General features: G+C 35.5%; 96 protein-coding genes and 1 other annotated feature. Of the genes, 86 read left to right on the forward strand and 10 right to left on the reverse strand.

Annotation, left to right across the window (positions count from 1 at the left end; all coding sequences use genetic code 11):
• The first annotated feature begins 150 nt into the window (after window positions 1–150).
• The 7 genes from JDW14_02475 to JDW14_02505 all read left to right on the forward strand — a co-directional run bounded on the left by JDW14_02475 (window position 151) and on the right by JDW14_02505 (window position 9823).
• A complete protein-coding gene (locus tag JDW14_02475; protein ID QQD66008.1) occupies window positions 151–288 on the forward strand; it encodes a hypothetical protein in 138 nt (45 codons plus the stop codon).
• A gap of 264 nt (window positions 289–552) precedes the next feature.
• A complete protein-coding gene (locus tag JDW14_02480; protein QQD66009.1) occupies window positions 553–654 on the forward strand; it encodes a hypothetical protein in 102 nt (33 codons plus the stop codon).
• 722 nt (window positions 655–1376) lie between these two features.
• Window positions 1377–1602 (forward strand) — a binding site (T-box leader).
• 63 nt (window positions 1603–1665) lie between these two features.
• Window positions 1666–4074, forward strand: coding sequence for a leucine--tRNA ligase (locus tag JDW14_02485; GenBank protein ID QQD66010.1), 2409 nt, complete (start codon window positions 1666–1668; stop codon window positions 4072–4074).
• 92 nt (window positions 4075–4166) lie between these two features.
• Window positions 4167–6779 (forward strand): oligosaccharide flippase family protein, encoded by a 2613-nt coding sequence (locus JDW14_02490; protein ID QQD66011.1) that lies wholly within the window; start codon window positions 4167–4169, stop codon window positions 6777–6779.
• 1 nt (window position 6780) lies between these two features.
• Entirely contained in the window at window positions 6781–7503 is a 723-nt protein-coding gene (locus tag JDW14_02495; protein ID QQD66012.1) for an rRNA pseudouridine synthase, read from the forward strand.
• Window positions 7504–7656: 153 nt separating this feature from the next.
• Complete coding sequence (gene pepV / locus JDW14_02500; GenBank protein QQD66013.1) at window positions 7657–9054, forward strand: dipeptidase PepV; 1398 nt, start codon at window positions 7657–7659, stop codon at window positions 9052–9054.
• A 4-nt stretch (window positions 9055–9058) separates the two neighbouring features.
• Window positions 9059–9823, forward strand: a complete 765-nt coding sequence (locus tag JDW14_02505) for an RNA methyltransferase (GenBank protein QQD66014.1) — start codon at window positions 9059–9061, stop codon at window positions 9821–9823.
• A 24-nt stretch (window positions 9824–9847) separates the two neighbouring features.
• Here the strand turns inward: JDW14_02505 and JDW14_02510 are convergent, their stop codons facing one another.
• Entirely contained in the window at window positions 9848–10681 is an 834-nt protein-coding gene (locus JDW14_02510; protein ID QQD66015.1) for a mechanosensitive ion channel family protein, read from the reverse strand.
• A gap of 170 nt (window positions 10682–10851) precedes the next feature.
• On the opposite strand from JDW14_02510, the gene JDW14_02515 reads away from it, so the two are divergent.
• The 13 genes from JDW14_02515 (at window position 10852) to JDW14_02575 (ending at window position 26297) form a co-directional block, all read left to right on the forward strand.
• On the forward strand, window positions 10852–11421 hold the full coding sequence (locus JDW14_02515) for a DUF948 domain-containing protein (protein ID QQD66016.1): 570 nt from the start codon (window positions 10852–10854) through the stop codon (window positions 11419–11421).
• A gap of 27 nt (window positions 11422–11448) precedes the next feature.
• The gene (locus JDW14_02520) at window positions 11449–11970 is read left to right on the forward strand and encodes a YtxH domain-containing protein (GenBank protein QQD66017.1); all 522 of its coding nucleotides are present in this window, start codon (window positions 11449–11451) and stop codon (window positions 11968–11970) included.
• Window positions 11971–12235: 265 nt separating this feature from the next.
• Window positions 12236–13234: a catabolite control protein A gene (gene ccpA, locus JDW14_02525; GenBank protein ID QQD66018.1), complete on the forward strand. Its 999-nt coding sequence runs from the start codon at window positions 12236–12238 to the stop codon at window positions 13232–13234.
• 482 nt (window positions 13235–13716) lie between these two features.
• Window positions 13717–14331, forward strand: a complete 615-nt coding sequence (locus tag JDW14_02530) for a ComEA family DNA-binding protein (GenBank protein ID QQD66019.1) — start codon at window positions 13717–13719, stop codon at window positions 14329–14331.
• On the forward strand, window positions 14328–16550 hold the full coding sequence (locus tag JDW14_02535) for a ComEC/Rec2 family competence protein (GenBank protein ID QQD66020.1): 2223 nt from the start codon (window positions 14328–14330) through the stop codon (window positions 16548–16550). The genes JDW14_02530 and JDW14_02535 overlap by 4 nt, the downstream gene beginning before the upstream one ends.
• A gap of 175 nt (window positions 16551–16725) precedes the next feature.
• Window positions 16726–18450: a selenide, water dikinase gene (locus JDW14_02540; protein ID QQD66021.1), complete on the forward strand. Its 1725-nt coding sequence runs from the start codon at window positions 16726–16728 to the stop codon at window positions 18448–18450.
• A 75-nt stretch (window positions 18451–18525) separates the two neighbouring features.
• Window positions 18526–19659, forward strand: a complete 1134-nt coding sequence (locus tag JDW14_02545) for a cysteine desulfurase (GenBank protein QQD66022.1) — start codon at window positions 18526–18528, stop codon at window positions 19657–19659.
• Between the two features lie 14 nt (window positions 19660–19673).
• Window positions 19674–20885, forward strand: coding sequence for a tRNA 4-thiouridine(8) synthase ThiI (gene thiI / locus JDW14_02550; GenBank protein QQD66023.1), 1212 nt, complete (start codon window positions 19674–19676; stop codon window positions 20883–20885).
• 134 nt (window positions 20886–21019) lie between these two features.
• Complete coding sequence (locus JDW14_02555; GenBank protein ID QQD66024.1) at window positions 21020–21760, forward strand: NAD-dependent protein deacylase; 741 nt, start codon at window positions 21020–21022, stop codon at window positions 21758–21760.
• A 130-nt stretch (window positions 21761–21890) separates the two neighbouring features.
• A complete protein-coding gene (gene xth, locus JDW14_02560) occupies window positions 21891–22658 on the forward strand; it encodes an exodeoxyribonuclease III (GenBank protein QQD66479.1) in 768 nt (255 codons plus the stop codon).
• Between the two features lie 71 nt (window positions 22659–22729).
• Window positions 22730–24667 (forward strand): type I pullulanase, encoded by a 1938-nt coding sequence (pulA, locus tag JDW14_02565; protein ID QQD66025.1) that lies wholly within the window; start codon window positions 22730–22732, stop codon window positions 24665–24667.
• Window positions 24668–24808: 141 nt separating this feature from the next.
• A complete protein-coding gene (locus JDW14_02570; GenBank protein QQD66026.1) occupies window positions 24809–25621 on the forward strand; it encodes a hypothetical protein in 813 nt (270 codons plus the stop codon).
• A 121-nt stretch (window positions 25622–25742) separates the two neighbouring features.
• The gene (locus tag JDW14_02575; GenBank protein ID QQD66027.1) at window positions 25743–26297 is read left to right on the forward strand and encodes a LemA family protein; all 555 of its coding nucleotides are present in this window, start codon (window positions 25743–25745) and stop codon (window positions 26295–26297) included.
• 98 nt (window positions 26298–26395) lie between these two features.
• Here JDW14_02575 and JDW14_02580 read toward each other — a convergent pair whose 3' ends face one another.
• Window positions 26396–27235 (reverse strand): DUF4300 family protein, encoded by an 840-nt coding sequence (locus JDW14_02580; protein ID QQD66028.1) that lies wholly within the window; start codon window positions 27233–27235, stop codon window positions 26396–26398.
• Window positions 27236–27614: 379 nt separating this feature from the next.
• Between JDW14_02580 and JDW14_02585 the strand changes: the two genes are divergently transcribed.
• The 10 genes from JDW14_02585 (at window position 27615) to JDW14_02630 (ending at window position 38289) form a co-directional block, all read left to right on the forward strand.
• Window positions 27615–28358: a hypothetical protein gene (locus JDW14_02585; GenBank protein QQD66029.1), complete on the forward strand. Its 744-nt coding sequence runs from the start codon at window positions 27615–27617 to the stop codon at window positions 28356–28358.
• A gap of 27 nt (window positions 28359–28385) precedes the next feature.
• On the forward strand, window positions 28386–29474 hold the full coding sequence (locus tag JDW14_02590) for a D-alanine--D-alanine ligase (GenBank protein ID QQD66030.1): 1089 nt from the start codon (window positions 28386–28388) through the stop codon (window positions 29472–29474).
• Between the two features lie 76 nt (window positions 29475–29550).
• Complete coding sequence (locus tag JDW14_02595) at window positions 29551–30966, forward strand: UDP-N-acetylmuramoyl-tripeptide--D-alanyl-D-alanine ligase (protein QQD66031.1); 1416 nt, start codon at window positions 29551–29553, stop codon at window positions 30964–30966.
• 107 nt (window positions 30967–31073) lie between these two features.
• Complete coding sequence (gene phnC / locus JDW14_02600) at window positions 31074–31832, forward strand: phosphonate ABC transporter ATP-binding protein (protein QQD66032.1); 759 nt, start codon at window positions 31074–31076, stop codon at window positions 31830–31832.
• Window positions 31832–32659, forward strand: a complete 828-nt coding sequence (gene phnE, locus JDW14_02605; GenBank protein ID QQD66033.1) for a phosphonate ABC transporter, permease protein PhnE — start codon at window positions 31832–31834, stop codon at window positions 32657–32659. The genes phnC and phnE (JDW14_02605) overlap by 1 nt, the downstream gene beginning before the upstream one ends.
• Window positions 32660–32669: 10 nt before the next feature.
• Entirely contained in the window at window positions 32670–33479 is an 810-nt protein-coding gene (gene phnE / locus JDW14_02610; protein QQD66034.1) for a phosphonate ABC transporter, permease protein PhnE, read from the forward strand.
• Window positions 33480–33868: 389 nt separating this feature from the next.
• Window positions 33869–35560, forward strand: coding sequence for an arginine--tRNA ligase (locus tag JDW14_02615; GenBank protein QQD66035.1), 1692 nt, complete (start codon window positions 33869–33871; stop codon window positions 35558–35560).
• Between the two features lie 287 nt (window positions 35561–35847).
• Complete coding sequence (locus tag JDW14_02620; protein QQD66480.1) at window positions 35848–36594, forward strand: ATP-binding cassette domain-containing protein; 747 nt, start codon at window positions 35848–35850, stop codon at window positions 36592–36594.
• Window positions 36578–37258, forward strand: coding sequence for an ABC transporter permease (locus JDW14_02625; GenBank protein QQD66036.1), 681 nt, complete (start codon window positions 36578–36580; stop codon window positions 37256–37258). The genes JDW14_02620 and JDW14_02625 overlap by 17 nt, the downstream gene beginning before the upstream one ends.
• A gap of 215 nt (window positions 37259–37473) precedes the next feature.
• Complete coding sequence (locus JDW14_02630; protein ID QQD66037.1) at window positions 37474–38289, forward strand: hypothetical protein; 816 nt, start codon at window positions 37474–37476, stop codon at window positions 38287–38289.
• Between the two features lie 103 nt (window positions 38290–38392).
• Here the strand turns inward: JDW14_02630 and JDW14_02635 are convergent, their stop codons facing one another.
• Genes JDW14_02635 through JDW14_02645 form a run of 3 tightly spaced genes read right to left on the reverse strand, consistent with a single transcriptional unit; the run spans window position 38393 to window position 40084 of the window.
• Window positions 38393–38701: a hypothetical protein gene (locus JDW14_02635; protein QQD66038.1), complete on the reverse strand. Its 309-nt coding sequence runs from the start codon at window positions 38699–38701 to the stop codon at window positions 38393–38395.
• Window positions 38702–38707: 6 nt separating this feature from the next.
• On the reverse strand, window positions 38708–39238 hold the full coding sequence (locus JDW14_02640) for an EndoU domain-containing protein (protein ID QQD66039.1): 531 nt from the start codon (window positions 39236–39238) through the stop codon (window positions 38708–38710).
• Complete coding sequence (locus JDW14_02645) at window positions 39239–40084, reverse strand: HAD family hydrolase (GenBank protein ID QQD66040.1); 846 nt, start codon at window positions 40082–40084, stop codon at window positions 39239–39241.
• 125 nt (window positions 40085–40209) lie between these two features.
• Here JDW14_02645 and JDW14_02650 point away from each other — a divergent pair, with 125 nt between their 5' ends.
• The 4 genes from JDW14_02650 to JDW14_02665 all read left to right on the forward strand — a co-directional run bounded on the left by JDW14_02650 (window position 40210) and on the right by JDW14_02665 (window position 43121).
• Window positions 40210–40818 carry a class I SAM-dependent methyltransferase gene (locus tag JDW14_02650; GenBank protein QQD66041.1) on the forward strand — a complete coding sequence of 203 codons (609 nt, stop codon included), beginning with the start codon at window positions 40210–40212 and terminating at the stop codon, window positions 40816–40818.
• Between the two features lie 205 nt (window positions 40819–41023).
• A complete protein-coding gene (locus tag JDW14_02655) occupies window positions 41024–41941 on the forward strand; it encodes a hypothetical protein (GenBank protein ID QQD66042.1) in 918 nt (305 codons plus the stop codon).
• A 97-nt stretch (window positions 41942–42038) separates the two neighbouring features.
• Window positions 42039–42536 carry a hypothetical protein gene (locus JDW14_02660; GenBank protein ID QQD66043.1) on the forward strand — a complete coding sequence of 166 codons (498 nt, stop codon included), beginning with the start codon at window positions 42039–42041 and terminating at the stop codon, window positions 42534–42536.
• Window positions 42537–42596: 60 nt separating this feature from the next.
• Window positions 42597–43121, forward strand: a complete 525-nt coding sequence (locus tag JDW14_02665) for a hypothetical protein (GenBank protein ID QQD66044.1) — start codon at window positions 42597–42599, stop codon at window positions 43119–43121.
• Between the two features lie 102 nt (window positions 43122–43223).
• Here the strand turns inward: JDW14_02665 and JDW14_02670 are convergent, their stop codons facing one another.
• Window positions 43224–43652, reverse strand: a complete 429-nt coding sequence (locus tag JDW14_02670; protein ID QQD66045.1) for a DUF296 domain-containing protein — start codon at window positions 43650–43652, stop codon at window positions 43224–43226.
• A gap of 477 nt (window positions 43653–44129) precedes the next feature.
• Between JDW14_02670 and JDW14_02675 the strand changes: the two genes are divergently transcribed.
• From JDW14_02675 to JDW14_02815, 29 genes are all read left to right on the forward strand, one after another.
• Window positions 44130–45149, forward strand: coding sequence for a glycosyltransferase (locus tag JDW14_02675; protein QQD66046.1), 1020 nt, complete (start codon window positions 44130–44132; stop codon window positions 45147–45149).
• Window positions 45150–45285: 136 nt separating this feature from the next.
• Window positions 45286–45438 carry a GHKL domain-containing protein gene (locus JDW14_02680; GenBank protein ID QQD66047.1) on the forward strand — a complete coding sequence of 51 codons (153 nt, stop codon included), beginning with the start codon at window positions 45286–45288 and terminating at the stop codon, window positions 45436–45438.
• Window positions 45439–45457: 19 nt separating this feature from the next.
• On the forward strand, window positions 45458–47341 hold the full coding sequence (locus JDW14_02685) for a DUF2207 domain-containing protein (protein ID QQD66048.1): 1884 nt from the start codon (window positions 45458–45460) through the stop codon (window positions 47339–47341).
• A 121-nt stretch (window positions 47342–47462) separates the two neighbouring features.
• Window positions 47463–48260, forward strand: coding sequence for an MBL fold metallo-hydrolase (locus tag JDW14_02690; protein ID QQD66481.1), 798 nt, complete (start codon window positions 47463–47465; stop codon window positions 48258–48260).
• 225 nt (window positions 48261–48485) lie between these two features.
• Window positions 48486–49730 (forward strand): trypsin-like peptidase domain-containing protein, encoded by a 1245-nt coding sequence (locus JDW14_02695; GenBank protein ID QQD66049.1) that lies wholly within the window; start codon window positions 48486–48488, stop codon window positions 49728–49730.
• Between the two features lie 137 nt (window positions 49731–49867).
• Entirely contained in the window at window positions 49868–52693 is a 2826-nt protein-coding gene (gene uvrA / locus JDW14_02700) for an excinuclease ABC subunit UvrA (GenBank protein ID QQD66050.1), read from the forward strand.
• 166 nt (window positions 52694–52859) lie between these two features.
• Window positions 52860–54371, forward strand: coding sequence for a DUF4097 family beta strand repeat protein (locus JDW14_02705; protein QQD66051.1), 1512 nt, complete (start codon window positions 52860–52862; stop codon window positions 54369–54371).
• A 21-nt stretch (window positions 54372–54392) separates the two neighbouring features.
• On the forward strand, window positions 54393–54578 hold the full coding sequence (locus JDW14_02710; GenBank protein QQD66052.1) for a PspC domain-containing protein: 186 nt from the start codon (window positions 54393–54395) through the stop codon (window positions 54576–54578).
• A gap of 67 nt (window positions 54579–54645) precedes the next feature.
• The gene (locus JDW14_02715) at window positions 54646–55053 is read left to right on the forward strand and encodes a PspC domain-containing protein (GenBank protein QQD66053.1); all 408 of its coding nucleotides are present in this window, start codon (window positions 54646–54648) and stop codon (window positions 55051–55053) included.
• A gap of 237 nt (window positions 55054–55290) precedes the next feature.
• Complete coding sequence (locus JDW14_02720) at window positions 55291–56220, forward strand: HPr kinase/phosphorylase (protein QQD66054.1); 930 nt, start codon at window positions 55291–55293, stop codon at window positions 56218–56220.
• Between the two features lie 9 nt (window positions 56221–56229).
• Window positions 56230–57045 carry a prolipoprotein diacylglyceryl transferase gene (locus tag JDW14_02725; protein QQD66055.1) on the forward strand — a complete coding sequence of 272 codons (816 nt, stop codon included), beginning with the start codon at window positions 56230–56232 and terminating at the stop codon, window positions 57043–57045.
• A 26-nt stretch (window positions 57046–57071) separates the two neighbouring features.
• The gene (locus JDW14_02730; GenBank protein ID QQD66056.1) at window positions 57072–58094 is read left to right on the forward strand and encodes an NAD(P)H-dependent glycerol-3-phosphate dehydrogenase; all 1023 of its coding nucleotides are present in this window, start codon (window positions 57072–57074) and stop codon (window positions 58092–58094) included.
• A 103-nt stretch (window positions 58095–58197) separates the two neighbouring features.
• Complete coding sequence (trxB, locus tag JDW14_02735) at window positions 58198–59130, forward strand: thioredoxin-disulfide reductase (GenBank protein ID QQD66057.1); 933 nt, start codon at window positions 58198–58200, stop codon at window positions 59128–59130.
• A 203-nt stretch (window positions 59131–59333) separates the two neighbouring features.
• Window positions 59334–61370: a methionine--tRNA ligase gene (gene metG, locus JDW14_02740; protein ID QQD66058.1), complete on the forward strand. Its 2037-nt coding sequence runs from the start codon at window positions 59334–59336 to the stop codon at window positions 61368–61370.
• Window positions 61371–61854: 484 nt separating this feature from the next.
• Window positions 61855–62637, forward strand: coding sequence for a TatD family hydrolase (locus JDW14_02745; GenBank protein QQD66482.1), 783 nt, complete (start codon window positions 61855–61857; stop codon window positions 62635–62637).
• Complete coding sequence (gene rnmV, locus JDW14_02750; protein QQD66059.1) at window positions 62630–63193, forward strand: ribonuclease M5; 564 nt, start codon at window positions 62630–62632, stop codon at window positions 63191–63193. Before JDW14_02745 ends, rnmV begins: the two co-directional genes overlap by 8 nt.
• A gap of 10 nt (window positions 63194–63203) precedes the next feature.
• Complete coding sequence (gene rsmA, locus JDW14_02755; GenBank protein ID QQD66060.1) at window positions 63204–64094, forward strand: 16S rRNA (adenine(1518)-N(6)/adenine(1519)-N(6))-dimethyltransferase RsmA; 891 nt, start codon at window positions 63204–63206, stop codon at window positions 64092–64094.
• A gap of 350 nt (window positions 64095–64444) precedes the next feature.
• A complete protein-coding gene (locus JDW14_02760; GenBank protein ID QQD66061.1) occupies window positions 64445–65392 on the forward strand; it encodes an ATP-binding cassette domain-containing protein in 948 nt (315 codons plus the stop codon).
• Window positions 65393–65396: 4 nt separating this feature from the next.
• A complete protein-coding gene (locus JDW14_02765; protein QQD66062.1) occupies window positions 65397–66176 on the forward strand; it encodes an ABC-2 family transporter protein in 780 nt (259 codons plus the stop codon).
• A gap of 1 nt (window position 66177) precedes the next feature.
• Window positions 66178–66951, forward strand: a complete 774-nt coding sequence (locus JDW14_02770; protein ID QQD66063.1) for an ABC-2 family transporter protein — start codon at window positions 66178–66180, stop codon at window positions 66949–66951.
• Between the two features lie 149 nt (window positions 66952–67100).
• A complete protein-coding gene (locus JDW14_02775) occupies window positions 67101–67343 on the forward strand; it encodes a Veg family protein (GenBank protein ID QQD66064.1) in 243 nt (80 codons plus the stop codon).
• A 179-nt stretch (window positions 67344–67522) separates the two neighbouring features.
• On the forward strand, window positions 67523–68218 hold the full coding sequence (locus JDW14_02780) for a GntR family transcriptional regulator (GenBank protein QQD66065.1): 696 nt from the start codon (window positions 67523–67525) through the stop codon (window positions 68216–68218).
• Window positions 68211–69095 (forward strand): triphosphoribosyl-dephospho-CoA synthase CitG, encoded by an 885-nt coding sequence (gene citG, locus JDW14_02785; protein ID QQD66066.1) that lies wholly within the window; start codon window positions 68211–68213, stop codon window positions 69093–69095. The genes JDW14_02780 and citG overlap by 8 nt, the downstream gene beginning before the upstream one ends.
• A 148-nt stretch (window positions 69096–69243) precedes the next feature.
• Window positions 69244–69876 (forward strand): GntR family transcriptional regulator, encoded by a 633-nt coding sequence (locus tag JDW14_02790; GenBank protein QQD66067.1) that lies wholly within the window; start codon window positions 69244–69246, stop codon window positions 69874–69876.
• 136 nt (window positions 69877–70012) lie between these two features.
• Window positions 70013–70900, forward strand: coding sequence for a hypothetical protein (locus tag JDW14_02795; protein QQD66068.1), 888 nt, complete (start codon window positions 70013–70015; stop codon window positions 70898–70900).
• A 1-nt stretch (window position 70901) separates the two neighbouring features.
• Window positions 70902–71630 (forward strand): PIG-L family deacetylase, encoded by a 729-nt coding sequence (locus JDW14_02800; protein ID QQD66069.1) that lies wholly within the window; start codon window positions 70902–70904, stop codon window positions 71628–71630.
• Between the two features lie 6 nt (window positions 71631–71636).
• The gene (locus JDW14_02805) at window positions 71637–72320 is read left to right on the forward strand and encodes an RraA family protein (GenBank protein QQD66070.1); all 684 of its coding nucleotides are present in this window, start codon (window positions 71637–71639) and stop codon (window positions 72318–72320) included.
• 10 nt (window positions 72321–72330) lie between these two features.
• Complete coding sequence (locus JDW14_02810; protein QQD66071.1) at window positions 72331–73308, forward strand: TAXI family TRAP transporter solute-binding subunit; 978 nt, start codon at window positions 72331–72333, stop codon at window positions 73306–73308.
• Window positions 73309–73333: 25 nt separating this feature from the next.
• Window positions 73334–75178: a TRAP transporter fused permease subunit gene (locus JDW14_02815; protein QQD66072.1), complete on the forward strand. Its 1845-nt coding sequence runs from the start codon at window positions 73334–73336 to the stop codon at window positions 75176–75178.
• A gap of 77 nt (window positions 75179–75255) precedes the next feature.
• Here JDW14_02815 and citC read toward each other — a convergent pair whose 3' ends face one another.
• Window positions 75256–76302 carry a [citrate (pro-3S)-lyase] ligase gene (citC, locus tag JDW14_02820; protein QQD66073.1) on the reverse strand — a complete coding sequence of 349 codons (1047 nt, stop codon included), beginning with the start codon at window positions 76300–76302 and terminating at the stop codon, window positions 75256–75258.
• A 236-nt stretch (window positions 76303–76538) separates the two neighbouring features.
• On the opposite strand from citC, the gene citD reads away from it, so the two are divergent.
• From citD to JDW14_02865, 9 genes are all read left to right on the forward strand, one after another.
• Window positions 76539–76847, forward strand: coding sequence for a citrate lyase acyl carrier protein (gene citD, locus JDW14_02825; GenBank protein QQD66074.1), 309 nt, complete (start codon window positions 76539–76541; stop codon window positions 76845–76847).
• Window positions 76835–77722, forward strand: coding sequence for a citrate (pro-3S)-lyase subunit beta (citE, locus tag JDW14_02830; GenBank protein ID QQD66075.1), 888 nt, complete (start codon window positions 76835–76837; stop codon window positions 77720–77722). Before citD ends, citE begins: the two co-directional genes overlap by 13 nt.
• A gap of 1 nt (window position 77723) precedes the next feature.
• Complete coding sequence (gene citF, locus JDW14_02835; protein QQD66076.1) at window positions 77724–79259, forward strand: citrate lyase subunit alpha; 1536 nt, start codon at window positions 77724–77726, stop codon at window positions 79257–79259.
• Window positions 79249–79785, forward strand: a complete 537-nt coding sequence (gene citX, locus JDW14_02840; protein QQD66077.1) for a citrate lyase holo-[acyl-carrier protein] synthase — start codon at window positions 79249–79251, stop codon at window positions 79783–79785. Before citF ends, citX begins: the two co-directional genes overlap by 11 nt.
• A 32-nt stretch (window positions 79786–79817) precedes the next feature.
• On the forward strand, window positions 79818–81110 hold the full coding sequence (locus JDW14_02845) for a 2-hydroxycarboxylate transporter family protein (GenBank protein QQD66078.1): 1293 nt from the start codon (window positions 79818–79820) through the stop codon (window positions 81108–81110).
• Between the two features lie 122 nt (window positions 81111–81232).
• Window positions 81233–82618 carry an oxaloacetate decarboxylase subunit alpha gene (locus JDW14_02850; protein ID QQD66079.1) on the forward strand — a complete coding sequence of 462 codons (1386 nt, stop codon included), beginning with the start codon at window positions 81233–81235 and terminating at the stop codon, window positions 82616–82618.
• Window positions 82619–82633: 15 nt separating this feature from the next.
• Window positions 82634–82945: an OadG family protein gene (locus JDW14_02855; protein ID QQD66080.1), complete on the forward strand. Its 312-nt coding sequence runs from the start codon at window positions 82634–82636 to the stop codon at window positions 82943–82945.
• Between the two features lie 20 nt (window positions 82946–82965).
• Window positions 82966–83319: a biotin/lipoyl-binding protein gene (locus JDW14_02860; protein ID QQD66081.1), complete on the forward strand. Its 354-nt coding sequence runs from the start codon at window positions 82966–82968 to the stop codon at window positions 83317–83319.
• Between the two features lie 11 nt (window positions 83320–83330).
• Entirely contained in the window at window positions 83331–84461 is a 1131-nt protein-coding gene (locus tag JDW14_02865; GenBank protein ID QQD66082.1) for a sodium ion-translocating decarboxylase subunit beta, read from the forward strand.
• Between the two features lie 171 nt (window positions 84462–84632).
• On the opposite strand, the gene JDW14_02870 is transcribed toward JDW14_02865, so the two are convergent.
• On the reverse strand, window positions 84633–85577 hold the full coding sequence (locus JDW14_02870) for a D-2-hydroxyacid dehydrogenase (protein QQD66083.1): 945 nt from the start codon (window positions 85575–85577) through the stop codon (window positions 84633–84635).
• A gap of 196 nt (window positions 85578–85773) precedes the next feature.
• On the opposite strand from JDW14_02870, the gene JDW14_02875 reads away from it, so the two are divergent.
• The 7 genes from JDW14_02875 (at window position 85774) to JDW14_02905 (ending at window position 93186) form a co-directional block, all read left to right on the forward strand.
• Window positions 85774–86547, forward strand: coding sequence for a hypothetical protein (locus JDW14_02875; GenBank protein QQD66084.1), 774 nt, complete (start codon window positions 85774–85776; stop codon window positions 86545–86547).
• 13 nt (window positions 86548–86560) lie between these two features.
• Window positions 86561–87319 carry a type I methionyl aminopeptidase gene (gene map / locus JDW14_02880; GenBank protein ID QQD66085.1) on the forward strand — a complete coding sequence of 253 codons (759 nt, stop codon included), beginning with the start codon at window positions 86561–86563 and terminating at the stop codon, window positions 87317–87319.
• Window positions 87320–87662: 343 nt separating this feature from the next.
• On the forward strand, window positions 87663–89414 hold the full coding sequence (locus JDW14_02885; protein ID QQD66086.1) for an oligopeptide ABC transporter substrate-binding protein: 1752 nt from the start codon (window positions 87663–87665) through the stop codon (window positions 89412–89414).
• A gap of 211 nt (window positions 89415–89625) precedes the next feature.
• Entirely contained in the window at window positions 89626–91380 is a 1755-nt protein-coding gene (locus JDW14_02890; protein ID QQD66087.1) for an oligopeptide ABC transporter substrate-binding protein, read from the forward strand.
• 211 nt (window positions 91381–91591) lie between these two features.
• Window positions 91592–92179: an NUDIX hydrolase gene (locus tag JDW14_02895; protein ID QQD66088.1), complete on the forward strand. Its 588-nt coding sequence runs from the start codon at window positions 91592–91594 to the stop codon at window positions 92177–92179.
• Entirely contained in the window at window positions 92179–92478 is a 300-nt protein-coding gene (locus JDW14_02900) for a hypothetical protein (protein ID QQD66089.1), read from the forward strand. The genes JDW14_02895 and JDW14_02900 overlap by 1 nt, the downstream gene beginning before the upstream one ends.
• A 15-nt stretch (window positions 92479–92493) precedes the next feature.
• Window positions 92494–93186 carry a 5'-methylthioadenosine/adenosylhomocysteine nucleosidase gene (locus tag JDW14_02905; protein QQD66090.1) on the forward strand — a complete coding sequence of 231 codons (693 nt, stop codon included), beginning with the start codon at window positions 92494–92496 and terminating at the stop codon, window positions 93184–93186.
• Between the two features lie 49 nt (window positions 93187–93235).
• Here JDW14_02905 and JDW14_02910 read toward each other — a convergent pair whose 3' ends face one another.
• Complete coding sequence (locus JDW14_02910; protein ID QQD66091.1) at window positions 93236–95500, reverse strand: glycogen/starch/alpha-glucan phosphorylase; 2265 nt, start codon at window positions 95498–95500, stop codon at window positions 93236–93238.
• Between the two features lie 199 nt (window positions 95501–95699).
• The gene (gene malQ / locus JDW14_02915) at window positions 95700–97199 is read right to left on the reverse strand and encodes a 4-alpha-glucanotransferase (GenBank protein QQD66483.1); all 1500 of its coding nucleotides are present in this window, start codon (window positions 97197–97199) and stop codon (window positions 95700–95702) included.
• Window positions 97200–97460: 261 nt separating this feature from the next.
• On the opposite strand from malQ, the gene JDW14_02920 reads away from it, so the two are divergent.
• From JDW14_02920 to atpG, 7 genes are all read left to right on the forward strand, one after another.
• A complete protein-coding gene (locus JDW14_02920; protein ID QQD66092.1) occupies window positions 97461–98447 on the forward strand; it encodes a LacI family DNA-binding transcriptional regulator in 987 nt (328 codons plus the stop codon).
• Between the two features lie 413 nt (window positions 98448–98860).
• On the forward strand, window positions 98861–99580 hold the full coding sequence (gene atpB, locus JDW14_02925) for a F0F1 ATP synthase subunit A (protein ID QQD66093.1): 720 nt from the start codon (window positions 98861–98863) through the stop codon (window positions 99578–99580).
• 49 nt (window positions 99581–99629) lie between these two features.
• Window positions 99630–99842, forward strand: a complete 213-nt coding sequence (atpE, locus tag JDW14_02930; GenBank protein QQD66094.1) for a F0F1 ATP synthase subunit C — start codon at window positions 99630–99632, stop codon at window positions 99840–99842.
• 42 nt (window positions 99843–99884) lie between these two features.
• Window positions 99885–100406, forward strand: a complete 522-nt coding sequence (atpF, locus tag JDW14_02935) for a F0F1 ATP synthase subunit B (protein ID QQD66095.1) — start codon at window positions 99885–99887, stop codon at window positions 100404–100406.
• The gene (locus tag JDW14_02940) at window positions 100403–100861 is read left to right on the forward strand and encodes a F0F1 ATP synthase subunit delta (GenBank protein QQD66096.1); all 459 of its coding nucleotides are present in this window, start codon (window positions 100403–100405) and stop codon (window positions 100859–100861) included. The genes atpF and JDW14_02940 overlap by 4 nt, the downstream gene beginning before the upstream one ends.
• Window positions 100862–100999: 138 nt before the next feature.
• Window positions 101000–102493: a F0F1 ATP synthase subunit alpha gene (locus JDW14_02945; protein ID QQD66097.1), complete on the forward strand. Its 1494-nt coding sequence runs from the start codon at window positions 101000–101002 to the stop codon at window positions 102491–102493.
• Window positions 102494–102519: 26 nt separating this feature from the next.
• Complete coding sequence (gene atpG / locus JDW14_02950) at window positions 102520–103440, forward strand: ATP synthase F1 subunit gamma (protein ID QQD66098.1); 921 nt, start codon at window positions 102520–102522, stop codon at window positions 103438–103440.
• Window positions 103441–103460: the final 20 nt, after the last annotated feature.

The following is a 103460-nucleotide window of genomic DNA, read 5'->3' on the forward strand; positions in this document are numbered from 1 at the left end:
AAAAATCAGTAAACATGCCAATTTTAAATAGTGAATTTTTATGATACAATATTAATTGTAGAAAAGTGAAGACGGTGGCTCCTGCAACCGAAAGAGAGGTGATGCCTATGGGCATTTCATCAAAATCTACCGGAAAGGAGGGAGCCTATTTTGACTGCATTTGAAGTTGTACAAACGATACTTAGCTTTAGTAGTTTTATTATCGCTTTGATTAGTTTGTGCTATAAAATCTTCAAAGAGAACAAAAAAATAATCCGTCCCCACTTTTGGCATAGTTGGACGGATTAAATCATCTGACGAGCCACCGTCTTTTTAACGGTTCTACGCTGGAGCTGGATAGCCGTCCAGCTCCTATTATGTTTTTATTATATACCACATGTTGTTCGAATTCAAGGCGGTTGAAAAAATCAGTAAACAAGCCAATTTTAAATAGTGAATTTTTATGATACAATATTAATTGTAGAAAAGTGAAGACGGTGGCTCCTAACACCGAAAGAGAGGTGATGCCTATGGGCATTTCATCAAAATCTACCGGAAAGGAGGGAGCCTATTTTGACTGCATTTGAAGTTGTACAAACAATTCTTAGCTTTAGTAGTTTTATTATCGCTTTGATTAGTTTGTGCTATAAAATCTTCAAAGAGAACAAAAAATAATCCGTCCCCACTTTTGACGAGTCGGACGGATTAAATTCACAAGACGAGTCACCGTCTTTTTAACGGTTCTACGCTGGAGTTGGACTGCAATCCAGCTCCTTTTATGTTTTTATTATATAGTATAAAAAGAGTAAATTCAAGTAAGTGGGAATTTAGGTAGCAATCAAATCAAATTTACAAAAATTTACGAAATTTATAAACATGATAATTCTAAACAGGGGATTTTTATGATAAAATAATCTATGTAGAAAAGTGAAGACGGTGGCTCCTAACACCGAAAGAGAGGTGATGCCTATGGGCATTTCATCAAAATCTACCGGAAAGGAGGGAGCCTATTTTGACTGCATTTGAAGTTGTATAAACGATACTTAGCTTTAGTAGTTTTATTATCGCTTTGATTAGTTTGTGCTATAAAATCTTCAAAGACAACAAAAAATAATCCGTCCCCCACTTTGACAAGGTCGGACGGATTAAATTCTATCTTACGGAGTCACCGTCTTTTTAACGGTTCTACGCTGGAGCTGGATAGCCGTCCAGCTCCTATTATGTTTTTATTATATAACACATGTTATTCGAATTCAAGGTAGCTGATTGATTAGTTGCCACTTTACTGGCTTCCTAAAGGCAGTTCTTTGAGAGCTTATAGAAGAAACATTTGTTTTTTTTATCATTTTATGGCATAATCAAGTGTATGAAAGTTATTGAATTTTCAGCGTAATAATAGAGAATCTAAGGTTAGAATTAGTAAGTTGTGATGCAGTATAGAGAGCTTATGGTTGGTGTAAATAAGTCTGCTTAGCAAGTGAACTCATCTAATCGATGTTTGTTTGAAAAGATAAAGTAAGGCAAACCGTATCAATCTGCGTTAAAGATGAGAGGTTAATGATTATCGCTAATAGATAAGCATTAATGAAAAATAGGTGGTACCGTGCTAATTGCACCCTATGACAGAAAGTGAATTCTTTTTGTTGTAGGGTGTTTTGATATTTTTAGAGAATAGGAGTAAAAAATATGACGTATCAACATCGAATTATTGAGAAAAAATGGCAAGAATTTTGGGATAAGGATCAAACATTTAAGACACAAGATAGGCAGGGACATCCGAAGTTTTATGCTTTAGACATGTTCCCTTATCCTTCAGGACAAGGACTACACGTAGGGCATCCTGAGGGTTATACAGCAACCGATGCGATTAGCCGTATGAAACGTGCTCAAGGTTATGATGTTTTACATCCAATGGGGTGGGATGCTTTTGGTTTACCTGCTGAACAATATGCTTTGGACACAGGAAATGACCCAGCTGAATTTACAGCAGAAAATATCGCAAACTTTAAGCGTCAAATTAAATCGCTTGGTTTCAGCTATGATTGGGAGCGTGAAATTAATACGACAGACCCACAATATTATAAATGGACACAATGGATTTTCTCTGAATTGTACAAACGTGGTTTGGCATACGAAGAAGAAGTATCAGTAAACTGGTGTCCTGCTTTAGGAACTGTTTTAGCCAATGAAGAAGTTATTGACGGTGTTAGTGAACGTGGTGGACACCCAGTTTATCGTCGTCCAATGCGTCAGTGGGTATTAAAAATTACGGCTTATGCGGAACGTTTACTAGAAGATTTGGAAGAATTGGATTGGCCTGAAAGTGTTAAGGCAATGCAACGTAACTGGATTGGTAAATCAGAGGGTGCTATGGTTACGTTCAAGGTACAAGAAAGTGACGCATCATTTCAAGTATATACGACACGCCCAGATACATTGTTCGGTGCGTCATATACTGTTTTAGCTCCTGAGCACGAGTTGTTGAAAACCATTGTGCCTGAGAGTCATCGTGAGGTAGTTGATGCTTATGTGAAAGCAGTCGAATTAAAGAGCGATATGGAGCGTACATCGCTTAATAAAGATAAATCAGGTGTCTTTACTGGTGCGTATGCGATTAATCCGGCGACGCATGAGCCAATTCCAATTTGGGTTGCTGATTATGTATTAAATTCTTACGGAACAGGTTGTGTCATGGGTGTTCCTGCACATGATGAGCGTGATTTCGAGTTCGCAACAAAATATGAATTGCCAATTAATCGTGTAGTAGAGGGTGGTGACTTACCATTTACTGGTGACGGTGCACATATTAATTCTCGATTTTTAGACGGCTTGAATAAAGAAGAGGCTATCAAAAAAATGAATGAATGGCTAGCTGAAAATGGTATTGGACAGGCTCAAGTTAATTACCGTCTACGTGACTGGTTATTCTCTCGTCAACGCTATTGGGGAGAACCTATTCCGATTATTCATTGGGAAGACGGTACGACGACATTAGTACCGGAAGAACAATTACCGGTAATGTTACCAAAAACTGATGAAATTAAGCCGAGTGGAACAGGTGAGTCGCCATTAGCAAAAATTGAAGAGTGGGTAAATGTTGTTGACCCAGAAACAGGTAAAAAAGGTAAGCGTGAAACACATACAATGCCACAATGGGCTGGTAGTTCATGGTACTTCCTACGCTATATTGACCCAAATAATACCGAAGCAATTGCGTCGCCTGAAAAATTAGAAGAATGGTTACCAGTTGATTTGTATATTGGTGGAGCAGAGCATGCTGTATTACATCTTCTATATGCACGTTTCTGGCATAAGTTTTTATATGATTTAGGTATTGTTAAGACGAAAGAACCATTCCAACGCTTGTTCAACCAAGGGATGATTTTAGGTTCTAACAATGAAAAAATGTCGAAATCTAAAGGTAATGTTGTCAATCCAGATGATGTTGTAGCACAATACGGTGCGGATACGTTACGTGTTTATGAAATGTTTATGGGGCCTTTGGACGCATCAATCGCTTGGAGTGAAAAAGGGCTTGAGGGTAGTCGTCGTTTCTTAGAACGTGTATGGCGTTTATTTATCGATGAGACAACTGGTAAATTGAAAGAAACTGTTAAAGCAGAAGCGAATGATGCGTTGACGCGTGTATATCATCAAACAGTGAAAAAAGTAACCGAAGATTATGAGCAATTACATTTCAATACGGCGATTTCACAAATGATGATTTTCTTAAATGCAGCCAAAGACCAAGCAGTGATGCCATTGGAATATGCGAAAGGTTTTGTTCAATTATTGGCACCATTGGCTCCGCATTTAATGGAAGAGATTTGGCAAATCTTAGGTGAAACGGAAAGTATTCAACGTGCTGCTTGGCCAACGTATGATGAAAGTTTAACAGTTGAAGATACGGTTGAAATTGTAATTCAAGTCAATGGTAAATTAAAGCAAAAATTAGTTGTGGCAATGGACTTAACTCCAGACGCGTTGGAACAAGAAGCATTAGCACAAGCTGCCGTACAAGAAGCGATTGCAGGTAAAACAGTACGCAAAGTTATTGCAGTACCAAATCGTTTAGTTAATATTGTAGCGAATTAATTTTAATCTATTGTTAGAGTGCAACACCTATTGTTATTGATTACCGCAATAGGTGTTAAAGGTTAATACTATTAGAGGAAGGAGTATTATTTATGTCGGATAAGCGTAAGACTTCGTATGACTTAGATGAAACAATTCAATTTACGCAAGACGAATTAAGACGTTTGCGTCAACCGAATAAGCAACCGATTGATGATGATTACTTCTCTCGTGACTTACATCGAGGGGAGATGGATTTATCAGGTGAGACAGTGGAACAATTGGATATTATGCCACGCAAAATATCGCCGTCAGCTGAGTTAGATGTTGTCGAAGATGAAGTCGTACAGGTAGAAAGTGAGATAAAAGAAGAAACGAATCCTTTTTTATATCAATCGAAAAGTAATGAATTGCGACAAGAAAAGGAACAAAAAAAGCGTGAACTAGAAGAAAAAGCTAGAGCTAAAAAAGAATTTTTATCACGAAAAATGGACGAGTTATACGAACCGGTCTATGATGAATATGAATTAGAAGACTTAGAATCGTATAATCAGTTTGATAGTGAAGAAAATTATGCCAATGAAATGGTGGAAGAAGAGCCAATATTATCGAGAACAGCTAAAGCAGCGAGTGTTAAACAAGAGCAAAGAAAACCACGAATTAATGTGGGGCAATGGTTCAGTAAAGCGTCTGAGCAAGTCAAATCCAAAATTACAGAGCTTAAAGATAAAACACAATCTCATGCTGAAATGGCTGAGGAAGACACTGAAGTATTGGAAATGTCGGAAGAACCAGTAATTACTGTTGATACTGAATTAGTACCGGAAGAATCGGTGCAAGACATTGAACCATTGGTGGAAGAAGTTTCACAACAAGAAGAACTAGAGATAGCTGATTTTCAAGAGAATGTGAATGAATTACCAGTAGAAGATACAGATGATACGCAGATTGAAGAGATTTCGCTAGATAATGAAGATTCGGCTATTGTTGACGAATTGAGTGCACAAGTAACAGAATCCACTCAATATTTTGAAGAGCCGATTTTAACGGATAAAGTATTGGATGAGGTACTAGGGCATGATGATATTCAAATAGAAGAATTAGCAGAAGAACAAGTTTCATTTGTTAAAGGAACAGCTTGGTTAACAGTGGGTAACTTAATTTCACGTATTTTAGGTGCACTCTATGTTATTCCTTGGGCGACATGGTTAGGAGCAGAATTTACCAATGCCAATGCACTTTATAGTGTAGGGTATCGTCCGTATTCACTCTTTTTAGCGATTTCTACGGCTGGTTTTCCAAGTGCAATTGCTAAGCAAATGGCATATTATAATGCACGTAAAGAATATAAAGTTGCTGACAAATTATTCAAAAATAGTTTAATGGTTATGGGAGTCACAGGTTTAATCTCGGCACTGCTATTATTCTTGTCTGCACCATTTATTGCGTATAATTCGGCAACCGATACACCGGAGGCTGCTATTGTTGTTATTCGTTCGCTTGCACCGGCACTGTTAATTTTACCGGTAATGAGCTTATTGCGAGGTTATTTCCAAGGGTTTGGTGATATGGTGCCAACAGCAGTATCGCAGATTTTAGAACAGATAGCTCGAGTGGTCTACTTATTGGTAGCTACTTATGCGATTATGCAACTATTATCTGGTAATGTGACGTCAGCCGTAGCTCATTCAACATTTGCAGCGTTTATCGGTGCTTTATTATCACTTCTTTATTTAGTGATTGTTTACTTGAAACGTCGTCCACTGATTCAAATACTATTTGAACGTTCAGAAGATACGACAGAACTTGATTTTAAAACGAGTATGAAATTATTATTAGTGGATAGTGTACCATTTATCTTACTTGGTTCAGGTATCATTATTGCACAAATGGTTGATTTATTCTCATTTAGACAAATCTTAGAAACGACAACGATTATTTTATCAAGTGATATTAAAGTGATGTATGGAACAATGAGTCATGATGTCGACAAGTTGATTATGATTGTTATTTCAGTCGCAATCGGTATGTCACTGTCTTCGATTCCATTGATTACAAGTCTATATGCCAATGCCGAAGTGAAGAAAACGGCACAATTAATTGAAAGAATCTCAATTGTATTTTTAATTTTTATGTTGCCAGCTGCATTAGGAATGGCGAGTATCGCAGATAATATGTATCAATTGTTTTATGCCAATGGTAGTGAACAAGGGCCAGGATTATTGGTAACAGCATCTTATTTAAGTATTATTTTAGGTGCTTATACGGTGCTATCAACCATTTTACAGTCAATGAATTATCGTCGTTTAGCGATTAAATATTTATTCATAGGTCTATTGGTTAAAGTGGTGCTACAATTCCCATTGGTTGCTTTATTCCATGCACATGGTGCACTCGCTTCGACATTAGTAGCCTTTTTAGTGACGAGTTGCTTAATGTTATGGAAGATTCATCAATTAGTTTCATTGGATTTTAAAGCGATGTTGCCGGATACGGTTATTATCTTTACAGCATCAGTTTTAATGGCATTATCGGCTGGTTTTTGGAATATATCACTGAATGCATTATTCGGGCCAGTAGGACGATTGTTTACATTCATCAAAATTATCGTGATTGTATTGTTTGCGGCAATGGTATATGGTGGTGTATTGGCATTATTTGGTAAATTATCACTAGTTATCGGTAATAAATACCAAACATTACAAGAAAAGTTGAGATTGTTCTAAAATGAGATTAGATAAATTTTTAGCTCATACTGGATTTGGTAGTCGTAAGGAAGTAAAGCAGTTATTGAGTAAGGGCTGGATAACGGTCAATGATAGTGTAGTCAAAAAGGTCATCTCCATTAATGAGCAGACTGATGTTGTAAAAGTTGACGGTGAAATTATTCATTATGAGGCATTTAGTTATCTATTGCTGAATAAACCGGAGGGCATTATTAGTGCGACAGAAGATGATTATCATGAAACGGTTATTGATTGGATAGGCCCTGAGTTTGCACATTTAAAATTATTTCCAGTAGGAAGATTAGATATTGATACGACGGGTTTGTTATTATTGACGAATAATGGGCAATTATCGCACCAATTGTTGTCACCTAAACGCCATGTTTCAAAGCGTTATTACGCTGAAATTGACGGGATTGTGACGGAAGAAATGGTTGTTAAGTTTGCTAAAGGGTTAAATTTAGATGATTTTACGACACTTCCTGCCAAATTGGAAGTATTATACGTCAATCCACAAACCAATCAATCAAGAATAGAAGTTGAAATTCAAGAGGGTAAATTTCATCAAGTGAAACGTATGTTTGAGAAAGTGGGTTGTACAGTAGTTCGTCTGCATCGTTTATCTATGGGGCCACTCGTATTGCCAGAAGATTTAGCAGTAGGCGAATTTCGCCAATTAAATGAACAAGAACGCCAAAGTTTAGAGCCATACGGCTTGCAGTAAAATATAGTGCGACAACGAGCGTTTTGAAATGAATCACTGGAGCAAAGGTTGAAGAAGTGCATGAGCACTTCAAGAGCTTTGCGAAGTGGACGTCATTTCAGCTCGTGGGAGCCGGAATAAGCAAACAAGATTTGATTTAAAGGAGGAAATTCAATGGTAAATTGGTTAGCAGAAGTAGAACAACGCAAAGAACAGTTGTTCTCAGATTTATTTCGATTATTACGTGTCCCTTCTGTAAGAGAAGATGACAAAGCAACAGCAGAGGCTCCGGTTGGGCCAGGGCCAAAAGCTGCTTTAGAAGAATTTATGAAAATGGCTCAAGAAGACGGATTTGAAACAAAACAATTTGGGCCTTGGGCAGGACGTATCGAAGTAGGGTCAGGCGAGCAACTATTAGGTATTTTAGGGCACGTTGATGTTGTGCCAGTCGGTACAGGTTGGGAAACAGACCCGTTTGAACCAGTCATTAAGGACAATCGTATTTATGCACGTGGTTCAAGTGATGATAAAGGGCCGACAGTGGCAGCTTATTTTGCTATTAAATTATTGCGTGAATTAGGTTATGAATTTAATCAACGTGTGCATTTAATTGTGGGTACAGATGAAGAGAGTGGTTGGCAATGTATGGATTATTATTTCCAACATGCTGAAATGCCTGATTTTGGATTCTCACCAGATGCTGTATTTCCAATTATTAATGGCGAAAAAGGGAATGTGAGTTTCACTTTATCCCTAGCACCTAAAGCACAAGCTGGTGAACAACAGTTAGTTTCATTTGAGGGTGGCTTACGTGAAAATATGGTTATTCAAGATGTAACGGCGACTGTAAAAGGGTTGAACCCAAGTATTGCAGCATTATATGCAGACTTTTTAAATGAACATGACTTAAAAGGAAATGTTGAGTTGAATGGTGACGAGGGTGTGTTCACTTTAGTTGGTAAAGCTGCACATGGTTCAACACCGGAAAAAGGTCGTAATGCAGCGACTTACTTGGCACGCTTTTTAGTGGAGTTTGCTTTTGACAATCATGCAGCTGATGATTTTATTACATTGTTGGCGACTGAATTGCATGAAGACTTCATAGCAGAAAAAGTAGGGGTAGCACATCATCACGAAGTAATGGGTAATGTCAGCATGAACGTGGGAATCGTATCTTATGATGCTGAAAAAGGTGGTAGCATTATTTTGAATTTCCGTTTCCCAGAGGGAACTACACCAGAAACAATGGGTGAACGTTTTGCTAAAAAATTAAGTCATTATGACTTTGATTTAGCAGTGGGTGAATCGAAAGAACCTCATTATGTACCAGCAAATGACCCGCTAGTATCAACATTATTAGATGTATATGAAAGTCAAACTGGTTTAGAGGGGCATGAAATGACAATCGGTGGTGGAACATACGGACGTTTGATGCCACGTGGTGTCGCATTCGGTGCATTATTCCCAGATTCAATTGACACAATGCATCAAGCGAATGAATTTTTAGCAATTGATGATTTATTACGTGCAACTGCTATTTATGCTGAAGCCATTTACCGTTTGACACGTTAAGACGATGAAACAGATTACTTCAAAACAAAATAGCCAACTAAAAGAGTGGCATAAGTTACTGACGAGTAAAGGTAGAAAAAAAGCACAAGCGTATTTGGTTGAGGGAGAGCATTTAGTAGAAGAGGCTGTAAAATCCAAAGTGCCGATACGAACGATTATAATGTCGGAACAATATTATCAAACCCATAATATTGAACAGTGGCAATCAGTTTGTCAAGATATGGTATTATTAGCCGAGCATTGTGTTGATGTACTCAGTCAAACGCAACAATCACAAGGCGTATTTGCGATTGTTGATATGGTGTCGTCATCTCAGTTACCGGAAACAATGCGTCGTGTTTTGATTGTCGATGCAGTGCAAGATCCAGGTAATTTAGGGACTATCATTCGGACTGCTGATGCAGCAAATTATGATGCTGTTATCTTGGGTGAGGGTACGGTTGATTTGTACAATGATAAAGTTTTACGAGCAACACAAGGTTCTCTGTGGCATTTGCCTGTTCTGTCCATGTCAGTGGGGACGGCAATTTCCATGTTGAAACAGCAACAATTTACAATATTAGCTACTGCCTTACATCAGACCGCTCAGCCGTATACTGACTTTTCACAAGTTGAACGAGCTGCTATTATTGTCGGCAATGAGGGACAAGGAGTGGCACAACAATGGATTGAACAATCCGATGTGTCTGTCTTTATTCCAATGTCGACACGTGTTGAGTCTTTAAACGTAGCAGTAGCAGCAGGTGTATTAATGTTTCATTTAAATTAAACAATATTAAAAAGCAGCAAGACGTTATTGGTCTAGCTGCTTTTTGAATTCTTGTGGGGGTAAGGCTTTAAAATACTGACTGTAAAATTGACTGGAAAGCCGAGTATAGTCACTGTTTTTGATTGAAAAAATAATGCGATAGTCAAAGGTGTGATAACGAGTAGGAATTAAACCTAAAATAACAGGCTCACTAGTTAGATACTCAGCGTACTGTTGTTGTATGAGAGTTGTTTCCTGTGCAATAATGGTTTCAATTTCAGCTAAATTTTCGGTCGAATGTAAAGGAATGTCAATGTTAACACTTCGGTCGCTGCGACTTAAATTATTGACGATTTTTAAGATACGATTAGGAATATAATAGAGATTTCCATTAAATCCTTTAATTGTTGTTGAGCGAATTCCGATATGTTGAATAATGCCAATAATTTGCTGTGAGGGCAGTTCAATGACTTCGCCAATATCAAAATGCCCCTCAAAAATAATAAAAATACCATTGATGACATCTGTTACAAATTCTTTAGCCCCCATACCAAAGGCAACCCCAGCAATTCCGGCACTGGCTACAAGCGTACCAACAGGAAAACCTAGTATTGATAGAATGGCATAAAATAAAAAGAAATAGAGTAAATAATTTACGGCATTTTTAAGTACAGTAGTAATAGTAGAAATTCGTTGTGGTGCTGTATAGCGTAATTTATTTTTGATAGCCGTATCAAACAGACGGTCAATGAAAAATTTTAATGCGATAAATAACATAATGGTGCTACCTAATTGCATGATGATATAAAGAAGTTTTTCACTATTATCGAGTAAAAAATGTTGTATAAAGTTTAGAGTCCATTTATCTGATTGATTCAAAATAGTGACCCCTTTAGAGTTTGTCTATTGAATATTTTACGAATTTTTTGCAATAAATGCAATTGTATGAATAGCCTAATAGAGCTAGAATAAGCGAAACATTTGTCAAAAGCAGACAACGCATGGTATAGTAAAAGTAACAAATTTTTGAACAGGAGCGTGATATAACCATGACTTTAGGAGGAGTAGCTGCTTTAATTGCTGCTATTGCATTTGCAGCGTTAGTTGTGGTCGTGTGCTTATCATTGGGGAAATTACCCAAGTTATTATCTGATTTGCAATTAACGATTCAACGAGTGAACACAACAATTGATGTCGTGACGAAAGATGTTGACAGTCTTTCAATTGAAGTGGAAGCTTTACTTAATAAGACCAATAGTTTAATGGATGATGTAAATGGGAAATTAGCAAAAACCGATCCATTGTTTGGTGCCATTGGTGAGTTAGGTGAAACAGTTTCTGAAATTAATGTATCGGCTAAGGATACAGCAACTAATTTAATTAGTGGTATTGGTAAGCGTAGACCGTCTCGTGTACAACGATTATTTAAAACAACACGTAATTTATCAAAAGCAAAAGATTTTGTCACTGCAAGTCCAAATTCAAATGAAGTTGTAGCACCTGAAGTGGAAACAGTGGTGACAGCAACTGACCCAATGAGTGAATTAGAGCGTGAATTATACGCCCTTGCAGAACGTGAGACATCAAAAACTGCTGGTGAAATTACAATTAATCGATAATAAAAGTTAGTAGGAGGAGTGAAAACGATGAAAAAACAAAATAATGGTGGCTTTTTATTAGGTGCAATTTTTGGTGCAGCTGTAGCAGGTATTACTGCCTTATTATATGCACCAAAAGCAGGTGAAGATTTACGTAAAGATTTCTCAAACGAAATGGATAATTTATTAGATAGAGCAAAAGATTATAAAGATTTAGCCATTGAAAAAGGTGTAGAATTATATGATGCAGCAGCTGAAACAGCGACAGAAGTTTCAGATGACATCAAATTAAATGTTAAGATGCAAGTTGAAACTTTAAGCACTAAATTTGATGAAATTAAAGAAGAAAGTAAAAAAGCATTAAGTAATGCCAAAGATTCTTTAGAAGAAGTTGCTAATAAAGTGACAAAAGAAGCAGAAGAAGTCGCTGACAAAGCGAAAGACGAAGCAGAAGATGTAGTAGTCGAAATAAAAGAAGTTGCCGATAAATCGAAAGAGGCAGCAGAAGAAGTTGTCGATAAAGTAAACGAAAAAGTTGAAGATGCTAAGGACGCAGTAAACAATGCGTAAAACATTACTGATTATTTGTAATAATTAATATGATGCAGCTCAAAACGTGATACTTATATTGCGATTTGAGTTGCTTTTATTAAGTGGAGTAGAACATCTGAAACAGATACTTTTTCAGAAAGTAAATGATTGGAAAAACCCAACATGTTTTCATAGTAATGTTGTTAAATGAGAGCATTTATGCAAATAAAACGCTTGCAATCATAAAAAAATTATGTTACATTTAAACTATATAAAAAATAAACTAATTAGGGGCGAAATGCTTATGGAAAAGCAAACAATTACAATTTATGATGTTGCTAGAGAAGCAGGCGTTTCAATGGCAACAGTTTCTCGAGTGGTGAATGGAAATCCAAATGTAAAACCAGCGACTAGAAAAAAAGTTAATGATGTCATTCAACGTTTGGATTATCGACCAAATGCCGTAGCACGTGGTTTAGCTAGCAAACGAACAACAACTGTCGGTGTCATTATTCCAAGTGTATCAAATGTATTTTTTGCATCGTTAGCACGTGGTATTGATGATATTGCTGTAATGTATAAATATAATATTATCTTAGCAAATTCGGATGAAAATCCAGAAAAAGAAGTGCAAGTATTTAATACATTATTAGCTAAACAAGTTGACGGAATTATTTATTTAGGTAACTCGATTGAGGCACCATTGCGTCGTGAAATTAAACGTACGAATACACCGGTTGTCTTGGCTGGGACAGTGGCTGAGGGCGATGATTTTTCAACTGTAAATATTCGTTACATGGATGCGATTCGTGAGGCGACTGAAAGTTTATTGAATCGTCATGAAAGAATTGCGTTAATTACAGGGCCAGAACATCATGAAATCAATCGTTATCATTATGTGCCAGGATACAAAGATGCTTATGCTGCAAAAGGTGTTAAAACAGATGATGAGTTAATTATTCAAGGTGAGTTTAATATTAATTCTGGTGAAACATTATATAGTCATATTCATGCAACTGAAGCAACAGCAGCAATTGTTGCGAATGATGAAGCAGCTGTTGCGTTGTTAAATGAATTGCAAGATAGAAATATTTCAGTTCCTGATGATTTTGAAATCATTACGAGCCATAACTCAATTTACTGTTCAATCGTGCGTCCTAAATTAACTTCAATTCAATTACCATTGTATGATTTAGGTGCTGTTGCGATGCGTCTATTGACTAAGATTATGGCAAATGAAGAAATTGACGAACGTCATGTATTGTTACCATATAAAATCGTGGAAAGAAATTCGACAAAATAATTTGAATTGATATGAAAAACTCTTATGGATATTTAAAATCATAGGAGTTTTTTTGAATAGGGTGGGTTTATATTTTCTCTGAATGGATTATTTATGATGCATTAAAATTTTTAGATACAAATAATGTTATTATTTGATAAGAGAGTGAAGTTGTAAAGGGAGTATTGCATGATGACAAAAGTTTCAAGATATTTTTATTTGTCGTTGGTATTAGGAATACTATTTGTAACATTTGATTTTTTTAAAGCATTGCCTTTTGTTCGAACCATTGGTAAAGGGCTAATAATTTTATCGATACTGTTATTTTTTAAAGCATTTTCTCTTCATAAGAGAAAGGGTTAAATACAATTGACGGACTAGGCAAGTAATGGATTTTTTGCCTAGTCTTTTTACTATTCAGTATTTTTTATTCTTACGAGTACAAATGATTTAGTGTTTAATCGTGTATTTATCGTAAAGAATAGAAAGTAGGTGTATCGAAGATGTGGCAGAAACATAAGGGAGTATTAGTAGGTGTTATTGTTTTATTGACAGGGTTTATTTATCATCAAATGGCGACTCCTCAAACAATTGACTGGCATTCTGAAATGAGTGATACCACGCAACAAGTTACTGAAATGGACAGTGATGTCAGTACGGAAATTTTGACTGATATTTATGTTGATATAAAAGGGGCTGTAAAAGTTCCAGGCGTGTATCGTTTGCCCCAAGGAAGTCGGGTCATGGACGTGATTGAACAAGCTGGTGGTTTACTGCCGGAAGCAGCCGATTCGCAATTAAATCAAGCACAATTATTGACGGATCAAATGATGATATATGTTCCCAGTTATGAAGATGTTACGGGTGATACGGTACTATCAACGCAAATGCTAGCAAGTCTACCTAATTCAGAAACTACTGACAAAATCAATATTAATCAAGCTGATAGTTCACAATTGCAAACTTTACCTGGAATTGGCCAGAAAAAGGCTGAGGCGATTATACAATATCGACAAGAAAATGGTTCGTTTCAAGATATACATGATTTAACTAATGTCAGTGGTATCGGTGAAAAAACTTTTCAACAGTTGCAAGATTATATTTCGGTGGGACCATGAAAGCATTACATCATCATTTTATTTTTGGTGCGATGACGGTATTGATTACTTGTCAGATTGTCTTGACTGGGCAGTGGTTTTGGTGGCTGGCAGCCATGTTTTTATTATTTCGTATGTGCTATTTTGGCAATGCTGTAAAAATTATGATGATTACTTTGAGTATTATAAGCTGTTTTTTGGCTTGGCGAGCAGTACAAATACCGAATTTGTCAAGTAATCATGGAGTATGGCTTGTTGAAGTGAATCCCAATCATATTGAAATTGAGAATGGCCATTTAACTGGACGTGGAAATTTATTGTTGAATCATAAAAAGTTGCCGGTTGAAATTATTTCATGGGACTGGAAAGAAGAGACGCAATCATACCCGATGATATGGCAAGTTCAAGGTGAAATTGAAAAGCCGGAACAAGCACGTAATTTTGGAGTATTTGACTATCGAAAATATTTAGTGAGTCAAGGTGTTCATTATCAGCTACATATTGAATCCGTATTGAAAAAGCAGCCAATACAGTCGTTAGAAGCGAAATTAAGTCATTGGCGTTTTATTATATTAGCGCATTTTAAACGTTTGAATATGAGTTATCTGTTTAGTTTGTATAATAAAATATTTTGGAATATTCAGTCTACTCACTTTCGGAAATCGAAACAATATTTTATTGAATTAGGTGTGATTCATCTATTTGCTTTGTCGGGTTTACATGTTACTTGGTTAGGGCAACGATTAAAGTACTTATTACGGCGATGTGGAGTTTGGGTGGAATATGTAGATTATTTTGTTATTGCATTGTTATTGGCATATACTTATATTACAGGTTTCCCAATTGGTGTAGTACGCAGTGTAGGAATGTTAATCTTTGCCAAAATATTACCGGTACAGCGCTTAGATAGATTAAGTTTACTAACAATTTGTCTTTTATGGTATCAGCCTTATTTAGCTTTATCGATGAGTTTTCAGTTAAGTTTTTTAATGAGTTATTTACTTATTTTAATGCCTAAAAATTTACCAGAGTGGGAAATGTCGACTATTTGCTTATTATTTTCACTTCCGCTGACAATTGGACAATCTGGTGTGTGGTATCCATTGCAGTTTATTTGGGGTTGGTTAATTGGTAAAGGGCTTATGAAGATTTTGACTGCTTGTGTCATGATATTAACTATCTTGTCGTTTATTCCCAACGCACTTAATTTACTATTATGGTTAGAGCATTGTTTGCAACCATTAGCTGCCGTGGTATTAGTAAAGCAACCAATTGTTATCATGGGAACATTATCGGTTATGTGGCAATTGTGGTTATGGGGTAGTGCGAGTTTGTGGCTGAGTCAACACTCACATCGTTTTTTATTAACGATTGTAAGTTACGCTGTTTGCTGTTGTTTAGCCAATATTTCATTAGTGCCACAAGCGATTGTGTTAGATGTGGGACAGGGTGACGCATTATTAGTTAGACAAATTGCAACACATAGAGCGTGGTTAATTGATACAGGTGGTAGAGCGACTTGGAGTGGCGATAGTACATCTGGTATTGATTCACATTATGCAGATAAAACGATTATTCCGGCTTTAAAAGCATTAGGTATTCGTGCCCTTGAGGGAGTAGTGATTACGCATGCAGATATTGACCATATCGGTAATTTAGCAGCACTAGCACAAGCCATTCCGATTCATCAAATTCTGATAACGGAACATACACGAGGGCAGCCAATTTGGCAAGAAATTGAACGTGTGATTTCCCAAAAAACTAAGGTGCTTATTTTATCACCAGGGCAGCAATTGAAAACAGCGACACAATTTCATCGTGTGATTAATACACCAGAAATCTATTTAAATCCGAAAAAAACAAATGATGCATCGATTATCAGTTCCATTCAATTAGGTCCGCATCAATTATTGAATTTAGGGGATATTTCAGTGGAGGCAGAACAAAAATTATTAAGGCAAGAGCCATATTTATCAGCAACTTTATTAAAAACAGCTCATCATGGTAGTCAATCGAGTACGTCAGAAGCTCTGTTAATGCAGTTGGAACCACAACTCGCACTCATTTCTGCGGGAGTGAATAATCGATATGGGCATCCTCATCCAGCTGTACTTAAACGGTTGGAACAGCACCATATTCCTTATCTAGCAACCAATGAATATGGTGCCATTCGTTTAACGCAATGGCCATTTCAAAAATTAATGATTGAAGTTGCGATTCAAAATCGTGGTGAAAAGTAAGGGCAGTCAATTAGAATGCAAAAAATGAAAGAAATTCACAAAATATTTCGATTGAAAAGCTAATTTTTATGTGGTTTATTCTTTTATTCTCACAGTTTAAGTGCTATAATCTAGTAGATAGACTGTGCATTTATATAAAAAATTTTATACAGTAATTTTGGGAATAGAGGAGCGAATGACGTTGAGATTTTCAGATATATTATTTATTATTGTCATTCTTGTGCTAATTGGCTACGGTATCTATTTTTATTTAGGTAGACAGCGCAAGGACGCAATTAATGAATTAGAAGAACGAAAGAATCGAGTAATGGCTGTGCCGATTCCAGACCAATTATTTACCTTGAAGAACATGGAATTATCGGGTCAAATGAAGCGAAAGTATGAATCGCTTGTGGCTAACTGGCAGACGATTACTAATTACCAATTCAGTGAAATTGAATCAGCAATTGTTGGCGCAGAGCAATTCGCTGAACAAATGAATATTTTTAGAGCAAAACGTATTATGGATGAAGCGAGTGAAATGTTAGATGAGACAGAAGCCCAAGTGCAAGCATTGAATGTTGCTTTACAAGAGTTACTACAAGTTGATACAGAAAATTCAGAGCAACATGAAAAATTGCTTGAACGCTATCATACGGCACGCAAAAGTGTGTTAAATCATAGCTTTGACTATGGCCCTGCGATTGAAACATTAGAGAAGAATTTACAGTATATTGAATTGAATTTTACAAAGTATAATGAATTGACAACATCAGGGGATCATTTAGAGGCACGTGAAATGTTAACTTTAATTGAATCTGATATGTCAAGTTTGGAAGAAATTTTAGAAAAGATTCCAGCGATGTATAATCAAATCAAGAGTACCTATGAAGATTCAATCGAAGATTTACGTGACGGTTATCAACGAATGGTCGACAGTCAGTTTAATTTTGGTGAGGTTCAGATTCTTGAGGGAATTGATGCTGTTCAAGAAAAATTAGATGAGGCCAAAAATAATATTAAAAATGCGAATTTAGAAGAAGCTCGTACGCTTATGGATAAAGCAGAACGTGAAATCAATTCCTTGTACGATGTAATGGAATCTGAAATTATAGCGAAGGAATATGTTGACCGTCATATTAATCAATTGGCGAATCAATTGAGTCAAGTATCTGAAAATATTCGTTATTCTGGCATTGAAGTAGACCGTATTGCTCAAAGCTATATTTTACATCAAAATGAAATTGAACAAGTAAGTCAATTAGCAGAGCGAGTGCGTATTGAGATGACACGTTTTGCAGATTTACATCAGACAATTGAAGACGGTAATGCGATTTATTCTAATATTGAATCAAGTTTGAAAAAAATTAAGAAACATGCTGATGAAATTGAAGAAAAACAAATTGAATTAGTTGACGGATTGGCTAAAATGAATGTCAAAGAAAAAGAAGTGAAGCAAAATCTTGATTTATATGAAATGGATTTGCGTAACTTGAAACGAAAAGTTGAAAAACATCATTTACCAGGTTTACATGAATCGTATTATAGCTTGTTCTATAAAGTAACAGATCAAATTGAAGAATTGGCAAAACATCTTAATCGAGTGCGTGTTGATATTCGTGAAGTTGAAGCAATGGAATCTGCATTGATTGAAAATTTGAATAAATTAGAAGAATTGACAGATGAAACTGTGGATGATGCGATGTTGACGGAGTATATGATTCAGCATAGTAATCGATTCCGATATGATCATGCTGACGTAGATGCAGCTATTACTGAAGCTCAATATCTATTCCATAAAGAATTTCGTTATCAAGAAAGTTTAGCGGTAATCGAAAAAGCATTGCGTCGTGTTGACCAAGAAGCACCAACACAAGTACGTCGTATGTATCATAAAGAAAAGCAAAATCGTATTTATTAATACTAAACGGGATTGGGTGTTAACGAACCAATCCCGTTGCCTTTTATATAAAAATAAGTAAGGAGTAAGTGCTAGATGTATTATTTTGATAATAGTGCTACAACGCAACCGAATGCGTCTGTTTTAGAAACATATCAACAAGTTGCCATGCAATGTTTTGCGAATCCGTCGAGTATCCATGCTTTAGGGGTAACAGCACAAAAATTATTAACGCAAGCACGTGAACAAGTGGCAGCACTCTTAAAGGTTCAGGCAAAAGAAGTGTATTTTACTTCTAGTGGAACGGAAGCGAATAATTGGGTATTACAGTCTGTTGTACCAGCACTTCATAAAATGCGACCTGATGCAAATCGTATCTTAATATCAGCGATTGAACATCCGTCAGTTTCTGAACAAATTAGTTTGCTACAAGAACAAGGATTTGATGTTCAATTCATTCCAGTTCAAGTAAATGGAAGTATTGATATACTTGCCTTTGAGCAGTTGTTAGATGCTAAGGTATTATTAATTTCTTCAATGGCAGTTAATAATGAAGTTGGAAGCGTGCAACCCCTTGTTGAAATGGCAGCATTATTGCAGCAGTATCCGCAAATTATTTGGCATGTAGACGGTGTTCAAGCAGTCACTACTCAATTTGATTTATTGACCTTGAAGCGTATTGATGCTATTACTTTATCTGGGCATAAATTTCATGCAAGTCGTGGCACAGGTATTTTGATGTTAAAACAGCGTGTCAGCAGTCAGCCAATTTTGTATGGTGGTGGTCAAGAGTCTGGATTACGCAGTAGTACAGAGAATCTTGCGAGTATTGTGGCTACTGCAAAAGCATTACGTTTAGCAGTTGAAATGCAGGATGAAGTTAAATTACGCTTAGCTGACTATCGTCAACAAATTATCAGTGTGTTAGAAAAACACAATTGGATTGTCTTTGCTAAAGAGAGTGCTAGCGAACACATTATTTGTGCTGCTTTCCCAACAATCCCTGGAGAAGTATTGGTTCATGCCTTTGAGTCGCAACAAGTAATGGTATCTACTACAAGTGCATGTTCTAGCCGTAAACATCAACAACACCATACTTTAGCTGCGATGTCTGTGCCAGATAAGGTGTCGACTTCTGCAATTCGTATTAGTATGGCAAGTACAACAACACAAGCCGATGTGATAGCACTACTTGATGCAATCAAAAAAGTTTCAGAGCAATTTAAATAGAAAGGAATTATTGTATGCAACAAATCGTTATTCACTATGGTGAATTATCAACAAAAGGTCGAAATCGTAAATCATTTCAAAATCGTTTAGGAGAGCATATTCGTCAGCAAACGAAACATTTAGAACGGATTAAAATTGTTGCTAATCATGATTTCATGCATTTGACATGGGAAACGACACCAATGGAAGAGATTGTAGACATTTTAAAAACGATACCGGGTATTTCTCGTTTTGAGCCGGTGCACCGAGTTGAAAAAGAAATCGATACGATTAAAGCAAAAGCGATTGAATTATTTGAACAAATTAATCTACAAGAGGGTGACACTTATCGTGTTGTGGTAAAGCGTTCGGATAAGTCATTTGAGTATGATACGATGAGCTTACAACGTGAGGTTGGCTTTACAATTGGTGCAACATTTCCAATGCTAAATGTTGATTTACGACATGCGAAGCATAAATTGACGATAAGTATTCATCAAAATACAGGGGTAAATTTAAGTTTGACTTCGTATACTGGCTTAGGCGGTTTACCTTATGGGTCAAGTGGCAAAGGTTTATTGATGTTGTCGGGTGGTTTTGATTCACCGATTGCTGGCTACCAAATGATTAAGCGTGGCTTGGAAATTGAGGCAGTACATTTTAGTAGCCCACCATATACAAGCCCCCAAGCATTGGATAAGACGAAAAGATTAACGGCTGTATTGGCAAAATATGCGATGCCAATTCAATTTTTAAATGTTCCATTTACAAAGATACAAGAAGCAATTAAAGAACAAATTCCAGATGATTATTCGATGACTGTTATGCGACGCATGATGTTGCGTATTATGGACGGCTTATTAGAAAAACGTCATGGTCAAGCAATCGTAACAGGTGAATCACTCGGACAAGTAGCTAGTCAAACATTGAGCAGTATGCATGCGATTAATGCGGTAACAACGACACCGATTTTGCGTCCGCTAATTGCAGTAGATAAAACAGAAATCATTCAGCAAGCAGAACAAATCGGAACGTATGATATTAGTAATGAACCGTATGAAGATTGTTGTACTGTCTTTGCACCGTCTTCTCCACGTACGAAACCGAAATTAGAGCGTGTAGAAGAAATGGAAAAAGCATTAGATATTGAAAGTTTGGTTCAAGAGGCAATTGACCAAACGACAGTTGAAGTGATTGATGCACAATATATTCAACGTGTTACTCAAAGTTTCTCGGATTGGTTATAGAACCAGTCTTAATGTTAAAAGATTAAAGCTCTTTGCCGTTTTGGCGGAGGGCTTTTTGGAAAGTGTAAGGAAAGCCAGAGCACTCTCGCTCACACCATGTTGTTCTGCTATACTATAATCTTGGAGGGGTTATTATGCTAGAAAATCTTAAAGCAATGCAGGCGTTAATTCAAAGTAGTGCAAGAATTGTCTTTTTTAGCGGAGCTGGTGTGTCAACGAATAGTGGTATTCCTGATTTTCGTTCGGCAAAAGGTTTGTTTGTAGCTGAACAGGGTTATCATTATGCACCGGAACAAATTGTATCGCATTCCTTTTATCATCGTTTTCCCAAAATATTTTTTGAATTTTACTTTGATAAATTAGTTCATCGCCATGCGAAACCGAATGTGGCACATCAATTTGCTAAATGGCTTGAAACATTGGGTAAAGAAGTAGTGGTTGTGACGCAAAATATTGACGGACTGCATCAACAAGCTGGTAGTACGAATGTGCTGGAATTACATGGCTCAGTGTGGCGTAATACTTGTACAGAGTGTGGTCAATCCTATTCTTTAGTTGATTTAATACTCGACCAAAATGGCATTCCACGCTGTAGCAGAGAGGGTGCTATTGTTAAACCAGAAGTTGTCCTTTATGAAGAATCATTAGATGAATCAGTGTTAAATGCAGCCATAAATGCTATCGCAGCAGCCGATTTGCTGATAATTGCTGGGACTTCTTTAGTAGTTTATCCGGCAGCAGGTTTAGTCAATTATTTTAATGGAGAGAAAATGATTGTCGTCAATCAGACGTCTGTACCGATTTATCGCTCAGATGTGTTGACCATTCAACATGAAATGGGAGAAGTATTTGAACAATTGATGACGAATTGGTAATGCCATTGTGAATTTAGTTGATGAAACACTAAAAATGTCAAGGAAGCTAGTTATTCTAGCATTGTTTATGATAGAATAGGGTGGAATCTTCATCATACAATAAAGTATTAATCATGGAGGAAATATGAGTATTAAATTAATCTCGTGGAATGTTAATGGAATAAGGTCTGTTTTAAATAAAGAGGCATTACAAAGTCTGTTATCCGAACATAATCCAGATATTCTATGTTTACAAGAAACAAAGGCACAGGCTGAACAAGTAGAATTTGATTTTCAAGCATTGGGCTACTCTGCTTATTGGTCTTCGGCTGTAAAAAAAGGCTATTCGGGAACAGCGATATTAACAAAAATTCCACCATTAAGTGTAGCGTACGGAATTGGTATTGAAACCCATGATCAAGAGGGACGTGTGATTACATTAGAGCTTGAACATTGTTATTTAGTGACGGTGTACACACCTAATGCTAAGCGAGATTTATCGAGATTAGCGTATCGTCAGCAATGGGAAGATGATTTTTTAGCGTATATCCAGCAATTAAATCAGGTGAAGCCGGTTGTGTTTTGTGGTGATTTAAATGTGGCACATCAAGCGATTGATTTGGCGAATCCTCAAAGTAATCAACGTAATGCAGGTTTTACGATTGAAGAGCGTGAAAAAATGACGGCTGTTTTAAATGCAGGGTTTACGGATAGTTTTAGATATTTGAACCCAGAAGTTACAGGTGCGTATACGTGGTGGAGTTACATGAATAAAGCTCGGGAACGAAATATTGGGTGGAGAATTGACTATTTTATTATCGCTAATCAGATGATTGATTTAATGGAGTCGGCAACGATTTTGCCGGAAGTGATTGGCTCAGACCATTGTCCAGTTCAGTTAGAATTGACAACATTATAAAAATAAAGTGTGACAACGAGCATGGAGTGCAGTGGATGTCATTTCAGCTTGTAGAATAAAGGAGTGATAGGGTGAAACGTTATAAGGCACTTGCATTGGACGAGTATCGGCCAGAACCGCAAACTCGGACATTTAAGTTAAATCCTAAAATTGCAGAGATAGAAGAATTGCATTTTGAAGGAGAATTAGGGGCATTATACACAACAGAACAGACAGAATTTCGTCTTTGGGCACCGACAGCTAAGACGGTTGAGTTAGTAATTTATGAAGATTATTATGCGCCAGTAAAAGAAAAGCGTATGATGTTTAAGGAAGAAGCTGCTGTTTGGATGATTAAGGTGGACGGTGATTGTCATGGCATGACCTATCGTTACGAAGTGACATTTGAAGACGGAAGTAATCGCCGTTCAGTCGACCCGTATTCAAAGGCAGTAACGGTGAATGGTAAACGTTCAGTAGTCGTGGATTTAGCACGTACGAATCCAGAGGGCTGGGGTGAGCGTATGGCGCCATTTTCTGCGCCGACTGATGCTGTTATTTATGAATTACATGTGCGTGATTTTACGGCAGATAATAATAGTGGTGTCAAAAAACGTGGTAAATTTTTAGGTGCGATTGAAACAGGAACGAAAAATCCATTGGGGTCAAGTACAGGTATTGATTATATTAAACAACTAGGTGTCACTCATGTGGAATTTTTACCGATGTTTGATTTTGCATCGGTTGATGAAACAGGGGAAGACCCAACTCAATATAATTGGGGTTACGATCCGTTAAATTATAATGCACCGGAGGGAAGTTACTCGACGAATGCGTATGATCCATTTGTGCGAATTAAAGAAATGAAACAAATGATTCAAGCGTTTCATGATGCTGGCATTCGAATTATTATGGATGTGGTGTATAATCATGTGTTTGAAGTTGAAAATCATAGTTTTCATCGAACAGTACCAGGATATTTCTTCCGTCATACGGAGAGTGGTCAACTTTCAAATGGAACAGGTGTTGGGAATGATACTGCGTCTGAACGTGCAATGATGCGAAAATATATTGTAGATAGCGTGACTTATTGGGCGAAAGAATATCATATTGACGGTTTTCGTTTTGACTTAATGGGTATTCACGATGTTGAAACAATGAACGAAGTGCGTCAGGCATTAGATGCTATTGACCCAAGCATTTTAATGTTTGGTGAGGGCTGGGATTTGATGACAGAATTGCCATTCGAGAAGAAAGCAAGTCATCATCAAGCGAAACGTATGGAACGAATTGGACAATTCAATGATAGTTTACGTGAAGCATTAAAAGGAAATGATTTTGATCCTCATACTCGTGGTTTTATTAATGGTGCTTGGTATACAGAAAATCAAGTAGCCGGTAATGTCATGGCTGGATTGGGGCTTGACCACTTTTTAGATCCAGGACAAGTGATTCAATATGTGGAGGCACATGATAATTATACATTGTATGACCGATTAGTGACAGCTGACCCACATTTGGATCGTGATACGATTATTCGTCGTCATGAATTAGCGACTTCTATCATTCTATTGAGTCAAGGTGTGCCATTTATTCATGCAGGGCAAGAATTTTTGCGGACTAAATATGGTGTGCGTGATAGTTATAATCAACCGAATCATATTAATCAGCTAGACTGGTTGCGTCAAGAAAATTACGAGCATACAGTACATCTTGTTCGAGGCTTAATTGCGTTGCGTAAAGCAGAGCCGATGTTCCGTTTGAAAACTTATGAAGAAATCCAACGTACTATGAAAATTTTACATGCATCTTATCAAATGGTTGCGATTGAGTATTCAAATGAAACAGAGCGATTGATTGTTGTTTTCAATGCTCAAGAAAATACATTGGCTTATGGTTTGGAATATGGCGACTATATTATGAAATTAGTAGACGGACAAGTGCATTTAAGTGATAATTACACGACTGGTATGATTGATCATTTCTTAATTGAACCTTATACGGCACTTGTATTAAAACAGAAGAAATAAGGATTGAGTGTTGGCAATAAGAATTAGGGCTTATTGCTGGCACTTTTTTGACTAGTTATATATTGCGATAAATGTTGCATGTAACGTGAAATCAGAGTATATTAAATTTATTATGATTGGTTTTGGAGAGGAAGTAATATAATGTTGAAAAAGTTAGTACTCATGTCATCTGTTTTGTTGGTAAGACCAAATGCAGTTCCTGTAATGGCACAAGAAAATACTGCACATTCTGTATTAGAGGCGATTGTGAATACAGATATGCATCAATATCAAAATTTTGCCATAGAAAGTACACTGACGCAAACGGAGTTTTCTGGTAAAGAAGAGATTACAGATTGGGGAACTCAACTGAATTATTCGGATAATCCCCAATTTACATTTCAGGCAGAGTTAGTGAGTGCGGGTGCTAGTGTTGAATTGTTATTAAAAGATAATGCTCTGTATTTTTCAGATGTGTTTAATCAATGGCATTTGGTAACGGATAATTTTAATGAGTACCGTGAGTCGTATGTACCGAAAGATTCGTTCCAAAGTGCGATGCCATTATCAGAAAAAGAAATCGCCTTTATTGAGCAATTCACTGATTTTACTGAAACAGAAGAAGTATTTATTTTCTCATTAAAAGAAGATATTAATGCCGAAGAATTTAGTACGGCATTCAGTCAAATGATTTCAGAACGAGTGAAACAAGGGCAGTCTAGTCCGGCATTATTGGAATCTCTGTTACATGACTACACATCACCTGCTGCGATTGAGGGTTTCTTAAGTCAAAAACCAGAAATTCAATTTGCTTTTGATAAGAACACTTATCTCTTGACAGCAATTAAGGTGAATTTACAACGTGAAGACGGTATGGTTGATTTGATTATGGCATTTTTAGATTACGGTAAGCAATTCGATATTCAAGCTCCACCGAGTGAAGAAGTCATGCTGCGAGATGACGTACAAGAATAGAGTGATATTATAAAAAGGCTGAAGTGTTTTTGTGCCGATTATTAGCGCATTGGGTTATTAAATGACATTTTCATCAGTTTTCAGTATAATAGAGTTAGTAACTTTAGAGAGGATGACCATTATGACATTATTAATTATTGTAGCAATTATTGCTGTGGGATTATTAGTATGGTTTGGTATTTACAATGGTTTAGTTAAAACACGCAACTGGGCACAGGAGAGTTTCAGTCAAATTGACGTTCAATTACAAAGACGAAATGATTTAATTCCAAACTTAGTTGAAACAGTAAAAGGATATGCAGCTCATGAGAAAGAAACATTAGATGCAGTGATTAAAGCACGTCAACAATTGATTGATATTGCTAACGCATCTCCGGAACAAATTAACGCAGCATCCAATGCATTATCAGGTACATTATCTCGTTTATTAGCTGTTGCTGAAGCTTATCCGGATTTAAAAGCAAACACTAATTTTACGGAATTGCAACGCAGTTTAACAGATACTGAAGATAAAATAGCGAAAGCTCGTATGTTGTACAATTCAAGTATTAATCAATACAATACTAAAATTCAAGTAGTACCGAACAATATCGTAGCTGGTGTGCATGGGTTCTTCCCAATGGCTTATTTAGAAACACCAGAAGAAGCACGTCAAGTACCACAAGTTAAATTTTAATCGAATCAGTAGTGTCAGTGAGTAATTGCTGACACTATTTTTTATCAACAAAAGGACTGGCTCTGGATTGAACAGAACGCAGTCCTTGTTTAGTTTTATTAATTCATTTTAGTTAATTCAGATATTTCTTGGTCATTTACAAGTAAAGCAATTTGTTCAGCGAATAATTGGAAACGTCCAGTTAATAGATGTTCTTTTAAGTCTGCCCAAGAATTGAACTCGCTTAGACGGTATGGTAGAGTTGGATCCATTTTTTCAAAGAAATATACTTTGCCGTCTTTTTCAAACACTAACCCAACATGCATACTAATAACGGAGCCTTCAACATTTTGTACTGCTGATAAAAGACGTAGTTTGTCTGAGAATTTAACACCTGCGTCTTTCCATGCTTTAGTTAAATCAGCAATTGATTTGTAAGCTGAATTGTCATTAAAGAGTAGACTATAAAGTTGCCCTTCTTCTTCTGTTAATCCCTCTTTATATTCTGATAAGGATTTAAATTCATCGTGTACAGGTAGTTTTTCTAATTTATCTTTATCATAAGTAACGAGTGAACGTAAGAGTAGGAATGCTGTTTGTCGGCAGTTTAAATCTTTTGGAAAATGACTTAGACGTTCTTCGTATTCTTTAATATCCATTGTTGTTGTAAAGGTGAAAGCATCTTTTCCGATATCCATAGTTGTCCAGTCTTCAGCGACTTTTTCGTAATCTTTATTTGATTCTTGGTATTGGTCGATAAATGGGGTTAAATTTTTCCAGTTTTCAGTAGGCACACCTTGTTCTTCTAAGGCTTTTTGAAGTTCTGTTGCATTTTTTTCTGAGACTACATTGTGGTAACGATAGCTAGCTGATTCTTCAGCTGAAATCAGTGGTGTTGACTGTGATGTCACTAAGAAAAGACTGCATACAGCGAGTAGAGAGGTTAATTTAAGTTTCATGGTTATTATTTCTCCTTTATAAAAGTTTCATTGGTTCATCATACTAGACTCACTACTTTATTTATACTCTGTTTACTTAAAATATAACAAAAAAATAGTTACGATTATGTAACAAAAACATTACTGAAAGATAACGAAAGAAATGAGCTCGCCAAAGTTAGCTAAAATAATATATAGTGCGAGTGTTTTGGTTTGAAATACTAGAGAAAAATATTCATGCACAAAGGGATTTTACGAAGTGGACGGTAAGCCAATCTGAATAGACCAAATTAAAATATCATTGTGGGAAAATAAGGGGTAACTACTTTATCTTTATATCAAAACAGAGTAAAATAGAAGTGTCTGTGGGAATTAATGAGAGAGGAGGATGTTCATAAAAATGCGTGTTAATTTGTATATTCATCATGATACGGTAACAAGTCATATAATGACACGTGGTATTAATTTTAGAACTGAAGATTTTGAAACGAAATTTATACCAGAAAACATTATTTTAGCACAAGCACCAACGGCTTTTGGGCATTTTGACATGCGTACCAATTTTAAAATTTTGCGTGGTAAGCAAGAAGTGTTAGAGTATATGGCTTATTGTCAAAATCAAAATGTTCGAATGTCTAACTGGATTGATTTTGAATCAGTTGCGTTGATGCATCAATTAACGGGGAATGAAATTGCTGAAATACTTTATTTATTTCATGCTAATCAAACATTGCGTTCAGCCTTTTTTTACAAGTTGCAAAATAATTATGTGTATTTGGTACTACCAAATGGGCTTGTTAAAACTTATTATCGTCATGTGACGCATTTTTATCCTCGATTTCAACGGGTAATGCAAGAGCAAGTGCAACAATTAGTGAATGAAACTAAATCCATTTTCAGTAAAAAGTCAACTGTATCGCCGGTGCCGGAAGAGATTGCTCAACGATTAGCACCGTTATTTTCAAGGGGGCTTAAAGTTGATGTGGTTCAAGCATATTTAGAGCAGCAACATTGGATTGTTCCGCTTTATATTATTGAAGATGAATTAACTTTTATTACCGTTAATCAGCCACTTACAGATGCAATCGGTCATTTAAGTTATTCGCTGACGAATCAAACTTGGGAAATAGTAATGCAAGAATAATCTAGTTATTATTTGGAGGAAAAAACAATGAAAATTATTTTATTATATGGTGGACAAAGTGCAGAACATGATGTATCCATTATTTCGGCGTTTAATATTACGCAGCAAATTATGTATCATTATTATGAGGTACAACCAATCTTTATTCGTCGTGACGGCGTATGGATTAAGGGTGCACCATTGACAGAACCATTAAAAGCGTCGCAACAATTGATTTTAGAGCTTGCTCAAGAACCACAATGGTCAGAACAACCCGAACAAGCGTCTAAAGGAGTTCAAATTCAGCCGGGCTTTATTTATGAACCAGATGCGATTGTCTTTCCAGTATTACATGGGCCAAATGGTGAAGACGGAACGATTCAAGGTTTCTTAGAAGTACTGGGTATGCCGTATGTGGGAGCTGGTGTGATTGCCAGTGCTGCTGGAATGGATAAGATTGTCAGCAAATATATTTTCAATCAAGTAGGGTTGCCACAAGTACCGTTTGAGGCATTTGACCGTCAAGCGTGGTTGAGCGAGCAAGAGGCAATTGTGCAAAAATGTGAGGGTAATCTATTATACCCGATGTTTGTTAAGCCAGCGAATATGGGGTCAAGTGTGGGAATTAGTCGTGTCGAAAATAGCGATGCTTTGCGTGCAGCTGTAGAAAAAGCGTTAGTCTATGACCACCGTATCGTAGTGGAACAAGGTATTATTGCTGAAGAAGTAGAAGTGGCAGTTTTAGGAAATGATGATGCCCACGTCAGCGTGGTGGGACAATTAGTTAAAGAAGTAGCATTTTATGATTATGAAAATAAATATTTAAATAATTCCGTAACGATGCAAATTCCAGCTAATATTCCAGATGCAGTGGCACAAAAAATTCAATCCTATGCTTTAACAGCATATCGTGCAATTAATGGACGTGGTTTGTCACGTGTAGACTTTTTTGTAACAGCCAATAATGATATTTATATCAATGAAATTAATACAATGCCAGGATTTACACCGTATAGTATGTATCCAGTATTATGGAAACATACAGGGTTAGAAACACGTGATTTAGTGGAAGAATTATTGCAATTAGCATTGAAACAATTTGAGGCTAAGCAATTATTAACAGCTGAGCGTATTTAATGATAATGATTCCGTAGAGTTTGTGAGTCAAAGTTTACGGAATCTCTTAATGTAAACGAGAATGCGAGGAGAGAAAATGAAACCTATAAAATTAATGGACGTGGTGAAACATACCCATGCAATTGATTATACGGCTAAAGATCGAACGATTAGCATTTGTAATGTCGAATTTGATTCACGAAAAGTAACGCCGGGAACATTGTTTGTGCCACTTCAAGGGGCAAGTGACGGTCATCAATATGTTAAGCAAGCGATTGATAATGGGGCTGTGGCAACATTGTGGTCACAACCGGAACATTTAGCACCTAGCGATCAGATTGCTGTAGTATTAGTTGATGATACTTTAAAGGCATTACAAGATTTAGCTAACTTTTACCGTCATGTCATCAATCCGATTGTCATTGGGATAACAGGTAGTAATGGTAAAACAACTACTAAAGATATGACAGCTACTACATTATCAGCTAAATACCATGTCCATAAAACGCAAGGTAATTATAATAATGAAATTGGCTTGCCATATACTTTATTAAAAATGCCGGAAGAAACGCAAGTCTGCGTAGCTGAAATGGGAATGAGCGGTTTTGGAGAAATTGCCGAATTAAGTCGAATTGCTGAACCGGATATTGCAGCGATTACTTTAATCGGTGAGAGTCACTTAGAATTTTTAGGTTCACGTGAAGGCATTGGACGGGCAAAAATGGAAATTTTAGAAGGTCTAGCACCGGAAGGATTATTTGTTTATCCAGGTAATGAGCCGATTATTCAGAATTTGTTACAAGAAAAGAAATCCACTTTTAAAACGAAAAGTTTTGGTTTTGATGCAGCATATGATGTCTATGCGTATGATTTAGTAGAAGAACAAAATAAAACTTATTTTAAAACGAATGTTGATGACAATGTAGTGAGTTCGATTCCAGTTATCGGAGCATATAATGTATCTAATGCTTTGATTGCTTTGACAATCGCCCAACATTTGAATATTCCAATGGAACAAGCAATTTTTCAATTAGCTCAATTTAAATTGACAGCACATCGTTTGGAATGGTTGAAAGCATTAAATGGAGCTGATTTGTTAAATGACGCTTACAATGCAAGTCCTACGTCGATGCGTGCCATTTTGAATACATTATCGAATTTACCAGTGGCTCAAAATCGCCGTAAAATTGCTGTATTAGGTGATGTAAGAGAATTAGGTAGTGAAAGTGAGGCTTTACATCGTGGCTTACATACAGCCTTAGACCCTGAAAAAATTAATCGTGTTTATTTATTCGGTGTGGAAATGGCAGCTTTATATGATGAGTTATGTGCAATTTATGCACCGGAAAATCTTTTCTATGAGCGTGACTCATATGAGCGTGTAATTGACACGTTAAAAGATGATTTATTAGCAGAGGATATTGTGTTAGTCAAGTCAAGTTTGGGTGTAGATTTATTGAAAGTAGTAACGGCACTTACTGGGCAAGAAACGCACAATATGTTGCGAAAATAAGACGAACATTCAGTAGAAGTCACGATAAAAATTGAATCATTAGTCTTTTTAAATGAATAGATATTCGGTACAATAGTATGAGTGAAATAAAGAAACGAGGTTCGAGAATGATTGAATTCAAGCACGTCTTTAAGCGATATGACAATGGGGTAGTCGCTTTAAAGGATATTAATTTAACGATTGAGCAAGGAGAATTTGTCGGTATTATTGGTTTATCAGGGGCCGGTAAATCGACATTGATTCGTACAATCAATAAAATGCACCCAATCAGTGAGGGTGTATTAACTGTAAATGGCGTAGAGGTCAACGAATTAAAAGGGGATAGCCTACGCAAGTTCCGTCGTCAAATTGGTATGATTTTTCAATCCTTTAATTTAGTGACACGTGCAAAAGTTATTACCAATGTATTAAATGCGTTAGTTCCGGATATTCCATTTTGGCGTGTTTTATTAGGATATTATAAAAAAGAAGAAGAATTAAAAGCGTTAGAATCATTAGACCGAGTAGGAATTTTAGATAAAGCCTATATGCGTGTTGATCAATTATCAGGTGGACAACAACAACGTGTTGCGTTGGCACGTACACTTACGCAAAATCCACAAATTATTTTAGCAGACGAACCGGTTGCAGCCTTAGACCCAGTGACTGCGAATGTGGTTATGCAAGATTTTCAACGTATTAATCGTGATGATAACATTACGGTATTAATCAATATTCACCATGTGGAATTAGCATTGGATTTTTGTGACCGTATTATCGGGATTCGTGACGGAGAAGTTGTATATGACGGGCCGTCAGAAAATGTAACTCCGGAAATTCTAAATCTTATTTACAAAGGTAAGACTGAGGAAATGGGTGGTAACTAATGGAAAAGAGATTAGTAGACCGTCTATTACCACCGAAAGTTATGACGCTACCAAATGGGAAAACTGTTAATAAAAGTCGTTCAATTGCACCTTTTATTTTTATTTTAGTGTTAATTGCATTTTATTATTCAGTTCAGTTAACAGGATTTGACCCGTCTGTTCTAGCTAAGCGTGGTAAACAATTTTTCGTTATTTTATCTAAAATGACACCACCTAATTGGAAATTTTTTAATTCAGTTATTGGCCCATTATTTGACACGATTAAAATGTCGATTTTAGGAACACTAATTGGTGCATTCCTTGCGATTCCATTTTCAATGATTGCGTCGATTAACTTAACACATAATCGTTGGTTATCAGGTACTATGAAGTTTTTATTGAGCTTAATTCGGACGATGCCAACCTTAGTAACGGCTTTGATTTTAACGTATATCTTTGGTTTGGGGACTTTTGCCGGAACTGTTGCGATTGCGATTTTCACGTTTTCATTTATCGGAAAACAATTATATGAGTTGATTGAAACGGTGGATATGCTCCCTTATGAAGCAATGGAAGCCTTAGGAGCAACTAAATTGCAAAGTTTTGTCGCAGCTATTCAGCCACAAGTGTTACCGTCTTATTTATCAGCGAGTTTATATACATTTGAGGGAAATGTCCGTCATGCTGCTATTTTAGGGTATGTTGGAGCTGGTGGTTTAGGAATTATTTTGAACGAGAACTTATCATGGCGTGAATATGCCAATGTCGGTATGATTTTGCTCTGTCTGTTTGTGACAGTAGCCATTATTGAATTGACAAGTGGTTATTTACGCAAGAGATTAACTTAGGAGGCTGTTTATGATCGAACGTATTAATGAAATGTATGAGAAAAAAGATCGCAGCCGTTGGCGACAATATGCGTGGGCTATTTTTATTGTTGTGGTGATTCTATGGTCGTCTACAACGGTCAATCAAGTTTCCATGACAAAAAATGGGAATACTATTGCAACTAATATTTTAACAGGTATCTTTACGCCTGATACGTCCTTGTTGTTTAATTTAACGACACAGTCGGTTCCGTATTTACTGCTTGAAACGATTGCGATTGCTTTTTTAGGGACTTTAGTAGGAGCAGTGATTTCCTTACCAATTGCATTCTTAGCATCACAAAAAATTATGCCAACACCGATTGTTTTGATTGTTCGATTGTTCGTAGTTGCGATTCGGACGATTCCAAACTTTGTTTATGGTTTAATGTTCATTCGTGTAACAGGACCGGGTGCATTTGCCGGATTGATGACTTTATCTGTCACTTCAATCGGAATGTTAACTAAATTATTTAATGAAACGATTGATGATATAGATGTTTCGATTTTAGAAGCAATGGAAGCAGCCGGTTGTAATACTTTTGAGAAAATTCGTTGTGGCATTTTACCACAATTAGGTTCAAGTTTACTCTCTACTTTAATCTTCCGTTTTGATATGAATTTACGAGACGCTACTACTTTAGGTTTAGTTGGAGCGGGTGGTATTGGTGCCCCATTAATTTTTGCGATGAGTTCTTATCGCTGGAATCAAGTGGGTTCGATTTTAATTGGCTTGATTTTCTTAATTATCATTGTAGAATTTTCTTCGTCTTATATTCGTAAACGTTTAGCACGAGGATAGTGTAGACAAAGGAAATGTGGTTTGTTACAATGTAACAGGGGATCGGCAATCAGAAAGAAACGAGTGTTTCTGGATACAGACCTCTGAAAGAGAGTAATTAAGGATATTGAGTACAGCAAGCTGGGGTGTTGAGAGCCAGCCGACAATGAATTGATGAAACGCACTTTCAGTTTTAATTAGAACTAACTATTCTAATTCGGAGGGAACTTCGTTATCAATAATAAGCATAATCAATTAGATTATGGAATTAGAGTGGTACCGCGATTATTGAATTCGCCTCTAACGATGTTTTGGACACCAAGGCATCGTTAGAGTTTTTTTGTTTGAATAGCAATGATGACGGCATTTTGCCAAGTCAATCCAAGGAATGAGAATAAAGGAGAGTAAAAATGGATTATCAATTATTATTAGCAGAACAATTGCATTCTGTCTTAGCAGAACATTTATCTGTAAATGAGATTAAACAATTAATAGAAGTGCCAAAAGATACGAAAATGGGGGATTTAGCTTTTCCAGTCTTTACATTGGCACGTGTGTTGCGTAAAGCACCACCACAAATTGCACAGGAGTTAGTAGCTCAATTGCAAAGTGATGCCTTTGATAGTATCGAAGCCGTAGGACCATACATTAATGTGCGTTTAAAACGTGCACAAGTAGCTAAAGAAATTGTCAGCGAAGTGTTTAATCAAGGAGCTGATTATGGAACGGTTGATTTGGGTTATCAGCGTGTGATGACAGTCGATATGTCATCTCCAAATATTGCTAAACCAATGTCAATGGGGCATTTACGTTCAACGGTCATTGGAAATGCGATTGTGAATTTGGCACAAAAAACCAATTATCAAACAGTTCGTATCAATCACTTAGGCGATTGGGGTACGCAATTTGGTAAATTAATCGTTGCTTATAAATTATGGGGTGATGATGCAGTTATCGAAGCCGACCCAGTCAATGAATTAGTGAAATTGTACGTGGATTTCCACGAAAAAGCAGAAACACAACCAGAACTAGAAGAACAAGCACGTGCTGCATTTAAAGCCTTAGAAGACGGTGACGCAGAAATGATTCGCCTTTGGACATGGTTTAAAGATGAATCATTGAAAGAATTTACCAAAGTATATGACTTATTAGACATTAAATTTGATTCATATAATGGTGAAGCATTCTACAATGATAAAATGCAACCGATTATTGATGAATTAGAATCTAAAGGCATTACAACGGTGGATAATGGGGCAACGATTGTCAAATTGGACGAAGAAGATTTACCACCAGCATTGATTAAAAAATCAGACGGAGCGACATTATATGCGACTCGTGACTTAGCAGCAGCACAATATCGTAAGAATACTTATGACTTTGCTAAAAACGTCTATGTTGTTGGAAATGAGCAGTCAGGGCACTTCAAGCAATTACGTGCTGTATTGAAACGTATGGGACGTGATTGGGCAGAAGATATGATTCATGTGCCATTTGGTTTGATTACTTTAGACGGTAAAAAGCTCTCAACACGTAAAGGTAAAATTATTTTATTAGAGCAAGTATTGAATGATGCGATTGCTTTAGCTTACAAACAAATTGATGAGAAGAATCCAACGCTTGCTAACAAAGAAGAAGTGGCACGTCAAGTTGGGGTTGGTGCCGTTATTTTCCATGATTTGAAAACAGACCGTATGAATAGTTTTGATTTCAAATTAGAAGAAATTGTGCAATTTGAGGGAGAAACAGGGCCATATGTCCAATATACACATGCTCGTGCGATGAGTTTGATTCGTAAATTTGGTGAAGATATTGTGGTATCAGATGCCTTTGATTTGCAAGATGATTATAGTTGGGAAGTAGTGAAGAAACTTCATCAATATCCAAATGTTATTGCGTCTGCAATGGAAAAATATGAACCGTCGTATGTAGCTAAATATGCTGTTCAATTAGCACAATTATTTAATAAATATTATGGTAATACTCGTATCTTAGATGAAGATGCACAACGTCCGGCACGCTTAGCGTTAGTGAAAGCTGTAACCATGGTATTAAAAGATGCCTTGAATTTACTTGGTATTCAAGCACCAAACGAAATGTAAAATTCAAAATCTCTTGCACTCCTTGTATTTCTGTTATACAAGGAGTGCAATTTCTGTTATATTTTCAATTTTAAATAATTGCCTATTCACATACAAATTTATTCTTATAAATCTGATAAGTACTAGGAAAACGTTATAATTGAAAATATATTCACAAACAAAACTGTTTCTATTTAATAAATTTCTGTATTATTTTAACGATAAATAGCTTTTAAAATAATGCGTAAGTTGTTATAATGCCAGTATATTAGCTAATATGTATTTTAAGTCGAATCTGAGGTGATATGATGATTGAATTGGTCAATGTTTCAAAAGCGTTTGAAGGAGATAAAGGTGAAGTGCAGGCAGTCAAGCAACTTCATCTAACGATTCAGCCATCAGAAATTTTTGGATTGATTGGGCAAAGTGGTGCCGGAAAATCCACTGTATTGAGGTTTATTAATGGTTTATTAACACCTGATAGCGGTGAAGTGATTGTTAATCAGCAGCGAATTCATCAATTATCAAAAGTATCGTTGAGAAACGTGCGTAAGGATATTACAATGGTTTTCCAACAATTTAATTTATTAAATAATCTAACGGTCGAAGAAAATATTCAGTTGCCGTTAAAATTACATCATTACGATAATCAATTGGATTTGGAAGAAGTATTAGAAATGGTAGGTTTATTAGATAAACGCCATGCCTATCCAAGTCAATTATCTGGTGGTCAAAAGCAACGAGTTGGCATTGCACGAGCATTGATTAGTAATCCTAAAGTGATGTTGCTAGATGAGCCGACTTCGGCATTAGACGAACAAACGATAGTTGAAGTCATTCAAGTATTGCAACAGATACACCAACGTTATGCGATGACAATGGTAGTTGTCACACATCAACTTTCATTGGTAAAAGGATTGTGTCAGCGAGTCGGTATTATGGAGCAAGGAGAGCTTTTAGAAGTGATTACCTTGCCGAATTCGACAGAATCGGTGGGCTCTAGTACATATCGTGATTATGTTAAGGAGGTACTGCAGTATGACGCATTATCTTGAGCGTGTAGTGGATTTTGCACCGAAAATTATTCATTCGCTCGGTCAGACGAGTGTTATGATGCTGTTTTCAACCATTGCAGCGATACTATTAGGTATTCCTTTAGGTACTTATTTATATCTGTCAGATAGTGGACGACCATTAGCAAATCGTTGGTTAAATCGTATTTTGAATTTGTTTGTCAATGTGATACGTTCGTTTCCATTTTTACTACTCGTGGTGGCAATGCAACCATTGGTTAGACAATTATATGGACGAGCGACAGGTGACCCTATCGCTGCTTCTTTTCCGTTAATGGTAATAGCAATGGCACTCTATGCACGATTTGTTGAGCAATCATTATCCGAATTAGGGCCAGATATTATTGAAACGGCTAATGCAATGGGGGCAACGACTGGACAACTGATTTGGCATTTTCTATTTGTTGAAGCTAGAAGTTCATTAGTGATTGGTTTTACAACGGCCTTTGTCAGTTTTATATCGTATTCTACGATTATGGGTGTAGTTGGTGGTGGTGGAATTGGCGACTTTGCTATTCGCTATGGATACCAACGTTACGAGACAGATGTCATGTATACGGCAATCGTCATCATTATTATTATGGTGCAAATCTTTCAATGGGCTGGACTTCAGTTGGCAAGACATTTGGATAAAAGAATGAAATAAAGTAGAAATGAATTTATAAAAAACAGGGTGTGACAATGAACGTTTTGAAGTGGACGTCATTTCAGTTCATTGGAGCCAGAATAAAACATAGTGTGAGAGAGGGTGTTCTGACTTGAAACACTGGAGGAAAATACCGGCGTGCGAGTATCGCACAGAGGGATTTTACGAAGTGGACGTCAAGTCAACCCGAACGAACCAGAATAGGAGATTAAATTATGTTGAAAAAAAGTTTATCATTATTTTTAGCTGCTTTAACAGCAACTTCAATTTTTGCATTACCGACAGCTTTGGCTGAAGAAAAAACAGTTTTAAAAGTAGCGTCTCATTTACCACCAATGACGGATATTGTGGAATTGGTTAATGAAGTGATTGCTGAACCATATAAAGTAGAATTAGTGGAAGTGTCAGATAATATTCAATACAACGAAGCGTTATTGAATGATGAAGTATATGCAAACTTTGCACAACACAGACCTTTCATGGAAATGTTTAATGAAGCGAATAAAGGTGATTTAGTAGCACTTCAACCAATCTATAATGCTCGTGTTGGATTCTATGCACCTGAATTTAAGTCAATTGAAGATATTAAAGACGGTGCAGAAGTGGCAGTTCCGTCAGACCCAACTAACCAAGCTCGTGCATTATTAATTTTAGCGTCTTACGATTTGATTAAATTAAAAGACGGTGTTGGTTTTAAAGCGACAATTGATGATGTTGAAGAAAATCCACATAATTTAAAATTCTCAGAAATAGATTTATTAAACTTAACATCTTCTTATGAAGACGGTGTTGATTTAGTATTTAACTATCCAACATATATTGCAAAAGTTGGTTTGACACCTGATGATGCGTTACTATTAGAGAAAGACCCAGAAAATACATTCGCAATTCAAGTAGTTGTGCGTGAAGGTAACAAAGATTCAGAAGCTACTAAAGCATTATTAGAAGCATTCACATCCAAAGAAGTTCATGAATTTTTAGAAAAATTAGCTGAAAAAGGTCATTTATTACCAGCATTTGATTTAAATTAATAGTGAAAAAGAGTATTGTTGCTAGTGTGACAATACTCTTTTTGCTATGATATTTGTTTTCAAAATTATAATTTTCCACTAAAATAAACAATAATCATTTACATTACGCCGTCAATTCCGTCATCCATTTCAAGAAAATCTCACAAAATAATTCGGTTGGAATTACTTGTTCATTTTCACCTAGCATATCTTCAATCAAGGTATCTGTTTCTGAAAGAGTCAAACTGTACACATTACCAGCAAATGTTTGTGGTTGACCACTTTGCAAATGTTCTCCGATTATTTGTACAATAATGTCGCCAAAACTTCTACCTTCAACTTGGAGAAATGAATCGAGCATGGAATATTCGGTTGAGAGGTCATCGAAAACAAGATGTAAGCGTAAGTTTCGTTGCTCAAAATGATATGTCATAATTACCTACCTTTCATATATCGGAAATGCTGAAATAATTTTATCGTTATCAGTTAAATACATTTGAATAGTAATCTTACCTGATGTACCTTCATAGATATTGCCACTTACGTGTTCACGTGATTCGTAAGCTTCATTAATGGCATCTACCACTTGTTGCGGTGTCCATTTTTCTGGAAAGAATGATGACATAGCCTGTTTAGTAATGCCGTCAACTTTTACTTTTGCACGATAGACACCATGCTGGTCGTTTTTTGAGCGAGTGCCTTTAATGATTTCAGCATCCGGTGCAATGCTCTCATGGTGATATCCTGTTGCTTGTCCTTTGCGATTGATAGTGCCATAAAAAATATGTTCTAATGCATGTCGATTAAAATTTTCTGTATGAATTAAATCATCAATGTTGCTGATTTGATTAGATGTAACGGACGCATTTGATTGACTGGTTGAAGTAGATTGTGTCGGTGTTGTCGGTTGACAGCCAATAATGAATAAGGTAGCTAGTAATAGCCAAGCTATTTTTGTTAGTTGTTTCATCTATACTTCCTCCGATTGTTTCGAAATGAGTTGATAGATAATAGTCGCTACTCCGTTTTCTACATTACTAGGTGCAATATGGGCAGCCATTGTTTTTACTTCATCGCTCGCATTATCCATGGCATAACTGTTTGGGCACATAGATAACATTGAGCGGTCGTTGAGAGAGTCACCAATCGTTAATGTTTCTTCAAAAGTATAGTGTTTAGCAGCTAAATATTTTGCTAAAGCTAAGCCTTTTTGTGCTTCGATATGTGTAATCTCTAAATTACCTGGCCCAGAAGATGTAATGTCTAAGTCTGGGAAAGTTTCTAGATAATGTCTTGCTTTTTCTAAGGTAGGAGCATCATCACTTATTATCATCAATTTAAAGACAGGGTTACTGTCTGTTAGCTGATAGTCATAAGCGTCCAAAGTCATTTTTATTTTATCAGTTACTTGAGCTATGGTTAGTTCATCAAGATGTTCATGGGATTGCATCATATGATTGATATAGTCTTGTTTATTTGATAAATAGAAATTTTGACGTGTTGTCAATGAGTACGCTAATTTTTCTTGATGTAAGTAATCTAATACTTGTTGCGTAGTTGTATTGATTAATGGACTCTCATCAATGAGTTGTCCCGTTGCATCGAAAATTTGAGCACCGTTTAAGTTAATCATGGCACAGTCAATGTGATAGGTCGCTAAAAAATTACGAGCAGATTGATAGTCACGCCCAGTTGAAATGATAAATTCAACGCCACTTACTTGTAAGGCTTTAACAGCATCGGCAGTCGTTTGATTTAATTCGTGGTTTTGGTCTAACAGTGTTCCGTCCATATCGGACGCAAATAATTTAATCATGTAGATTCCTCCATTAATTCTCTTTTACTATTCTAACATGAATTGATAAAAAATGTTATAATAAGGGTTAGTGTAGTATTTTAAAAAGATAAATAAGCGATATAAGAGTGAAAAGAGGCAATTAAATGTCAAAACAATATTTTATGAATCAACCCGAAGTAGCTCACCAACAGCGTGAGATTGTTTATGAAGTAGCACCGTATCGGTTAAAATTGACGACAGATAATGGAGTTTTTTCAAAAAATCAAGTTGATTATGGTTCAAATGTTTTAGTTGAAACGCTATTGGCAGAACTGAATTCAGTAGAGGCAGAAGTCATTGTAGAATTAGGTAGTGGTTATGGGCCGATTGCCTTGATGCTAGCTAAGCAATTACCGAACGCAGTTGTTACAGGGATTGAAATTAATGAGCGTGCTTATCATTTGGCACAACAAAATGCTCAACGTAATGGCATTGAAAATTGTCAGTTTATCAATGGTGATGCGATTACAGCACTACTTGAAGTGCAACCGACCGTTGTAGTGACAAATCCACCGATTCGTGCAGGGAAAGCTGTTGTTCATGGATTTATTGAGCGAGCAGCACAATTATTGAGTGCTGACGGTGTGTTGTATGTGGTCATTCAGAAAAAGCAAGGAGCACCGTCAGCTGAAAAGTTAATGCGTCAATTATTTTCAGTGGTTGAAAAAGTTACGCAAGATAAAGGGTATTGGATATTGCGTGGTGTGAAATAAGTGATAAATTAAATACTTCTATATAGTGTTTTTTCTAACACTGTATAGAAGTATTTTTGTCGAAAACGGTGTATTTTTTGTTAGGGACATTATTTTATGAGAGAAAATATTCCACAAAATATGAAAACGCTATATCTTCCACTTGAGTTCATTATTAAGTAGAGTATAATGAAGTTGAAGAAATATAAAATTGAGGAGGAGTCTTATGAGGGCGGTCATCAAATGGGTAGTTGCTATATTATTTATGGTAGTTTTGTTTGGGCAAAGTGTTGAGGCGAAAAGAAATGATTATGTTTCAGATGAATATTTTGAATCGATTGAAGATGTCAGACCGTCAAGGGATAATTCAATTTTAACTCTTATATTTGAATATCAAAAGAATCATGAAAAATTTTTAAGGGGTCTGCAAAAAGACGATAATTATTATGGTTGTTATTTATCGAGTGATTTGTTGGAAAATGCATTTTACAAAGGAAGACGAGTATCGTTTCGTAGGGGAAGTTATGTATTTGGACAAGGTAAAAATTTTGAATTAATTGACACTTTTGTTAATGAAAGTGGGACGGAAGTAATTATTTTTGCTACAAGAGCTGGTCAGAAATATGTGTTTAAAAGCACAGAACCATGTGAGATATATCAGCGTAGATTTGATTTAGAGCTGACTAAAGACCCTTTGTTGAGTGTGTTTATGAATGAAAATTTAGATAATGATTTTGAATCCATTGTAGATATTCGTACGGCAAAGGATAATTCAATTTTAACGCTCATGCTTGAATATCAAAAGAATCATGAAAAATTTTTAAAATGTAAACCAATGGATAAAAAATCTTATTATGGCTGGCAATCGACAGAGCATTTGTTAAATAATGTATTTTATAATAATAGACAAATATCATTTCGTTGGGGCGATTATAGCATGGGTCAAGGAGAACAGTATGAATTGATTGAAACATTTATCAATGAAAGTGGAACAGAATTGATTATTTTCGCTATAAAAGAGGGACATAAATATGTTTTCCATAGTACAGAACCGTCCTATCCAGAATATGGAGGATTAAGCTTAGAGTTAACGAAAGATGCTACTTTAAAGCTTTTTATGGAAGAGCAAAAGACTATGCAGTAAAGAAAAATGAAAACGTTATTAAATTCATCGTGTGTTCATGATTGGCTTGAAATGGATATTAAGCCAATCTGTACACATCAGCAAAAGGAGGATTCTTATGAAAGTGTTGACTAAATATTTGATACTCTTATCAATTATTACTTTATCGGGGTGTGGTTTACCCAGTGCCAAAAAAGAAGAAGTTCATTCGTGTAATGTGAATGATAGTAGTGAGAATGTAGAAAAGCTCAAAACAGCAGCATTCAATTCGATTACGAGGATTATGTTTAGTTATCAAAAAAATAATCAAATGTTTTTAAGGACTTCTCCAGCAAACGAGGACTATTTTTATAATATGAAAGTCCCTAATGAATTATTAAGCAATGCTTACTGTGACGGAGAGCAAGTATCTTTTCAATGGTGTGGTTATACGATAGGAAAAGGCGAAACGTTTGAATTAATCGAATGCTTTGTTAATAAGTATGGGACAGAAATCATTATTTTTGCGAAGAAAGGTAAAGAGAAATACGTTTTTCAAAGTACTAGTGCACCAAGTGGGAAAATGTTTGAGTTACGAGAGAGTACGGATTCTGTACTAAATGAATTTTTGGAATAATTTTTGAGTATATTTATAATGCAAAAGTAAAATATGAAGAAATAGAGTGGGGGAGTTTTTATGAGATTTTTGACTAATTATTTGGTACTCCTATCAATTATTACTTCTACGAATTGTGGAGTATATAATTATACACCAGATAGTGATAATAATAGTGGAACTATACCATATAATTCGAATAGAGTGCGGGAAGATGTAGAACAGGTAAAAAGAGCGTCAGATAATTCGATTTTAAGTGTTATGTTTGATTATCAGCGTGCACATGATGAATTATTTTGGAAAACTTCTCCGGTAGATTCTGATATTTATGGTAGTTGGAGTGGAGTTCCAGGTTTCTTATTGAGTAATGCTTTTTATAAAGGAAAGCAAGTTGCTTTTCATTGGTACAGCTATACGGTAGGTGAGGGAGAACCTTTTGAACTAATTGAATGTTTTGTTAATTCAAAGGCGACAGAGATTATTATTTTTGCAACGAAAGATTCCAAAAAATACGTTTTTCATAGTTCAAATCCATCAACATCGATAGAATGTTCTTTTAATTTAGAAGAGAGTAAGGACGAAATATTGAATCGGTTTATTAAATAAATCAGATGTTATATATTTTCAGATTGTGCTTAAATTTAGAATAAAAAATCGTGCGAAAAAGTAACTAAATTTCGCACGATTTGTGTTTTTATAGTAGGAGTTTTAATTCTCCCACGAAATCTGCTTAAAGTTTTGAATATGTTCAACCGATTGACGTGTAAGACTAGTATCTAATACATCAATGAATAATTCTAAAGTAATGCTGACACGAGCGTCTTTTAGATGCCCACCAATTGTAGAGTAATCAGAGCGTCCTAATGTTGTGTGTAAATGAATAAGTGGATCACCGTCATTCATTGAGAAATTACCATTTAAGGATAGAACTTCAAATTCTTCTTCAAACTCTGTTGTCTTATAATTTTGTAATTCCCAAAAGAAGAAATTGAGTTGTGCGATATCAAATGCCCCAATACCACTCATATAACCAGCTTGAATGTTCTCTTTTTTTGCTAATGCAATGAGATTTTCCATTAACCAATCACCACGATTAAAACGTACAATAATTTGATTATTAAGTCGTTGATATTCCATAATCGTAACCCTACTTTCATTTGTAATAATAAAATTTCTAGTGCTTTAATTCTATTATATGCTAAAAGTGATGAAAAAGACAGAAAATGCAGTGAACGATACCAAATTTGCATTGATACGTTACGGTTTTATTTCGTCATGTTATCATGACAATAAAGTCAGAGAATAGGGTTAGAAAGGTTGAATTTTTAACTAATTGTCTAATCATTTATAATAATATATAGGAGTAATAAAGCGTATGAAATATCAAGCATATACCTGAAAGGAGAAACATTAGGCAAGACATCTTATTGCATATCCAGAGTTTTTTGATAGAATAGTAACAGATATTTTAATAGTAAAAGTGATTGGGCAGAGAGTTTATTATGGTATATTAGGAGAGTTAGATTTATCAAGAAACGATGAAAAAACCTTGAAATGCCATAGAGTATTAAAAAGGGATGACTAAATCTCGTTTTATTACGGAAAGGAAAGCATATGAAATTATTATCAATTGTTGTACCAAGTTACAATTCTCAAGAGTATTTAGCAAATGCGATTGAATCAGTAACTATTCTAAATGATGATCGAGTAGAATTATTGGTAGTCAACGATGGATCAAGTGACAATACACTAGGAATTGCACAAAACTATGAAACAAGATTTCCACATATTGTAAAAGCCATTCATCAGGACAATAAAGGGCATGGTGGAGCAGTAAATACAGGTTTGGCACACGCTACGGGGAAATATTTCAAAGTGTTAGACAGTGATGATTGGTTGAATCAAGAAGCATTAGAACAAGTTCTATGGCACTTGCAAAAATTAGAAAACAATCAGGAAACGGTAGATGTATTCTTCACTAACTATGTTTATGAACAAGAAGATGAAGAAGTCAAAAAAATTATTCAATACCGTTCAATTTTTCCACAGGCAAAAATATTTGATTGGAATGAAACACGAGCATTTCCAACAGGGAAATACATCATGATGCATGCGATTATTTATCGGACACAAGCACTAAAGGCAATGGGATTTGAATTGCCGGAACATACATTTTATGTGGATAATTTATTTGTTTATGAACCATTGTCACAATTGAATAAAATGTATTATTTAGATGTTGATTTTTATCGTTATTTCATTGGGCGAGATGATCAATCAATTAATGAAAAAGTGATGATGAAACGGATTGACCAACAATTAAAAGTCAATCGTCTATTGATTGATAGCTGTGATTTCCAGCAAGAACTTCATCCTAATCAGCAACGCTATTTATTAAAGCATTTAGAAATTGTTACGAATATTTCAAGTGCTTTATTAAACCGAATGGGTGATGTTGACGCAATTGAGAAACGTAATCAGTTGTGGCAATATCTTGAAGAAAATAATCTGTTTGCCTATAAATATATTAAAAAAGGTTTGTTTGGGCAAATGACGACACGCAAAACAAAGCCGGCAATATGGGTAGCGAATCAAGTTTATAAAGCATTACGTCGTGTGGGTGGCTATCAATAATTAACGTTTTTGAAGTGAAATTAAATGGTATATAAATCTAGAAGTCAGGAATCTCTTTTGTCCTGACTTTTATTTTGTTGTATAATGTATGTATAGTTAATGATATCTCAAATTAGGTAGATTATAGGTTTGATGTTTGAGATGTCATGTCGCAATAAGTCAAGACCAAGACAATCATGGATATGGTTTGAAAAACATTCAATATATTGCAAAAAAGTACAATGGAAATATGACGGTGGAAGTACAAGACAATTGGTTTAGCTTATGTGTTGTTTTTCCAATCGTGTAAATGAACAAGGGGAGCGTTGATGATGAAGAAAAAATGGCTTAGTTTGTTATTGTTACTCTGTTTATTTTTACCGATGTCCGTTTCAGCTCAAGAAACGGAATTTGATATTACGAATCAGTCAATTTTAGGCGAAATTAGTACAGACGGAAGTGTCAAATTTACTGATAAATTGACCTATGATATAACATACATGAATGGGATGTATTTTAATCTAGATAGGACAGGATACAATGTTTTAGATTATCGGATTGGAGTAATGGATTCTGATACTGGAGAGATTAGTTATTTTGAGGAGAATGCTACTGGAAATCCCGAAACATTTCAATTAATGGCATCGAATGAATTTTATCAATTTAAAGTATTTTATCCAACTAGTAAGAAGAAAGTGACCTTTGTAGTGGAATACACGATTGGTGATTTAGTGACAAATTTTTCGGATACGGCTGAATTTAATCGAAAAATTGTTGGTACGAATACAGATGAATATCTTGATGTGGAAGCAGTCATCGTATTGCCAGGGAAAGTTCAAACTCCTGATGATTTTCGTGCATGGGCACATGGTGCACCACAAGGTGAATTATCCTTAATTGACTATCAAGGGAAAAGTGCGGTGAAGTTAACCGTTCCAAACAATCCACCAAATCAATTTGTGGAAGCAGATATTATTTTCCCAACGGCTTTGACGCCAAATAATAAAAATCGCCGACAAGTGAATAAAAAAGCAGAAATTATCGAACGAGAAAATGGTCAAGTAGAAAAAGACCGTCAACAATATGAAACAAGTTTAGGCTGGAAACGATTTGGTGTAGGGATTCTTACATTGCTGTTCCCTATATCAACGATTGGCGTATGGTATTATTATTTATCCCGTAAACGACGCTTAAATCCAAATCCAGTTAAATTACCTAAACATATTTATACTTTGCCGGAAGATATTACACCAGCAATTATGGCAACTTCCGTTTTTAGAACGAAACCGACGACTGATGATTTGAGTGCCACAATTGTCGATTTGGCTCGCAAAGGGTATTTGAAATTAACTGAAATTGCTAAGGAAAAACGTGGGCTTTTTTCTCATGGTGAAAGTACAACGATTTATATTGAACAAGGTGCGAAATATGCTCAAAGTGATACTTTACAAAAACATGAAAAATATGCACTGAATTATGTTTTACCGAATGGAAATCCGACAACATTACAAGCGTTAGAAGAGAGTGCAGCGAAAAGTAAATCTGTTGCGAAAAAACAATATAAACTTTGGACATCGTTTACGAATTTTACGCAAATACGTGGGCTGAAATTACGTGGTAGTGATTCGCAACAACAAATTGCTAGTACATTGGCTAGTATTAGTTTAATAGCGATACCAGTAATCGTGATTTTTATTTTATCCCTTATTGAATACACAAAATACGCAGCCTATTTACCGGTGATTTTACTGGTAGGAGTGATTTGCTTTGTGGCAAATGGTATTGCATTTATACTTATACTGATGCGACCGATTCGTACGGCAGAGCAGGATAGACGGATTCAAGAATGGACAGGCTTTAGAAATATGTTGAATGACATTGGTAATTTTAAAATGCGTGAAATTGGGTCATTAGATTTATGGGAAGAATACTTAGTTTATGCGATTGCATTAGGAGTTGCTGACCGTGTTATCGAAGCGATGAAAATACAATTTAGACCGTTTGAGTTACAAGAAATGCATGTGGGTGGTGGATTCTACAATAATCCTTACTTATTCACCCGAGTAATGAATCAATCCATTCAAAATTCTGTACGAGCTAGTCAACCAGCTCCTGTCAAATATAGCGGCACCAACTCTGGTGGTTTTGGTGGTGGCTTTAGTGGCGGTAGTTCAGGTGGCTCTGGTGGTGGCTCTGGAGCAGGTGGATTTTAAGAGACTCAGCCATTAATCAGTTTGGCAATGAGTTCGGGGTGACGTTTCAAACGACACCCCATTTTTTAAGATATAAAATAGTTTATAAGTAGAAAGTGATGATAGAGTGAGTGAACAGACTATAGATAAGTTACGATTTTCGGTACTTGCAAGTGGAAGTTCTGGTAATTGTACTTATGTAGAAACAGATAAGCAGCGTGTATTAATTGATGCTGGATTGAGTGGGAAAAAAATTCAAAGTTTAATGGAACAAATTAATCGTGATTTAACTCAAGTTGACGCTTTATTTGTAACCCATGAACATAAGGATCATATTTTAGGTGTCGGAGTTTTAGCACGCAAATATAATTTACCAGTCTATGCCAATCGCATGACGTGGTTAGCAATGGAAAATCATATCGGTGCAATTCCAATGGAAAATCGTCGATACATTGAACCAGACCAATTATTGACTTTGGGAGATTTGGATATTTTAAGCTATAATGTGAGCCATGATGCAGCACAACCACAATTTTATGCCTTTCAAAAAGGAGATAAGCAATTTGTGATGTTAACGGATACAGGTTATGTGAGTGACCGTCTTCGCAGCCAATTAAAGAATGCGACGGCTTATTTGATTGAAAGTAATCATGAAGTGGAAATGTTACGCTATGGGCAATATCCTTGGTCATTAAAACAACGTATTTTAGGTGACAAGGGGCATTTGAGTAATGAAGCCGGTGCTTTAGCTATGGTGGATATGATTGGGAACCAAACCAAACAAATATATTTGGGGCATTTAAGTCAAGATAATAATACTAAGGAATTGGCGATGTCGACGATGCACTCAACCTTAACTGCAAGAGAAATGGGAGTTGGGGAAGCATTCCATTTACATATGACCGACCCGTCGGTTGCTACACCAATGATGTATCTCTAGTAGAGGATAGGAAATGCGTTTGTTAACACAATGGATAAATTTAATACAATTTTCGAAAATAATTCACATTACTATTTTAAAATAAAGACATTCAGTAATGAATCGGATAAAAATCATTTAATAAAAAAATATTTTAATTCGAATTTAAGTTCGCATGTTTATATATAGTCAGTAAGTAAATAGCATTACTTAGTGTACGAATTATTAAGAAAAGGGGTAATAACAATGAATCAAAAAGAGAAAAATCGTACAATGTTTTGGAAAAGTATTTTTGGAAGTATCTTAATTATTGCGTTAACAGTGTTTGCATTTTTTAGTGGAGGATTGACAAAGCTAGATAGTAAAGTGGCTCAAGCAGAGTCTGAAAGTTCACAAACTTTAACGGATTTTGAGAGTGCGATTGTTGGTGCCGTTGAAACAGCGAGTGATGCGGTCGTATCGGTTAGTAATTTAAAAAGAGCTGTTGCAAATGAAACTACAGCATTTGGTGGCAGAGGTTTTGGTAATTGGTATAGTGAGAGTGGCGATATTGATTTAGGTGACCCAGATGAATCGCTTGAAGTTGCTGGAACAGGTAGTGGGGTTGTGTATCGTGTAGACGGAGATACAGCTTATGTGGTAACGAATCATCATGTGGTTGAAGGTGCTGCTAAATTAGAAGTAACGACAGCTGACGGAACAAAAGTGGATGCTGAATTAGTAGGTTCTGATGTTTTCACTGATTTGGCTGTATTGAAAATCAGTTCAGAACATGCAAAAACAAGTGTGAAATTTGCTGACACTGACAAATTAAAAGTAGGTTCATTAGCCATTGCGATTGGTTCACCTTTAGGAACTGAATATGCTGGTTCGGTGACACAAGGGATTGTATCAGGTGTTAACCGTATTTTACCATTTGATATTGACGGTGACGGTGAAAAAGATTGGGAAATGAATGTTATTCAAACAGATGCTGCGATTAACCCTGGTAACTCCGGTGGGGCATTAGTCAATAAAGACGGTCAATTAATCGGAATTAACTCAAGTAAGTTTTCAACGGTATCCGTAGAGGGTATGGGCTTTGCGATTCCAAGTAATGAAGTGAAAAAAGTAATTGAGCAGTTAGAAACTAACGGTAAAGTGATTCGCCCAGTACTAGGTGTGAGTGGTGTCTATCCAGTTAGTAAATTGTCTGTCCGTTCAAAAACAGAAATTTTAAATCTTGCTGAAGATGCTGAAGAGGGAGTTGTTATTGCAGAGGTAGCTCCAAATAGTTCAGCAGCGAATGCTGGTTTACAACAGTACGATGTGATTACGGCTATTGACGGTGAGAAAGTGAATGATTTGATTTCATTACGTCAAATATTATACAAACATCGCATTGGTGATAAAATTACAGCTACCATTTTACGAAATGGTCAACAACAAGAAATTACCATTACATTAGAAGCAACTGTTGAACAAGAAATGCAAAGAAGTACGGAAGAATAATGAGAAATCAGAAGAGTCGAGGGCAACCACGGCTCTTTTTGTTATGAGAAAGTGTGGTGCTTTTAGGCTTATTTATTGAGTTTTTATTAAATTTAATATACTATTAACGAGTATTGTACACGAGAGGAGCCTGTTTAATGGCAAAAGATAAAATAATTATAAAAGGTGCACGTTCGCACAATTTAAAAAATATTGATTTAGAAATACCACGAGATCAATTAGTGGTCGTCACAGGTTTATCAGGCTCAGGGAAGAGTTCATTAGCCTTTGATACTTTATATGCTGAAGGGCAACGTCGTTATGTGGAAAGTTTATCGGCATATGCACGTCAATTTTTAGGCAATATGGATAAACCGGATGTCGATTCGATTGAGGGTCTAAGTCCAGCTATTTCGATTGACCAAAAGACAACAAGTCACAATCCACGTTCAACAGTCGGAACAGCGACGGAAATTAATGATTTTTTACGTCTATTATATGCTCGTGTAGGAACTCCGTACTGTCCGAATCACCATGTGCCGATTGAACGTCAGTCGCCAGAACAAATGGTTGATCGCTTATTGGAATTGCCAGAACGAACTCGCATTCAATTGCTGAGTCCAGCAGTGCGTGACCAAAAAGGACAACATAAAAAGATTTTGGAGCGTATTTCCAAAGACGGTTTTGTGCGTGTACGAGTTGACGGTGAAATTTATGATATTAGTGAAGTACCTGAATTATCAAAGACGCATAAACATACAATTGAAGTAGTGGTTGACCGAATTGTAATTAAAGAAGATATTCGCTCACGTTTATTTGACTCGGTTGAAACGGCATTGCGTTTTTCAGAAGGATACCTAGTTGTTGATATTATCGACGGCGAAACTCTTTACTTTAATGAACATTATGCTTGTCCACATTGTGACTTTACTGTCGAAGAACTACAACCACGCTTGTTCTCATTTAATGCACCATTTGGAGCTTGTCCAAGTTGTGACGGATTAGGCTCTCGTTTGACGGTAGATGAGTCATTAATTATTCCGGATACGACTTTGACTCTTGAACAAGGAGCATTTGCACCATGGAATCCGATTAGTTCAAATTACTATCCGTCAATGTTAGAGCAATTTGCGAAAAGTTATGGTATTCCAATGGATGTGCCGTATCAAGAATTATCAAAAGAACATCAAGATGTCTTGAAATATGGTGGGCCAGATGCGATTTTTGACTTTACTTATACACCGATGATGAGTGGTGGTAAATCACGCACAGTTGAAACGCAATTTGAAGGGGTCGTCAATAATGTGGAACGCCGTTACAATGAAACAAGTTCCGATTATACACGTGAAGTAATGACGCAGTATATGCACGAATTAAAGTGTCCCACTTGTCATGGACACCGTTTAAATGACAAAGCATTATCAGTTTATGTCGGAGAAAAAAATATTGCTGAATTTACGGAATTATCTATTGCTGATGCACTGCATTATGTAAAAGAATTGACGTTTTCTCCTGCAAAAGAAATGATTGCGACACCGATAATTAAAGAAATTGGTGATCGCTTAACCTTTTTAAATAATGTGGGATTAGATTATTTAACCATGGATCGTGTGGCAGGCTCTCTTTCAGGTGGGGAGGCACAACGGATTCGTTTAGCGACACAAATAGGTTCAAACTTGAGTGGAGTTTTATATATTCTTGATGAGCCGTCTATTGGTTTACATCAACGTGATAATGCACGCTTGATAGAATCTTTACATAAAATGCGTGATTTAGGTAATACTTTAATAGTGGTGGAACATGATGAAGAAACGATGTTGGAAGCTGATTACCTTATTGATATGGGGCCAGGTGCCGGTGTGCATGGTGGTGAAGTGATTGCTGCTGGGACTCCTAAGCAAGTGATGAAAAATAAACACTCACTTACAGGGAAATATTTATCCGGAAAGGAAAAAATTGAAATACCGACATCACGTCGCAGTGAAGACAAGGGTTGGGTGACGATTAAAGGAGCTGCTCACAATAATTTGCAGTCGGTTGATGTTGCCTTTCCAATCGGACGATTAACCTGTGTTACTGGAGTATCAGGATCAGGTAAAAGTAGTTTAGTTAACGCAATTTTGAAAATAGCATTGGCACAACGATTAACTAGTACGAAAGAACGACCGGGAGAATTTGAGTCGATTGAGGGATTTGAATCGCTTGATAAAATGATTGATATTGACCAAAGTCCAATTGGTCGTACACCACGTTCAAATCCAGCAACGTATACAGGTGTTTTTGATGATATTCGTGATTTGTTTGCCCAAACGAATGATGCGAAATTACATGGTTATACAAAAGGTCGCTTTAGTTTTAATGTTAAAGGTGGACGCTGTGAGGCGTGTTCCGGTGGTGGTATTAATAAAATTGAAATGCACTTTTTACCAGATGTCTATGTGCCGTGTGAAGTGTGTCATGGTAAACGTTATAATTCTGAAACATTAGAAGTCCGTTTTAAAGGGAAAAATATAGCTGAAGTATTAGAGATGACGGTTGAAGATGCCGTTGAATTTTTTGCAGCACAACCTAAAATCGCTCGTAAATTACAAACATTATTAGATGTTGGTTTAGGCTATGTGACATTAGGGCAATCTGCTACTACTTTGTCCGGTGGCGAGGCCCAACGAATGAAATTAGCGTCTGAGTTACAACGGGTGTCAACAGGTAATACTTTTTATATTTTAGATGAGCCAACAACTGGGTTGCACCCACATGATATTAAGCGATTATTAGAAGTAATTAATCGTTTAGTTGAATCCGGCAATACGGTAGTCATTATCGAACATAATTTAGATGTGATTAAAACAGCTGATTATATTATCGATATGGGGCCTGAGGGTGGTGTCGGTGGTGGACGTGTCATTGCGACAGGTACGCCGGAAGAAGTTGCCAAAGTAAAAGGTAGTTACACTGGACAATATTTGGCTAAAATATTACAGTAAATTTTAAAATTTCAGCAGTGCTCGGTATGGTAGCACTGCTTTTTAAGCATATTTTAAAGTTAAATGAAATAATCAGATTAAATATCAGCCCCTAGACCTATGTTTTTAGTTTCAATTGTTGGCATAATAAGAGTGTAGAGCAAAACAGATTTAGGAGGAACTTATCATGACCCATAAAGAACGTATTATTGAATTAGTAAGACAAAATGTGATTACAATAGACGAGGCATTAAAATTACTAGAGGCAGCAGCTGAACAAGCAATGGAATCAGAAGTTTCTGAATTTGCTGAGGAGTATCAAAAAGCACAAGCAGCGATTGAATCGGAAATTCAACTGCCAGAAGAAGTGGAAGTAAAACAAACGGCTGAAAGTGATGAGAGACAAATCATGCAACGTATCGCAGAATTGAACGAGCAGCTTGAGAAAAAAAGCGAGGCAAAGGTCATTGCAAAACAACGTTTGAGAGAAATTGAAATTTTTGAAGAATTAGATGAATTAACTGATGAGATGATAGCTCAAAAAGAAACATTAAATGCTAAAATTAATCAATTAACAAACGAAATTGATGAATTACATCAAGAGCTTAAAGAGCACAAATCAACGATGAAACAATATTCGAAAGAGCAAGTTAAAAACATTGTGGAATCATCAAAAGAACAAGTCAGAAATATTGTGGAATCTTCAAAAGAGCAAGTTAAAAATATCGTTGATTCTACTACAGCACAAGTGAAATCATCAGCTCGTGAAGCTGGAAAAGAAGGACGTAATATTCAACGTACAGTGGTAGATTACTTTAAAGATATTGCTGCTAATTTCGATTTGAAAAATATTAACGTGAGTATCCCAGGAATAAAAACAACTCAACTTACACATGAGTTTGAGTATGATTTAAAAGAAACTACACAATTAGATGTTTCCATAGTAAATGGCGATATTACAGTAGAGACTTATGACGATGATGTAGAAGATTATAACGGCAAAGTGATTGTAGAGGCAGATATTCGTTTCTTCGGAAAAGATGATATTGCTACTATTGAACAATTTGAAACATTGAATACTATTGATGCGACTGATGACCGTTTATTATTCCATGTAACCGATGCACGCATGGCATGCGATGTCGTTATTAAAGTGCCAGAGGAGAGTGCTTGGCGTGAAATCAAAATTAAATCATTAAACGGTGATATTGAATTATCATCAATTCAAGTAGATGAGTTGATTGTGGATAGTAAAAATGGTGATATAGACCTTGAAGAAGTAGTAGCGAATTATGTTGCTATTGACGGATTGAACGGCGATGTATTAGTTGAAGATTCGACTATTAGCGATTTAGCTAGCAAATCATTAAATGGTGATTTCCGTTATCGTGGAGTAATTGGCAATACAACGGTTGAAACTTTAAATGGTGATATTTATCTAACTAAAGAAGATTTAGCTGAGGCGAAATTGAATTTGAAATCAACGGTATCAGGTGATGTTAAAGTCGCATTACCACAAGCGATGAATTTAGAAGTTGATTACAGTAATTCAATGGGTGAGTTTCATCACCGTATGAGCAATGTTGAATTTTATAAAAATGGACACCATATGGAACGCTACTTACATGAGCAAGCACCATTGGTGAAATTAGAAATTAAATCAGCATTCGGAGATGTATACTTAAAAGACAGTATGTAGTAAAATATAGAGGTGCAAAAGATGAAAAAATTAAGATTATCAAATCAAAAATATATTCTAGGTGTTTGTGGGGGTCTAGCTGAATATTTCGGAATCGACCCATTGATTGTGCGATTACTATTTGTTCTATTAGCAGTCGGCAGAGGTGCTGGGTTAGGGCTATATTTATTGATGTGGGCAATTATAAAATGGAGTAATGCCCAGTAATAACATAGTGTGAGCGATGATTATCAAGCCAATTAAAGCACACTAGAATTAGAAAGAAGGATTATTAATGAGAAATTATTTTTGGATATTCCTATTTTTGATATATATATTTAGTAACTTAAGCAAACTGGATTTACGAGGGGGAAAGACTGTGAATAGAAAATTATACAAATCTTCAACTGATAAAAAAATTATGGGTGTCTGTGGTGGACTTGCTGAATACTTTAATGTTGACTCAACTTTGATACGCTTAGGTTTTGCAATTGCATTGTTCACATTTAGTTTTGGTTTTTGGCCATATGTTTTATTAGGTATTTTATTACCTTATGATTATCAAGTAAAACGAGGCGATGGTTATGTTTATCGCAAAGAAGAAACCTCAGCAAATCAACGCAATATCTTTGGTGATGTTAAACCAACACAAGCACCTAAAGATGTGACACCACAAGAAGATGACTCTTGGAGTGACTTTTAATATTCAATATATAAATCCATTCTTAGCGACGGAAAGTAACGTTAAGAATGGATTTTTTTGTATTGAACAACTCCAAACCTAGTAGAATAATAAGTATTCTGAAGTGGGCGACAACACACTATCTTATAGTTAGAATTTACTCAAAAGCTAGCCGAATTGATTGAATTATGTTAGTATCAAATCAGATGTAAATTAAGTTTTTAAAGTAGGATTAAAAACGAGTAGTGGAGGAGTAGTATGAACAATACAGTTACAATTAATGAGATTGTCAAAACATTAAATATTGAGTATTTATTTGGTGAAGAATTCGGTGAGCGAAAAGTATCCGTTAGTGAAGTATCACGACCAGGTTTAGTATTGAACGGCTATATTGAATATTATCAATCTGCTCGTATTCAATTGATTGGCCGAACTGAAATGCGTTTTTTATTAGCACAGACGTCTAAGGAACGTTCGATTATTTTTGATCGTATTTTACAACCGGAAACACCAGCGATTATTTTTACGCATTCTGAGCCTGTTCCAGAAGAAGTGTTTCCAATTGCAGAACGTATGCAAATTCCAATTTTAGGATCAAGATCAAAAACAAGTCGTGTGCATGCTAATATTACCAATTATTTAGAGGGGCGTTTGGCAGAACGTTTGTCACGGCATGGGGTATTTGTTGAAGTATTTGGTATGGGTGTTCTATTAATCGGTTCAAGTGGTGTTGGAAAATCTGAAACTGCCTTAGAATTAGTGCAACGTGGACATCGTTTAATTGCCGATGACCGAGTGGAATTGTTTATGATTGATGAATTGACACTTATTGGGGAAGCACCAGAAATTTTACAAAACTTATTAGAAATTCGTGGTCTAGGAATTATTGATGTTATGAATTTATATGGGGTATCAGCTATCCGTCGTTCAAAACGACTCGAATTAATTATTGATTTAGTATTAGATGACGGAACAGTTGAATATGACCGTTTAGGTTCTGGTCGTGAAACAGAACAAATTTTCGATGTATTAGTACCGAAAGTTCGTATCCCTGTTAAAACAGGTCGAAATTTAGCGTCAGTTATTGAGTCTGCTGCGATGAACTTTAGAGCAAACTCATTGGGCTATAATGCAACTGATGCCTTTAATAAGAAATTAGATGAGTTAATTCGCCGTAACCGAATATAGAGGTAGAACATGAATGTGTATAGTTTAGCAAAACTGTCACCAATTGCCTTTCGATTATTTGGTTGGCCAGTTCATTGGTACGGTATTATTATTGGTTTCGGTATTGTCATCGCATATTCGATGATTCAGCGAGAAGCCAAGCGTCAACAATTGGATTTAGATACTATGTCGGATATTATTTTTTGGACGATTATTATTGGGTTCATTGGTGCACGCTTGTATTATGTCCTGTTCCGTTTAGATTATTACCTTATGCACCCAGAACAGATTATTAGTATTTGGCAAGGTGGTATTGCGATTTATGGGGGAGTTTTAGCTGGGTTAATGGCACTTTATTTTTTAACGAAACGTTACAGCTTTCCACTTATTACAACTTTAGATGTGGTAGCACCGGCGGTTCTAATGGCTCAGTCGATTGGTCGTTGGGGAAATTTTATGAATCAAGAGGCATACGGATACGAAGTGTCACGTGACTTTTTAACACGATTGCATTTGCCGAATATGATAATTGAACAAATGAATATTGAGGGTGTTTATCATCACCCCACTTTCTTATATGAATCATTGTGGAGTGCGACAGGTGTCATTCTCTTATTGTGGATACGAAAAAGACCGAATACTTTGAAACAAGGCGACGTTGCAGCTGGGTATTTATTATGGTATGGCTTAGGTAGAATCGTGATTGAGGGTATGCGTACCGATAGTTTATATTTAGGGCCATTGCGTATTTCACAATGGGTGGCGATGGCCTTTGTTATTGTTTCAATTATTTTTATTATCAAACGACGAAAAAATATCAATATTCCTTATTATGTAGCGAAGTGATAATGGATTAGAAAATGGAGGTGCGTATGAAAATAGCAGTATTAGGTTCTGGTTCATGGGGAACTGCTTTAGCAAAAGTTTTAGCAGAAAATCAACATGAAGTCATCATTTGGGGACGAGAAATAGCAGCCGTTGATGAAATTAATCATCAACATACCAATACAAGATATTTAAAAAACATGATTTTGCCGGATTCGATTGCAGCAACAACAGATTTAAAATCATGTTTAGAGGAAGCTCAGATGATTTTAGTGGTCGTACCAACGCATGCGATGCGTAGTGTTATGGAACAAGTGGCTATTTTATTAAAAGATTGCAATAATCAACCGATTATTGTCCATGCAACGAAAGGGCTTGAGCCACATACGCATTTACGCATGAGCCAAGTGATAAAAGAAGTCGTATCGGCAGAATTGTATCAGTCGGTGGTGGTGTTATCAGGGCCAAGTCATGCAGAAGAAGTCGCAAGACAAGATTTAACGACCATTACGGCAGCGAGCGATAAGCTTGAAGCAGCAAAAAGCGTCCAAGATGTGTTTATGAATCATTATTTCAGAGTTTATACGAATCAAGACATTGTTGGTGTTGAGTTAGGTGCAGCCTTGAAAAATATTATTGCATTAGGTGCAGGTATTTTAGTAGGTCTCGGTTATGGTGATAATGCGAAAGCGGGTTTGGTGACACGTGGTTTGGCAGAAATTACACGTTTAGGTGTTAAATTAGGTGCTGATCCTTTAACTTTTTTAGGATTGAGTGGTGTCGGTGATTTAGTGGTAACATGTACCAGTCCTCACTCACGTAATTGGCAAGCAGGGAATCTTTTAGCACAAGGCAAGAAAAAAGATGAAGTTGAAGTAGAAATCGATATGGTAGTTGAGGGGATTGCGACTACAGAAGTTGCTTATGAATTAGCTCAAAAAGAACAGGTTGACTTACCGATTACGCAAGCAATTTATGCTGTTCTATATCAAAATACCGATGTGCGTGAAGCGATTGAACAATTAATGGCACGAGAGGGTAAACGGGAGGCCTCTTTACAGGAACATTAGTCTGTGAGCAAATTTTAATTAAAATTTAAATACCTGTGTTAAAATAATCATATAATCAGTTTCAATTAAGTCATATAAAGTGAATAAGGAAGAAGTGAAAAATATGTCAGAGAAAGAACAAATTAAAGTTGATGTAGTGGTCATTGGTGCCGGACCTGGTGGATTAACGGCAGCATTATATGCTTCACGTGCTAATTTAAAGACAGTGATTATTGAAAAAGGTATGCCGGGTGGTGAAGTTAATAATACCGCTGATGTTGAAAATTATCCTGGTTTTAAACTGATTAGTGGGCCTGAATTAGCAAATCATTTTTATGAAAGTGCGATGGCTTTTGGTGCTGAATTAGTTTATGGTAATGTGGAACAACTTGAAATTGATGGCTTGACACGCTTGGTTCATACCTCTAAGGTAATTTATGAAGCAAAAGTTGTGATTGTAGCGACAGGTTCTCATCATCGTAAATTAGGAGTGCCTGGAGAAGAAGAATTATCTGGACGTGGTGTATCTTACTGTGCAGTATGCGACGGTTTCTTCTTTAGAGGTAAGCACGTTGTCGTTGTTGGTGGTGGCGATTCTGCAGTAGAAGAAGGTTCGTATTTAACACAATTTGCTGAAAAAGTGACGATTATTCATCGCCGTGATGCATTACGTGCACAAAAAGTGTTGCAAGAACGTGCATTTGCTAATGAGAAAATTGAATTTGTTTGGGACTCTGTTGTGGAATCAATCAATGGTGAAGACAAAGTTGAAAGTATTTCATTACGAAATCTAAAAACGGAAGAAACAAGTGAATTAGCAGCTGACGGTGCTTTTATTTATGTCGGCTTAATTCCAAATTCAAGCGTTGTGGCTAACTTAGGCATTACTGATGACGAGGGTTGGATTGTAACGGATACTCAAATGGCAACAGCGATTCCTGGTATTTTTGCTGTTGGTGATGTGCGTAATACGCATTTACGCCAAATTGCGACAGCAGTAGGTGACGGTAGTCATGCAGGACATATGGCATATCAATATATCACAAGTTTAAATTAATCTTGATGAGCATAAAGAAAACTAATCATCATTGGACAGTTCGATTTTCGAGGTGGAGATGAGATTAGTTGCTTTATGCTTTTTTGTATTGAGTTATGTAACTAATTCTGATACAATGACGATTAAAACCATTCAAAGACATTGTGATATGTGCTATAATAGCCACAATAAAGCAAAATTTATTATGAAAGGGGCACTCATCTGTGACCAATCAAACAAAACCAACTTATTATATTACAACACCTATTTATTATCCAAGTGGAAATCTTCATATCGGAAATGCTTATTCGACATTAGCAGCTGATGCAGCAGCACGCTATAAACGTTTAATGGGATATGATGTCTTTTTCTTAACTGGAACGGACGAGCATGGTCAAAAAATTGAAACTAAAGCAGCTGAATTAGGTTTAACTCCGAAATCATATGTGGACGGCATGGCTGACATCATCAAAAAATTATGGGAAGATTTAGAAATTTCGAATAATCATTTTATTCGTACGACTGATGATTATCATGAAACGGCTGTGCAACAAATTTTTGAGCAATTATTGGAGCAAGGTGACATTTATTTAGGTGAGTACCAAGGTTGGTATTCTGTCAGCGATGAAGAATTTTTCACTGAGAGCCAGTTAGCTGAAGTTTATCGTGATGCTGACGGCAATATGATTGGTGGAGTGGCACCAAGTGGTCATGAAGTGCAATTAGTGAAAGAAGAATCGTATTTCTTCCGTATGAGTAAATACGCAGACCGTCTTGTTGCTTACTATGAAGAACATCCGAATTTTATTATGCCGGAATTTCGTAAAAATGAAATGATTAATAATTTCATCAAACCTGGGTTGGAAGATTTAGCCGTATCTCGAACAACATTTTCATGGGGAGTTCCAGTAAAAAGTGATCCTAAACATGTTGTCTATGTTTGGATTGATGCGTTGACGAACTATATTACCGCTTTAGGCTACGGTAGCGAAGATACGACAAATTTTGAAAAATTCTGGCCAGCAAATGTTCATATCATCGGAAAAGATATTAGTCGTTTCCATATGATTTATTGGCCAACAATGTTAATGGCTTTAGGCTTACCATTACCACAACAAATCTATGCACATGGTTGGATGTTGATGAAAGACGGTAAAATGTCTAAGTCAAAAGGGAACACAGTTTATCCACATCAATTGATTGAACGTTATGGTTTAGATGCAACACGTTTTTACTTATTACGTGAAATGAGCCAAGGAAATGATTCGATTTTTACACCAGAAGATTTTGTCAATCGTGTTAACTTTGAATTAGCCAATGATTTAGGAAACTTACTCAATCGTACAGTTGCGATGATGAATAAGTATTTCAATGGTGAAGTTCCAACGAGCGAACTAGGTGAAAATGAAGTGGATTCTGCATTTGAATCCTATGTTGAGCAAGCCTTAAAGGATTATCATCAAGCAATGGATACACTATCGTTCAATACGGCACTCGACCATGCGATGAAAATTGTTTCACGTGCGAATAAGTATATTGATGAAACAACGCCATGGGTATTAGCAAAAGAAGAAGCAGCCACACCACAATTACGTTCTGTCATGTATCATTTAGCAGAAGCATTACGTATTACTGCGTTGATTTTACGTCCGTTTATGACTCAAGCACCTGGAAAAATTTTGGCACAATTAGGAATTGAATCAGAACTTGAACGTCCATTAAATGATTTAGTTTGGGGACAATATCCAGCAAATGTGACTGTCATTAAAAAAGGTGAGCCGATTTTCCCACGCTTAGAAGTAGAGGTTGAAGTGGAATATATTCAAGCACAAATGAAAGCTGGATTTTCTAAGTCAACGGCGAGTGAAAATTTAACGGTTGATGATCCAAATTGGGATCCTGCTGCAACGGAATTAGTACATCATGAAGTGGAACATGTGGAGTTTGACCAGTTTATCCAAACAGAATTAAAAGTGGCAGAGGTAATTGATGTTGAGCCAGTTAAAGGTTCGAATAAATTATTACGTTTCCGATTGGATGCTGGTGATAAAGGACATCGTCAAATCTTATCAGGTATTGCGAAATATTATCCTGATTACAAAGCATTAGTGGGTCGTAAAGTAACGATTGTAGCGAACTTAAAACCACGTAAGATGATGGGCTTACTCAGTCAAGGAATGATTTTGTCAGCTGAGAAAGAAGACGGATTAAGTCTATTATTTGCACCAGATGATGCACCAAATGGTTCATTAATTGGGTAATTATTGGAAAACGTCAAAATATAGATTTAACTATTTTAGGAGCTAGTCGTTTCGATTGGCTCCTAATGTTGTGCAACGGTATGGAAGTCATGATGATACTATTCTGTTCCAGTAATTCATTACTCATACAATTTGTATAACGGGTTCCAACGAGCAGAAATGACGTCCACTTCAGAAGTCTCTTTTGTGCGTTGCACGCACGACAGCGACTTCTTCCAGTGATTCATTTCTAAACGCACGTTGTCGCACAATTTGTATAACGACTCGTTCGGATTGGCTTGACGTCCACTTCGCAGAAATCTTGAAGTGCTTACGCACTTCTACGACTTCTGCTCCAGTGATTCAAGCCAGAACCCCCTCACTCGTACAATGTTTTGACAAATTGGGTAATGAGTGCTAATTTTAGATTGAAGTTTTGAGAAATGGAGGAAGTAGGGCATACTTTGTGGGGGATTATTCACATAAGGTATTGCCTTTAATCGAGATGAAATTATTTGATACACATACGCATTTGAATGCCGAACAATTTAAGGGTATTGAATTAGAAATTATTGAAAATGCTCGTAAGCAGCATGTTCATTATATGGCAGTAGTTGGCTTTGATGAACCAACGATTTTAAAAACGCTAGAACTTAGTGAACGATACGATTCAATCATTAGTGCAGTTGGCTGCCACCCAACAGAAGCTGGCAATTATACTGCTGAATTTGAGAAAAAATTAGAGCAGTGGTTAGAGTTACCAAAAGTTAAAATGCTAGGCGAGATTGGTTTAGATTATTATTGGGATGCTGCACCTAAATCAGTGCAAGAGAAAGTATTTCGCCGTCAAATTGCGATTGCCAAAGAACATAATTTACCGATTACCATTCATAATCGTGAGGCAACGGAAGATACATATCGCATATTAAAAGATGAGGGGATACCGACAGCTGGGGGTATTATGCATAGTTTTGGTGGTACTGAAGAAGAAGCAAAGAAATTTTTAGATTTAGGCATGCACATTAGTTTCAGTGGTGTGTTAACTTTTAAAAAATCGGAAGAAGTTCGTAAAGCAGCTCTTATTGTTCCGGAAAATCGTTTGTTGATTGAAACAGATGCCCCATATTTAGCACCTGTGCCTTATCGTGGTAAACGCAATGAACCAGGCTATGTTTATTATGTAGTCGAAACGTTGGCACAAGTAAGGGGCTGGGATATGGAAAAAGTAGCCCAAATTACGACTCAAAATGCATTTGATTTATTTAAATGGGAGCCTAATAATGAATAAACCACCGAAAGAAGTGATTGTGGTAGAGGGTAGAGATGATACAAAACGTTTAATTGAAACATTTGGAACTCAAGTTAAAACGATTGAAACAAATGGTTCAGCTGTCAGTCGTAATGTGCAAAAACAAATTCTCGCTGCAAGTGAGCAGTTTGGGATTATTATTTTTACTGACCCAGATTATCAAGGTGAACGGATACGTCGTATTGTAACTGAATTAGTTCCACAAGCTAAGCAAGCTTATTTGACGCAGCAAGAAGCATTCAGTGGTAAAGCACATAAAAGTTTAGGTATTGAACATGCGACACCACAAACGATTATTCATGCTTTGAAATCGGTGATGACACCAGTAAATGAAGAAGTTGCGATGATTGAGTTGTCAGATTTGATTCGTTTGCAGTTGATTGGACACCCACAAGCAGCAAAACGAAGAACTTGGTTGAGCGAACAGTTAAGAATCGGTCACTTAAATGGCAAACAATTACAGAAAAAATTAAGTTTATATCATATTTCCCTAGAACAAGTAGAAACAATATTATCAGAGTTAGAACATGGATAAGGAGACTTTAATGAGAGAATTTCGTCCTATTGCCACCCCAACACGTACGGTGGAAATTATGCGTCAGTATGACATTAAAATGAAAAAAAGTTTAGGGCAAAACTTTTTAGTAGAACCCCAAATATTAGAAAAAATGATAATGGCTGGTCAAATTGATAGCCAAACGACAGTTGTTGAAATTGGCCCAGGTATTGGAGCGTTGACAGAATATTTAGCACGCTCTGCAAAAGAAGTCGTTGCTTTTGAAATTGATTCTCGTTTTATTGAGATTCTAAAAGAAACATTAGCTGAGTATGATAATGTAACTGTTCATCATCAAGATATTTTAAAAGTCAATTTTGAAGATGATGCGTATCAATCTTTGCGTGATGCAGAACGATTGGTTGTTGTAGCGAATTTACCTTATTATATAACGACACCGATTATTATGAATTTGATTGAGAGCCAATTGTCATTCGATGCATTAGTAATGATGATGCAAAAGGAAGTTGCCGAGCGTATGACAGCGACAGTGAATACAAAATCCTATAATTCATTAACATTAGCGATTGAAAATTCGATGAAAGCAGAAATTGCCTTTATTGTGCCGAAAGGAGTTTTTATTCCAAAACCAAATGTTGATTCAGCCGTTTTAAAATTAGTAAGACGTGAACAAAACATTGTGCAGGTGGATAATCCGCAAAAATTACAAAAATTAATTCAAATTGCCTTTACGCAACGTCGCAAAACGATTTGGAATAATTTGCGTAGTCATGAATCGGAATTAGGTTGTACAGCCGAAAAAATTGAACAAGCATTGGAATCGGCTGCGATTGACAAAAGTCGTCGTGCTGAATCATTAACATTGCAAGATTATGCCATTTTGTATCAAGCGTTGGAAATGGGTAGCGTAGTTGGGTAGTGAGAACAGTGTTGAAATTTTTAGCGATAGGTAATTAATAGATGCCACAATATCTTTAAAATAAGTATTATAACCATATTAATCTTTCTGTAAGACAGGGGATTAGTATGGTTTTTGACTATTCTAGAAAATAGTATTTTTTACAAAATAAGTTGAAAATATATTTTCATTATTATACTCTATAAGTATAATTCCGATATAGAAATTTTCGGAAATATAAATCTACTGAAGGAAGACTGATTGACATGATAATGAAAAAATAAAGGCTATTATGTGTAGTTAGCATAATTATGGAAGTACTATACGTTAATTTTTGACGAATTAATTAATAAATTGAATGGAGTGATGATATGATTGAGGCAAAAGATATTCACTATATCTATCAAACTTTTGAGAAGTCAGATGGCTTTTTAGGGTCGATAAAAGATTTTATTAAGCGAGAATATCAAGCAGTTGTTGCCTTAGATAAGCTGAACTTTACGATTAAAGAGGGCGAGTTTGTCGGATTATTAGGTGCTAATGGTGCAGGTAAAACGACACTGATTAAGCTAATGACAGGTATTTTATCGCCTACTTCCGGTGAATTGCTGTGCAATGGATTTAATCCTTATTTGCGTCAGCCACAGTATTTGAAACATATTGGGGTTGTTCTAGGACAAAAGAGTCAACTTATTTGGGATTTACCTGCTAAAGAAACTTTAGAAATGCTGAAAGTTATTTATGATATTGAGCAACATAAGTATGAGCAACGTGTTGCTGAATTGTGCGAATTATTAAATGTCTCGCATAAATTGCAAGTGCCAGTGCGTAAATTATCACTAGGTGAACGGATTAAGTTTGAAATTATTTGTGCATTGATTCATTCGCCCAAGTTATTATTTTTAGATGAACCAACCATTGGATTGGATATAACAAGTCAAAAATCAATTCGCCAATTTTTGAAGTCGATTAATCAAAAGGAAAATGTGACAATTATTTTAACATCGCATTATATGCAAGATATTGAAGAAATGTGTCAGCGTGTCATTGTCTTATCAAAGGGATGTATTTTAGATGATTTATCAATTGATGAGATTAAACAAAAATATACAGTAAAACGTGATATTATCATTACCTTTAAGGCTGAAGTGCCGGAATTTTTGGAGTCATATCAGTTACAGGATACGGTTGTGTCGATACCAGAAGAAGAGTATCAGACTCTAGCTAGTCAAATTGATTTAATGACGATTCGTTCAATGAATCAAGAAGAAAGCACGCTAGAAGACATTATTTTCCGTTTGTTCAATGAAAATGGGTGATGAGATGAAAAAGTATATCGTTATCTTTTTAAATCGAGTATCCGTACAATTGAGCTATAAATTTAATTTTCTAACGAATTTATTGAATAATTTATTAGGTGTTATCGTTGCTGCATTTACATGGATTGCCATTTACAATAGTTCTGCAAATGAAACGATTGGTGGTTTAACTTTATCACAAATGTTATTTTATATTGTTATCGTTAACTTTAGTACGGTATTGTTTTCGACTGAAACAGTTGTGAAACTGGGTTTACAAGTTCGTGTAGGAAAATTAACCACGCATTTATTGCGTCCATACTCTATTCTATTGCAATCATTTGCTGAGTATTTAGGGGATAGATTTATTTATTTAATCATTTATTTATCGCTTTTAGTCGCAAGTTTGGGTATAGGGTACAATCCATATTATCTTTTGAATGTCTTGTTATTTTTAATATGCAATGTGGTAATGTTTTTCATCTTAATGAGTTTGATTGGAAATTTAGGATTTTGGTTAATCCAAATGTGGCCACTTCGAGCAGTAATGAATGCTTTATATATGATATTGGGAGGGTTACTATTCCCATTGAACCTGTTACCAGAATCTGTGTATCATCTGTTGAGTAAAAATCCTTTTGCTTTAGTGGCTTATCAATATACACTTGCATTGCAAAATGAATTGACGATTGCTGAAATTCAGATGAATATTTTGGCAAGTATTGCTTGGGCAATTATTTGTTATGTAGCATTTAAAATGAGTTTCAAAAAAGGCTTATTGCGTTACGAAGGAATGGGGGCGTAATATGACAATCAAATTATTTAAAACATTAATTAGTCATAGTATTCAAGAATTGTTGATTAATCGTCAAACAGCGATGATTAGTTTTATATTAGGATTGATATTTTACTTACTAGAAGTAGTGGCTGGTATTGTATTTTTTGAACAGACGGACACGATGTTAGGGTGGAGTCGGCAAGATTATTTAGTATTGGTGACTACGGCGTCTACAATTTCTTTCTTGTATCAGACTTTATTTGCTGTTTCGCATGAAAATTTAACGGAAGTGATATTAGAGGGAGAATTGGACCACTCTATTATTCGACCTGTGGATTCCTTTTGGTATTATGCTTTATATCGCTTGGATTTTTCGAGTGCCTTGAATTTATTGGTAAGTTCGGGCGTATTGGTTTATTTGTTGAAAGATTATTCATTAACAATTGAGCAGACAATGATGTTTATTTTAGCGATTCTTTTAGCTGCATATTGTTTATTTTTATTAAATCAACTAGCTGTTTCCGTTTCATTTTGGAAAGATAATGCCAATAGTATTATAGGGCTACCTGAGTATTTAATGGAATTTTCTTCACGACCATTGGTAGTTTATCCAGGTGCTGTCCGTTTCATTTTTACGTGGTGTATTCCTTTATTGATTGGGGTCAATTTACCAGTATTAATCATTCGTCAAGAATCGTATTGGTTGAATTTAGTTTATTTGGTAATAGTAAATCTTTTAGGAACATATTTTGTTCGTTTCGTATGGGACAAGGGATTGAAACAATATGTTTCAGCCAATTGATGTTGATGCATCTGTTTCAATAAGGCACGAAATTTCTTGTAAATCTGAAATTAAATTTTAAAAATCCTATTGTACATTATTGAGATATGTGTTATTATTTTTCTTTTTGTCTATTTTGTGTTATGATAGATAGCAAAGGGGTTGAGACTATGCCAAATGATTTAGTTGCTATCAAGTCGCTTTTAGAAGAGAATGTTGGAGAAACAATTATTGTTACTGTGCAGATGGGCAGAAAGAAAAAAAGAGAACGTCGTGGTGTATTAAAAGAAACCTATCGTTCGGTATTTGTCGTAGATTTAGACCAAAAAGTTAATAATATTGATAGAGTTTCATATAGTTATCGTGATGTATTAACGCATGCAATTGATTTAGAGTTTGTTAATCAAAATTAAGGGTACTTCTTTCGGGAAGTACTTTTTTGTTTAAGCAAGGGAATGCATGTTAATAATGTATTAAAGAGAATTTCAGTTATTTAGTCACGTTATAGATAAATCAAGTACTAAAAATTGTTTTAAAAATGTAAGATTTCATGTATACTGCATATACAAGAGAGTGGTAAAAGGGGAGTAAAATGGAACAATTAATTGGAATAGTTAAAGAAAATCTTGATTTAAATACATCTAAAACATTAAATGAAGCAGTATATGAGGCTTTTCGTAAAAGTATTGTTTTAGGTCTTATTCCAGCTGGTACACGTATTAATGAAAAAGAATGTGCTACGCTATTGAATTTATCGCGTACTCCCATTCGCTATGCGATGAGTCAATTAAAAAATGAAGATTTAGTGACTCGTGTTCCGAAAAAAGGAATTATTGTCAAAGGAATTAGTATACGAGATGCTTTAGAAATTTTTGAAATCCGAAAATGGTTAGATACACTAGCGGCAATAAAAGCAATGGAGCGAATGAGTGATGATGATTTTGAAAAAATGCGGAGTTTGATTGATGAAGCACATCATTATGATGAAATCGAGGATATTGAAAAAGTTATTGATAATTTTAAACAGTTTAATAATTTTATCTATGAAAAAAGTGAAATGATTCGTTTAACTGCAATTGTCAACGAATTGCAAGCATATTTAAAATATTTTAGAGAAATTTCGCTGTTGTCAGATGCACGTCGTAAAGAAGCAATTGCTGAACATGAGATGATTTATCGAGGAATGAGAAATAAAGATATTAATCAAATTACATTAATTACGCATGAACATTTGGCGCATTCTCAACAATTTGTTATTTCAGAAATGGAGAAAAACCATATTGCTTAAAAAAATAAAGACAATTACTTCATTGGCAACACGTGCCATTTTATACGAGGTGTCGCTTTCTCCTAAGCCAGGATTAGTCGATAGGTTCAATAATGGTGCACATAATGACATGACATTTTATCATTTTATTGATAGTGCTTTTGCATTGCAACCTCATCTTGAAAATTATTTACGCATTGGTTATCAACAAAGTACTGATGACTTAAGTAAGTTATTTAATCAGTTGCGGCATGAGGGGCAATTAGCAGAACAAAGCATGTTTAATGTGACTGGAAATGTGAATACGCATAAAGGGCTTAATTTTGCATTTGCCTTAATTTTAGGTTCGATTGGTTATTATTTTAAAGAATATCCTGATGCAAATGAAATTGAGTTAAATATCATTTTTGATTATGTAAAGCAAATGGCAGAGCCATTAGTGAAGCAAGATTTTAAGGGTGTTACTGAAATAAATGCGAAAAGTTATGGGGAAAAATTATATGCTAAGTATGGTATTTTAGGACCTAGAGGTGAAGCGGCAACCGGTTATGCTTATTTGTTAAAAGAAATTTTGCCCTATATTGACCAGCGTTTAGAAGAACAAATTGATGAAGAAACAATCTACTTAGAAGTGCTATTGAAACTGATGTCCAATATAGAAGATGGAAATTTAATTCATCGAGGTGGCATTAAGCAATGGGAAGAAATAAAATTAGAATCAGCAAACTTGTTTCAAAAAATCAGCAATGGAGCTGATGTCCATTTGCTATTGAATGAGTATAATGAAATTTTAGTGAAACGCTATTTGAGTCCTGGTGGGGCAGCTGATTTATTGTGTGTAAGTATTTTTTTGACACATTTGAAGAGATGTGTAGGAAGAAAAAAAGACAGTGATTAATTGGCAACAATCTACCAGCGTAGTATTATTAGTATTTCAAATATTCGAAGTATGAATTGTGTAGAAATGATATTATTTTCTTGAATTAATAAAAGTTGTAGCTATAATAATATAAGGAAAGGGATAGATAATAGGATGGGATTAGGTTATGAATAAGACAGAATATATTTATCAGCAAATTAAGCAAGATATTATTTCAGGAAAATTAACACCAAATCAAAAGCTTGTTGAACAAGAAATTGCACAACAGTATTCAGCAAGTAGAAATACTGTGAGAAATTCATTATCATTATTAGAAAGCGAAAATCTAATTATTAGAGAAGCCAATAAAGGAGCAAAAGTAAGTAATTTTTCCATTTTTGATGTCATTCATATGTTAGATGTGCGAATTGAATTAGAAGGTTATGTTATCAGAACGGCGTTTCCCAATATTGATGAAGAGAAAATTAAAATGCTGGAAAATATTTGTTATTTAATGGAACAGACATCTGCATCAGAATTAGTTACGCATTCTGACTTAAATAATAAATTTCATTATATTATTTATGAAGCTTGTCCCAATCAGTATGCAGTACAGTTATTAAAAGATATTAAAAGTAAAGTGACAAAATATAATGTTCGTTTTTTTGCTATTCCGGAAAGGAAAAAAATTACATTACAAGAACATCGTAGTATTATTGACGCGATTAAAAATGGAGAATTAGAAGAAGCTGTTAAATTAAACATTGAACATGTTAAATCTATAAAAACATCGTATTTATCTCATCAAGAATTTTTTTAGTTGAAAATAGATTGTAATTTTTTAATTGCAGTCTTTTTTTTTGTTGACAATATAGGTGAAAGCGTTTATATTATAAATATAAACAACATTGTTGAACAATTTGTTTGAACAATGATAAAAATAAAGAGGTGGATTTATGGAAAATATTTTAAAAGGTGCTTATGATTTACATGTTCACTCTGGACCAGATATTATGCCGAGAAAGTTTGATGATTTAGAGTTAGCTGAAAGAATCAAAAATTCCGGTATGAACGGCTATGTAATGAAGTCGCATTATTTCAATACAGCTCAACGAGGCTATTTAGTAAAAAAAATTGTTCCAGATTGCGATGCGATAGGTGCTATTGCATTAAATCAATCAGTAGGAGGAATTAATTCATTGGCAGTAGAAATGGCGGCAAGATCGGGAGCAAAATTAGTATGGTTTCCTACAACTGATTCTGAAAATGAAATGTCATATGTTGATTTTGAAGATAAAAATAAAAAATTAGCGTTTTGGGCAAAAATTGTAAAGGAATTAAAAGATCAACAAGTTAATGTTCCAACTATTAACATATTAAAAAATAATGAATTGATACCTGAAGCTGTTGAGGTTTTAAAGACTATTGCTAAATATAATATGATATTAGCTACAGGACATTTATCACATGATGAGACATTCGCATTGGTGAAAAAAGCAAATGAGTTAGGTGTTAAAAATATTATTATCACGCATGTTGATTTTCCAACTACATTTTATAGTGTAGAAGAACAATTGGAGTTAGCCTCATATGGTGCGTATATGGAGCATTGTTATGTTACATGGAAATCTGGAAAAGTTGATTTTTCAGAAACAGTCAGACAAATTCGAGCACTCACACCAGAAAAAGTGATTTTGTCAACGGATTCAGGACAAGGCAGTAATCCTTTTCCAGATGAATGCCTAAAGGAATTTTCTGAAAAGCTAATGGAGAATGGATTCACATATGATGAAATTAGAACAATGATCGTTGATAATCCAAAAAAATTGTTAGGAGTAGAATAAAGTGATTAAAGGTAAAAATTTATTAGTATTTAGTGCACATGCTGCTGATTATGTTTGGAGATCAGGTGGAACAATTGCGAAATACGTTGAGGGTGGAGCGAATGTTACAGTAATTGTAATGTCATTTGGAGTGCGAGGAGAATCAAATGGATTGTGGAAAAAGGATAATCCTACGTATGAAAAAATAAGAGATATTAGAAAAAAAGAAACTGAAACTGCAGCAAAAATTTTAGGAGTAAATAATATTGAATATTGGGATTTAGTGGATTACCCTATTGATATTACTAAAGAATTAGAAGAAAGAGTCGTTTATACAATTAGAAAGACACGACCAGATTTAATTATTACACACGATAAAAATGATATATTAAATTTTGATCATAATAATGTGCATCAATTAGTTTGGAGAGCTAGTATTATGTCGAATTCTTCTGGCATTATTACAGAGGGTTATGATGTAACTAAGCAAATGAAAATTTATGGTTTTGAACCGCATCAGACTGAGATTAGTGGCTATGTTCCAAACCAAATTATTGATATTACTGATGTATTTGATAAAAAAGTTAAAGCAATGGAATGCTTCTTAGGACAAGACCATCTTATTGAATACTATAAACAACGTGCGATTATGAGAGGAAATCATGCAAGACGCATTTCGGGTAATAATGCTTATAAGTATGCTGAAACATTTGCTTCGTTCTATCCAGTAGTTACGGAAAGTTTGGTGTAATGTAATATGGTTAATGATAGATTTGGGTTCAGAATTGGTCCAGATATTAATAGGACGGAAAATATTGAAATTTATTCTAAATTAAAATTATTTGGGACACCGGCACTGAGTGATGGATTAAATAAATTTAATACACTTAGTTCCTCAATTAAGCCGATACAATCTGGAATTAAAATTGCAGGTCCAGCAATAACAGTAAAATTAAGACCTGCTGATAATTTAATGTTACATAAAGCAATATCAATTGCTAAAGAGGGTGATGTTATTGTAGTCGATACTGGTGGAACATATAATTATTCAATTTTAGGGGATTTAATGGCAACTAGTGCATTTAAAAAAGGTATTGCAGGTTTTGTTATTGATGGATGTATTAGAGATATTGATGAATTAATCGAGAAAAAATTTCCTGTGTTTACATGCGGAGTTACGCCGGCAGTAGGAGATAAAGATGGTCCCGGAGAAATAAATTATCCAATTAGTTGTGGAAATGTAGTAGTTATGCCAGGTGACTATATAGTAGGTGACGATAATGGTGTGGTAGTTATTCCACCAGATTTTGTTAATCAAATAGTAGAAAAAACTATTGCAAAGTTAGAGTATGAAGAGCGTCGTAAAAAAGAAATAGAGAATAATATTATAGATAAACCAGATATTGATGCAAAACTTCGGAAGTTAGGAATAATAGAATAGGGGTATAATTATGATTTGCAAAAAAAATAAACTTGTTTTTTTAGTTTTCAGCATACTAGTAAGTGCAATATTAAATACATCTTTTTTAATTGTAAATGCCCAGAATAAACAGGATATCGTAATTGGAACAGGTGGTACAGCTGGAACTTATTATGTTGTGGCAGCTGCAATGGCAAATGCAGTAAATCAGAATTCTGATTTAGTCAATGTAATTGTTCAACCTACAAATGGATCACTCGAAAATTTAAATTTAGTTCATAATGGAGATATCCAAATGGGAATGTCTAATTCTGACGGTGTTTACTTTGCTGCAAATGGTACAAATACGTATGAATCCGTTGGAAAATTAAACATTAAAGGCTTAATGTCACTTTATATGAGTGCGGGACAAATGGCAACATTAAGAAAATCAGGGATTGAAACTTATGCAGATTTGAAAGGAAAAAAAGTAGTTTTAGGACCGCAAGGAACAACGATTGTAGAAATGTCAAAAGCAATTTTAAGAGCATATAATATTGACCCAGAAAAAGATATTACTCCATTTTATTTATCTTTTGATGAAGGATTGCAAAAATTAACTGATGGTGAAATTGATGCAACATTTTTTGTGGCTGGTGTTCCAACTTCTGCTATGATAAATGCTACGTCTACAAATGATATTAGATTAGTTGATATTAGTGATGAGATTGTAAAAACTATTTCAGAAAAGTATTCATATTATAAACCATATGTAATTCCTGGTGGAACATATAAAGGCATTGATGAAGATGTTAATTCATTCAAAATTATGACTGAAGTTTTTATTGGAGCAGATGTTCCGGAAGAAATTGCATATGAATTTGTTAAACAGGCACTAGAACACCTTGATGAATACAAAGAGTCACATGTTGTTGCGAAAGAAATATCTTTAGAACAAGTAGCTAAAACAAGTGCAGAATTACATCCGGGTGCAAAAAAATATTATGAAGAGGTTGGAGCATTAGATTAAGGGGGATTTTTAGGTGGGTAATGATATGAATACTTCAAATACAATGAATCAAATCATTAATAAGGCTTTATTGTTAATTGCTATTGCACTTGCGATTTTTCACCTGTACTCTGCTTCGTTTGGTGTTATGCCGGCATATATGCAAACCTCAATCCATTGGAGTTTAGTAGGATCCTTTATTATTCTCAATAATTCTTTGAAATTTAAATTTGGAAGATTAATTGATATTATCATTGTAGGATTAATATTTTTTGTAAGTTTTTATAATATAAATTTACAAGAAAAGTTTATTCAAAGTGCAGGAATATACTCTAAAAACGATGTTATTGTAGGGATTATAGCACTAATAATAGCAATTGAAGCAGCAAGAAGGGTTATTGGTATTATTTTACCGCTAATATCGATAATTTTTATTACTTATGCATATTTTGGGAATTTACTACCTGGAATGCTAAAAACTGCGCCATTTACTATCAATAGAATAGGCATATATTTGTTTACTTCAAATGATGGACTTTTTGGTCAAACTCTATATGTTTCAGCTCAATATATATTCTTATTTGTATTATTTGGATCTATATTAAGTTTAACAGGAGCAGGGAAATTTTTTGTTGATATTGCTTTTGCGTTGACAGGTGGTATTAAAGGTGGACCTGCACAAGCAGCAGTCTATTCAAGTATGTTAATGGGTACGATTAACGGTTCCGGTGCAGCAAATGTCGTGACAACCGGTACATTTACAATTCCGCTGATGAAACAAACTGGGTTTAAGTCAGCGTTTGCTGGGGCTGTAGAAGCAGTAGCATCAAATGGTGGACAAATTATGCCGCCTGTTATGGGGGCTGTGGCATTCTTAATGGCTGAAATGACAGGGATTAGTTATGGTACAATTGCATTAGCTGCTTTTCCAACGGCAGCTCTGTATTATCTAACACTTTCGATGTCTGTTTATGTTGAAGCAGGTAGAAAAGGTGTAACATCATTACCAAAAGATAAAAGATTGGATGCTAGGGCAGTATTTAAAGAAGGTTGGTTATTTTTGGTTCCTCTCTTGGTACTAATTATTATGTTAATTTCTGGATATAGTGCTCAAAAATCAGGTTTTTATGCAATTATTGTTTCGCTTATAGTTGGGCTTATTAAGGATCCTAAGCAGATTACCGTTAAGAATTTGATTGAAGCATTTTTCAGTGCAGCTAAAGGAATTGCGCCAATTGCAGCAGCATGTATTCTTGCAGGTGTAGTGATGGGCGTATTAAATCTAACGGGATTAGGATTAAAAATAAGTAGTTTAATTATTCAAATATCTGGAGGTAATGTATTGCTTGCATTAGTATTAGCAATGCTGACTAGTTTAGTTCTAGGTATGGGGTTGCCCACTTCAGCTGCATATATGGTCTTAGCTATTTTAGTTGCTCCTGCGTTGGTAGAAATGGGTATTCCAGTTCTTGCTGCTCATCTGTTTATTTTATATTTTGGTGCTCTATCAACTATTACTCCACCAGTCGCATTATCAACTTTTGCAGCTGCTGGAATTGCTGAATCAAATATTTGGGAAACAGGTATTCAAGCTATGAAGTTAGCAATTGCAGGATTTATCATTCCATTTATATTTTGTTTTGCACCTGAATTATTGTTAATTGGAGACATTTCACAAATTTTTATTACGATATTTACTGCAGTATTAGGATGTATTGGCTTATCTATTGGACTTGGTGGGTGGTTCTTAAGAGAGCTTAACCTTTTACAACGAATATTAGTTATCTTAGGTTCGATTTTTATGATAGTACCAAATATTTTAATTAGTATAGTAGGTTTTTGTTTAACGACATTAATTTTATATACCAATCTTAAGTTAGCTAAACCATAAGAGACAAATTTGTAATAATCAATTAAGACGTTGAATATGGATGCATTCCATGCTCAACGTCTTTTGAATCATTTATCTTAATAATGTCTTACCTCATCCATTTGCTTAATTGCCGCAATAATTTCTTTCCCTTTTGTAGAAGATAAAAAGTCATAGGTTGTAGGTGGCACCATTTTTTGTACAAAATCTATACGATTTTCTTTTAAATATTGTCGCACAGTCGAAGCAGAAATAAATCCATGTTCATTTTCCATACGTGGAACAAGGATAACATCAATGCCAGCTTTATGTAGAACCTTGTGCATAGTTTGATTGTAGATGTCGGTCGTCGGACTAAATGGTTCCGTACCGACATAGCGTTTTGTAATGCCTAAGTGTTGTGCAATTTGTGTAAAAATATGGCAATCAACATTGGTTTGGCTTGTAATCACATCAGTTGAATCTTTTTGAAAATAACTTGGAAAGGTTGCTGAACTAATTAAATAAGGACCTGTGCTATGAATGAAGACATTCTTAAGATGTGCAGTACCTTTTTCTACTAGTTCTTTTCGTACTGAATAGGGGAAGACGCTCGCATCTTCTTCGACAATAAATAAGTGTACACTATCATTTTCACTAGCTGCTTTTTCGATTAAATACTGATGTCCCAATGTAAAAGGATTACAGTTCATAACGAGTGCAGCCGTTGATTGATTGGCTTGGACTGATATATTTGTCAATTGATTTAAGTAATCTTTAAAGCCGTCTCGTTTATTTTCCATAAAAACAATTTGGTTTTCAATATAGGCGATTTCGTAAAATCCTAAGTCCTTAAATTGATAGCGACAAGATGCTTTCGTATATAAGAACAAATGGAAATTACCACGTTCAAATTGTTCACTGACGAGATGTGAAATTAGTTTGTTCATCAATCCTTGTCCGTGATATTTACTATCGACAGCAATACAACGTAAGGTATTTTTAAAACAAGAACCTGTTGCGATTAATTGATTATCTTCATTGAATATCCCACAAGTGTAGTCTAAGTGTTTATCTAAGCGAATCTTTTCTTGTTCTAAAAGTTGAATCACTTTTTGAGTATGTCGCTTATTGAATGGATTAATCGGTACAACTTGATAATTCATAAAATCGCTCCTTTAGTTAGTCTATTTCATATTCTACATCAAAAAAAATGATTGTAAAACCACTTGATTGGCGGTATGTAAAGTACTGAATGGCTAATATTTTGATATAATGCTGTTTTGCCATTCTAAAACGCATACAAAAAGCCACGAAAAGAACACGTTTGCACTTTTGTTTAAAAAATATTGTTTTATAATAAAGGCAGTAAGTGAAATAAATAATTTATTGAGGTGAAAATATGAAGATTACAAAAACGGCTGTTGCCGGGACTGTAGAATCAAGTGATATTATGATTACAGTTTCGCCTAATGACGAAAATAAAGTCGTGATTAATCTGAATTCAAGTGTTGAAAAACAATTTGGTGCACGAATTAGAGAAGTCATTGAAAATACGCTAAAACATTTAGATATTGATTCTGTAACGGTTGAGGCAGTAGATAAAGGAGCCTTGGATTGTACGATTCAAGCGAGAACAATTATCGCAGTCAATCGTTCATTGGATGTCACAAAATATAACTGGAAGGAGATAGATTCATGGAACGTTTAAGAAGAACAATGATGTTCCTCCCAGGTTCAAATGTGGCGATGTTACGAGATGCAGCCTTGTATGGTGCCGATTCAATTATGTTTGACTTGGAAGATTCAGTGTCTTTAAAAGAAAAAGATTCAGCTCGTGTACTAGTTCATTTCGCATTAAAAACTTTTGACTATTCAAATGTTGAAACAGTAGTGCGTATTAATGGCTTAGATGCTGGTGGTGATTTAGACGTTGAAGCAGCTGTATTAGGTGGCGTAAATGTTATTCGTTTACCAAAAACTGAAAATGCTCAAGATATTATTGATGTTGAAGCAGTGATTACCAAAGTTGAAGAAGAAAATGGTATTCCTGTAGGAACAACTAAAATGATGGCTGCAATTGAGTCAGCTGAAGGTGTATTAAATGCGAGAGAGATTGCGAAAGCAAGTACTCGTTTGATTGGGATTGCCTTAGGAGCTGAAGATTATGTGACTAACATGAAAACAAGACGTTATCCTGACGGACAAGAGTTATCATTTGCACGTAATATGATTTTACACGCAGCACGTGCAGCTGGAATTGCGGCGATTGATACAGTTTACTCTGATGTGAACAATACTGAAGGATTCCAAAGAGAAGTTTCCTTAATTAAACAATTAGGTTTTGACGGTAAATCAGTGATTAACCCGAGACAAATTCCATTGGTTAATGAAATCTATACACCGACTGAAAAAGAAATTGATAATGCGATTGCTGTCATTCAAGGAATTCGTGAAGCTGAAGCAAAAGGCTCAGGTGTTATTTCAGTTAACGGTAAAATGGTCGATAAACCAATTGTTGAGCGTGCTGAAAGAGTACTGGCATTAGCTAAGGCAGCTGGAATTATCGAAGAGGGGGACTATTAAAATGGTATTAAATAAATTAGGAAGAGAAATTCCTAATGTATACGCTGAAAAAAAAGGTGTTTATGTTAGTGAAACTGAAAATATTAAGCCATTTACAGAAGCAAATCGTGAAATCAATCCAGTTATTCCAGGTAAAGGAAAATTAGTTGAATCAATTCGTGAGGCGATTAAGAAAACGGGATTAAAAGACGGTATGACAATTTCTTTCCACCACCATTTCCGAGAAGGAGATTATGTACTTAATATGGTAATGGAAGAGATTGCTAATTTAGGTATCAAAAATCTTTCAATTGCACCGTCTTCAATTGCGAATGTTCATGAACCTTTAATCGACCATATTAAAAATGGTGTGGTAACGAATATTACATCGTCTGGTTTGCGTGATAAATTAGGTGCAGCTATTTCATCAGGAATTATGGATAATCCAGTAATTATTCGTTCTCATGGTGGACGTGCACGTGCGATTGTTTCAGGAGATGTACATATTGATGTTGCCTTTTTAGGAGCACCAAGTTCAGATGAATATGGAAATGTGAATGGTACAGTGGGTAAAGCAACGTGTGGTTCGCTAGGTTATGCGAAAGTCGATGCAAAATATGCAGACCAAGTAGTGATTATTACCGATACTTTAGTAGAGTATCCAAATACACCAATTAGTATTCCACAGCATTATGTTGATTATGTGGTTGTTGTTGATGAAATCGGTGACCCAAATGGAATTGCTAAAGGTGCAACACGTTATACAAAAAATCCTAAGGAATTATTAATTGCTGAATATGCGTCTAAAGTGATTACACACTCACCATACTTCAAAGAAGGATTTTCATTCCAAACAGGTACAGGTGGTGCGTCATTAGCGGTTACACGTTTCTTGCGTGAAGCGATGATTAAAAACGAAGTGAAAGCATCATTTGCTTTAGGTGGAATTACGAATGCAATGGTTGAATTATTAGAAGAAGGCTTAGTGGATAAAATTCTCGATGTACAAGATTTTGACCATTATTCAGCTCAATCAATGGGACGTAATGAAAATCATTATGAAATTGATGCAGATATGTATGCTTCGCCATTTAATAAAGGTGCTGTTGTCAACATGTTAGATGTTTGTATCTTATCAGCTTTAGAAGTTGATACAGACTTCAATGTTAACGTCTTAACAGGTTCAGACGGTGTGATTCGTGGTGCGTCTGGTGGACATTCAGATACTGCTTTTGCTGCGAAAATGAGCATGGTAATTGCTCCATTAATTCGTGGCAGAATACCAACAATCGTTGAACAAGTTAATACGGTGATTACACCGGGAACTTCAGTTGACGTTGTTGTTACCGAAGTTGGTATTGCGATTAATCCAGCTCGTCAAGATTTAGTAGAGCATTTTAAAGATATTAAAGTGCCAATCTTGACAATGGAAGAATTGAAAGAAAAAGCATATAGTATCGTTGGTAATCCTGATCCAATTCAATACGGTGACAAATTAGTTGCCTTAGTCGAATATCGTGACGGTACAATTATTGATGCAGTTTACAATGTTGATTAATCAAGTATTTAATGGCACAACTGTTTCACTTTTAGAAATGCTAGATGCCAAAGAAGAACGTCAAGCGATTCAACAGCGATTGATAACAAAGTATCCGCAAGCTACTTTGTTATCAATTACCTTGAATATTCCAGGTGAAGTAAAAAATTCGATTGTTTTAGAACAATTTTTTAATCAGCAATTGAATGAATTACAATCGCTATATCAAGATAAAGTGATTGAACAAAGTGTTTTTAATAAATTTACTGGTAATGAAGCATTTCTTGTTATTGAAATGGAGCCGTTAAGATTAAAAAAACAATTGATTGAGTTTGAAGAATCTCAACCGGTCAGACGTATATTAGATTTAGATGTATTGTATTTAAATAATCAAGAGTTAACAGTCGTTAGTCGAAAAGATTATCGATTGCCGTCACGTCGGTGTCTAGTGTGTGAACAAGACGCCAAAATTTGTGGACGTGAACGAAAACATTCCGTTGAAGCAATTCAACAAAAAATAATTGAGTTACTAAGTTCATCAACGTAATGTAACGAAAAAAATATAAAAAGAGGTGTAGTATGAAAGAATTAAAGATTTTTGGTTTAAAATTACCAATCTTTGCGATTATTTCAGTTGTGGTATTAGCTGCCATGTATATGGGAGTGTTATCTAAAGATTTAGCCGGTGGTATTGCCGTAATGCTTGTATTAGGTATTATTTTTAATGAAATTGGTGAACGTATTCCGATTTGGAATGACTATGTTGGTGGAGGATTAGTTTTAGCATTTATTGGAACTGCATTCTTAGTTCAATATAATCTTATTCCAGCAGACTACGTAGAATTAATGGATAAAGTAACAAGTAAGCCAATGGGAATGCTAAACTTCTTTATCATTGCATTAATTACTGGTTCAATTTTAGGGCTAAACCGTAAATTAATGATTAAATCATTCTCTGGATACATCCCAGCTATTATTGGTGGTTTAATTGGTGCTGGTCTTTTTGGAGTTGTAGCCGGATTATTCTTCGGTGTTTCTCCAGCAGATACAATTTTAAAATATGTTTTACCTGTTATGGGTGGAGGAAATGGTGCAGGTGCTGTTCCATTATCTCAAATTTATGAACGTGTTACTGGTGATGCTGCAGCAAACTACTATGGCTTTGCGATTGCTATTTTAACGATTGCAAACATCTTTGCAATTATTGCCGGGGGTGTCTTAAAAGCAGTTGGTGAGAAAAAACCTTCTTGGACAGGCGATAAAAATAGCTTAATTAGAAGTGATGAAGAAATCGTTGTTGAAAAAGAAACATTCAAAATTGGAATTAAAGATTATGCAGGTGCAGTTCTTTTAGGTTTAGCGTTCTATCAAGCTGGACGTATTTTATCAGAATTCTGGGATGCATATATTTTACCGTCAATTCCAATTCACCAATTTGCATTTATGATTATTTTAGTAGCATTAGCAAATGGATTAGGTGTAATTCCAGGTAATTTAAGAATGGCAGCTAAAGATGTTCAAACATTCTTCACTAAAAACTTAGTATTAGTGATTATGGTTGGTGTTGGGGTTTCAACTGACTTAAATGAATTATGGGCTGCGATTACTCTAGGTAATGTTGTGATTGCATTAGCGATTGTTATCGGATGTATTTTTGGTTCAGCGATTGTTGGTTGGTTAGTAGGCTTCTATCCAGTTGATACAGCTGTAACAGCAGGATTATGTATGGCAAACCGTGGTGGTTCAGGAGACTTAGCCGTTTTAGGTGCTGCTGACCGTATGGGATTAATGTCATATGCACAATTATCTTCACGTTTAGGTGGAGGTATGGTATTAGTTATTGCTTCAATTTTATTTGGATTTTTCTTCTAAAATAAGACTTTAATCTAATAATGAATAGTTGACAGCATTGCGAATGATGAACAACAAGCGTCGGTGCTTAATGATATAGGCACTGACGCTTTTATTAAGTTTAAAATAAAGGAGTCAAAAAATTGGAAAATAAACATTCAGTTAAAATTACCGAAACAGTTTTAAGAGATGCTCATCAAAGTTTAATGGCGACACGTATGCCGTTTGCAGATATGGAACCAATTTTACCTGTTTTAGATCAAGTGGGTTACGCTTCTTTAGAATGCTGGGGTGGCGCTACCTTTGACGCATGTATTCGATTCTTAAATGAAAATCCATGGGAACGATTAAGAAAGATTAAAAAATTAGTTCCTAATACTCCGTTACAAATGTTATTACGAGGACAAAATTTACTTGGTTATCGCCATTACGCCGATGATGTGGTAGAAAAATTTATTGAAAAAGCTGCTATCAATGGAATTGATATCTTTCGAATTTTTGATGCATTAAATGATTTTAGAAATGTGCAAAAATCAATTGAAGTGGTACAGAAATTTGGTAAAGAGGCTCAAGTTGCGATTGCTTATACGACAAGCCCGATTCATACTGTTGAGTACTATGTTGAATTAGCTAAAGAAATTCAAGCAATGGGAGCAGATACTATTTGCGTAAAAGATATGGCAGGAGTTTTAACACCGGAAGACGGTTACCGTCTAGTTAAAGCGATTAAAGAACAAGTAACCATTCCAGTGATTGTGCATACACATGCGACAAGTGGTTTATCACAAATTACCTTGCAAAAGGTCGTGGAGGCAGGTGCAGACCGAGTGGACACAGCAATTTCTCCATTGAGTGAGGGAACGAGTCAACCGGCTACTGAAGCGATGATGATGAGTTTTGAAGAGGCTGGATATTCTACTGGTTTAAATAAAGAAAAATTAGAAGAAGTAGCCAACTACTTTAGGGGCTTGCGTGATAAGTATTTAGAAAAAGGGATGATTGACCCTAAAATGTTAATGCCAGACCCACGAGCGTTAATCTATCAAGTGCCAGGTGGTATGCTTTCAAATATGTATTCACAACTAAAACAAGCAGGGTTAGAATCAAAATACGAAGAAGTGTTAGCAGAAGTACCGAGAGTGCGTAAAGATTTAGGTTATCCACCATTAGTAACACCATTAAGTCAAATGGTTGGAACACAAGCAACAATGAACATTATTACTGGTGAACGTTATAAAATGGTTTCAAATGAAGTGAAAAACTATTTAGTCGGTAAGTATGGAAAATCACCAGTGCCAGTAGAAGAATCGTTTAGACAAAAATTAGTTGGTGATGCTATTGTGATTCATCATCGACCAGCTGATGATTTGGAAGCTGAATTTGCGCATTTGACGCATGAAATTGGTGAGCTATCTCAAAATGATGAAGATACACTCATCTATGCACTGTTCCCAGAAGTGGGTAAAAACTTCTTGAAAAATTATTATCAGCCAGAACCTGAGGTTGTTAGAATTCAAGCATATCTATAAGAGAGGAGTAGTTGTGTGGAATATTCAATTATGGAAGTCATTAATTTGACCTTTTCAGCTATTACAATCGTATTTATCGTTTTAACAGCGATTATGTTCTCGATAAATTTAGTTGGAAAGATTGTTGAAAAATTTGAACAGTCAACACCAGTGGAAACAAGTGCAGCTAATGTCACTGCACCAACACCTGTTCAAAAAGAAAATACATTAAAAGAAATCTTTGCTGAGGATAATTATGCTCAAGTAGCAGCTTTAGTTGCCTTGACTCAAGCAAGTGAGAATGAACAAGATAAACGATTTGAAATAGCATCGATTGTTAAAAAATAAAATAAAGATGAGGTAGAATAATGAAACGATATGAAGTAACCGTAAATGGACAAGTGTATGAAGTAAGTTTAAGAGAATTACAAGCAAATGAAACAGTTGCTACGACTACAACACAATCTGCACCAGCTGCTGCACCGACACCAACTGCATCGAATACTGGTGAGGGATTCAGTGTCAAAGCACCAATGGGTGGTGTCATTATGTCAGTAAAAGTGAAACCAAATCAAGTTGTTAAAGCTGGGGATACTTTATTCATTTTAGAAGCGATGAAAATGGAAAATGAAATTGTTGCACCACAAGACGGTGTTGTTAAATCAATCTTAGTTAATGAGTCACAGCAAGTAGAAACAAATCAAGAATTAGTGATTATCTAGGGAGGTCTACTATGTTAGAGATTATTGGAGAACTCATTTCTAGTTCAGGATTTGGTGCAATGACAGTGCAAAATTTTATTATGATTGCACTAGCATGCTTTTTCTTGTATTTAGGAATTAAAAAGCAATATGAACCTTATTTAATGGTACCGATTGCTTTTGGTATGTTGTTAGCGAACTTACCAATATCTGGTGTAATGGAAGCAGCGAATGGAACAGACCCAGGTGGCTTATTGTATTATTTATATCAAGGGACTAAACTAGGGGTTTATCCACCACTTATTTTCTTATGTTTAGGAATTGCGACAGACTTTGGCCCATTAATTGCTAATCCAGTCACTTTATTATTAGGTGGTGCTGCACAAGCAGGAATTTTTGCAGCTTTCTTTTTAGCGATTATGTTTGGTATGACACCTGAAGAGGCTGCTTCAATTGGTATTATTGGAGGGGCAGACGGTCCAACTGCGATTTTCACTACGACACGTTTGGCACCACATTTATTATCAGCGATTGCGGTTGCAGCCTATTCTTATATGGCATTAGTACCAGTTATTCAACCACCAATTATTAGAGCTTTGACGACTAAAGCTGAACGTCAAGTTGTGATGAAAGAGCAACGTAAAGTATCACAAACGGAAAAAATTATTTTCCCAATTGTTGTAACGATTTTAGTAAGTTTAATCGTACCAAGTGCTACAACATTAGTGGGGATGTTAATGTTAGGTAACTTATTACGTGAAATTAAGTTAGTTCCATTAATGACATCTGCTCTATCAAATACGATGATGTATATGATTACAATTTTATTAGGAATGACCGTTGGGGCGACAGCTAATGGCGATATATTCTTATCTCCGTCTACTTTATTAATCATTGCACTTGGATTAGTTGCTTTTTCAATTGGGACGGCTGGAGGAGTATTACTCGGTAAAGTTATGTATCATCTCTCAGGTGGTAAAATTAATCCGATGATTGGTGCGGCAGGAGTATCAGCTGTACCAATGGCAGCACGTGTTGTACATAAAGAGGGACAATTAGAAAATCCTGCCAACTTCTTATTAATGCATGCAATGGGACCAAATGTAGCGGGAGTTATCGGTTCAGCAGTAGCTGCCGGTGTATTGTTGGCGATGTTTGGGTAAGGGGAAAACCAAACCATAAATAGACACTTGAACGAAATTAGTTCAGGTGTTTTTTTACAACTACAATACTGTTGTCGGAGATGAAATGTTAGAATAGAAAAGTTTTTATTGAAAGCACGAAAGCACGTCAATCAAGTATTATGCTGATTGACGTGGTTTTCACTAATTAATCTAATACCCCTTTTGATAATCCAAGCGATTATGCGACGGCACCTCGCCACGGATAAATTCACGATAATTTTTTGCAAAAATATCAAGAATGCGTGAATGATAAAAGTCACTGATACCTGCACGATGAGGCATGATTAGGACATTTTCCATTTGCCATAATGGGCTAGTTTCAGGTAAGGGTTCAACTTCAAAGACATCGAGTGCAGCAGCATTAATTTGTTTAGTATCTAATGCGTGAATTAACGCCTGTTCATCAACAGACTTACCACGTCCCATATTGATGAAAATAGCGTCCTGTTTCATCAAGTCAAATTGTTTAGCACCGAAAAGTTTATCGGTTGCTGGTGTATATGGCAAATTATTGATGACATAATCATAGTGTCCAATGCGTTCATCTAATGCTGTGATTGAATAGCAGTTTTGAATGCCTGGCACGTCATGTCCACTGCGATTAATGCCGTCAACCGTCATCTCAAATGCAGTCGCTAATTTAGCGAGGGCTTGACCGATTTCACCTGTTCCGACAGTAAGGACGCTTTTGCCAGTTAGTTCGGTTAAACCTGTTGGAGAAAACCATTTTGATTGCAACTGATTATCCCGAGATGTATGTAATTGTCTAGCAAATGAAATCATACAGCCAATCGTTTGCTGAGCGATTGTAGTGGCATTGGCACCTTTGGCAGTAGTGACGATAACACCGGCTTTTTCCAATAAATCAAAGGGCAAATTATCTACACCAACCATGAATAGTTGAATCCATTTGATATTGTGAGATAGTGATAGTACATCCATTAGAATTGGGTGCCACCCTAATACAATATCGTATTCAGCAACCGTTTCAGCACTTGGTTCTTGTGCAGAAAAGTCGGTGTACGGTAAATCAGTGATTGATTGTAATAATTGTTGTTCTTTATCTGTTAAATTACGAAATAGAGCGATTTTCATAATATACCCCCATAAATGTTTTACAGTGTTAATAATAGTATAACAGAAAATAAAGTGGATTCATAATGCTGTTTAAACAATTAATGTCGTTCAATTTTGTTGATTTAGTACAAAGGTAAGATTTGTAGCATTGGCAGATATATTATTTTAATAAATGAGTATAACAGTATATAATAGATGATAATGAGGTGGAGAAATGACGGAAACATATCAATATACAAAAGCATTTACACAATCGTATCGTTTATCGGACAATCTTACTCGACAACAAAACACGAATCGAGTTTCCATTGCTGAAATATTAAAAATGGCACTACGAACATCGAATGCACACGATTCCGCTGTACGTCAACAATTGGCTGAGGAAGATTATGTGATTAAATCGCATCAGACATGGGTGATTACCAATAATCAACTGGAATTATTTGAATGGCCTTTGGTTAATCAAATGATTGACATTCAAACCAAAATAGTTGAAGCGAATCGCTTTTTTGTCGTTCGTTCTTTTGAAGTTAGTCATCAAGGACAATTATTGATACAAATCTATATGCAATTTGCTGCAATCGATTTTGAAACACGTAAAATGGCTCGATTGCAATTGTCAAGTATTGATTCGATTGTAAATGAACAAGCACCAATCGTGTTTAGTAAATTTAACATTGAATCAGAGCGGCTAAGTGATTTTGAGCAGAAATATGAGATTCAAGCAACTGATATTGATGAGAACCAACATGTAAATAATTTAGTTTATTTCCGTTGGGGATATGATGCGTTACCTGATGAATTTAAGCAAGAACATCATCTGCAAAAAATTGAATTAAAGTATGGTAGTGAGCTATTGCCAGAGCATCAAGTTGTAGTAAAAACATATATTTCGGTCAATAATGTTGTTCAAACGGAGCAAGTCATTTATAATGAAACATTAGATAAGCAAGCGTGTCATATTCGCATGACATGGATAAAAGAATAGAAAGGGCTAGAGAATGATTACATTAAAATCAGAACGAGAAATCGAAATGATGAAAGAGTCGGGTGCATTATTAGCGTCAATACATGTTAAATTAAGAGATTTGATTAAACCAGGCGTGACAACTGCACAAATTGACCAATTTGTACAAAAGGAAATTGAAAAAGGTGGGGCGATCGCAGCTCAAATTGGTTATGAGGGGTATAAATATGCGACTTGTACCAGTGTGAATGATGAAATTTGTCATGGTTTTCCGTCAAACTATGCACTAAAAGCAGGTGACATTGTAAAAGTTGATTTCTGTGTTGACTTAAATGGTGCGATTTCGGATAGTTGTTGGTGCTATGCTGTCGGTGAGATTAGTCCAGAACACCAAGCATTAATGGATGTAACAAAAGAAGCGATGTATCTTGGTATTGCACAAGCAAAAGTAGGAAATCGTATTGGCGACATCGGTCACGCTATTCAAACGTACGCAGAATCAAAAGGTTATGGTGTTGTCCGTGATTTTATCGGACATGGCATTGGGCCAAGTATTCATGAAGAGCCACAAGTACCACATTATGGACTAGCTGGTAAAGGCTTGCGTTTGAAAGAGGGTATGACGATTACCATTGAGCCGATGATTACAATGGGAACGTGGCAGATGAAAATGGATAATAATGGGTGGACAGCTCGTACTCGTGACGGTGGGTATTGTGCTCAGTTTGAACATTCGCTTGTAATTACGGCCGACGGGCCAGTTCTATTGACAGAACAACAGCCAGAAGCATAATAAAAATAAATCAGACGAGAAGATTGGTGCAATCATACTCGTCTTTTTTGTGCTGTACTTAATGAGAGAATTATGAGTGTAGGTGCGAATGAGTAAAGGTGCAAGAGCGATAAGTGTCATTATTTTAGTGGCATGAATAATGATAATGATACTAATAAATAGAAGTAATTTTAGGTAGGGAATATGAATATATTGCGTTTATTAATTTTAAGTGATAAACAGCGAAATAAAAATTAGATGTTGGTTAAAATTTGTGTTATCTACAAAAAATTAACTTGTATTAATTTTACCTGTGATGTATGATTAATTTTATAATAAAAAAACATTTTTTTGGAGGAGAACAATGAAAAAATCGCTTATAAAATTTTTCGCATTAAGTGCATCTGTATTAGCACTATCTTCTGTTGTAACACCGTCAATTGTTAATGTATCCGCACAGTCTGTAGAATTATCGACAAAAGTTACAAATAATGAAGAGTCCATTGAAGGTGGAATCTTCCGTTATGCATTAGTAGGGTCAGCATTTCCAGGGGTATTGAACCAAATGCTTTTTGATGCACAACCTGATGCAGTTATTCTTGGATTTTTACAAGATAGTTTATATGGATATGATGAGAACTTTTTAATTAATGATTCAGGCTTTGCAAAAATTGAGTTTGATCGTGAAAACAAACAAGTAACAATTAAAATTCCTGAAGGACAAAAATGGAGCGACGGAGAAGATTTGACGATAGATGATGTGATTTTCCCATATTATGTTATTGGACATAAAGATTATCCAGGTGTTCGTTATGGAGAGGCACTAGAAAATGTTGTTGGTATGGAAGAATACCATAAAGGTGAAACTGATAAGATTTCGGGTTTGGAACGTGTGGATGATTATACATTGCGTGTTACTTACAAAAACTTCCCTAACTCAATGTTACAAGCTGGTGGGGGTATTTTAAATAATATTGAGCCAGAACACTACTTAAAAGATGTTCCTGTTGCTGAATTATTAGATTCTGATAAAGTACGTGTTAACCCTATTGGTATGGGTGCATTCCGTGTAACGAAAATTGTTCCTGGAGAATCTGTAACCTTTGAACCAAATGAATACTATTGGAAAGGTAAACCAAAAGTTGATGGTGTTCAATTAGACGTTGTAAGTGATGCAACAGCGATTGCTGAAATGCAAGCAGGACGTTATGATGTAGCTTCATTGCCAGCTGACCAATATGAAGTTTATAAAGATTCTACCAATATGCAAATTTTAGGTGATGTTCAAAATGCATTCACTTATATCGGATTTAAATTAGGTAAAATGGAAGACGGTAGAGTTGTATCAGATGATTCAGTAGTGCAAGCAGATAAAGCATTACGTCAAGCAATGGCTTATGCGATTGATAATGATGCGATTGGTGAGCGTTTCTACAATGGTTTACGTTGGAGAGCAACTTCACCAATTACACCAAACTTCAAAGAATACCATGACGACTCAATTGAAGGTTATCCTTATGATGTTGAAAAAGCAAAACAAATTTTAGCAGATGCAGGATATAAAGATGCAGACGGCGACGGATTTGTTGAAGATAAAAATGGTAAACCATTCACTTTAGGTTTTGCTTCAATGTCTGGTGGTGAAACAGCACAACCAATTGCTGAATACTATATGCAACAATGGGCTGAAATCGGAATTAAAGTAGAATTAGTTGACGGACAATTAATGGAATTTAACGCATTCTATGAAGCAATCAAAAAAGATGAGCCAAAAATTCAAGTATATCAAGCTGCTTATGGTATCGGTGGTGACCCTAACCCATCTGATTTCTATAGTAAAGAAGCTGGATTTAACTTTGCTCGTTGGACAACTGAAGAAAATGAACGCTTATTAGCAGCAATTAATTCAGATGATGCTTTCAATGAAGATTTCCGTAAAAAAGCATATAATGAATGGCAAGAATACTTCATGGAAGAATTGCCAATCATTCCAACATTATATCGTTACAGTGTAACAGCTGTTAACAACCGTGTGAAAAACTACGATATTAAAGTAGGTTCAGAATTATCATTAGCTGACCTTGAATTAACAGCAGAAGAACCATACGCACAATAATTGAGATGAAAGAGGGCCATGTGGCTCTCTTTTTTTTACAATAAGAGAAGTAAAAATAAAAATTAACATAAGATACCCAAATTGCGACAAAATCATAAAATGAGTTTTTTATTAGAGAAAATAAAAATTTACTCATAAACCTATTGCATTTTAATTTAAATTAAGTTAATATAGGAACATAAATCAGTAACAACCAAACAGGAGGGTAAATATGAGAAAATCTTTAAGAAAATTATTCGTATTAGGAGCTTCGGCACTATTACTATCTTCAGTCTTTACTGGGCCAGCTGTTGCAACAGTTTCAGCACAATCTGTTCAATTGTCAACACAAGTATCGAATGAGGAAGAGTCAATTGAAGGTGGAGTATTACGTTATGCATTAGTTGGTTCACCATTTTCTGGTGTATTAAACCAAATGCTTTATGATGCAAACCCAGATGCAATTATTCTTGGCTTCATTCAAGATGGTCTATATGGCTACGATGAAAACTTTTTAATTGATGATTCAGGTTTTGCAAAAATTGAGTTTGATCGTGAAAATAAACAAGTAACGATTAAAATCCCTGAAGGACAAAAATGGAGTGACGGCGAACCAATTTCAATTGATGACGTTATCTTCCCATATTATGTTATCGGACATAAAGATTATCAAGGTGTACGTTATAGCGAGGCTGTTTCTAATGTTGTGGGTATGGAAGAATACCACAATGGTGATGCAGAAGAAATCTCTGGTTTAGAGCGTGTGGATGATTATACTTTACGTGTAACATATAAAAACTTCCCTAACTCAATGTTACAAGCTGGTGGTGGGGTATTATCTTATATCGAACCAGAACATTACTTAAAAGACATTCCAGTTGGTGAATTATTAGACCACGAAAAAGTACGTGTTAACCCAGTAGGTATGGGTGCATTCCGTATTACAAAAGTAGTTCCAGGTGAATCTGTTACTTATGAAGCAAACGAATACTACTGGAAAGGTAAACCAAAAATTGACGGTGTACAATTAGATGTTGTTAGTGATGCGACAGCGATTGCTGAAATGCAAGCAGGGCGTTATGACGTGGCTTCATTACCAGCTGACCAATACGAAGTTTACAAAGATTCTACAAATATGCAAATTTTAGGTGATGTTCAAAATGCTTTCACTTATATCGGATTTAAATTAGGTAAATTTGAAGATGATAAGAACGTTACAGACGAAACATTAGTACAATCAGATAAAGCATTACGTCAAGCAATGGCTTATGCGATTGATAATGATGCGATTGGTGAGCGTTTCTACAATGGTTTACGTTGGAGAGCAACTTCACCAATTACACCAAACTTCAAAGAATACTTTGATGCATCAAGCGAAGGGTATCCTTATGACATGGAAAAAGCAAAACAAATTTTAGCAGATGCAGGATATAAAGATGCAGACGGCGACGGATTTGTTGAAGATAAAGAAGGTAAACCATTCACTTTAGGTTTTGCTTCAATGTCTGGTGGCGAAATTGCACAACCTTTAGCTGAATACTATATGCAACAATGGGCAGAGTTAGGTGTTAAAGTTGAATTAGTTGATGGTCAATTAATGGAGTTTAACGCATTCTACGATGCAATTAAGAAAGATGAGCCAAAAATTCAAGTATTCCAAGCTGCATTTAGTATCGGTGGTGACCCTAACCCAACTGATTTATTCGGTCGTGAAGCAGCATTCAACTTCAGCCGTTGGACAACTGATGAGCACGAGAAATTATTAGCTGCGCTTAACTCAGACGAAGCGTTTGATGAAGAATTCCGTAAGAATGCTTATAAAGAATGGCAAACATACTTCATGGATGAATTACCGATCATTCCAACATTATACCGTTATAGTGTAGTAGCCGTTAACAACCGTGTGAAAAACTACGATATTAAAGTAGGTTCAGACTTATCATTAGCTGACCTTGAGTTAACAGCTGAAGAGCCATACGCACAATAATTGAACTGTAAGGGAGCCCTTTGGCTCTCTTTTTTTGCAGAAGAAGAGATTTTCTGTTGTTTCAATGGAATTTCTTGCATGATAGTGAATAATTCGGTAAAGTAAAGTTATTGAGCTAAATCGTCTTCGGTGGGTAGAAATTTATATAGTATATAGTGTGATAATAAGTAGTTTGTAATACACCACCGGAGTAAAATAAGGAGTATACCAAATGAAAACAAATAGAGAGTCGATTTTAAGTCAGCAAGATGAACGTTTAGTGTCATCGAATCAAATTTTTGACGGACATATTATGCAGCTTTATGTGAATCAATTACGTTTAGATACTGGAGTTATCGTTGAACGTGAAATTATTCATCATTTGCCTGCAGTTTGTGTGTTAGCAACTGATGAAGATAAGGTAGTCTTAGTAAAACAATATCGTCCTGCAATTGCACGTGAAATTTATGAAATTCCTGCTGGTTTACTGGATATGGAGCAAGGTGGTTTAGAGGCTTCCTTAGTTGGTGCAAAGCGTGAATTGGAAGAAGAAACAGCTTATCAAGCAGAGCAGTGGCGTGAAATTTCTACATTCTATGTTTCACCAGGGTATTTAGATGAACAGATTACACTATTTCATGCTACTGATTTAAGTAAGGTAGAAAATCCACTTGCACAAGATGAGAATGAAAATGTAACGGTTCATAAATTTACAAAGCAAGAAATTCGAATGATGATTCAATCTGGTGAAATAATCGATTTGAAGACATTATTTGCCTTACAATATTGGTTAGGTACAACGGAAAAGGGTGATGCATAATGCATTTTAAAACAAGAGAAGAATTAGAAAAGGAGCAAATCAATCGCTTACTAGAGCGAGCAGAAGATGAGTATCAACTAAATGATAATTTTGATGACGATACGATTATCTATGATAGAATGGACGAGGCATTTGAAAATGAAGAATTTGATAATGATTCACCGATAATATCAAACGAAAACAGTATCAGAGGACGACGTAGCAAGTATCATGCTCGAATTGATAAATTTTTGACTAATGGGATTATTATTGTAGGTGTTTTATTGTTAGCCGTATTGTTAATTGCATTTTTAGTATAATATTTGGAGGAATATATGAAAATCGGAATTATTGGAGCAATGGAAGAAGAAATTCGTTCGCTGAAATTAGCGATTCAAGAGAGTGCCGAACAAGTATTGTATCAACAATCTTTTATTGTAGGCAAGTTGGGTGCTCATGAGGTAGTGCTAGTTCAGTCTGGAATTGGGAAAGTGAATGCGAGTATTATCACAACCTTGTTAGTGCAACATTTTGCGGTTGATATGATTATTAATACTGGGACTGCAGGAGCATTGCATTCTGGCTTAAAGGTTGGGAGTGTAGTGATTGCTGACCGCTTGAGTCATCATGATGTTGATGTGACTGGATTTGGGTATGAAAAAGGGCAAATGGCAGGTATGCCAGCTTATTATTATTCAGACAGTGATTATTTGCGTGTGGCAAAACAAGCATGTCGATTATTGGATATTGAGCCTGCGTTAGGTTTGATTGTGTCGGGGGATACATTTGTTAACCATGCTGATAAAGTAAAAGCGATTAAAGCTGATTTCCCCAAAGCGTTAGCATGTGAAATGGAGTCGGCAGCTATTGCACAGACGGCTCACGTCTTAGGTGTACCATTCGTTATTATTCGAGCTATTAGTGATAGTGCTGATGAAGTAGCAACAATGTCATTTGATGAGTTTGTTATTGAAGCAGGTAGAGTATCGGCTCAAATGGTTCAACGTTTTGTTGAAATTTTAGTTTAAAAAATATATAGAACCCCAGCGATTGTAGAATGTTCGCTGGGGTAAATTACTATGCTTTTTCTAAATGCCAAATATCTTCGTTATAGTCATTGATTGTGCGGTCGGCAGAGAAGTATCCTGCTTTGGCGATATTGACTAATGATTTACGTAACCACAAATTGTAATCTTCGTATTCAGCATACATTTTTTCTTTGGCTTCAATAAATTCTTCTAAATCGATTAAGGTCATGAACCAATCTTTATGAATCAATTCATTGTGCAAACGATATAGGCGATCTGAATTACCTACTGCAAGCATTTCTTCACTCACAATGAAATCAACTAATGGTTTGATAGCATCTCGTTGATAGTAGTCATGTGCAACATAACCATTTGTTTCATATAAATGGATGATTTCGTCACTTTCTTTACCAAAAATTGTAATATTCTCATCACCTACTAATTGATGAATCTCCACGTTAGCACCGTCTAAGGTACCCAGTGTTAAAGCACCGTTTAACATGAATTTCATATTACCTGTACCAGATGCTTCTTTAGATGCTAATGAAATTTGCTCTGAAATGTTCGCAGCTGGAATTAAGTAAGTAGCTGCTGTTACATTGTAGTTTTCAATCATGACAACTTGTAAGTGTGGGCTTACTTCTGGGTCATTAGCAATAATTTCAGATAAATTTAAGATTAAATGAATGACATCTTGCGCAATTGTATAAGCCGGTGCTGCTTTACCACCAAAAATAATTGTGATTGGCGTTGCTGGTATTTGACCATTTTTAATAGCAAAATATTTATGAATAATATATAAAGCTAACATTTGTTGACGTTTATACTCATGCATACGTTTAATTTGAACATCAATAATTGAATGTGTATTAATACTAATGCCTTGTGTAGTTTTCAAACGTTCTTGTAAGGCTTTTTTATTATTATGCTTAATCGCACGTAATTCGTTGATGACATTTTCATCATCGATATAGTCAAGTAATGCTTCTAAATTGCTGTCTTTACGCCATTGTGTACCAATCGTGTTATCTAATAATTTAGCTAATTGTGGATTGGCATCCATTAACCAACGACGGAAAGTAATCCCGTTTGTTTTATTATTGAATTTTTCAGGATATAAATCATAAAAAGCTTTCAATTCTGATTTTTTCAAAATATCGGTATGCAATGCTGCTACACCGTTGACACTGTATCCATAATGAATTGATAAATGAGCCATGTGAACACGTGAGTATTCATCAATAATCGTTACGGCTGGATTATTAGGATATTGCTCTTTCATTTTTTCATCCAAAATATGAATAATAGGAATCAATTGAGGCACAACTTCTTCTAAATCATGTAATGGCCATTTTTCTAAAGCCTCTGCCAAAATAGTATGGTTTGTAAATGCAGTCATTGAACGGACAATTTCAATGGCTTCATCCATTTCAATACCACGTTCCGTTAATAAACGAATCATTTCAGGAATTACAAGGGCAGGGTGAGTGTCATTAATTTGAATAACAGCATAATCGGCTAAGTCATGTAAGTTACTTCCTTTTGCTACTGCTTCTTCTAAAATTAATTGAGCTCCATTTGATACCATAAAATATTGTTGATAAATACGTAATAATTCACCAGCATGGTCAGAATCATCAGGGTACAAGAATAAAGTTAAGTTCTCAAAAATATTCCCTTTATCGAATTGAATGCCATCATGGATAATATCGCTATTAATAGAATCTAAATCGAATAAACGTAAACGTGTCTTTTTATCTTGTCCATAACCTAGTACGTCTAAATTATAAAGTGTTGAAGTTAGCTCAAAGTGTTTGAACGGCACAGTATAACGTTGTTCTGCTTTTGCAACCCAATTTTTTTCAGTTAACCAAGGGTCTGGAATTGCATTTTGTTGATTTTGATTAAACACTTGGCGGAATAAACCAAAATGATAGTTCAATCCAATTCCATCACCATTTAAACCAAGTGTTGCGATTGAATCTACGAAACAGGCTGCCAAACGCCCTAAACCACCATTTCCTAAAGACGGTTCGTTTTCAGCTTGTTCAATATCCATCATATTTTTACCAGCTGCTGTTAATTCAGCTTGAACTTCATCATAAATACCTAAGTTCAATAAATTATTGCTAAGTAATTTACCAATTAAAAATTCAGCTGAGAAATAATATAATTTCTTCCTTGAATGATGCGTCGGTAATTGCTCTGAACGGTCACGAACAATTTTGAATAATATATGATATAATTCTTGCTCTGAACAATCAGCAATTGATTTTAAATATAAATTTTTTGCGTAATTTGCTACTAAAGTCATGTTTAACTCCTTTGAAATATTATATTGTCAAACGAGATTGGCAGTGAATCCCGTTTTGTTAGCGAGATAAACTGCCATAATCCTTTAACGTTTGAATATGCGATACAGTGTATCATAAAAACATTTAAAAGAATATTCTTTTTTGTCTATCTATTTGAAAAAATAAAATTTTAATCGTTTTCAGATGATTTTTTCTTTGTTAATCAATTAAATTTGGATTTGCTCGGAAATATGTAAGTGTATAATCCTTTAATTTTGCAACAACATCAGGTGTAATCGCATCTTCTTTCATACGCCATAACCAGTTAATACCAATGGTTGACGGTGTATTCATACGAGCTGTATTATCTAAATCTAATAAATCTTGCATTGTGAAGATGACTTGATTGCTGATAGACGCAGATAATGTACGGTTCATCGCTTCAGCAATAGTTTCATTATCTTTACGGTTTGTATAATGATCAGCTTGTGCTGCATTGGCTGGATTTGTGGATTGATACCAACCTGTCACCGTTTCATTATCATGTGTACCTAAATAACTAATCGTATTTTGGACATAATTATGTGGCAAATCTAATGAATCACTACCACCGAATCCAAATTGTAAAATACGCATTCCAGGGAATCCAGTACCGTCTCGCATGTCGATAACTTCTTGTGTTAAAAAGCCTAAATCTTCTGCGATAATATTTAATTCACCTAATTCTTCTTTAATTCGATTGAATAATTTTAAGCCTGGTCCTTTAACCCATTTACCATAGGCAGCTGTTGGAGAGCCGAATGGCACTTCCCAATAAGACTCAAAGCCTCTGAAATGGTCAATACGCACTTGGTCATAAATTTTGAAACTTTCTTTCAAACGTAACACCCACCAAGCGTATTGGTCTTGTTCCATGTAATCCCAATTGTAAATAGGATTACCCCAGTATTGTCCGTCATCTGAAAATTCATCTGGTGGACATCCTGCAACGACCGTCGGTTCAAGTATTTCACTAACTTTAAATAATTGAGGTGTTGTCCACATTTCAACGGAATCAGCCGCAACATAAATCGGCATATCTCCAATAATTTGAATATGATGTTCATTAGCGTATTGCTTCAAAGCTAACCATTGTTCAAAGAAGAAAAATTGTGTGACACGATGATAATTCATTTCATCACTCAATAAGTTTGTATAATGTGCTAATGCTTCTGGTTGACGTAGACGAATGTCTTCATCCCATTCATTCCATGCTCTCAAGCCGAAATGTTCTTTGATTGCCATGTATTCAACATAAGGTTGTAACCAGTGATTGTTTTCTTCTACAAAGCGTTCAAATGCTTCAGTATCATTCGAAGATAAAAAGTTTTTCACTGCCAACTCAAGAATAGGGCGACGTTGTACAAATATTTGACCATAATCTACTGTCTCGGCATTTGAGCCAAAATCAACGGTATTGTAGTCAGAATGATTTAAGTAACCTTTTTCAGCTAATAAATCAAAGTCAATAAAATGTGTATTACCAGCAAATGCAGAAAATGACTGATACGGAGAATCACCGTAGCTCGTTGTTCCTAATGGTAAAATTTGCCAATAAGTTTGTTTGCTTTCTACTAAAAAATCGACAAAATCGTATGCAGATTTTCCAAAAGTACCAATTCCAAATTGATTTGGTAATGATGAAATATGCATGAGCACACCACTTGATCGTGTCATAATTAACCCTCCTATTTTTCTCAGCATCAATTGAGAAATACTATTTTGTTTACGTCCTTATTATAATGATAAAAAATTGATGACGCAAACGATTTCGTTGATTTGTTACCGGTAAATTGAAAAAAATTTAAATTTGATATAAATCACAAAATAATAGAAGAGTTCGAAGTGATTTTTTAAGTGAAATTTTGCTGAAATCATTGATAATACAAGCAAATGGCAATGATGTTGTGATATAATGAATCGGTGAGAGGGGGGATTTTGGTGGTAACAATTAAAGATGTAGCAAAAAAAGCGGGGGTAGCACCGTCAACCGTTACACGAGTCATTCAAAATAGTGATTCGATTAGTGAACAAACAAAAGAATTAGTGCGAAATGTGATGCAAGAATTGAATTATTTTCCAAACTTAAATGCACGAAGTTTAGCGAGTAAAAAATCAAGCACATTAGGATTAATCTTACCGAATGCGACGGATGCTTTCTACCAAAATCCGTTTTTTCCAACAGTTTTACGAGGGATAAATGCCGAAGCAACAAAATTAGGTTACTCACTTTTATTGACGACAGGACAGTCAATTGAAGAAAGAAAAGAGCATGTGCAAAATATGATTTTTGGTCGCCAAGTGGCAGGGGTTATTTTTCTATATGCAGAAGACGATGACCCAGTGCTTCGATTTGTTGTAGAGCGAAATTTTCCACACGTGATTATTGGAAAAGTATTTTATACAGATGCTTGTACGGTTGATAATGATAATCAAGAATTATCATGTGATGCCACAACTCGATTAATTGAAAAAGGGTATCGTAAAATCGGATTTTTAGGTGGACAGCAAGAGCAGAATTTTATTAAAGATAGATATATGGGGTATAAAAAAGCGTTGTTGCAGCACAATCTTGATGTAAATGATGCCTATACGATTAATGGGTTTGATTTTTTAAAAGAAGATGGCGAAAAATTGGCAGAGCGACTATATCAGCATCCGGAAGTTGAAGCTTGGGTTATCGCTGATGAATTGGTAGCAGCAGGTTTTATCAATCGTTGGCATCAATTGACCGATTGTGATGTTCCGATTGCTACATTTCAATCTCATCGAACAAGTCTATTGGGGCACAGTCAAATGATTAGTATGAATATTAGGGCTCTTAATCTTGGATATGAAACAATTCGACTGCTAGACCAATGGATGTCGAGCGGGGTAGTACCGTCACCTAATCGAGTATTGATTGAACACGAAACAATTGAATTTTAATTAAAACAATTTACATCATTTTACTTTATGCGACAAATGTCGAAAAAAGTAGAATGATGTTTTGCTATTAAATAAGTAGAAATTAAAATATTTTTTGATTTATATGAACGATGCTTTCCACGTTGAACATAGAATAAGGTGGTTATTAACGATAGATTTAAAGGGTAGACTTTGAAATGCTAGAGTGATGCAAAATGAAGTTGAGATATTTATTGAGCGGTCAATATATTTTCAGATATTTTTATAAAAATATTTTTAGCGTGAAATCGCTTAGAAAGTTTGTTTTATCGGACTTAAAGTGGTAAACTATGAAATGGATTTGTGACTAGTTTTTATATTCTTTAGTCAACAAAATAATATTAGATGCTATTTTTGAATAAATTCAAAAAGGCTAAAAGAAAGGAAGGATAGATTTGGAAGAGACGGTAGTGTTTCAGGTGTTTGGTATCGCATTTGGTCTAAACACCCTATTAGCTGTGCTTGCAACGGTGATATTAATTTTAATCTTCTGTGTTTGGACAGCGCAAAATTTATCAGTTGATTCGCCAAGTAAACCCCAACTCGTAATGGAAACATTAATTGACTTTGTTCGTGGAGTGGTCGGTGGTGCGATTGATGACCATGGAGCCCAAAACTTTCAATTATTAGGATTAACATTGCTATTGTTCATCTTTATGTCGAATATGATTGGGTTGCCGCTATTATTACATGTCGGACATTTCTCATTATGGCGAAGTCCAACGGCTGATCCGATAGTGTGTTTGTCACTGGCACTACTTATGATTTTGTTATCACACTTTATCGGTGTGAATAATCTTGGGTTCAAATCGTATGTAAAAAACAGTTACATGCAGCCATCGTCATTTTTATTTCCAATTAAGATTGTCGAAGAATTTACCAATGCTTTAACTTTAGCATTGCGTCTTTACGGAAATATTTTTGCAGGTGAAGTGTTACTGGGGTTAATCGCAGGTTTAGCGAATTTGAAAGGTTCGTTAACTTGGGTAATAGGTTTACCATTACAAATGATTTGGCAAGGCTTTTCAATCTTTATCGGAGCGATTCAAGCCTATATTTTTGTAACTCTGACGATGGTCTATCTATCTCATAAAGTAGAAACTGAACATGAATAAGTTTGTTTAATTTCTATAAAATTTTAAAAGAAAAAGGAGAATATATTTTATGAATGCTATTGCTGCTGCTATTGCTGTTGCTATCGCTGCGTTGTCAGCGTCAATCGGAAACGGAATGGTTATCTCAAAAACAATTGAATCGATTGCAAGACAACCAGAATTAGAAGGTAAATTACGTATGACAATGTTCCTTGGTGTAGGGTTAATCGAGGCTGTGCCAATTATGGCTGTTGTTATTGCGTTTATTTTAGTTTTCAGATAGAAACGAAAATGTAGAAAGGTCAACTGAAATAGGAGGGATGATATGTTTGTTGCACTATTATTAACAACAACTGAGTCACCGAACACTGCATTGGGAAATACGATTGTCACAATGGTTGCTTTCGTTATTTTATTATTGATTGTCAAGCATTTTACGTGGCAACCATTTATGAAAACGTTGGGGAAACGTCATCAAATTATTCAAGATGATTTAGCTGACGCTGCTCATGCAAAAGAAGAAAGTATTAAAGCGAAACAAGAGGCACAACAATTATTAAAAGATGCTCGTCATGAAGCAACACAAATTATTATGAATGCTAAAAAACAAGCCTTACAAGTGCAAGATACGATGATTAAAGATGCTAAAGAAGACATCGCTCGTATGCGTGAAGCAGCTGAACAAGAAGCAGCTCAAGAGCGTACACGTATCTTAAATGAAGTGAAAGGCGAGTTGACAGATATTGCAATTGAAATCGCAGAGAAAATTTTACATCGTGAAATTACTAATGCTGATTATCACCGTCTTGTCGAAGAATTTATTCATGGAATGGATGATTTAACATGACAGAAAAACAAACAAAAACTGAAACTGCGCGTGTTGAACGAGTGAAGACACATGAAAATTTACTTTTGAAGAAACTTCAACAAGAACAAGTGCAAGAAACTTTAGATTCAGTAGAAAATAAAGGGATTGATAGAGAACATTATGAAGATTCATTGCTTGAAAAGTTAATGACCCAAGTAACTTCTGCTGGGAGAAAATCAGCTTTTCATTCGAATGATCGACCTGAAATATTGATGATTACGTCAGCTGTTGAATTAACTGAAGAAGAGAAAGAAATCATTGTTCGCAAATTTATTGAAAAAACAAATAAAAAATTACGACGGATTACGACGGTAGTGGATTCAAACTTAATTACAGGAATTCGTCTTCAAAGTGAAAGTTTCTTCTATGAAGTAAGTGGACAAAAAACATTGCGAGAGCTACGCCGTCATTTAGAACGAAATTGGCGTTACTAATAAAATATTAATACGCAGATATTTTGTGATAACTTAAATGAACATAGTGCGACAAGGAGCGCTCTGAAATGTATCTACTAAAGTAAATGTGAGAACATAAAGAAAGTAGAAGTCATTTCAGAAATAAGGAGGATAAAGATGAGTTTAGAACGTTTAGATGAACGATTACGCCAACAAATTCGTCTGTTCCATGCAGAAGGTTCTATCGAAGAAATCGGTACGATTACATATATTGGAGATGGAATTGCAAGAGCCAATGGTTTAGAAAATGTAATGATTGGTGAAATGGTAGAATTCGCTAATGGAACAAAAGGAATGGTACAAAACTTAGAATCCAATGATGTTGGGATTATCATTTTTGGAGACTATGTTACGATTCATGAGGGGGATTTAGTTCGCCGTATGAATCGTATTATGGAAGTACCGGTAGGAAATGGATTATTAGGTCGTGTTGTGAATCCATTGGGTGAAGCAATTGACGGATTAGGTGAAATTCAATCGTCTAAGAGCCGACCAGTTGAGGCTGATGCACCAGGAATTATGGAGCGTCAAAGTGTACATCAACCATTGCAAACCGGAATTAAAGCAATTGATTCATTAGTGCCAATTGGAAGAGGTCAACGTGAGTTGATTATTGGTGACCGTAAAACAGGGAAAACAACCCTAGCTGTTGATGCTATTTTGAATCAAAAGGGACAAGATGTTCTTTGTATCTATGTTGCGATTGGTCAAAAAGAATCAACGGTAAAAAATATTGTGAATACGTTACAAAGTTTTGGTGCAATGGAGTACACCATTGTGATGAGTGCGAGTGCATCGCAACCAGCACCATTACTTTATTTAGCACCGTATGCTGCGACTGCTATAGCAGAAGAGTTTATGTATTCTGGTAAACATGTATTGATTATTTATGATGATTTATCAAAACAGGCTGCTGCTTATCGTGAAATGAGTTTGTTATTGAAACGTCCACCGGGACGTGAAGCTTATCCAGGGGACGTGTTCTATTTACACTCTCGTTTATTAGAACGCTCAGCTAAGTTATCTGATGCACTTGGTGGTGGCTCAATTACTTCATTACCAATTGTTGAAACACAGGCGGGAGATATTTCAGCATACATTCCAACGAATATTATTTCGATTACAGACGGACAAATATTTTTAGAGAGCGATTTGTTCCATTCGGGTGTTCGACCAGCGATTAATGCCGGACTTTCTGTATCTCGTGTTGGTGGGGCAGCACAATTAAAACCAATGAAACAAGTTTCGGGTACTTTGCGGATTGATTTAGCAAGTTTCCGAGAGTTAGAAGCATTTTCTCAGTTTGGTTCAGATTTAGATGCCTATACACAAAAACGATTAAATCGTGGTCGCCGTACAGTTGAAGTATTAAAACAACCGCAACATCGACCAGTGAGTGTTGAAAAACAAATTATTCTATTCTATGCTCTGAACCATGGTTATTTAGACGGTGTTTCAATATCGGATATTCGTGACTATGAAGCGTCGTTATTTGAATTTTTAGAAAATCGATACGAAGTCATCTTGCGTGATATTCGCCGCAATGGTCGTATGCCTGAAGATGATTTGATGACTTCTATCTTAGATGAACATGTCAGTTCAATGGGTTAAGGATGAACAGAAAAGGAGCGTGAGTTATGTCGTTAAATCAAATTAGAAAAAGAATAGACTCTACGCGAAAGACTGCACAAATAACGAATGCCATGCGTATGGTATCAGCATCAAAATATAATCGAATGGTACAAGAATCTGTGAAGTATTTTGAATATGCACAAAAGGTAAAACAGATGGTTGCAGTGCTTGGAAAGCAACAATTTGACTTGCTAGATGACGGAGTCCCAATGGACGTTGATGAAGTGAAAGACATTAATTTTAACGATTTGTTAATTGAACGTCCAATCAAACGAACAGGTTATTTGATTATCACATCGGATAAAGGGTTAGCCGGTGGTTATAATACTTCAATCATAAAAGCGACGGATACCATGTTAAAAGATGATCATCAAAGTAAAGACGAAGTGGTGGTATTAGCAATTGGAGAGCCGATTGCAAAATATTGTCGGGAAGAGGGATATGAAATTGCGTATGAATTGCATCATCTAACAGACCAACCGAGCTTTATAGAAGTTTCACGTATTGTAAGAAAAGCTGTAAAATTATTTAAAAAACAAGTATTTGACGCATTGTATGTTTGTTATAACCACCATATTAATGCGATGACAACTCAATTTCGTGCTGAGCAAATTTTGCCTTTAACCGATTTAGAACTCGAAGAAGAAATTGAAACGAGTTTATTTCCAGTCGACTTTTTGATTGAGCCCAATCAAAGTGCGCTCTTAGATGTGTTATTGCCACAATATGCAGAAAGTCAAATTTATGGTGCGATTATGGACGCTAAAACAAGTGAACATGCGAGTCGAATGAATGCGATGCGAAGTGCGACAGATAATGCAGAAGAAATGATTGATGATTTGAAACAACAGTATCATCAACAAAGACAATTAAAAGTTACCAGTGAAATTTCAGAAATTATTAGTGGTGCCAATGCACAACAGTAATGCGAGTGGTAGCCGAAAAC

The sequence above is a fragment of the Aerococcaceae bacterium zg-252 genome (genome assembly GCA_016237705.1).
GTDB lineage: Bacteria > Bacillota > Bacilli > Lactobacillales > Aerococcaceae > Globicatella > Globicatella yangjingiae.

Bases quoted from the DNA above. Each gene is read 5' to 3' on its own strand.
- JDW14_02685 (QQD66048.1), top strand. From the start codon at position 45,458: ATGATGAAGAAAAAATGGCTTAGTTTGTTATTGTTACTCTGTTTATTT.
- trxB (QQD66057.1), top strand. From the start codon at position 58,198: ATGTCAGAGAAAGAACAAATTAAAGTTGATGTAGTGGTCATTGGTGCC.
- JDW14_02865 (QQD66082.1), top strand. From the start codon at position 83,331: ATGTTAGAGATTATTGGAGAACTCATTTCTAGTTCAGGATTTGGTGCA.
- JDW14_02650 (QQD66041.1), top strand. From the start codon at position 40,210: ATGTCAAAACAATATTTTATGAATCAACCCGAAGTAGCTCACCAACAG.
- JDW14_02720 (QQD66054.1), top strand. From the start codon at position 55,291: ATGAACAATACAGTTACAATTAATGAGATTGTCAAAACATTAAATATT.
- JDW14_02715 (QQD66053.1), top strand. From the start codon at position 54,646: ATGAGAAATTATTTTTGGATATTCCTATTTTTGATATATATATTTAGT.
- JDW14_02890 (QQD66087.1), top strand. From the start codon at position 89,626: ATGAGAAAATCTTTAAGAAAATTATTCGTATTAGGAGCTTCGGCACTA.
- atpG (QQD66098.1), top strand. From the start codon at position 102,520: ATGTCGTTAAATCAAATTAGAAAAAGAATAGACTCTACGCGAAAGACT.
- pepV (QQD66013.1), top strand. From the start codon at position 7,657: ATGGTAAATTGGTTAGCAGAAGTAGAACAACGCAAAGAACAGTTGTTC.
- JDW14_02590 (QQD66030.1), top strand. From the start codon at position 28,386: ATGAAAATTATTTTATTATATGGTGGACAAAGTGCAGAACATGATGTA.
- atpF (QQD66095.1), top strand. From the start codon at position 99,885: ATGTTTGTTGCACTATTATTAACAACAACTGAGTCACCGAACACTGCA.
- JDW14_02900 (QQD66089.1), top strand. From the start codon at position 92,179: ATGCATTTTAAAACAAGAGAAGAATTAGAAAAGGAGCAAATCAATCGC.
- JDW14_02625 (QQD66036.1), top strand. From the start codon at position 36,578: ATGACGCATTATCTTGAGCGTGTAGTGGATTTTGCACCGAAAATTATT.
- JDW14_02775 (QQD66064.1), top strand. From the start codon at position 67,101: ATGCCAAATGATTTAGTTGCTATCAAGTCGCTTTTAGAAGAGAATGTT.
- JDW14_02575 (QQD66027.1), top strand. From the start codon at position 25,743: ATGACATTATTAATTATTGTAGCAATTATTGCTGTGGGATTATTAGTA.
- JDW14_02570 (QQD66026.1), top strand. From the start codon at position 24,809: ATGTTGAAAAAGTTAGTACTCATGTCATCTGTTTTGTTGGTAAGACCA.
- JDW14_02765 (QQD66062.1), top strand. From the start codon at position 65,397: ATGAAAAAGTATATCGTTATCTTTTTAAATCGAGTATCCGTACAATTG.
- JDW14_02490 (QQD66011.1), top strand. From the start codon at position 4,167: ATGTCGGATAAGCGTAAGACTTCGTATGACTTAGATGAAACAATTCAA.
- JDW14_02640 (QQD66039.1), bottom strand. From the start codon at position 39,238: ATGAAACAACTAACAAAAATAGCTTGGCTATTACTAGCTACCTTATTC.
- JDW14_02710 (QQD66052.1), top strand. From the start codon at position 54,393: ATGAAAAAATTAAGATTATCAAATCAAAAATATATTCTAGGTGTTTGT.
- JDW14_02635 (QQD66038.1), bottom strand. From the start codon at position 38,701: ATGACATATCATTTTGAGCAACGAAACTTACGCTTACATCTTGTTTTC.
- JDW14_02520 (QQD66017.1), top strand. From the start codon at position 11,449: ATGAAAAAACAAAATAATGGTGGCTTTTTATTAGGTGCAATTTTTGGT.
- map (QQD66085.1), top strand. From the start codon at position 86,561: ATGATTACATTAAAATCAGAACGAGAAATCGAAATGATGAAAGAGTCG.
- JDW14_02655 (QQD66042.1), top strand. From the start codon at position 41,024: ATGAGGGCGGTCATCAAATGGGTAGTTGCTATATTATTTATGGTAGTT.
- JDW14_02795 (QQD66068.1), top strand. From the start codon at position 70,013: ATGGAAAATATTTTAAAAGGTGCTTATGATTTACATGTTCACTCTGGA.
- rsmA (QQD66060.1), top strand. From the start codon at position 63,204: ATGAGAGAATTTCGTCCTATTGCCACCCCAACACGTACGGTGGAAATT.
- JDW14_02940 (QQD66096.1), top strand. From the start codon at position 100,403: ATGACAGAAAAACAAACAAAAACTGAAACTGCGCGTGTTGAACGAGTG.
- JDW14_02810 (QQD66071.1), top strand. From the start codon at position 72,331: ATGATTTGCAAAAAAAATAAACTTGTTTTTTTAGTTTTCAGCATACTA.
- JDW14_02860 (QQD66081.1), top strand. From the start codon at position 82,966: ATGAAACGATATGAAGTAACCGTAAATGGACAAGTGTATGAAGTAAGT.
- JDW14_02660 (QQD66043.1), top strand. From the start codon at position 42,039: ATGAAAGTGTTGACTAAATATTTGATACTCTTATCAATTATTACTTTA.
- thiI (QQD66023.1), top strand. From the start codon at position 19,674: ATGCAACAAATCGTTATTCACTATGGTGAATTATCAACAAAAGGTCGA.
- citC (QQD66073.1), bottom strand. From the start codon at position 76,302: ATGAATTATCAAGTTGTACCGATTAATCCATTCAATAAGCGACATACT.
- JDW14_02675 (QQD66046.1), top strand. From the start codon at position 44,130: ATGAAATTATTATCAATTGTTGTACCAAGTTACAATTCTCAAGAGTAT.
- JDW14_02515 (QQD66016.1), top strand. From the start codon at position 10,852: ATGACTTTAGGAGGAGTAGCTGCTTTAATTGCTGCTATTGCATTTGCA.
- rnmV (QQD66059.1), top strand. From the start codon at position 62,630: ATGAATAAACCACCGAAAGAAGTGATTGTGGTAGAGGGTAGAGATGAT.
- JDW14_02545 (QQD66022.1), top strand. From the start codon at position 18,526: ATGTATTATTTTGATAATAGTGCTACAACGCAACCGAATGCGTCTGTT.
- phnE (QQD66034.1), top strand. From the start codon at position 32,670: ATGATCGAACGTATTAATGAAATGTATGAGAAAAAAGATCGCAGCCGT.
- JDW14_02670 (QQD66045.1), bottom strand. From the start codon at position 43,652: ATGGAATATCAACGACTTAATAATCAAATTATTGTACGTTTTAATCGT.
- JDW14_02540 (QQD66021.1), top strand. From the start codon at position 16,726: ATGACGTTGAGATTTTCAGATATATTATTTATTATTGTCATTCTTGTG.
- JDW14_02760 (QQD66061.1), top strand. From the start codon at position 64,445: ATGATTGAGGCAAAAGATATTCACTATATCTATCAAACTTTTGAGAAG.
- JDW14_02705 (QQD66051.1), top strand. From the start codon at position 52,860: ATGACCCATAAAGAACGTATTATTGAATTAGTAAGACAAAATGTGATT.
- citE (QQD66075.1), top strand. From the start codon at position 76,835: ATGGAACGTTTAAGAAGAACAATGATGTTCCTCCCAGGTTCAAATGTG.
- JDW14_02845 (QQD66078.1), top strand. From the start codon at position 79,818: ATGAAAGAATTAAAGATTTTTGGTTTAAAATTACCAATCTTTGCGATT.
- JDW14_02695 (QQD66049.1), top strand. From the start codon at position 48,486: ATGAATCAAAAAGAGAAAAATCGTACAATGTTTTGGAAAAGTATTTTT.
- JDW14_02630 (QQD66037.1), top strand. From the start codon at position 37,474: ATGTTGAAAAAAAGTTTATCATTATTTTTAGCTGCTTTAACAGCAACT.
- JDW14_02585 (QQD66029.1), top strand. From the start codon at position 27,615: ATGCGTGTTAATTTGTATATTCATCATGATACGGTAACAAGTCATATA.
- JDW14_02805 (QQD66070.1), top strand. From the start codon at position 71,637: ATGGTTAATGATAGATTTGGGTTCAGAATTGGTCCAGATATTAATAGG.
- JDW14_02770 (QQD66063.1), top strand. From the start codon at position 66,178: ATGACAATCAAATTATTTAAAACATTAATTAGTCATAGTATTCAAGAA.
- JDW14_02535 (QQD66020.1), top strand. From the start codon at position 14,328: ATGAAAGCATTACATCATCATTTTATTTTTGGTGCGATGACGGTATTG.
- JDW14_02885 (QQD66086.1), top strand. From the start codon at position 87,663: ATGAAAAAATCGCTTATAAAATTTTTCGCATTAAGTGCATCTGTATTA.
- JDW14_02725 (QQD66055.1), top strand. From the start codon at position 56,230: ATGAATGTGTATAGTTTAGCAAAACTGTCACCAATTGCCTTTCGATTA.
- JDW14_02505 (QQD66014.1), top strand. From the start codon at position 9,059: ATGAAACAGATTACTTCAAAACAAAATAGCCAACTAAAAGAGTGGCAT.
- JDW14_02530 (QQD66019.1), top strand. From the start codon at position 13,717: ATGTGGCAGAAACATAAGGGAGTATTAGTAGGTGTTATTGTTTTATTG.
- ccpA (QQD66018.1), top strand. From the start codon at position 12,236: ATGGAAAAGCAAACAATTACAATTTATGATGTTGCTAGAGAAGCAGGC.
- phnC (QQD66032.1), top strand. From the start codon at position 31,074: ATGATTGAATTCAAGCACGTCTTTAAGCGATATGACAATGGGGTAGTC.
- JDW14_02485 (QQD66010.1), top strand. From the start codon at position 1,666: ATGACGTATCAACATCGAATTATTGAGAAAAAATGGCAAGAATTTTGG.
- JDW14_02595 (QQD66031.1), top strand. From the start codon at position 29,551: ATGAAACCTATAAAATTAATGGACGTGGTGAAACATACCCATGCAATT.
- citX (QQD66077.1), top strand. From the start codon at position 79,249: ATGTTGATTAATCAAGTATTTAATGGCACAACTGTTTCACTTTTAGAA.
- phnE (QQD66033.1), top strand. From the start codon at position 31,832: ATGGAAAAGAGATTAGTAGACCGTCTATTACCACCGAAAGTTATGACG.
- JDW14_02870 (QQD66083.1), bottom strand. From the start codon at position 85,577: ATGAAAATCGCTCTATTTCGTAATTTAACAGATAAAGAACAACAATTA.
- JDW14_02580 (QQD66028.1), bottom strand. From the start codon at position 27,235: ATGAAACTTAAATTAACCTCTCTACTCGCTGTATGCAGTCTTTTCTTA.
- JDW14_02910 (QQD66091.1), bottom strand. From the start codon at position 95,500: ATGACTTTAGTAGCAAATTACGCAAAAAATTTATATTTAAAATCAATT.
- JDW14_02615 (QQD66035.1), top strand. From the start codon at position 33,869: ATGGATTATCAATTATTATTAGCAGAACAATTGCATTCTGTCTTAGCA.
- JDW14_02895 (QQD66088.1), top strand. From the start codon at position 91,592: ATGAAAACAAATAGAGAGTCGATTTTAAGTCAGCAAGATGAACGTTTA.
- citF (QQD66076.1), top strand. From the start codon at position 77,724: ATGGTATTAAATAAATTAGGAAGAGAAATTCCTAATGTATACGCTGAA.
- JDW14_02495 (QQD66012.1), top strand. From the start codon at position 6,781: ATGAGATTAGATAAATTTTTAGCTCATACTGGATTTGGTAGTCGTAAG.
- JDW14_02905 (QQD66090.1), top strand. From the start codon at position 92,494: ATGAAAATCGGAATTATTGGAGCAATGGAAGAAGAAATTCGTTCGCTG.
- citD (QQD66074.1), top strand. From the start codon at position 76,539: ATGAAGATTACAAAAACGGCTGTTGCCGGGACTGTAGAATCAAGTGAT.
- uvrA (QQD66050.1), top strand. From the start codon at position 49,868: ATGGCAAAAGATAAAATAATTATAAAAGGTGCACGTTCGCACAATTTA.
- JDW14_02645 (QQD66040.1), bottom strand. From the start codon at position 40,084: ATGATTAAATTATTTGCGTCCGATATGGACGGAACACTGTTAGACCAA.
- JDW14_02620 (QQD66480.1), top strand. From the start codon at position 35,848: ATGATTGAATTGGTCAATGTTTCAAAAGCGTTTGAAGGAGATAAAGGT.
- JDW14_02730 (QQD66056.1), top strand. From the start codon at position 57,072: ATGAAAATAGCAGTATTAGGTTCTGGTTCATGGGGAACTGCTTTAGCA.
- JDW14_02780 (QQD66065.1), top strand. From the start codon at position 67,523: ATGGAACAATTAATTGGAATAGTTAAAGAAAATCTTGATTTAAATACA.
- JDW14_02665 (QQD66044.1), top strand. From the start codon at position 42,597: ATGAGATTTTTGACTAATTATTTGGTACTCCTATCAATTATTACTTCT.
- JDW14_02555 (QQD66024.1), top strand. From the start codon at position 21,020: ATGCTAGAAAATCTTAAAGCAATGCAGGCGTTAATTCAAAGTAGTGCA.
- atpE (QQD66094.1), top strand. From the start codon at position 99,630: ATGAATGCTATTGCTGCTGCTATTGCTGTTGCTATCGCTGCGTTGTCA.
- JDW14_02945 (QQD66097.1), top strand. From the start codon at position 101,000: ATGAGTTTAGAACGTTTAGATGAACGATTACGCCAACAAATTCGTCTG.
- JDW14_02745 (QQD66482.1), top strand. From the start codon at position 61,855: ATGAAATTATTTGATACACATACGCATTTGAATGCCGAACAATTTAAG.
- JDW14_02875 (QQD66084.1), top strand. From the start codon at position 85,774: ATGACGGAAACATATCAATATACAAAAGCATTTACACAATCGTATCGT.
- JDW14_02790 (QQD66067.1), top strand. From the start codon at position 69,244: ATGAATAAGACAGAATATATTTATCAGCAAATTAAGCAAGATATTATT.
- JDW14_02815 (QQD66072.1), top strand. From the start codon at position 73,334: ATGAATACTTCAAATACAATGAATCAAATCATTAATAAGGCTTTATTG.